At 59.2% G+C, this 109,788-nt stretch carries 122 protein-coding genes, 2 tRNA genes, 3 pseudogenes and 1 riboswitch (2 of these 128 cut by a window edge); of the genes and pseudogenes, 45 read left to right on the top strand and 82 right to left on the bottom strand.

Annotated elements, in window-relative coordinates; translation table 11 throughout:
• Both mscL and ACK83U_RS01200 read right to left on the bottom strand, forming a co-directional pair.
• On the bottom strand, positions 1–179 hold the 5' end (the start) of the coding sequence (gene mscL / locus ACK83U_RS01205) for a large conductance mechanosensitive channel protein MscL (protein WP_112608065.1). The gene continues 247 nt to the left of window position 1, outside the view; the window shows 179 of its 426 coding nt (coding positions 1–179); the start codon lies at positions 177–179; the stop codon falls past the left edge of the window.
• Positions 180–428: 249 nt separating this feature from the next.
• Complete coding sequence (locus ACK83U_RS01200) at positions 429–995, bottom strand: TetR/AcrR family transcriptional regulator (RefSeq protein ID WP_112608063.1); 567 nt, start codon at positions 993–995, stop codon at positions 429–431.
• Positions 996–1,132: 137 nt separating this feature from the next.
• On the opposite strand from ACK83U_RS01200, the gene ACK83U_RS01195 reads away from it, so the two are divergent.
• Entirely contained in the window at positions 1,133–2,344 is a 1,212-nt protein-coding gene (locus ACK83U_RS01195) for an MFS transporter (protein ID WP_112608061.1), read from the top strand.
• Positions 2,345–2,449: 105 nt separating this feature from the next.
• Here the strand turns inward: ACK83U_RS01195 and ACK83U_RS01190 are convergent, their stop codons facing one another.
• The 3 genes from ACK83U_RS01190 to ACK83U_RS01180 all read right to left on the bottom strand — a co-directional run bounded on the left by ACK83U_RS01190 (position 2,450) and on the right by ACK83U_RS01180 (position 8,000).
• Positions 2,450–4,660 (bottom strand): 3-hydroxyacyl-CoA dehydrogenase NAD-binding domain-containing protein, encoded by a 2,211-nt coding sequence (locus ACK83U_RS01190; RefSeq protein WP_112608059.1) that lies wholly within the window; start codon positions 4,658–4,660, stop codon positions 2,450–2,452.
• A gap of 13 nt (positions 4,661–4,673) precedes the next feature.
• On the bottom strand, positions 4,674–5,882 hold the full coding sequence (locus ACK83U_RS01185) for an acetyl-CoA C-acetyltransferase (RefSeq protein ID WP_112608057.1): 1,209 nt from the start codon (positions 5,880–5,882) through the stop codon (positions 4,674–4,676).
• Between the two features lie 321 nt (positions 5,883–6,203).
• On the bottom strand, positions 6,204–8,000 hold the full coding sequence (locus tag ACK83U_RS01180) for an acyl-CoA dehydrogenase C-terminal domain-containing protein (protein WP_112608053.1): 1,797 nt from the start codon (positions 7,998–8,000) through the stop codon (positions 6,204–6,206).
• A gap of 480 nt (positions 8,001–8,480) precedes the next feature.
• Here ACK83U_RS01180 and ACK83U_RS01175 point away from each other — a divergent pair, with 480 nt between their 5' ends.
• The 3 genes from ACK83U_RS01175 to ACK83U_RS01165 all read left to right on the top strand — a co-directional run bounded on the left by ACK83U_RS01175 (position 8,481) and on the right by ACK83U_RS01165 (position 14,184).
• Positions 8,481–12,167: a peptidoglycan-binding protein gene (locus ACK83U_RS01175; RefSeq protein ID WP_112608049.1), complete on the top strand. Its 3,687-nt coding sequence runs from the start codon at positions 8,481–8,483 to the stop codon at positions 12,165–12,167.
• A gap of 287 nt (positions 12,168–12,454) precedes the next feature.
• The gene (locus ACK83U_RS01170; protein WP_112336572.1) at positions 12,455–13,378 is read left to right on the top strand and encodes a sulfite exporter TauE/SafE family protein; all 924 of its coding nucleotides are present in this window, start codon (positions 12,455–12,457) and stop codon (positions 13,376–13,378) included.
• The gene (locus tag ACK83U_RS01165; protein WP_112336573.1) at positions 13,375–14,184 is read left to right on the top strand and encodes a TIGR02186 family protein; all 810 of its coding nucleotides are present in this window, start codon (positions 13,375–13,377) and stop codon (positions 14,182–14,184) included. Before ACK83U_RS01170 ends, ACK83U_RS01165 begins: the two co-directional genes overlap by 4 nt.
• On the opposite strand, the gene ACK83U_RS01160 is transcribed toward ACK83U_RS01165, so the two are convergent.
• Positions 14,185–14,688, bottom strand: coding sequence for a winged helix-turn-helix transcriptional regulator (locus ACK83U_RS01160; RefSeq protein ID WP_112608047.1), 504 nt, complete (start codon positions 14,686–14,688; stop codon positions 14,185–14,187). It lies immediately after the preceding gene.
• Between the two features lie 111 nt (positions 14,689–14,799).
• Here ACK83U_RS01160 and ACK83U_RS01155 point away from each other — a divergent pair, with 111 nt between their 5' ends.
• Positions 14,800–15,360: a dihydrofolate reductase family protein gene (locus ACK83U_RS01155; RefSeq protein ID WP_112608045.1), complete on the top strand. Its 561-nt coding sequence runs from the start codon at positions 14,800–14,802 to the stop codon at positions 15,358–15,360.
• Here ACK83U_RS01155 and pdeM read toward each other — a convergent pair.
• Complete coding sequence (pdeM, locus tag ACK83U_RS01150) at positions 15,357–16,094, bottom strand: ligase-associated DNA damage response endonuclease PdeM (protein ID WP_112608043.1); 738 nt, start codon at positions 16,092–16,094, stop codon at positions 15,357–15,359. The genes ACK83U_RS01155 and pdeM overlap by 4 nt on opposite strands.
• A 41-nt stretch (positions 16,095–16,135) precedes the next feature.
• Positions 16,136–18,646: a ligase-associated DNA damage response DEXH box helicase gene (locus ACK83U_RS01145; protein ID WP_112608127.1), complete on the bottom strand. Its 2,511-nt coding sequence runs from the start codon at positions 18,644–18,646 to the stop codon at positions 16,136–16,138.
• Positions 18,647–18,923: 277 nt separating this feature from the next.
• Between ACK83U_RS01145 and ACK83U_RS01140 the strand changes: the two genes are divergently transcribed.
• Together ACK83U_RS01140 and ACK83U_RS01135 are read left to right on the top strand one after the other, a co-directional pair.
• Positions 18,924–19,427, top strand: coding sequence for an RrF2 family transcriptional regulator (locus ACK83U_RS01140; RefSeq protein WP_112608041.1), 504 nt, complete (start codon positions 18,924–18,926; stop codon positions 19,425–19,427).
• A gap of 29 nt (positions 19,428–19,456) precedes the next feature.
• Positions 19,457–19,918 carry a carboxymuconolactone decarboxylase family protein gene (locus ACK83U_RS01135; RefSeq protein WP_015338745.1) on the top strand — a complete coding sequence of 154 codons (462 nt, stop codon included), beginning with the start codon at positions 19,457–19,459 and terminating at the stop codon, positions 19,916–19,918.
• A gap of 219 nt (positions 19,919–20,137) precedes the next feature.
• On the opposite strand, the gene ACK83U_RS01130 is transcribed toward ACK83U_RS01135, so the two are convergent.
• Entirely contained in the window at positions 20,138–21,178 is a 1,041-nt protein-coding gene (locus tag ACK83U_RS01130) for a glutamine synthetase beta-grasp domain-containing protein (RefSeq protein WP_112336578.1), read from the bottom strand.
• A gap of 443 nt (positions 21,179–21,621) precedes the next feature.
• Between ACK83U_RS01130 and ACK83U_RS01125 the strand changes: the two genes are divergently transcribed.
• Entirely contained in the window at positions 21,622–21,813 is a 192-nt protein-coding gene (locus tag ACK83U_RS01125) for a DUF2735 domain-containing protein (RefSeq protein WP_112336579.1), read from the top strand.
• A gap of 9 nt (positions 21,814–21,822) precedes the next feature.
• On the opposite strand, the gene ACK83U_RS01120 is transcribed toward ACK83U_RS01125, so the two are convergent.
• Together ACK83U_RS01120 and ACK83U_RS01115 are read right to left on the bottom strand one after the other, a co-directional pair.
• Positions 21,823–22,458 carry a YitT family protein gene (locus ACK83U_RS01120; RefSeq protein ID WP_112409874.1) on the bottom strand — a complete coding sequence of 212 codons (636 nt, stop codon included), beginning with the start codon at positions 22,456–22,458 and terminating at the stop codon, positions 21,823–21,825.
• A 107-nt stretch (positions 22,459–22,565) separates the two neighbouring features.
• Positions 22,566–23,510 carry a methyltransferase gene (locus tag ACK83U_RS01115; RefSeq protein WP_112608039.1) on the bottom strand — a complete coding sequence of 315 codons (945 nt, stop codon included), beginning with the start codon at positions 23,508–23,510 and terminating at the stop codon, positions 22,566–22,568.
• A gap of 167 nt (positions 23,511–23,677) precedes the next feature.
• On the opposite strand from ACK83U_RS01115, the gene ACK83U_RS01110 reads away from it, so the two are divergent.
• The 3 genes and pseudogenes from ACK83U_RS01110 (at position 23,678) to ACK83U_RS01100 (ending at position 25,814) form a co-directional block, all read left to right on the top strand.
• Positions 23,678–23,944 (top strand): DUF6460 domain-containing protein, encoded by a 267-nt coding sequence (locus ACK83U_RS01110; RefSeq protein ID WP_112336582.1) that lies wholly within the window; start codon positions 23,678–23,680, stop codon positions 23,942–23,944.
• Between the two features lies 1 nt (position 23,945).
• Entirely contained in the window at positions 23,946–24,449 is a 504-nt protein-coding gene (locus tag ACK83U_RS01105; RefSeq protein WP_112608037.1) for a CAP domain-containing protein, read from the top strand.
• A 16-nt stretch (positions 24,450–24,465) separates the two neighbouring features.
• Positions 24,466–25,814, top strand: a pseudogene (locus ACK83U_RS01100) (MATE family efflux transporter).
• Here ACK83U_RS01100 and ACK83U_RS01095 read toward each other — a convergent pair.
• Both ACK83U_RS01095 and ACK83U_RS01090 read right to left on the bottom strand, forming a co-directional pair.
• Positions 25,790–26,878, bottom strand: a complete 1,089-nt coding sequence (locus tag ACK83U_RS01095) for a quinone-dependent dihydroorotate dehydrogenase (protein ID WP_112608033.1) — start codon at positions 26,876–26,878, stop codon at positions 25,790–25,792. The pseudogene ACK83U_RS01100 and the gene ACK83U_RS01095 overlap by 25 nt on opposite strands.
• Positions 26,875–27,231 carry a DUF952 domain-containing protein gene (locus tag ACK83U_RS01090; RefSeq protein WP_112608031.1) on the bottom strand — a complete coding sequence of 119 codons (357 nt, stop codon included), beginning with the start codon at positions 27,229–27,231 and terminating at the stop codon, positions 26,875–26,877. The genes ACK83U_RS01095 and ACK83U_RS01090 overlap by 4 nt, the downstream gene beginning before the upstream one ends.
• 105 nt (positions 27,232–27,336) lie before the next feature.
• On the opposite strand from ACK83U_RS01090, the gene ACK83U_RS01085 reads away from it, so the two are divergent.
• The 4 genes from ACK83U_RS01085 (at position 27,337) to ACK83U_RS01070 (ending at position 30,283) form a co-directional block, all read left to right on the top strand.
• Positions 27,337–27,765 (top strand): hypothetical protein, encoded by a 429-nt coding sequence (locus ACK83U_RS01085; protein WP_112336836.1) that lies wholly within the window; start codon positions 27,337–27,339, stop codon positions 27,763–27,765.
• A gap of 139 nt (positions 27,766–27,904) precedes the next feature.
• Positions 27,905–28,570 (top strand): helix-turn-helix transcriptional regulator, encoded by a 666-nt coding sequence (locus tag ACK83U_RS01080; RefSeq protein WP_112608029.1) that lies wholly within the window; start codon positions 27,905–27,907, stop codon positions 28,568–28,570.
• Positions 28,571–28,585: 15 nt separating this feature from the next.
• Entirely contained in the window at positions 28,586–29,791 is a 1,206-nt protein-coding gene (locus ACK83U_RS01075; RefSeq protein ID WP_112608027.1) for a hypothetical protein, read from the top strand.
• A gap of 78 nt (positions 29,792–29,869) precedes the next feature.
• Positions 29,870–30,283: a tellurite resistance TerB family protein gene (locus ACK83U_RS01070; RefSeq protein ID WP_015338732.1), complete on the top strand. Its 414-nt coding sequence runs from the start codon at positions 29,870–29,872 to the stop codon at positions 30,281–30,283.
• 54 nt (positions 30,284–30,337) lie between these two features.
• Here ACK83U_RS01070 and ACK83U_RS01065 read toward each other — a convergent pair whose 3' ends face one another.
• The 3 genes from ACK83U_RS01065 to ACK83U_RS01055 form a co-directional block, all read right to left on the bottom strand.
• Positions 30,338–31,213: a transporter substrate-binding domain-containing protein gene (locus tag ACK83U_RS01065; protein WP_112608025.1), complete on the bottom strand. Its 876-nt coding sequence runs from the start codon at positions 31,211–31,213 to the stop codon at positions 30,338–30,340.
• 135 nt (positions 31,214–31,348) lie between these two features.
• Positions 31,349–31,924 (bottom strand): acyltransferase, encoded by a 576-nt coding sequence (locus ACK83U_RS01060; protein WP_112608023.1) that lies wholly within the window; start codon positions 31,922–31,924, stop codon positions 31,349–31,351.
• A gap of 118 nt (positions 31,925–32,042) precedes the next feature.
• Positions 32,043–33,269 (bottom strand): MFS transporter, encoded by a 1,227-nt coding sequence (locus ACK83U_RS01055; RefSeq protein ID WP_112608021.1) that lies wholly within the window; start codon positions 33,267–33,269, stop codon positions 32,043–32,045.
• Positions 33,270–33,370: 101 nt separating this feature from the next.
• Between ACK83U_RS01055 and ACK83U_RS01050 the strand changes: the two genes are divergently transcribed.
• Positions 33,371–34,279 (top strand): LysR family transcriptional regulator, encoded by a 909-nt coding sequence (locus ACK83U_RS01050; RefSeq protein ID WP_112608019.1) that lies wholly within the window; start codon positions 33,371–33,373, stop codon positions 34,277–34,279.
• A 75-nt stretch (positions 34,280–34,354) separates the two neighbouring features.
• On the opposite strand, the gene ACK83U_RS01045 is transcribed toward ACK83U_RS01050, so the two are convergent.
• Positions 34,355–34,693, bottom strand: coding sequence for a hypothetical protein (locus ACK83U_RS01045; RefSeq protein WP_412474763.1), 339 nt, complete (start codon positions 34,691–34,693; stop codon positions 34,355–34,357).
• A gap of 135 nt (positions 34,694–34,828) precedes the next feature.
• Here ACK83U_RS01045 and ACK83U_RS01040 point away from each other — a divergent pair, with 135 nt between their 5' ends.
• Positions 34,829–35,854 carry an IS110 family transposase gene (locus ACK83U_RS01040; RefSeq protein ID WP_412474762.1) on the top strand — a complete coding sequence of 342 codons (1,026 nt, stop codon included), beginning with the start codon at positions 34,829–34,831 and terminating at the stop codon, positions 35,852–35,854.
• Between the two features lie 418 nt (positions 35,855–36,272).
• Entirely contained in the window at positions 36,273–36,650 is a 378-nt protein-coding gene (locus tag ACK83U_RS01035) for a hypothetical protein (protein WP_412474761.1), read from the top strand.
• Positions 36,651–36,679: 29 nt separating this feature from the next.
• On the opposite strand, the gene ACK83U_RS01030 is transcribed toward ACK83U_RS01035, so the two are convergent.
• Positions 36,680–37,207 carry a phospholipase D family protein gene (locus ACK83U_RS01030; RefSeq protein WP_412474760.1) on the bottom strand — a complete coding sequence of 176 codons (528 nt, stop codon included), beginning with the start codon at positions 37,205–37,207 and terminating at the stop codon, positions 36,680–36,682.
• The gene (locus tag ACK83U_RS01025) at positions 37,204–37,728 is read right to left on the bottom strand and encodes a hypothetical protein (protein WP_412474759.1); all 525 of its coding nucleotides are present in this window, start codon (positions 37,726–37,728) and stop codon (positions 37,204–37,206) included. The genes ACK83U_RS01030 and ACK83U_RS01025 overlap by 4 nt, the downstream gene beginning before the upstream one ends.
• A 184-nt stretch (positions 37,729–37,912) precedes the next feature.
• Here ACK83U_RS01025 and ACK83U_RS01020 point away from each other — a divergent pair, with 184 nt between their 5' ends.
• From ACK83U_RS01020 to ACK83U_RS01005, 4 genes are all read left to right on the top strand, one after another.
• Positions 37,913–38,152, top strand: a complete 240-nt coding sequence (locus ACK83U_RS01020; protein WP_112409868.1) for a hypothetical protein — start codon at positions 37,913–37,915, stop codon at positions 38,150–38,152.
• Positions 38,153–38,210: 58 nt separating this feature from the next.
• On the top strand, positions 38,211–38,762 hold the full coding sequence (locus ACK83U_RS01015; RefSeq protein WP_412474758.1) for a hypothetical protein: 552 nt from the start codon (positions 38,211–38,213) through the stop codon (positions 38,760–38,762).
• A 631-nt stretch (positions 38,763–39,393) separates the two neighbouring features.
• Entirely contained in the window at positions 39,394–40,131 is a 738-nt protein-coding gene (locus ACK83U_RS01010; RefSeq protein ID WP_412474757.1) for an SOS response-associated peptidase, read from the top strand.
• A 178-nt stretch (positions 40,132–40,309) separates the two neighbouring features.
• A complete protein-coding gene (locus tag ACK83U_RS01005) occupies positions 40,310–41,389 on the top strand; it encodes an acyltransferase family protein (RefSeq protein ID WP_412474756.1) in 1,080 nt (359 codons plus the stop codon).
• Here ACK83U_RS01005 and ACK83U_RS01000 read toward each other — a convergent pair.
• The 31 genes and pseudogenes from ACK83U_RS01000 to ACK83U_RS00850 all read right to left on the bottom strand — a co-directional run bounded on the left by ACK83U_RS01000 (position 41,357) and on the right by ACK83U_RS00850 (position 66,021).
• Positions 41,357–41,773, bottom strand: coding sequence for a DUF1515 domain-containing protein (locus ACK83U_RS01000; protein ID WP_412474755.1), 417 nt, complete (start codon positions 41,771–41,773; stop codon positions 41,357–41,359). The two genes, ACK83U_RS01005 and ACK83U_RS01000, sit on opposite strands and share 33 nt — an antisense overlap.
• Positions 41,774–42,110: 337 nt before the next feature.
• Positions 42,111–42,536 (bottom strand): hypothetical protein, encoded by a 426-nt coding sequence (locus tag ACK83U_RS00995; RefSeq protein ID WP_412474754.1) that lies wholly within the window; start codon positions 42,534–42,536, stop codon positions 42,111–42,113.
• On the bottom strand, positions 42,536–42,793 hold the full coding sequence (locus ACK83U_RS00990) for a DUF6527 family protein (RefSeq protein WP_412474875.1): 258 nt from the start codon (positions 42,791–42,793) through the stop codon (positions 42,536–42,538). The genes ACK83U_RS00995 and ACK83U_RS00990 overlap by 1 nt, the downstream gene beginning before the upstream one ends.
• 80 nt (positions 42,794–42,873) lie before the next feature.
• Positions 42,874–43,365, bottom strand: coding sequence for a glycoside hydrolase family protein (locus ACK83U_RS00985; protein ID WP_412474753.1), 492 nt, complete (start codon positions 43,363–43,365; stop codon positions 42,874–42,876).
• Positions 43,355–43,591: a hypothetical protein gene (locus ACK83U_RS00980; protein WP_412474752.1), complete on the bottom strand. Its 237-nt coding sequence runs from the start codon at positions 43,589–43,591 to the stop codon at positions 43,355–43,357. The genes ACK83U_RS00985 and ACK83U_RS00980 overlap by 11 nt, the downstream gene beginning before the upstream one ends.
• A gap of 64 nt (positions 43,592–43,655) precedes the next feature.
• Entirely contained in the window at positions 43,656–45,143 is a 1,488-nt protein-coding gene (locus tag ACK83U_RS00975) for a hypothetical protein (protein ID WP_412474751.1), read from the bottom strand.
• An 11-nt stretch (positions 45,144–45,154) separates the two neighbouring features.
• A complete protein-coding gene (locus tag ACK83U_RS00970; protein ID WP_412474750.1) occupies positions 45,155–47,071 on the bottom strand; it encodes a hypothetical protein in 1,917 nt (638 codons plus the stop codon).
• 1 nt (position 47,072) lies between these two features.
• A complete protein-coding gene (locus ACK83U_RS00965; protein WP_412474749.1) occupies positions 47,073–47,345 on the bottom strand; it encodes a hypothetical protein in 273 nt (90 codons plus the stop codon).
• 98 nt (positions 47,346–47,443) lie between these two features.
• On the bottom strand, positions 47,444–47,824 hold the full coding sequence (locus ACK83U_RS00960) for a hypothetical protein (protein ID WP_412474748.1): 381 nt from the start codon (positions 47,822–47,824) through the stop codon (positions 47,444–47,446).
• Positions 47,824–48,306, bottom strand: coding sequence for a hypothetical protein (locus ACK83U_RS00955; protein WP_412474747.1), 483 nt, complete (start codon positions 48,304–48,306; stop codon positions 47,824–47,826). Before ACK83U_RS00955 ends, ACK83U_RS00960 begins: the two co-directional genes overlap by 1 nt.
• On the bottom strand, positions 48,306–48,713 hold the full coding sequence (locus tag ACK83U_RS00950) for a hypothetical protein (protein ID WP_412474746.1): 408 nt from the start codon (positions 48,711–48,713) through the stop codon (positions 48,306–48,308). The genes ACK83U_RS00955 and ACK83U_RS00950 overlap by 1 nt, the downstream gene beginning before the upstream one ends.
• Positions 48,714–48,722: 9 nt before the next feature.
• Positions 48,723–51,650, bottom strand: a complete 2,928-nt coding sequence (locus ACK83U_RS00945; RefSeq protein ID WP_412474745.1) for a phage tail protein — start codon at positions 51,648–51,650, stop codon at positions 48,723–48,725.
• A 15-nt stretch (positions 51,651–51,665) separates the two neighbouring features.
• Positions 51,666–52,055, bottom strand: coding sequence for a GNAT family N-acetyltransferase (locus ACK83U_RS00940; protein ID WP_412474744.1), 390 nt, complete (start codon positions 52,053–52,055; stop codon positions 51,666–51,668).
• A 41-nt stretch (positions 52,056–52,096) separates the two neighbouring features.
• Positions 52,097–52,774, bottom strand: a complete 678-nt coding sequence (locus ACK83U_RS00935; RefSeq protein WP_412474743.1) for a hypothetical protein — start codon at positions 52,772–52,774, stop codon at positions 52,097–52,099.
• On the bottom strand, positions 52,774–53,406 hold the full coding sequence (locus ACK83U_RS00930) for a hypothetical protein (protein ID WP_412474742.1): 633 nt from the start codon (positions 53,404–53,406) through the stop codon (positions 52,774–52,776). The genes ACK83U_RS00935 and ACK83U_RS00930 overlap by 1 nt, the downstream gene beginning before the upstream one ends.
• Positions 53,403–55,820 carry a tape measure protein gene (locus tag ACK83U_RS00925; RefSeq protein ID WP_412474741.1) on the bottom strand — a complete coding sequence of 806 codons (2,418 nt, stop codon included), beginning with the start codon at positions 55,818–55,820 and terminating at the stop codon, positions 53,403–53,405. Before ACK83U_RS00925 ends, ACK83U_RS00930 begins: the two co-directional genes overlap by 4 nt.
• A gap of 35 nt (positions 55,821–55,855) precedes the next feature.
• Positions 55,856–55,978 (bottom strand): hypothetical protein, encoded by a 123-nt coding sequence (locus tag ACK83U_RS00920; RefSeq protein WP_412474740.1) that lies wholly within the window; start codon positions 55,976–55,978, stop codon positions 55,856–55,858.
• Positions 55,979–56,016: 38 nt separating this feature from the next.
• Positions 56,017–56,421: a gene transfer agent family protein gene (locus ACK83U_RS00915; RefSeq protein ID WP_412474739.1), complete on the bottom strand. Its 405-nt coding sequence runs from the start codon at positions 56,419–56,421 to the stop codon at positions 56,017–56,019.
• Positions 56,421–56,861, bottom strand: a complete 441-nt coding sequence (locus ACK83U_RS00910; protein ID WP_412474738.1) for a phage tail tube protein — start codon at positions 56,859–56,861, stop codon at positions 56,421–56,423. The genes ACK83U_RS00915 and ACK83U_RS00910 overlap by 1 nt, the downstream gene beginning before the upstream one ends.
• Positions 56,862–56,938: 77 nt before the next feature.
• A complete protein-coding gene (locus tag ACK83U_RS00905) occupies positions 56,939–57,364 on the bottom strand; it encodes a DUF3168 domain-containing protein (protein ID WP_412474737.1) in 426 nt (141 codons plus the stop codon).
• Complete coding sequence (locus tag ACK83U_RS00900) at positions 57,361–57,801, bottom strand: HK97-gp10 family putative phage morphogenesis protein (protein WP_412474736.1); 441 nt, start codon at positions 57,799–57,801, stop codon at positions 57,361–57,363. The genes ACK83U_RS00905 and ACK83U_RS00900 overlap by 4 nt, the downstream gene beginning before the upstream one ends.
• Positions 57,798–58,148 (bottom strand): phage head closure protein, encoded by a 351-nt coding sequence (locus tag ACK83U_RS00895; RefSeq protein ID WP_412474735.1) that lies wholly within the window; start codon positions 58,146–58,148, stop codon positions 57,798–57,800. The genes ACK83U_RS00900 and ACK83U_RS00895 overlap by 4 nt, the downstream gene beginning before the upstream one ends.
• A complete protein-coding gene (locus ACK83U_RS00890) occupies positions 58,123–58,311 on the bottom strand; it encodes a hypothetical protein (protein WP_412474884.1) in 189 nt (62 codons plus the stop codon). Before ACK83U_RS00890 ends, ACK83U_RS00895 begins: the two co-directional genes overlap by 26 nt.
• A gap of 139 nt (positions 58,312–58,450) precedes the next feature.
• Positions 58,451–58,597 (bottom strand): annotated as a pseudogene (locus tag ACK83U_RS00885) (head-tail connector protein); the annotation flags it as partial.
• The gene (locus ACK83U_RS00880; RefSeq protein WP_412474734.1) at positions 58,594–59,694 is read right to left on the bottom strand and encodes a hypothetical protein; all 1,101 of its coding nucleotides are present in this window, start codon (positions 59,692–59,694) and stop codon (positions 58,594–58,596) included. The pseudogene ACK83U_RS00885 and the gene ACK83U_RS00880, both read right to left, overlap by 4 nt.
• Positions 59,691–61,028, bottom strand: coding sequence for a phage portal protein (locus tag ACK83U_RS00875; RefSeq protein WP_412474733.1), 1,338 nt, complete (start codon positions 61,026–61,028; stop codon positions 59,691–59,693). The genes ACK83U_RS00880 and ACK83U_RS00875 overlap by 4 nt, the downstream gene beginning before the upstream one ends.
• Before the next feature lie 3 nt (positions 61,029–61,031).
• Positions 61,032–61,283: a hypothetical protein gene (locus ACK83U_RS00870; protein WP_412474732.1), complete on the bottom strand. Its 252-nt coding sequence runs from the start codon at positions 61,281–61,283 to the stop codon at positions 61,032–61,034.
• A 64-nt stretch (positions 61,284–61,347) separates the two neighbouring features.
• Positions 61,348–63,318, bottom strand: a complete 1,971-nt coding sequence (locus ACK83U_RS00865) for a phage major capsid protein (protein ID WP_412474731.1) — start codon at positions 63,316–63,318, stop codon at positions 61,348–61,350.
• 10 nt (positions 63,319–63,328) lie between these two features.
• Complete coding sequence (locus ACK83U_RS00860; protein WP_412474730.1) at positions 63,329–65,032, bottom strand: terminase large subunit domain-containing protein; 1,704 nt, start codon at positions 65,030–65,032, stop codon at positions 63,329–63,331.
• The gene (locus ACK83U_RS00855; protein WP_412474729.1) at positions 65,019–65,504 is read right to left on the bottom strand and encodes a hypothetical protein; all 486 of its coding nucleotides are present in this window, start codon (positions 65,502–65,504) and stop codon (positions 65,019–65,021) included. Before ACK83U_RS00855 ends, ACK83U_RS00860 begins: the two co-directional genes overlap by 14 nt.
• 82 nt (positions 65,505–65,586) lie before the next feature.
• Complete coding sequence (locus tag ACK83U_RS00850; RefSeq protein ID WP_412474728.1) at positions 65,587–66,021, bottom strand: HNH endonuclease; 435 nt, start codon at positions 66,019–66,021, stop codon at positions 65,587–65,589.
• Between the two features lie 256 nt (positions 66,022–66,277).
• On the opposite strand from ACK83U_RS00850, the gene ACK83U_RS00845 reads away from it, so the two are divergent.
• Positions 66,278–66,550 carry an XRE family transcriptional regulator gene (locus ACK83U_RS00845; protein ID WP_412474727.1) on the top strand — a complete coding sequence of 91 codons (273 nt, stop codon included), beginning with the start codon at positions 66,278–66,280 and terminating at the stop codon, positions 66,548–66,550.
• A gap of 105 nt (positions 66,551–66,655) precedes the next feature.
• Here ACK83U_RS00845 and ACK83U_RS00840 read toward each other — a convergent pair whose 3' ends face one another.
• The 3 genes from ACK83U_RS00840 to ACK83U_RS00830 form a co-directional block, all read right to left on the bottom strand.
• Positions 66,656–67,465, bottom strand: a complete 810-nt coding sequence (locus ACK83U_RS00840; protein WP_412474726.1) for a hypothetical protein — start codon at positions 67,463–67,465, stop codon at positions 66,656–66,658.
• A gap of 309 nt (positions 67,466–67,774) precedes the next feature.
• A complete protein-coding gene (locus tag ACK83U_RS00835) occupies positions 67,775–69,580 on the bottom strand; it encodes a phage/plasmid primase, P4 family (protein ID WP_412474725.1) in 1,806 nt (601 codons plus the stop codon).
• 1 nt (position 69,581) lies between these two features.
• Positions 69,582–70,829 carry a primase-helicase zinc-binding domain-containing protein gene (locus tag ACK83U_RS00830; RefSeq protein WP_412474724.1) on the bottom strand — a complete coding sequence of 416 codons (1,248 nt, stop codon included), beginning with the start codon at positions 70,827–70,829 and terminating at the stop codon, positions 69,582–69,584.
• A gap of 342 nt (positions 70,830–71,171) precedes the next feature.
• Between ACK83U_RS00830 and ACK83U_RS00825 the strand changes: the two genes are divergently transcribed.
• Complete coding sequence (locus ACK83U_RS00825) at positions 71,172–71,747, top strand: hypothetical protein (protein ID WP_412474723.1); 576 nt, start codon at positions 71,172–71,174, stop codon at positions 71,745–71,747.
• 8 nt (positions 71,748–71,755) lie between these two features.
• Here the strand turns inward: ACK83U_RS00825 and ACK83U_RS00820 are convergent, their stop codons facing one another.
• From ACK83U_RS00820 to ACK83U_RS00785, 8 genes are all read right to left on the bottom strand, one after another.
• Positions 71,756–72,091: a hypothetical protein gene (locus ACK83U_RS00820; protein ID WP_412474722.1), complete on the bottom strand. Its 336-nt coding sequence runs from the start codon at positions 72,089–72,091 to the stop codon at positions 71,756–71,758.
• The gene (locus ACK83U_RS00815; RefSeq protein ID WP_412474721.1) at positions 72,091–72,486 is read right to left on the bottom strand and encodes a hypothetical protein; all 396 of its coding nucleotides are present in this window, start codon (positions 72,484–72,486) and stop codon (positions 72,091–72,093) included. The genes ACK83U_RS00820 and ACK83U_RS00815 overlap by 1 nt, the downstream gene beginning before the upstream one ends.
• Positions 72,479–73,498 (bottom strand): DNA-methyltransferase, encoded by a 1,020-nt coding sequence (locus tag ACK83U_RS00810; RefSeq protein ID WP_412474720.1) that lies wholly within the window; start codon positions 73,496–73,498, stop codon positions 72,479–72,481. The genes ACK83U_RS00815 and ACK83U_RS00810 overlap by 8 nt, the downstream gene beginning before the upstream one ends.
• The gene (locus tag ACK83U_RS00805) at positions 73,495–74,883 is read right to left on the bottom strand and encodes a helicase (RefSeq protein ID WP_412474719.1); all 1,389 of its coding nucleotides are present in this window, start codon (positions 74,881–74,883) and stop codon (positions 73,495–73,497) included. Before ACK83U_RS00805 ends, ACK83U_RS00810 begins: the two co-directional genes overlap by 4 nt.
• Positions 74,883–75,236, bottom strand: coding sequence for a helix-turn-helix domain-containing protein (locus ACK83U_RS00800; protein ID WP_412474718.1), 354 nt, complete (start codon positions 75,234–75,236; stop codon positions 74,883–74,885). Before ACK83U_RS00800 ends, ACK83U_RS00805 begins: the two co-directional genes overlap by 1 nt.
• The gene (locus tag ACK83U_RS00795) at positions 75,233–75,502 is read right to left on the bottom strand and encodes a hypothetical protein (RefSeq protein ID WP_412474717.1); all 270 of its coding nucleotides are present in this window, start codon (positions 75,500–75,502) and stop codon (positions 75,233–75,235) included. The genes ACK83U_RS00800 and ACK83U_RS00795 overlap by 4 nt, the downstream gene beginning before the upstream one ends.
• Positions 75,499–75,969: a phage regulatory CII family protein gene (locus ACK83U_RS00790; RefSeq protein ID WP_412474716.1), complete on the bottom strand. Its 471-nt coding sequence runs from the start codon at positions 75,967–75,969 to the stop codon at positions 75,499–75,501. Before ACK83U_RS00790 ends, ACK83U_RS00795 begins: the two co-directional genes overlap by 4 nt.
• 119 nt (positions 75,970–76,088) lie before the next feature.
• Positions 76,089–76,295, bottom strand: a complete 207-nt coding sequence (locus ACK83U_RS00785; RefSeq protein WP_112605555.1) for a transcriptional regulator — start codon at positions 76,293–76,295, stop codon at positions 76,089–76,091.
• Between the two features lie 82 nt (positions 76,296–76,377).
• Here ACK83U_RS00785 and ACK83U_RS00780 point away from each other — a divergent pair, with 82 nt between their 5' ends.
• The 8 genes from ACK83U_RS00780 to ACK83U_RS00745 all read left to right on the top strand — a co-directional run bounded on the left by ACK83U_RS00780 (position 76,378) and on the right by ACK83U_RS00745 (position 81,045).
• Positions 76,378–77,070 carry a helix-turn-helix transcriptional regulator gene (locus ACK83U_RS00780; RefSeq protein WP_112604210.1) on the top strand — a complete coding sequence of 231 codons (693 nt, stop codon included), beginning with the start codon at positions 76,378–76,380 and terminating at the stop codon, positions 77,068–77,070.
• Between the two features lie 411 nt (positions 77,071–77,481).
• Positions 77,482–77,715, top strand: coding sequence for a hypothetical protein (locus ACK83U_RS00775; protein WP_412474715.1), 234 nt, complete (start codon positions 77,482–77,484; stop codon positions 77,713–77,715).
• A gap of 9 nt (positions 77,716–77,724) precedes the next feature.
• Positions 77,725–77,901: a hypothetical protein gene (locus tag ACK83U_RS00770; protein WP_412474714.1), complete on the top strand. Its 177-nt coding sequence runs from the start codon at positions 77,725–77,727 to the stop codon at positions 77,899–77,901.
• Positions 77,898–78,569 carry a hypothetical protein gene (locus tag ACK83U_RS00765; protein WP_412474713.1) on the top strand — a complete coding sequence of 224 codons (672 nt, stop codon included), beginning with the start codon at positions 77,898–77,900 and terminating at the stop codon, positions 78,567–78,569. Before ACK83U_RS00770 ends, ACK83U_RS00765 begins: the two co-directional genes overlap by 4 nt.
• Complete coding sequence (ssb, locus tag ACK83U_RS00760; protein WP_412474712.1) at positions 78,570–79,073, top strand: single-stranded DNA-binding protein; 504 nt, start codon at positions 78,570–78,572, stop codon at positions 79,071–79,073.
• An 11-nt stretch (positions 79,074–79,084) separates the two neighbouring features.
• Complete coding sequence (locus tag ACK83U_RS00755) at positions 79,085–79,462, top strand: hypothetical protein (RefSeq protein WP_412474711.1); 378 nt, start codon at positions 79,085–79,087, stop codon at positions 79,460–79,462.
• Positions 79,453–80,592 (top strand): DNA polymerase III subunit beta, encoded by a 1,140-nt coding sequence (dnaN, locus tag ACK83U_RS00750; protein ID WP_412474710.1) that lies wholly within the window; start codon positions 79,453–79,455, stop codon positions 80,590–80,592. The genes ACK83U_RS00755 and dnaN overlap by 10 nt, the downstream gene beginning before the upstream one ends.
• 99 nt (positions 80,593–80,691) lie before the next feature.
• A complete protein-coding gene (locus ACK83U_RS00745) occupies positions 80,692–81,045 on the top strand; it encodes a dATP/dGTP pyrophosphohydrolase domain-containing protein (RefSeq protein ID WP_412474709.1) in 354 nt (117 codons plus the stop codon).
• A 5-nt stretch (positions 81,046–81,050) separates the two neighbouring features.
• Here the strand turns inward: ACK83U_RS00745 and ACK83U_RS00740 are convergent, their stop codons facing one another.
• Positions 81,051–81,377, bottom strand: a complete 327-nt coding sequence (locus ACK83U_RS00740) for a DUF982 domain-containing protein (protein WP_412474708.1) — start codon at positions 81,375–81,377, stop codon at positions 81,051–81,053.
• On the opposite strand from ACK83U_RS00740, the gene ACK83U_RS00735 reads away from it, so the two are divergent.
• Genes ACK83U_RS00735 through ACK83U_RS00725 form a run of 3 tightly spaced genes read left to right on the top strand, consistent with a single transcriptional unit; the run spans position 81,361 to position 82,964 of the window.
• Positions 81,361–81,729 (top strand): HNH endonuclease signature motif containing protein, encoded by a 369-nt coding sequence (locus ACK83U_RS00735; protein WP_412474707.1) that lies wholly within the window; start codon positions 81,361–81,363, stop codon positions 81,727–81,729. The genes ACK83U_RS00740 and ACK83U_RS00735 overlap by 17 nt on opposite strands.
• A gap of 1 nt (position 81,730) precedes the next feature.
• Positions 81,731–81,937, top strand: coding sequence for a hypothetical protein (locus ACK83U_RS00730; RefSeq protein ID WP_285203978.1), 207 nt, complete (start codon positions 81,731–81,733; stop codon positions 81,935–81,937).
• Positions 81,918–82,964 (top strand): tyrosine-type recombinase/integrase, encoded by a 1,047-nt coding sequence (locus ACK83U_RS00725; protein WP_412474706.1) that lies wholly within the window; start codon positions 81,918–81,920, stop codon positions 82,962–82,964. The genes ACK83U_RS00730 and ACK83U_RS00725 overlap by 20 nt, the downstream gene beginning before the upstream one ends.
• A gap of 29 nt (positions 82,965–82,993) precedes the next feature.
• Here ACK83U_RS00725 and ACK83U_RS00720 read toward each other — a convergent pair whose 3' ends face one another.
• The 5 genes from ACK83U_RS00720 to ACK83U_RS00700 all read right to left on the bottom strand — a co-directional run bounded on the left by ACK83U_RS00720 (position 82,994) and on the right by ACK83U_RS00700 (position 86,804).
• Complete coding sequence (locus ACK83U_RS00720) at positions 82,994–83,593, bottom strand: hypothetical protein (RefSeq protein ID WP_412474705.1); 600 nt, start codon at positions 83,591–83,593, stop codon at positions 82,994–82,996.
• The gene (locus tag ACK83U_RS00715; protein ID WP_412474704.1) at positions 83,590–83,931 is read right to left on the bottom strand and encodes a hypothetical protein; all 342 of its coding nucleotides are present in this window, start codon (positions 83,929–83,931) and stop codon (positions 83,590–83,592) included. Before ACK83U_RS00715 ends, ACK83U_RS00720 begins: the two co-directional genes overlap by 4 nt.
• Entirely contained in the window at positions 83,906–85,375 is a 1,470-nt protein-coding gene (locus ACK83U_RS00710) for a hypothetical protein (protein WP_412474703.1), read from the bottom strand. The genes ACK83U_RS00715 and ACK83U_RS00710 overlap by 26 nt, the downstream gene beginning before the upstream one ends.
• Positions 85,376–85,577: 202 nt before the next feature.
• Positions 85,578–85,651: transfer RNA gene (locus tag ACK83U_RS00705), tRNA-Gly, on the bottom strand.
• 58 nt (positions 85,652–85,709) lie between these two features.
• Positions 85,710–86,804 (bottom strand): 2'-deoxycytidine 5'-triphosphate deaminase, encoded by a 1,095-nt coding sequence (locus ACK83U_RS00700; protein WP_069611245.1) that lies wholly within the window; start codon positions 86,802–86,804, stop codon positions 85,710–85,712.
• 72 nt (positions 86,805–86,876) lie between these two features.
• A riboswitch (SAM riboswitch) is annotated at positions 86,877–86,955 on the top strand.
• Between the two features lie 43 nt (positions 86,956–86,998).
• On the opposite strand from ACK83U_RS00700, the gene ACK83U_RS00695 reads away from it, so the two are divergent.
• The gene (locus ACK83U_RS00695) at positions 86,999–88,186 is read left to right on the top strand and encodes an O-succinylhomoserine sulfhydrylase (protein WP_112608017.1); all 1,188 of its coding nucleotides are present in this window, start codon (positions 86,999–87,001) and stop codon (positions 88,184–88,186) included.
• Positions 88,187–88,250: 64 nt separating this feature from the next.
• On the opposite strand, the gene ACK83U_RS00690 is transcribed toward ACK83U_RS00695, so the two are convergent.
• Complete coding sequence (locus ACK83U_RS00690) at positions 88,251–88,964, bottom strand: DNA helicase (RefSeq protein ID WP_112608015.1); 714 nt, start codon at positions 88,962–88,964, stop codon at positions 88,251–88,253.
• 611 nt (positions 88,965–89,575) lie between these two features.
• On the opposite strand from ACK83U_RS00690, the gene apaG reads away from it, so the two are divergent.
• Entirely contained in the window at positions 89,576–89,968 is a 393-nt protein-coding gene (apaG, locus tag ACK83U_RS00685; RefSeq protein WP_015338724.1) for a Co2+/Mg2+ efflux protein ApaG, read from the top strand.
• Positions 89,969–89,974: 6 nt separating this feature from the next.
• On the opposite strand, the gene ACK83U_RS00680 is transcribed toward apaG, so the two are convergent.
• The 3 genes and pseudogenes from ACK83U_RS00680 to ACK83U_RS00670 form a co-directional block, all read right to left on the bottom strand.
• Positions 89,975–90,964 carry an Hsp33 family molecular chaperone gene (locus tag ACK83U_RS00680; RefSeq protein WP_112336595.1) on the bottom strand — a complete coding sequence of 330 codons (990 nt, stop codon included), beginning with the start codon at positions 90,962–90,964 and terminating at the stop codon, positions 89,975–89,977.
• Between the two features lie 123 nt (positions 90,965–91,087).
• Positions 91,088–91,929, bottom strand: a pseudogene (gene argF / locus ACK83U_RS00675) (ornithine carbamoyltransferase); the annotation flags it as partial.
• 73 nt (positions 91,930–92,002) lie between these two features.
• A complete protein-coding gene (locus ACK83U_RS00670) occupies positions 92,003–93,202 on the bottom strand; it encodes an aspartate aminotransferase family protein (RefSeq protein WP_112608011.1) in 1,200 nt (399 codons plus the stop codon).
• Positions 93,203–93,626: 424 nt separating this feature from the next.
• Here ACK83U_RS00670 and ACK83U_RS00665 point away from each other — a divergent pair, with 424 nt between their 5' ends.
• On the top strand, positions 93,627–94,163 hold the full coding sequence (locus tag ACK83U_RS00665) for a GcrA family cell cycle regulator (RefSeq protein ID WP_112608009.1): 537 nt from the start codon (positions 93,627–93,629) through the stop codon (positions 94,161–94,163).
• Between the two features lie 89 nt (positions 94,164–94,252).
• Here ACK83U_RS00665 and phoB read toward each other — a convergent pair whose 3' ends face one another.
• The 7 genes from phoB to phoR all read right to left on the bottom strand — a co-directional run bounded on the left by phoB (position 94,253) and on the right by phoR (position 101,884).
• Complete coding sequence (phoB, locus tag ACK83U_RS00660) at positions 94,253–94,936, bottom strand: phosphate regulon transcriptional regulator PhoB (protein ID WP_004128368.1); 684 nt, start codon at positions 94,934–94,936, stop codon at positions 94,253–94,255.
• A gap of 31 nt (positions 94,937–94,967) precedes the next feature.
• Positions 94,968–95,681, bottom strand: coding sequence for a phosphate signaling complex protein PhoU (gene phoU / locus ACK83U_RS00655; protein ID WP_015338719.1), 714 nt, complete (start codon positions 95,679–95,681; stop codon positions 94,968–94,970).
• A 51-nt stretch (positions 95,682–95,732) separates the two neighbouring features.
• Positions 95,733–96,548, bottom strand: a complete 816-nt coding sequence (pstB, locus tag ACK83U_RS00650; protein WP_112608007.1) for a phosphate ABC transporter ATP-binding protein PstB — start codon at positions 96,546–96,548, stop codon at positions 95,733–95,735.
• A gap of 15 nt (positions 96,549–96,563) precedes the next feature.
• On the bottom strand, positions 96,564–97,898 hold the full coding sequence (gene pstA / locus ACK83U_RS00645; RefSeq protein ID WP_412474702.1) for a phosphate ABC transporter permease PstA: 1,335 nt from the start codon (positions 97,896–97,898) through the stop codon (positions 96,564–96,566).
• Positions 97,895–99,376, bottom strand: coding sequence for a phosphate ABC transporter permease subunit PstC (pstC, locus tag ACK83U_RS00640; RefSeq protein ID WP_112608005.1), 1,482 nt, complete (start codon positions 99,374–99,376; stop codon positions 97,895–97,897). Before pstC ends, pstA begins: the two co-directional genes overlap by 4 nt.
• 62 nt (positions 99,377–99,438) lie before the next feature.
• Positions 99,439–100,458, bottom strand: a complete 1,020-nt coding sequence (locus ACK83U_RS00635) for a substrate-binding domain-containing protein (protein ID WP_412474701.1) — start codon at positions 100,456–100,458, stop codon at positions 99,439–99,441.
• Between the two features lie 199 nt (positions 100,459–100,657).
• Positions 100,658–101,884 (bottom strand): phosphate regulon sensor histidine kinase PhoR, encoded by a 1,227-nt coding sequence (gene phoR / locus ACK83U_RS00630; protein ID WP_112608001.1) that lies wholly within the window; start codon positions 101,882–101,884, stop codon positions 100,658–100,660.
• 272 nt (positions 101,885–102,156) lie between these two features.
• Here phoR and ppk2 point away from each other — a divergent pair, with 272 nt between their 5' ends.
• Positions 102,157–103,038, top strand: a complete 882-nt coding sequence (ppk2, locus tag ACK83U_RS00625) for a polyphosphate kinase 2 (protein ID WP_112607999.1) — start codon at positions 102,157–102,159, stop codon at positions 103,036–103,038.
• A gap of 125 nt (positions 103,039–103,163) precedes the next feature.
• Here the strand turns inward: ppk2 and ACK83U_RS00620 are convergent, their stop codons facing one another.
• Positions 103,164–104,411: a hypothetical protein gene (locus ACK83U_RS00620; RefSeq protein ID WP_112607997.1), complete on the bottom strand. Its 1,248-nt coding sequence runs from the start codon at positions 104,409–104,411 to the stop codon at positions 103,164–103,166.
• 351 nt (positions 104,412–104,762) lie between these two features.
• On the opposite strand from ACK83U_RS00620, the gene ACK83U_RS00615 reads away from it, so the two are divergent.
• The 6 genes from ACK83U_RS00615 to ACK83U_RS00590 all read left to right on the top strand — a co-directional run bounded on the left by ACK83U_RS00615 (position 104,763) and on the right by ACK83U_RS00590 (position 108,430).
• Positions 104,763–105,722, top strand: coding sequence for an NAD(P)H-dependent flavin oxidoreductase (locus tag ACK83U_RS00615; RefSeq protein WP_112608123.1), 960 nt, complete (start codon positions 104,763–104,765; stop codon positions 105,720–105,722).
• Between the two features lie 138 nt (positions 105,723–105,860).
• Positions 105,861–105,936 (top strand) — tRNA-Thr (locus ACK83U_RS00610).
• A 246-nt stretch (positions 105,937–106,182) separates the two neighbouring features.
• Positions 106,183–106,431, top strand: coding sequence for a DUF982 domain-containing protein (locus ACK83U_RS00605; protein ID WP_112607995.1), 249 nt, complete (start codon positions 106,183–106,185; stop codon positions 106,429–106,431).
• Positions 106,432–106,490: 59 nt separating this feature from the next.
• The gene (locus ACK83U_RS00600; RefSeq protein WP_112607993.1) at positions 106,491–106,742 is read left to right on the top strand and encodes a DUF982 domain-containing protein; all 252 of its coding nucleotides are present in this window, start codon (positions 106,491–106,493) and stop codon (positions 106,740–106,742) included.
• 361 nt (positions 106,743–107,103) lie between these two features.
• Entirely contained in the window at positions 107,104–107,982 is an 879-nt protein-coding gene (locus ACK83U_RS00595) for a glycosyltransferase (RefSeq protein ID WP_112607989.1), read from the top strand.
• Positions 107,983–108,130: 148 nt separating this feature from the next.
• Positions 108,131–108,430: a putative quinol monooxygenase gene (locus tag ACK83U_RS00590; protein WP_112607987.1), complete on the top strand. Its 300-nt coding sequence runs from the start codon at positions 108,131–108,133 to the stop codon at positions 108,428–108,430.
• A gap of 76 nt (positions 108,431–108,506) precedes the next feature.
• Here ACK83U_RS00590 and ACK83U_RS00585 read toward each other — a convergent pair whose 3' ends face one another.
• From ACK83U_RS00585 to ACK83U_RS00575, 3 genes are all read right to left on the bottom strand, one after another.
• Entirely contained in the window at positions 108,507–108,908 is a 402-nt protein-coding gene (locus ACK83U_RS00585; RefSeq protein ID WP_162708049.1) for a hypothetical protein, read from the bottom strand.
• Positions 108,909–109,185: 277 nt separating this feature from the next.
• Positions 109,186–109,398 (bottom strand): hypothetical protein, encoded by a 213-nt coding sequence (locus ACK83U_RS00580; RefSeq protein WP_112398438.1) that lies wholly within the window; start codon positions 109,396–109,398, stop codon positions 109,186–109,188.
• 96 nt (positions 109,399–109,494) lie between these two features.
• Positions 109,495–109,788 carry the end of a LysR family transcriptional regulator gene (locus tag ACK83U_RS00575; protein WP_112607983.1) on the bottom strand. 933 nt of this gene lie beyond the right edge of the window, so the window shows 294 of its 1,227 coding nt (coding positions 934–1,227); its start codon lies beyond the right edge, outside the window; it ends in the stop codon at positions 109,495–109,497.

The raw sequence follows: 109,788 nt of genomic DNA, 5'->3' as shown, positions 1-109,788 counted from the left end.
GCGAGGCCGATGAAGTAGTTCGAAAAATCGAAGCCGCCGAAAATCGCGCCGACGATCGGCATGATGATATCGTCAACCAGCGATTTCACGATGCCGCCGAAAGCGCCGCCGATGATCACGCCGACCGCAAGGTCCATGACGTTGCCTTTAGCGATAAAGGCCTTGAATTCATTAAGCATTGAGCAGTCCCCTTCGCGTTGCCGTTGAATTCACTGATGATAATTAGCACCATCTTTTTCCTTATTTTTCAACAGCAAATCGACAGCGAGCCTTGCTCAAGCATGCATATCCCATGATAATTCCACAACCAAAACAACCTTACCGCGCATATGTTCGACTACTTGTTCGTCAGTTGCGAGCAACCAAGCCGAAGCGACGGAATGTGCTTGGGGAGTTCGAGTGAGTCGTTCGCAATCGCCGATCGCGCATCAAGTCCTGGCTGTACTCTCCGGCATTACCTTCGTGACGAGCCCGCGAACGTAGTCGGAGTCGGGCGCCTGGTCGAAGAGGATGCGATAAATGATCGGCGAAATGACGTGATCCATCAGTTCCGTCAAGGTGGGAAAGGGCTCGCCGCACGCCTCTGCCCGTGCGATGAAGACGCTCAATTGACAGCGCATATAGGTGCCGCATTTCTCCGCGTTTGCACTGTCGGCTGCCGCAAGAACGTCGCGCAGCATTTGCCGGCCAAGCCCGGAGGCCATCTCATCGGCATATTGTTCGACCCATGCCGCCAAATCTTCACGCGCGCTACCGATCCTCGCCGGCTCGCCCTCCGGCCGCAGGTGCGACGCGGCAACGTCGGCCAAAAGCGCCTGAAGGTCGCCCCAGCGGCGGTAGATCGTCGACGGCGTGACGTTGGCACGCTGCGCGATCAGGGGGATCGTTACATCGGCGCGATCCATGGTTGCCAGCATATCGCGGACGGATTGATGCACGGCCGCCTGCACTCTGGCGCTGCGCCCGCCGGGGCGGGGATTTTCTCGATAGCCCATAAGCCCTTGCCAATTTTTCCCGTTTTGCGGATCGCGAATGACTAAGGGCATCCACTAACGCAAATTATTTGCTTTTATACGCCAGGCATCCTATATCCGCCTAACGCAATCTTTTAGCTTTAGGTAGGATATAGTCGATGACCGAACTCGATTCCACCGCCAGCGCTCCGATTTCAGCCGCCAGACGCCTAGCGCCGTTCTATTATGCCGCAACCAGCGCCTTGTTTTTGGCCGCCTCATCCGCACCGACGCCCCTCTACCGCCTTTATCAGCAGGCCTTCGCCTTCTCGCCGGTATTGCTTACGGTGATCTTTGCCGTTTATGCCTTCTCCCTTCTCGCCGCACTGCTCATCGTTGGCTCGATTTCGGACCATCTCGGGCGCCGACCGGTGATCTTCACATCGATCCTCCTCAATATGGTGGCCACAGTGCTGTTTTTAATGGCTCGAGGTCCGGATTGGTTGATTGCCGCCCGCATCGTGCAGGGCTTTGCGACGGGCACTGCCATCAGTTCGATCGGCGCCGCCCTTGTCGATCTCGATCCGATCAGGGGATCGATCACCAACAGTCTTGCCCCGCTTGCCGGCATGGCGATCGGCGCGATCGGCACGAGCCTGCTGATCCAGTTCGCGCCGGCTCCGACCGTGCTTGTCTATGTCGTGACACTTGCCCTGCTGACGCTGCAAGCCGCGCTGCTATGGATGGTGCCGGAAACAACGAGCCGACGGCCCGGCGTATTCGCATCGCTGAAGCCGGAAGTCGCCGTTCCCAAGCAGGCACGCCGGACGCTGCTGGCGCTGACGCCGATCAATATTGCCGTCTGGGCGCTTGCCGGCTTCTATCTGTCGCTGGTGCCTTCGCTGGTCAGCGCGACGACCGGCAGCACAGCGCCACTGGTCGGCGGCTCCGTGGTCGCAGCCTTGACGATCAGCGGCGCTGCCGCCGTCTTCCTGCTGCGCCGGAGATCCGCCACCATGATCATGAAGTTCGGCATACCGACCATGAGCCTCGGCATACTGACCATCATCGCCGGCATGCATGCGGCTGAGGTGTCGATCCTCGCGCTCGGAACTCTGATTGCCGGCTCGGGCTTCGGGGCAGCTTTTCTCGGCACGGTCAGAAGCATCATGCCGCTGGCCAAGCCCGACGAACGCGCCGGGCTGCTTTCGGCCTTCTACATCCAGAGCTATCTCGCCTTCAGCGTCCCCGCCATCCTGGCAGGCTTCCTGTCGAAAGCGCTTGGATTTCCCGAAGCCGCCGATATCTATGCGGCGGCGATCCTTCTGCTTATCGGCTGGGGCGTCGTTGCGTTAAGGGCGGGGCAAGAGAAGCCATTACGCCATGCGTAAGCATAATCTTACGCAATCTCTCTGATCTGACGCTGAACCAATCAGTAAAAGGGCCGCTCCCGGCAAGAGCGGCCCTTTATTTGTCGCCGGCAATGGCTTGTTGCCTCAAGCCGCCTGCTTGGCACCATAAGGATCGAAGCGCCCGTAGAAAGTCTCGCCCTTCGCGGCCATGTCCTTCAGTAGCGCCGTCGGCTGGAAATGCGGGCCGTAGGCGGTGGCCAGCTTTTCGCAGAGTTCGACGAAAGCTTTGACGCCCATGCCGTCGATGTAGGACAGCGCGCCGCCGGTATAGGGCGCAAAGCCGAAGCCGAGGATGGAGCCGACATCGGCCTCGCGCGGATCGGTGACGATGCCTTCTTCAATGGTGCGGGCAGCTTCCAGTGCGATGGTCACGAGGAAGCGCTGCTTCAACACGTTGACATCAACTTTGTCGGCCTTCTTTTGCGGATAGAGATCCTTGAGACCCGGCCATAGCGACTTCTTCGCCGGCTTCGGCGGATAGTCGTAAAACCCCTTGGAGTTCTTTCGGCCCAGACGCCCCTCGCGCTCCACCAGGCCGGCGACGAGCTGCATGTGACGCGGGTCGACCGCCTTCTCGCCGAGATCGGCGACAGTCGCCTTCAGGATCTTGTAGGAGAGATCGATGGCGACTTCATCGTTGAGCGCCAAAGGCCCGACGGGCATGCCGGCCATCTTGGCGGCATTCTCGATCATGGCAGCGGGTACGCCCTCAATCAGCATGTCATAGGCTTCATGGATGTAGCGGAAGACGCAGCGATTGACGAAGAAGCCGCGCGTGTCGTTGACGACGATCGGCGTCTTTTTTATCGCCGCGACGTAGTCGAGCGCGACGGCAATGGCACGGTCGCCCGTTTCCTTGCCGAGGATGACTTCGGTCAGCATCATCTTCTCGACAGGCGAGAAGAAGTGGACGCCGATGAAATCGGCCGGGCGCTTGGAATTCTTGGCAAGGCCCGTGATCGGCAGCGTCGAGGTGTTGGAGGCGAAGACGGCGCCGGCCGGTAGCACGGCTTCGACGGCCTCGATGACGGCCTTCTTGACTTCGCGATCCTCGAACACCGCCTCGATGACGAGATCGGCATCCTTCAGGTCGGCGTAATCGGCCGAAGGTGTGATGCGGGATAGAAGGGCCGCGCCCTCATCCTGCGTCATCCTTCCCTTACCGATCGAGTCCTTGACCAGCCCTTCGCCGACGCCCTTGCCCTTGGTTGCAGCCTCGATGTCGCGGTCGATGAGGGTGACGGGAATGCCCGCGGCGGCCGTGACATAGGCGATGGACGCACCCATGAAGCCGGCGCCGACGACACCGACCTTCTTCAGCTCTGTCTTCGGCTGGCCTGCCGGGCGGCGGGCGCCCTTGCCGAGTTCCTGCATGGAGATGAACAGCGAGCGGATCATCGAATAGGCTTCGGTGGTCCGCAGCACATGCGTAAAGTAGCGCTGCTCGATCTTCAGGCCGGTATCGAAGGGAACCTGCAAGCCTTCATAAACGCATTTGAGGATGGCGAGTGCTGCCGGATAATTGCCCGAGGTTTCGCGGCGCAGGATGGCGGGCGCTGCCGGCCAGAGCTGAGCTGCGGCAGGCGTCCAGATGCCGCCACCGGGTGCCTTGAAGCCCTTTTCATCCCAGGGTGCCACAGGCTTGAGGCCGTCCTTGATCATCTGCTTGGCAGCCGGGATCAGTTGATCCGGCTCGACCACCTGATGCACGAGGTTCATCGCCTTGGCGCGTGCTGCCGTCAGCGACTGGCCCGTCGTCATCATCTGCAGGGCGGATTGCGCATCCGTCAGGCGCGCGATGCGCTGGGTGCCGCCAGCGCCGGGGAAGATGCCGACCTTGACCTCCGGCAGTGCGATCTTGACGCTCTTGGCGCTCGACGCGACGCGGCCGTGGCAGGCGAGCGACAGCTCGAAAGCGCCGCCCATGCAGGTGCCGTTGATGGCCGAAACCCAGGGCTTGCCGCAGGTTTCGAGCTTACGGAAAAGACCCGTCATGCGGCCGACGAGATCGAAGAGCTTCTTCGCGGCTGCTGCCGGGTCCTTGGCCTTCTCCTCCTGATAGAAGGAAAACATCGACTTGATCATCGAGAGATCGGCGCCGCCGGAGAAGGAAGACTTGCCCGAGGTGAAGACCACGCCCTTGACGGCGGCATCGGCAACCGTTGCATCGATGATGGCGTTCAGCTCTTCGAGGATCTCGGCGGTGAAGACGTTCATGGACTTGCCGGGCATGTCCCAGGTGACAAGCGCGATGCCGTCTGCGTCGGTCTCAACGGTGAAATTTGTGTAAGCCATTGGTTTCCCCTCCTCAGACGCGTTCGATGATCGTGGCGGTGCCCATGCCGGCGCCAATGCAGAGCGTTACGAGCGCTGTGTTGAGATCGCGGCGGTCCAGCTCGTCGAGTACGGTGCCGAGGATCATCGCGCCGGTAGCCCCCAGCGGATGCCCCATGGCGATGGCTCCGCCATTGACGTTGATCTTGTCGTGCGGAATGTCGAAAGCCTGCATGTAGCGCAACACGACGGCGGCGAAGGCTTCGTTGAGTTCGAAGAGATCGATATCGGCAAGCGTCAGGCCGCTGCGCTTCAAAAGCTTTTCGGTGACGTCGACCGGGCCGGTCAGCATCAGCGCCGGGTCGGAGCCGATATTGGCGAAGGCCTTGATGCGGCCGCGCGGCTTCAAGCCCATGCTCTCACCGCCCGCCTTGGAGCCGAGCAGCACGGCGGCAGCACCATCGACGATGCCGGAGGAATTGCCGGCGTGATGCACGTAATTGATGCGTTCGACTTCCGGATGCGCCTGAATACCGACGGCCTCGAAGCCGCCCATTTCGCCCGGGAGCTGGAAGGACGGATTGAGCGAAGCGAGCGCCTGCATGTCGGTGCCGGGACGCATGTGCTCGTCGCGGTCGAGAATTGTCAGGCCGTTGATATCCTTCACCGGAATGACGGAATTTTTGAAATAGCCCTTCTCCCAGGCGTGGGCGGCACGCTTCTGGCTTTCCACGGCATAGGCATCGACGTCATCGCGCGAGAAGCCGTATTTGGTGGCAATGAGATCGGCCGACACACCCTGTGGCATGAAGTAGGCCGGGAAGTTGACCGAGGGGTCCATGAACCAGGCGCCGCCGGACATGCCCAAGCCGACACGCGACATGCTTTCGACACCGCCGGCAATGACGATATCATCAGCCCCTTGAGCGATCTTCGCCGCACCAAAATTTACGGCATCGAGGCCGGAGGCGCAGAAACGCGAAATCTGCATGCCGGGCGCCTTGGTTGAATAGCCGGCCTCGAAGGCGGCACCCCTCGGGATAACCGCACCGGCTTCCATGACCGGATCGACGCAGCCCATAATGATGTCGTCAACCGTTGCGGTATCGAGACCGTTGCGATCGCGGATCGCCTCCAGCGTCTTGGCGGCAAGGCGCACGGAGGGCACTTCATGCAGCGACCCATCCTTCTTGCCGCGCCCGCGCGGCGTGCGCACGTGGTCGTAAATGAAAACCTCGGTCATGTCTCATCTCCTCAATGCGACGTTAAAGTCGCCGATCCGCGCCAAGCGGGTCATTTTAGGGTCCACTTTCCGCGACGATCGTCATCTGCCGCAACTAATACACCCTTCTTTCGCAGTTCCGTGGCGGCCCAACGCATGTCGTACTGCCATGAATAAAATAGGGGACTGCCGTCCAGATCCTTCTCGTGATTCTCCCATATGTGTTGGGCAACGTAGAGAATTGATGCAGATCCTTTATTTGAACGGAGGGCGTCGACCACCCAATCCTGTAAATCACCTTTCGATGCCATCTTCCCCCCAAAGAATTATCATCTCAGTCCATTAAAAGGCTTCCGCCGCCAGTTCCATCATCGTATCGGCGCCGGTTTCGATGCGGGCCTTGCGCAGCGCCGTTTCCGGCATGATGCGCTCCATGTAGAACCGTGCCGTGACAAGCTTGTTCTTCAGATAATCCTCGCGCGCGCTGTCGCCGCCCGCAAGGCCTGCTTGAGCCGCCTTGGCCATCTTCGCCCACATGTAGCCGAGGACGACGAGGCCGAAGAGGTGCATGTAATCGGTCGAGCCGGCGCCGGCATTGTCGGGCTTTGCCATAGCGTTCTGCATGAACCACATGGTCGCGGCCTGCACGTCGTTCAAGCCCTTCTTCAGATGCTTGGTGAAGAAGGCCATCTGCTCGTCGTTGCGGTTTTCCTCGCAGAAATCGCCGATTTCCTTGAACAACGCCATGACGGCGCGGCCTCCGTTCAGCGCCAGCTTGCGGCCGACGAGATCAAGCGCCTGTATGCCGTTGGCACCCTCATAGATCATGGTGATGCGGGCATCGCGGACATACTGGCTCATGCCATGCTCTTCGATGTAGCCGTGGCCGCCGAAGACCTGCTGCGCCATCACGGCATGCTCGAAGCCCTTGTCGGTCAGGACACCCTTGAGGATCGGCGTCGCCAGACCTAGGATATCGTCGGCTGCCTGACGGTCCTTCTCATCCGGGGAGCGATGGGCGATATCGGACTTCAGCGCCGTCCAGAGCAGGAAGGCGCGGCCGGCCTCGTTGAAGGCGCGGATCGTCATCAGCGAGCGGCGGATATCCGGATGGACGATGATCGGGTCAGCCTTCTTGTCCGGCGCCTTCGGGCCGGAGAGCGAGCGGCCCTGAATGCGCTCGCGGGCGTAGTTGGCGGCATTCTGATAGGCGATCTCGGCGATGGAGAGACCCTGCAGGCCGACGCCGAGGCGCGCTTCGTTCATCATGACGAACATGGCATTGAGGCCCTTGTTCTCGGCGCCAATCAGGAAACCCGTGGCCTCGTCGTAATTCATGACGCAGGTGGCGTTGCCGTGGATGCCCATCTTGTGCTCGATCGCGCCGCAGGACACCGGGTTGCGCGCGCCAAGCAAACCGTCTTCCTTGACGAGGAATTTCGGCACGATAAAAAGCGAGATGCCCTTGGTTCCCTCAGGCGCACCTTCGATGCGAGCAAGGACGAGATGGACGATATTGTCCGTCATGTCGTGCTCGCCGGCCGAGATGAAGATCTTCTGGCCTGAGATCTTGTAGCTGCCATCAGCCTGAGGCACCGCCTTGGTGCGCAAGAGGCCGAGATCGGTGCCGCAATGCGGCTCGGTGAGGTTCATGGTGCCAGACCAGCTGCCCTCGACCAATTTCGGCAAGTAAGTCTGCTTCTGCGTATCGGTGCCATGGACGAGGATCGCTGCGATCGCGCCCTGGGTCAGGCCCGGATACATCATCAGCGACATGTTGGCGGCCGAGGTATACTCGCCGACGGCGCAGTGCAGCACGTAGGGAAGGCCCTGCCCGCCGAACTCCTCCGGCACGGCGAGACCCAGCCAGCCACCTTCGCGATAGGCACGATAGGCCTCCTTGAAACCCTTCGGAGTCGAGACCGTGCCATCGTCATGGCGCACGCAGCCTTCCTGATCGCCGGAATAGTTAAGCGGGAAAAGCACCTCTTCCGACAGCTTGGCCGCCTCGCCGACGATCGCCTCGATCATGTCGGGCGTGGCATCGGCATAACCGGGAAGATTGTTGTAGCGCTCCAGCCCGAGCACATCGTTCAGGACGAAGAGCGTATCGTTCACCGGGGCCTTGTAGACTGGCATTTCTCGAATTCCTCCAATTCGCCGCCGGACCTTTAGATTCCGGCCACTGTCATACTCTTACAAAATATTGACGTTTGCGTAAACGTCAAATTCGTGTCTCGCGGTGAAATTTTGGTGAAGCCGGTGAGGAAGAGCATTCCGCATATCGCCGATACGCCTCTCCCCCTCAGCAACCGGGCACCGCCTGCGTGCAAGAATATCAGGCCGTGGGACAGCAGAACCGAAATAAAAGGTTAAGACATCAGACAAACTTAACGAGTTGTTTACCACGTTTCGTAAATTGTACGAGTTGAGCAGCAGTGCTTCGGGTTTCTTCAACTTATGCTTGGAAATCGCGCTGTCTTTGCCGCTCTGTTTGAGGAAAGCCAATACATTTATCCCTTTCCGAACGACGGATGCAGACAGCGCGGCGATATAGCAACGTCTTCTTCCATCAGCATGACGGCCCGGGGTGGTCCATAGTTCAAGGCGAGCAAAGATATGAGCGGATCGCGATCAAATCCTACCGGTACGGGCGACTGGACGTCGCTGGATGCTTTGAGCCGCACGATCGAGGGGCTGGAAGCACGCATCGAAGGGCTGATGGGAACCGCCGCCGCGCGCGATACGCGCCAGCGCGTCGCCGCGGGCTATGCGCCGGCCCCCGAACGAGCCGCCTCGGAGCGGATACCGCCCCGCCCCGAACGCGAGCAATATGCCAGCCGCGCTTACGAGCGCCCGTTGCGCAACGAACGCCATGAGAGCGATCTCCGATCCGATCCGCTTGCCGATATCCGTCAACGCCAGCGCACGCTGGAGGCAAACCGCGAACGTCTGCAGCCACGGCGCGAGGAAATCTCGCACGCAGAACCGCAGCCGGCCCGGCGGCCGATCGACAGCCATGCGCAGCGCCAGCCGATACGGGCAGCCGCCGCCGACGCACCGGTCGATATCGCCCAGGCGCTCGTCAACCTCCGCCAGGATCTGAAGCGCGACATCGCCGACAGCGTGAGCCGCGAAGTCACCGCTCTGCGCGCCGAAATCCGCGATATCCGCGAAAACGCCGAGGACAAGCATTTTGTCGCCGATGTCCGCCAGGACATGGCCAGGCTTGCCGACAGCATCAACCAGCTCGCCGGTCAACCGGAAACAGCCGGGCTGAAAGCCGAATTCGACGAGCTGCGTTCGCTAATGGACGGCCTTGCCCGCGAGGAATCCCTGCATCACGTCGAGCGCCAGGTGAAGGCGATCGACACATCCGGCCTGCAGGACGAGCTCGTCTCCCTTGCCTACCGCCTCGATGACATCAAACAGCATCTCGGCGGCATGAACGACAGCCCGGCCGTGCATGCGCTGGAAAACAAGCTGCTGACGATCGCAACCGCGATGGAGAGCCTCGGCTCCATGATGCAGCCGCAGGACCAGGCCATGCAACGGCTGGAAGGCCGCCTCAGCGGTCTTGCCGACCAGATCGACCTGATGAGCCGCGATGCTGCCGGCCGGCGTCAGCCTGCCGACGATCTTTCCGGCCGCCTCGAAGCGCTCGCCATGCGCATCGACGAGCTCGGCAGCGCCAAGGCCGTCGCCCGCCTTGAGGAGCGGCTGGACCAGCTTTCGCACTTAATGGAACGTGCGCAGAAGGCCGCGCCGCAGCCTGAACTCGTCACCTATCTCGCCGACATCTCCCACAAGATTGATGCGCTGGAACATGGGTCCGTCGGCAACGTATTGGCCGACCGGCTGGATTATCTCGCCCGCCGCATCGACGAGATCGATTTCCATCCGCCCGCTCCGGCAGCAAGCCTCGACGACAGCATGGCGCGCCGGCTTGAGGGCCGCCTCGCCGATATTGCAGCCCGGCTGGAAGCAAGCACCGCAGCACCGCCGACGGATATGCAGGCACTGCGCAGTCTCGAAGAGCAGATCGCCCATCTCTCGACATTGCTGACTGCCGAACCACGGGCCGTTGCGGATCATCTGCCCCCGGATTTCGATCGCCGCATGAGCGCGCTCGAAGACTATATGGCGACGAATGACGAATATATCATCGAAGCGGCCCGCCATGCGGCGGAAACCGTCGTCGAGGCCTATTCCCGCGAAGGCGGAATGGTGAACGGGTCGCAAGCAGCCGACATGTCGGCTTTGGCGGCTCTTGCGGACGATCTTCGTCATCTCGAGGACCTCAGCCGCGCCACCGACGAGCGGACGCATCGCACCTTTGAGGCCCTGCATGACACGCTGCTGCAGATCGCCGACCGTCTCGATCATATGGAGCAGCGCAAGCCTGCGCCCGCCATGCCGGCCGCAACGTTCGAAAGCGACGTTTTCGCCGAAGAGGATGCTCCAGGCCTGAAGCCGCCCATGGCGGCGCAGCAGAAGGCAGGTCCGATCATCCGCACGGTTGCGCCAGCAGAATCCTTAGTCTCCGGCGAAGTCGCCGTCGCACAGGCGATCGACGCCAATACGAAGGCCGAAATCAAGGCAGCCGTGAAGAAGAGCGGCAAGTCCAGCCTATTCGCGAGCCTCGGCAAGCGTTTCTTTACACCGGAAAAGGCCGAGCCGATCTTTCCGCCGGACCGTCCGGTCATCGAACAGGCGCCATCGATTGATCCCGCCGACGTGATGCCCGGCGAAGAGGCCAACGAACTGCTGGAGCCGGGTTCCGGCGCACCCGATATCAAGAAGATCCTAGAGCGCGTGCGCGCCAGCCAGAACACATCGCGCAGCGGAAACGCGCGTCAGCCGACCGAAAACGAACGGGCCGACTATATCGCAGCCGCCCGCCGCGCCGCGCAGGCCGCTGCCATGGAAGTCGACCAGACGCAACGCTCTGCCCCTGCTTCCAGGAAAGACGCCAAGAAGGGCGGCGCGTTCTCGCGCTTCCGCCGGCCGATCCTGCTTGCATTGGGCGCCGTCATGCTTGCCATCATGGCCTATCCGCTGGCGAACACGCTGACCCGCGGCCAGAAGGCGCCGACACCAGCCCAAGTATCGACGATGGTCGCGCCTGCCGATAGCGCCGCGACCAATACCGTCGCTGCCAATACGAACCCGGTCGCCAACAATCAGCAGCCTGCCGCAAATCAGGCTGCCGCATCCTCGGTATCCACGACGCAGACGGCGGAAGTCCAGCCCGCACCCACGGCCAGCGATCCCGTCGCTGCGCCAGCAAATGATCACCTGACGGCAGCGACCCCGCTCGACGGCAACCAGACAGCAAGCGAAGAGTTGGCACCTGCCGCCAGCGCACCTGCACAGCAGGCCGCTGCCTTCGTTCAGACCGAGAATACGGCGGCCGCAACTCCCGCCGCCACGCCGGCAGCGCCTGATATCGCTGTGCCCGACGGCATCCAGCCGCCATCGCTCGTCGCTGCCGCAAAATCGGCCGATCCGGTCGCGCTCTTCGAAATCGGCGCGCGCTACACGGATGGCCGCGGCGTTGCTGCCGATATGAAGCAGGCTGCGAGCTGGTATCAGCTTTCGGCCGACAAAGGTTATGCCCCGGCACAGTACCGCCTCGCCAGCATGTATGAGAAGGGCAATGGCGTCGATCGAGATCTCGTCAAGGCCAAGCAATATTATGAGCAGGCCGCCAATCAGGGCAACGCCAGCGCCATGCACAATCTCGCGGTTCTCTATGCTTCCGGTACTGCCGGCCCGCAGGATTATAACAGCGCGGCGAACTGGTTTATCCGCGCCGCCGATCTCGGCGTCTCCGACAGCCAGTTCAACCTTGCGATCCTCTATGCACGCGGCAACGGCGTGAAACAGGACCTGCAGGAATCCTACAAGTGGTTTGCTATCGCCGCAAAGAGCGGCGACAAGGACGCCGCCCAGAAGCGCGATGAAGTCGCCAACGCCATGAAGCCTGCCGATCTGGAAAGCGCCCGCGCCAAGGTCGACCTCTGGAAAGTGCAGCCGGCCGATCCGAAGGCCAATGGCACAAATATTCCTGACGAATGGACTACCGGCAAGGGTGTGAACACGGCCTCCATCGACATGAAAAAGGCAATCCGCAACATTCAGGCCATTCTCAACAAGAATGGCTTCGATGCCGGTTCGCCCGACGGCGCCATGGGTGACAAGACGGTAGCCGCCCTGAAGAGCTTCCAGAAATCCGTCGGCCTGCCGGCGGATGGACGGGTCACCGATCAAGTGGTCAAGGAACTGCTCGCCCGCAACAAGTAGCTCCGGGATTTCGTGCGAAAGCGATCTACCGACATGCCGGCGCCAGCGCGCCGGCATTTTGTTTAGGCGCTAAACGCCGCCGCATCCTCTGCAGAGGCTGGCTATTCCGCTATACAGCGTCACAGAAAAGTGGAAAAAACCGAGTTAGGGTGAAATCCGGCCATTCGAAAACTGTGGCAGCCCGGCCTTTCCTAAGGCTCTGGCAATGATTTCAGATTAGAATCCGCCGTTTAAGGGGAAATAGGCTTCGGTCACCGCGCCGAAAAGCCTGCAAATGGGAACAAGGCGTGACGATCTATCTGCCGATCGCAGAATTGTCGGTGAATATTTTCATTATTCTCGGCATGGGAGCAGCCGTAGGGTTTCTTTCCGGCATGTTCGGTGTCGGCGGTGGTTTTCTCATCACGCCTCTTCTGATTTTCTACAATATCCCGCCTGTTGTTGCCGTCGCCACCGGTTCCAATCAGGTCGTTGCCTCCTCTGTCTCGGGCGCACTCAGCCATTTTCGCCGCGGCTCGCTCGACCTGAAACTTGGCTCGATCCTGCTTGCCGGCGGTCTGGCGGGGGCGACCTTCGGTCTCTGGCTATTCGTGCTGTTGCGTAGGCTCGGCCAGATCGACCTGATCATCTCGCTAATCTACGTGATCCTCCTCGGCACGGTGGGCTCGCTGATGCTGTGGGAAAGCGTGCGGGCCATGCGTCGCGCCGCCGGCAAGCTGCCGCCAACAACCGGCAAGCCGCGCCATCACAACTGGGTGCAGCGGCTGCCGTTGAAACTGCGATTCAAGAAATCCAAGCTCTATCTCAGCGCCATTCCGGTCATCGGCCTCGGCTTCTTCGTCGGTATGCTGACGCCGATGGGTATCGGCGGCGGCTTCATCCTCGTGCCCGCCATGATCTATCTGCTGCGCGTGCCCACAAACGTCGTCGTCGGCACCTCGCTGTTCCAGGTCATTTTCGTGACGGCCTTCACGACAATCGTCCAGGCCGCTACGAACTATTCCGTCGATATCATCCTGGCCTTCCTCTTGATGGTGGCGGGCGTCATCGGCGCGCAATACGGCGTTCGCGTCGGCCAGAAACTGCGCGGCGAGCAACTGCGCGCGCTACTTGGCCTGCTCGTCCTGGCCGTCGGCCTTCGCCTCGTCGTTACTCTCCTGGTGACGCCGGCGGACGTTTACTCCGTCGTCATGGAAGGAGTGAGCCGATGAGGGGATTCGGACTGCTTCTTGCTACCGCATTGCTGCTCGCTCCGTTCACCACGCAGGCGCAGGTGCTGCTCGATCAGCCGACGACCTCGACCACGGCGCGGGAGACGATGGAGATCGGCACGTCGACGAGCGAGATTGCCATTACCTCGGACTTCACCGGCGCCGATCTGACGATTTTCGGCGCGCTCTCCAATACCGACCAGCTGCTTTTGGCCATCGGCCAATACGACATTGTCGTCGTGCTGGAGGGGCCGCGCGAGAATGCAACGGTTCGCCGGAAAGAGCGCGTCTTCGGCATATGGGTCAATACCCGCTCGATGACGTTCGAGCATGTGCCGGAAGCCTATTCGCTCTCCAGCACGCGCGCGGTCGACAACATCACCACACCGCTCGAACTCAGCGACCGCGGTATTGGCGTCGATCATATTCCGCTGACGCCGGTCGGCTTCGTCGGCAATGTCGGCGATGTTCCGGAATTCCGTAATGCCTTCCGGCGCCTGCAAAAGACAGGTGGGCTCTATGAAAGCGATCCTGCCGGCGTGCGCTTCGTCAGCTCCTCGCTCTTCAAGGCAACGCTCAGGGTTCCCGCCGACGTGCCGAACGGTGTGCACATGGTGCGCGCCTATCTCTTCAAGAGCGGCAAGTTCCTGAGTGAGAAATCGCTGCCGTTGCGGGTCATCAAGACAGGAATAGAGCAGACGATCACGGATGCAGCGCATCAGCGGCCGATCACCTATGGCATTCTTTCCGTGCTGCTGGCCCTCGTCACCGGCTGGAGCGCAAGTTTCATCTTCCGGAAGAACTGATCAGCCGGTTTTTCGGCGATTGGCGACTTCGAGATAGGCTTCGGTCAACCGGCCGAGCACCGAGGGCGTGCCCGGAGGCAGCACCTTGCCGAGATGCTTGGCACGCAGCTCGTCCATGAAATCATCCCAGAGCTTCTGGCCACCATCCTCCAGGAGCTCCGCCCGGATCGACAGCTCTTCGGACACCGGAAGATGCTTGCGGCCCCAGGCACCCATATGGGCAAAGAGCGGCACGAGGTCTATCGCCATTTCCGTCAGGCTGTAGATAGCCTTCTGCTTATGCGTCGGATCATCCTCGCGGGTCAACAAGCCGCGCTCCACCAGCCGCTTCAGCCGGTCCGCAAGGATGTTGGAAGCAATCCCCTCCTGCGACTTCTGCAGCAGTTCACGAAAATGCCGGCGATTGCCGAACATGATGTCGCGGATGACGATCAGGCTCCAGCGGTCGCCGAGAATTTCCAGCGTCAGATTGATCGGGCAGCCAGAACGATGCAGCGCGTCCATAATGATCTCCAAAAAACCACTTGCATTTTGCCATCAGTCTAGTTAGCTTTCAACTACTTGCTTTTAACAACCAGTTTTGATTATGAGGCAGTTATCACAACGGAGGAAGTGATGAGAAAGCTCGTTATCTGGAATCTTATGACGCTCGACGGCTATTTCGAGGGAACCAAGCCCTGGGACCTCGATTTTCATATGCTCGCCTGGGGCGATGAGCTGGAACACTATGCGACCGAGCTCGGCAAGGAAGGCGATCTGCTGATCTTTGGCCGCAAGACCTATGAAGGCATGGCCGCCTATTGGCCGACCGCGACGGAAACGTCTGACATTACCGCCTATATGAACGGCATCGCCAAGATCGCCGCCTCGCGGACGCTCGACAAAGCGGACTGGAATAATACCCGCGTCGTCGGCGACATTGTCGCTGAAGTGAAGAAGCTGAAGGAAGAACCAGGCAAGACCATGTTCGTCTTCGGCAGTGCTGAAGTGGCCGATGTATTGCTCAAGGCGGGGCTGGTGGATGAGCTCAGGATCTGCCTCGTTCCCGTCGTGCTTGGCAGCGGCAATCCGCACTTCAAACCGGCGGCCGAACAACGGCCGATGAAGCTCATCGATTCACGCCCGTTGAAGACCGGCGCGGTGATCCTGCGCTATGAGCCGGCGAACGCGGCCTAGGCCGAGAGATTGCCGAACCGCACGGAATAGATGCGGTCGCGGCCGAGCAGGTGCGCAATCAGGCTTTCCCGCGCGAAGAGGCCAGCCATGGCCTTGTGGCGCAGGTCGAGACCGCCGGTCATCACGCCGAAGGCCGGCATCAGCAGGCGGCCGCCATCCGTTGCAAAGCACGGGCGGCGCACTGATTTCTCCCGACGCCGAACGGTGGCAGAGGGATGCAGGTGGCCAGCGATCTCGCCGGCCTGCAATCCGGCCTTTGGCTCATGACGGAAGGTCAAACCACCACAATGCATCTCGTCGACCGAGTGCCCCGGCAGGTCGACCGTGCCGTCCGGATCATGATTGCCATTGATCCAGATCCATTCGCGACCGCGGGCCATGTTGACGATCAGGCTGCGAAACTCGTCCGGCAAGTGCTGCGAACCGATGCGATCATGAAAATTGTCGCCCAGTGAAACGACGAGTTTCGGATCGTAGCGCGAGATGACGGCGGAAAGAACGGTCAGCGTCGCCAGCGTATCGTATGGCGGCAGCATCATGCCGCGGCGGGCGAAGGCCGCGCCCTTTTCCAAATGCAGGTCGGAGACGACGAGAATGCAGGCATCTGGCAGATAGAGCGCGCCGAGCGGATCACAGACGGCGGCGACACCATGAATGACGGCCTCCACACCCAGCCCGTTGGCTGTGCCGTTGCCTTGAGCATTCATATCTCGCGCTAGCGCCAGGCGATTCATCACTTTAACAATCTACCTTCGTCGTCTGCTTTGCAGCATCCCTATTCCATTGCCTCGCGGATCAGGTCATCGGCCGCTTCCGCGAGCAGGGAATCGTGCGCCTCGCCCGGCACCGGCACCTTGCCGATTTCCAGCATCACCGGCACGGCGAGCGGGGAAATATGGTCCAGCGCGCGATGGGTTATATGGCCCTTGATTCGCTTCAGCATATCCGCAAGTCGGCCAATATCCAAAAGTCCGGTCGCGGCGTCCTGCCTTGTGGCCTGCAGCAGGATATGATCGGGCTCATGGCTGCGAAGCACATCATAGATCAGATCCGCGGAAACCGTTACCTGCCGGCCGGTCTTTTCCTTGCCCGGATGTCGGCGCTCGATCAAGCCGGCAATCACGGCACAATTGCGGAAGGTGCGCTTTAAAAGAAAGGATTCGTCGAGCCAGGCTTCGAGATCGTCGCCGAGCATATCCTCGTCGAAGAGGTCGGAGAGGCTAAGACGCCCGGTAGCGATCATCAGCCCCATGTCCTCCAGCCCCCAGATGCCGAGGGAATAATCGGTCGCGACGAAGCCCATAGGCTTGGCGCCGGCGCGCTCCAGCCTTCGGGTAAGCAGCATGCCGAGCGTCTGGTGCGCCAGCCTTCCCTCGAAAGGATAGGCGACCATGTAGGCGCGGCTGCCGCGCGGGAAAGTCTCGATCAGAAACTCATCGCGCTTCGGTAGCAGCGACTTCTCGTTTTGAATTTCCAGCCAGTCGCGCACCTGATCCGGCAGGCGGTGCCGCCGGTCAGGATCGGCAATCATCGCCCGCACCTGATCGGCGAGATAGGTCGAGAGCGGAAACTTGCCGCCGGCATAAGAGGGGATTTTTGGGTCCAGCGAGAAAGCCTGCGAGGCTAGGCATTCGCTTTCGCGGATGCCCTCGAAGCGCAGCACCTTGCCGGAAAAGAGGAAGGTATCGCCGGGCGAGAGCTGCTCGACGAAATATTCCTCGACCTTGCCCAGCGGCGCGCCGCCTCTTCCAAGCGAGCCCAGCGCATTGCGCTTCACCAGCCGGATATTGAGCATCGCCTCTTCGACGATCGTGCCGAGATTCAAGCGATACTGCTGCGCGACCTGCGGATTGGAGACGCGCCAGCGGCCATCCGCCATCTTGCGGATGCGGGCATAGCGCTCATAGGTTCTGAGCGCATAGCCGCCAGTGGCGACGAAATCGACGATGCGCTCGAAGGTCTCCCAGGAAAGCTCAGCATAAGGTGCGGCGCTCTGCACCTCGTCGTAAAGCTCCAGCATGTCGAAGGGTTCGGCGCAGGCCATGCCGAGCACATGCTGGGCGAGAACGTCGAGCGCTCCTGCGCCGATGGGCGGCGTGTCTTGGGCGCCCATATAGTTGGCATCAAGTGCTCCCTGGCATTCCATGACCTCGAAGCGGTTGGCCGGCACCAGGATCGCCTTCGACGGCTCGTCCATGCGGTGGTTGGCGCGGCCGATGCGCTGGGCAAGGCGGCTTGCGCCTTTCGGCGCACCGACATGGATAACGAGATCGACGTCGCCCCAGTCTATGCCGAGATCGAGTGTGGAGGTGGCGACGACAGCGCGCAGCCGGTTTTCCGCCATGGCCGCTTCCACTTTCCGGCGCTGGCCGACATCGAGCGAGCCGTGATGCAGGGCGATCGGCAGATTGTCGTCATTGGCCGACCACAGCTCTTGAAACAGCATTTCGGCCTGAGAGCGCGTGTTGACGAAGAGCAGCGTCGTGCGATGCGCCTTCAGCTCGCGATAGATATCGGGGATGGCATATTTGGCGGAGTGGCCTGACCAGGGGATGCGCTCTTCCGTCGACAGGATCGAGATATCGGGCTTGGCGCCACCCTCGACGATGACGAGGCCCGCATGGCGCTCTTCTCCCGGCCGCTGCGCCACCAGCCATTTCTGCAAGTCCATGGGATCGGCGACCGTCGCCGAAAGGCCGATGGTCTGCACGCGCGGCGCCAGCTTGCGGATGCGGGCAAGGCCGAGCGACAGCATATGGCCGCGCTTGGAGGTGACGAGCGAATGCAGTTCGTCAAAGACGATATATTTCAGATCCTTGAAGAAGCGTTCGGCCTCGCGATTGGCGAGCAACAGCGCCACCTGCTCGGGCGTCGTCAGCAGAATATCGGGCGGGTTGAGCTTTTGCCGCTGGCGCTTGCCAGCAGGTGTATCCCCCGTGCGGTTCTCGACCGTGACAGGCAGGCCCATTTCCGAAACGGGCTTCATCAGGTTGCGCTCGATATCGACTGCGAGCGCCTTCAGCGGCGAGATGTAGAGCGTGTGGATGCCGGTGAAGGCCGAGCCGGGCGGAATCTTGCCGCGCCGGGTGAGGTCCGTCAGCGACGGCAGGAAGCCGGCGAGCGTCTTGCCGGCGCCTGTGGGAGCAATCAGCAGCGTGCTTTCGCCGGCCTCAGCGCGGGCCAGCAGTTCCAGCTGATGGGCGCGCGGCTGCCAGCCCTTTTCCGCAAACCAGCGGGTGAAGGGGGCGGGCAAGGTAAGGAGGCGGTCGGCGTCGATCTGGTCCACGGGCTGAATGTAGTTGAAATGTGGAGGATAGGAAGCGGGGTGGCCGGAGAAGAGCAAGATGGGCCGCGCGTTCTTTCACCAAGGCCGCTTAGGCGCATTGGCTTCCACACGCACCGTCATCCTCGGATCAAGCCCGAGGATGACGAACCCTTCTTCTAGTAGCAGCTATAACCGGGCATTTCTCGCTCATTCGCCCAACAACAATTCTCTCGCATTCCTCGCTTGACTCCCACTATAATCATAGATAAAAAATATCCATGATTAGAAAGGCACGAAAATGAAGCTCGGAGACGGCGTCGAACAATCCATTCATTGCGTCGGCATGCTGGCTGGCCTTTCCGATGGCGGCGTGCTGTCAGCAGCAGCGCTTGCCGAATTTCACGGTGTCTCTGTCAGCTATCTTCTGAAGCATCTTCAGGCGCTTTCGGGTGCCGGCATCCTCGATACCGTGCCGGGACCGAAGGGCGGATACCGGCTGGCGCGCAAGCCGGAGGAGATCACCCTGCTCGATATCGTGCTGGCCGCCGAAGGCCCCGCCCCCGCGTTTCGCTGCGCTGAAATCCGCCAGCGCGGTCCGAACCCGCTTGAAGGGCGCTACTTCGCCAAGCCCTGCGGCATCAATGCCGCCATGCTGGCGGCCGAGCGCGTCTATCGGGCCGAACTGGCAAAGACAACGATCGCCGACGTGCTGACCGACCTCAGGCAGACGGACACGGACGGTGGCATAGCCGCGAGAGGCTGCACCTTTCTCGAGCTGCATGAACGCAAGACCAGAAACTGAACCTCAATTTAAACCCAAGGAGAAGACCCATGCATCCGCGTTTCAACTTCGCTAAAGCCTCCCCGGACTCCTACAAGGCCGTCGTCGCGCTGGAAAACTTCGTCCAGAGCAGCGGCCTCGAACGGCGCTTCATCCACCTGATCAAGCTCCGCGCCTCGCAGATCAATGGTTGCGCCTATTGCGTCGACATGCATGTGAAGGAAGCCCGCCATGATGGCCTCAGCGAACAGTGGATCAACCTGATGTGCGTCTGGTGGGAATCGCCTGTCTATGACGACCGCGAGCGTGCTTTGCTCCGCTGGGTCGATTCCGTCACCAAGATCGCCCAGACCGGTATTCCAGATGCCGATTTCGAGCCGTTGAAGCAGCATTTCAGCGAAGAAGAGATTGTGAAGATCACGGTCGCGATCGGCACGATCAACATCTGGAACCGCCTTGCCGTCGGCTTCCGCTCGCAGCACCCGGTGGATGCGGCAAGCAAGGCTGCTTGAGCCTGCTTTCTCTGAGCGTGTTATGGCCGGAGCTCTCCCTTGAACGCCGTCATCCTCGGATCAAGCCCGAGGATGACGGACCGTGGGGGTTAGCAGCGAGGGCCCAAGAGGGTCTGAGCGACAGCCGCGGCCTGATAAAATTCCAAAACGAGAAACGCGGGGCGAAGGCCCCGCGTCATTTATTGGCTTCCTATGCTTGGCAGGCAAGCGTGAAAGCTATCAGGCAGCAACCGAGCCGAAACCAGCCGTCGGAACTTCCGAGATGGTCTTCAGAACCTGGGAAGCGATCTGGTAGGGGTCGCCTTGCGAGTTCGGACGACGATCTTCGAGGTAGCCCTTGTAGTCGTTCTTGATGAACGAGTGCGGAACACGGATCGAGGCGCCACGGTCGGCAACGCCGTAGCTGAACTTGTTCCACGGAGCCGTTTCATGCTTGCCGGTCAGGCGCATGTGGTTGTCCGGGCCGTAGACAGCGATATGGGCTTCGAGGTTCTTGTCGAATTGAGCCATGAGCGCTTCGAAATAGGCCTTTCCGCCGACTTCGCGCATGAACTTGGTCGAGAAGTTGCAGTGCATGCCCGAGCCGTTCCAGTCGGTATCGCCGAGCGGCTTGCAGTGGAACTCGATGTCGATGCCATACTTTTCGCAAAGACGCAGCAGCAGGTAGCGAGCCATCCAGATCTGGTCGGCGGCCTTCTTGGAGCCCTTGCCGAAAATCTGGAATTCCCACTGGCCCTTGGCCACCTCGGCGTTGATGCCTTCGTGGTTGATGCCTGCTTCGAGGCAAAGGTCGAGGTGCTCTTCAACGATTTCGCGAGCGACATCGCCGACATTCTTGTAACCGACGCCGGTGTAGTACGGACCCTGCGGAGCCGGATAGCCCGCTTCCGGGAAGCCGAGCGGACGGCCGTCCTTGTAGAAGAAGTATTCCTGCTCGAAGCCGAACCATGCGTCTTCATCGTCAAGGATGGTCGCGCGGCTGTTGGATTCGTGCGGGGTGACGCCGTCGGGCATCATGACTTCGCACATGACGAGAGCGCCGTTGGTACGGGCCGGGTCCGGATAGATGGCGACGGGCTTCAGCACGCAATCGGAGCTGCGGCCTTCGGCCTGCATCGTTGACGAACCGTCGAAGCCCCAAAGCGGAAGCTGCTCGAGCGTCGGAAATGCGTCGAATTCCTTGATCTGCGTTTTACCGCGCAGGTTCGGTACCGGGGTGTACCCGTCGAGCCAGATGTACTCGAGCTTAAACTTCGTCATTACGCACCTCATAACAGTTAATCAGGCGAAGTAGGAAAAACTTGGCCGGCGCGCCCGCCGGGAAATCCTCTCTACGATCGGCTGGCAAGAGAGATGCATGTGCCGTGCCAGATCGCATCGACATCTGACCCGTCAGGCGAGATTTTTATGATTCAGCCGCGTTCGGGCAAGATTTCCCGGTGCCAAGCATCAGATTCTTTTCAAATCGCCGCCATGGCCCCAATCGAGCTGCCAAAGTGTCGCAGGCTCCACCGGCCCTAAAATAGATTGGAAAATCGGCAGATCAAAGAAGCGGCATCCGCTGCACTATCATCAAATTGCCTATAATTTCATCATTTAGCATTTTTTTTAAGCGGAATGGTGATATTTACCTTGGGCTTTGCTATATATGAGTTGTCTCTTGAAGCGCGCCCGCTTGAACACCAAAAAGGGAGAGACAGCGAATGGCAATCGGTACTCGGTACGAAACCGCAAAGATCTATCAGTTTCCCGTCACGGCCCGCCCCACGGCGCTCAGCCAGCGTCCGAAGGTGAACCTCACCCCGGATATCGGCCCGTCTATTGCGACGGCCGCATTCGACAGCTGGTATCACGAAGCCGCGATCGTCGAATCCGACGAGACCCGCAAGCAATAGATATAAGCTTTACAGCGCTATATAGCGGTCTGAGCGATGATTGATCGCAACGAAAAGGTTGAGGACAATTGCGCCGATGACGGAGCAGATGACCACTGGCGGCGTGGTCACGGCAAAAGCGACCGCGAGCACGCATAGGTCGATTGCAAGCTGCACCAGCCCTGCCCTGATGCCGAAACGCTCCTGCAGATAAATCCCCAGAATGCCGACGCCGCCGAGGCTTGCCCGATGGCGATAGAGTGCGAGCAGCCCGAAGCCGAGAAGAATGCCGCCGAGGAGCGCCGACCAAAGTGCATTGATATGTGCGACATTGAACAGCACCGGCTGCAGATTGGTCAGCAGTGAGGTCAGCGCGATGGCGATGAAGGTCTTGATGGTGAAGGCCGCGCCGAGCTGTTTCAGCGATAGATAGAAGAACGGCAGATTGACCACAAAGAAAGCCAGGCCGAAATTCACGCCGATTGCGTAATGCAGCAGGAAAGCGATGCCGGCAGTACTGCCGGTCAAAAGGCCGGCGCTCGAAAGGCAGAACAGCCCCAGCGACGAAATCAGGCTGCCGGAGACGATACCCTGAACATCCTCAATCCACGAATGCCGGGTCGCGGACGTCTTCCAGACACCAAATGCGCTCTTTGCGTTTGCCATGTGCTTTCCCCTGGGTTTCCAGGCTTTTTGCTGGAAGCTCCGGCGACAATCAAGCAAAAATACGTAAGCAATACTGACCTATTTTAAATTCGCAAGATTCGAAATCATCAAGCCGATTTCCGGGTAATGAACAGAATGCCGTGGACCGGTTTTCCGCCATCCATGCGAATGATGCTGCGGGTGAGATCCAGTACCGTAAAGCCGTGACCGGCCAATATCTCCCGAACATAGGCTTCGGAGTGCGCAAATCGGAGGGAATCGCACAGCACATAACCATCCGGTTGCTGCGCGTCCTCGACTGAAAAGGCGAAGATCGCTCCATCGACCGAAAGCTTGCGGATGATCGCCATCACACCTTGCAGATCGCCGAGATACATCAGCACGTCGGCCGCAGTGACCAGATCCGCCCGGCTGGCGGCAGGCTCGGCATCGAAAACGCCTGACAGATCCGGCTCCAGCGAGAGGTCGGCCTGGCCGAGATGATCGTAGACGTGCTTTTCCGCCGCCTTGGCGAGCATGCCCTTTGACAGGTCGTAGCCCTCCAGCCGATCGACGCGAGCACGGATTTCCGGCCCGAGCAGGCCCGTGCCACAGCCGAGATCGACCGCGAGGCGGAAATGTTTGGTGGCACCGGCCGTTTCGGCGATCAGGGCCGCAAGCTTGCCGGGCACGCTATAGCCGAGCTTCTCGACAAGCGAGCTTTCGAAGCGGTCGGCATAGTCATCGAACAGCCGCTCGACATAGAGGCTCGGCGGCCGGTCCGGCACTTCGGCACCGCCAAGCACCGCAAGCTTCAGGCGGGCGCCGAAGACATCCCCCGCATCGAGCGTCAGCACCTCGTTCAACGCTGCGATCGCGCCTGATACATCGCCGGCCTTTTCGCGATAGGTTGCGAGCGTGAACCAGCCCGCCGCCCAGCCCGGCGCCAGCTCCAACGCCTGCTCCATCAGCTCGGCAGCACTCGCGGGTTCGCCGCTCTCGGCAAGCATCTTCGCATAGTCGGCGCGGCGGTCGGCAATGACATCGCCGGAGGAAAGCTGGCTCGGCAGCATGGGTTTCATCCTGTTTGACGCTTGCCTTTGAATGCGGCCATAAAAAAACTCAAGTCCTATTTCAGGCAGACGCTGGTTTACGGTGTAAGCTGGGGCAAAAGTGCTTGCGAGTCGCAAGTGCTGTCCCTATCTCAACACCGACCGACTGCCATTATGGAGACGTCAGCATGTCCGATCAGGTGAACAGATTCCTTGGCGACTCGCCAGGTAGAACGCTGGTGAAGCTCGTCATCGTGTCGCTCATCGTCGGCGCCGTGATGAAGTTCTTCGGCTGGCGACCTCTCGATTTCCTCTATGGCGTCCGCCGCTTCCTGCTCGATCTCTGGCACAGCGGCTTTGCCGCGCTCGGCGAGTTCGGCGATTATGTGCTGCTCGGCGCATCCATCGTCATTCCGATCTTCATCATACTTCGTTTGTTCAATTACCGCAGCTGACATGACCTCCCCGACCCTGACCTTAACGCGCCGCGATGCGTTGCGCCTCACCGCTCTTGCGCTTACCGCATCCGTTGCGAGCTGCGCCACGCCGCCCGCCCGCGTTTCCAATATCCCCGCGAGCGACCAGACCGCCTCCGCACTGCCGCTCGTCAATGCACTGCGCGCCAAGAGTGGCCTGCCACCGCTGAAGGTCGACGCGGCCGCCAGTGCCGCCGCAGTCTATCAAGCCAGGCGGATGGCGGATGCTGGCAAGATGGAGCATCTGATCGGTCTCGGCGACGATTTCGGCAAACGGGTCAAGACAAGCGGCGTCAAGCTGCCGGCGGCAGAAAACATTGCCGAGGGCCAGCGCGACGTGAGCGCGGCGGTGACGGCCTGGATCAATTCGCCGAAGCATTTGCACAACATGCTCGGCAAATATGATGGGCTTGGCGTTGCTCTGGCCTACAACCCCTCTTCCGGCGACAGGCCCTATTGGTCCATGGTGCTGTCCTCGAACTGAGGAGGCGTAACGCAGCATGGATATTCAGCAGAGGAGCGTAAGGGTCCTACCCTTCGACGTGACGCATCGGCTGGTGCTGTCGATCGCGATTCCGATGACGCTCGGCTTCATGACCACGCCACTGCTCGGCCTTGTCGATACCGCCGTCGTCGGACATATGGGCCAGCCGGACGCCCTGGCGGGGCTTGCGATCGGCGCCGTGCTCTTCGACCTTCTTTTTGCAAGCTTCAACTTCCTGCGTGCCTCGACGACCGGCCTGACAGCTCAGGCCTATGGCCGCCATGATCGACGCGAACAGCAAGCCGTGTTCTGGCGGGCACTGATATCGGCGCTCGGCTGCGGTATCCTGATCGTCATTCTTTCGCCGCTGCTGCTCTGGATCGGTATCAAGCTGATGGGGCCGGAAGGCGGCATTGCCGATGCAACGCGCACCTATTTCTCTATCCGTATGCTCTCCGGCCCGGCGGCGCTTGCCAATTACGCGCTGCTCGGCTTCGTGCTCGGCCGCGGCCAAGGCCGCATCGGGCTCTTGCTGCAGACCGTCATCAACGGCGTCAACATCGTGCTCGCCATCCTGCTCGGGCTCCATCTTGCCTGGGGTGTGGCCGGCGTTGCCTGGGGTACCCTGATCGGCGAGGCGAGCGGCATGCTGCTCGGTCTTTTCATCGTGCTGCGCAGCTTTGCCGGCGAGGAGCGGCCGGCGCGCACAGAATTGTTCTCGCGCGCCAAGCTCACACAGCTCTTCGCGCTCAATCGCGATATCCTCATCCGCACCTTCGTTCTGATCGGCGCCTTCACGCTGATGACGCGCATCGGCAACAGTTTTGGTGCGGTCATGCTCGCCGCCAATGCCGTATTGATGAACTTCTTTTTGTTATCCGGCTACTATCTCGACGGTCTCGCCAATGCCGCCGAGCAGATCACCGGCCGCTCGATCGGCGCCAATTATAGGCCGGCCTTCGAGCGCGGGTTGAAGCTGACCGCACTCTGGTCCTTCGGGCTGGCGCTTGCCGCCGCAATTTTCTTCTTCATGGTCGGGCCGGCGCTGATCCGCCTACTGACAACATCCGAAGAGGTGCGCCTCGCTGCGGAGACCTATCTGCCCTGGGCAGCGATCACGGGCCTGACCGGCGCGCTCGCCTTCCTGATGGACGGGGTCTTCATCGGCGCCCATGGTCACGCGAGATGCGCAACAAGATGCTACTCTCCTTCGGCGGCTATCTCATAGCGCTGGCCATCCTCGTGCCAACGCTCGGCAATCACGGCCTATGGATGGCCATGAATGCCTTCCTGCTGTTTCGTGGCATCTTCCTGGCCATGGGCCTGAAGAAGCGGGCGGATCAGACGTTCCGGTTCGCCCAGTAATCCAGCTTGGCGTCGCGCAGGTCGCGGATCGAGCCGGCACGCTCGCGGTCAAGCAGCTTCGACAGGCCAAGGACGATCTGTCCCGGCAAGCCGGGGCCTTCGTAAACCATGCAGGAATAGAGCTGCACCAGATCGGCTCCGGCCTTGATCTTCTCCAGCGCCGTCTCTGCCGATGATACGCCACCGACGCCGATAATCGGCAATGCGGCACCCACGCGGCGGCGCATTTTGGCGAGCACCACGGTCGATTTTTCAAAGACCGGCTTGCCGGAAAGGCCGCCTACCTCCTTGGCCTGGCGCTGATCCTTTAACCCATCGCGCGATAGCGTGGTGTTGGAGACGATCAGACCGTCAAGCACGTGAGACAAAGCTTCGGCGGCGATATCGTCCATGCCTTCCTCGGTCAGATCCGGAGCGATCTTGAGAAAGACGGGAATGCGCTTGCCGGCCTTTGCCGCTTCCTCGTCGCGGGCGGCAAGCACGGCCGACAGCAGGGCCGACAGGCTTTCGCGCGCCTGCAGATCGCGCAGGCCCGGCGTATTCGGCGAGGAGATATTAGCGGTGAAATAGCGCGCCACGGAGTAGAAGCGGCGGATGCCGGCGACATAATCGGCAATACGATCGGCACTGTCCTTGTTGGCGCCGATGTTGACACCAATGATGCCATTGCCGCGAATAGTTTTGAGGCGCTGGAAAGCCGCTTCATGGCCCTCATTGTTGAAGCCGAGGCGGTTGATGACGCCTTCGTCTTCAATCAGGCGGAAGATGCGCGGACGTGGGTTGCCCGACTGCGCCTTCGGCGTGACAGTGCCGATTTCGGTAAAGCCGAATCCGAGTTTCAGCAATGCCTCCGGCACTTCCGCATTCTTGTCGTAGCCGGCGGCCATGCCGATGGGGTTGGCAAAATCGAGCCCGGCCACGGTCTGGCGCAGGCGAGGATCGGCGTTGATACGGCAGGTCGGAACCAGCCCCGATTTCAACGCCGCTATCGACATGCCGTGAGCGGTTTCCGGATCGAACAGGAACAGGCCGCGCCGGCCGAGATCGCGAAAGGCGCCGATCATTCCGACATCTCCGGAAAGATGTGAGCGCCATCATCACCGATCGGCAGCGGCCTTTCCCAGAGCACGGCCGAAAGCGGCAAAGGCGCATAGAGATGCGGGAAGAGATCGCCGCCGCGCGAGGGTTCGAAAACCAACTTCTCGCCAAGCGCATCGCCATCGATCGCGACGAGCAGCAGCCCGGTCTGACCTGCGAAATAGAGCTCGGCGGTTTTCTTTGCCTGCTTCGCGGTGGAGAGATGAATGTAGCCGTCGGTCAGATCGATCGCCGCGCCATGAAAAACGCCGGTTTGTCTGGCTTGCTGCCAGAGCGTGTCCGGCACGACCTTGTAAACCACTGGCATGGCGATCATCATCCCTCTGTAAAGCTGTGCTGATAGGGCTTTGCACGAAAACATCAGCCGATGTCCACGGTTTCCGTGATGGATTTGGGGTTTAACGCAGAAAATCCGGAGGATGACATGACGAAGGAACTGAAAATCGGCCTTGCGGCCATGCTTCTGCCCGCTGCTTTTCTTCTCTCCACGCCGACTTTGTCGGCCGAACCGGATGCGGAACGCTTCCAGCTGGAGCGCAGCGGCGATCACTTCATCCGGCTCGACAAGCAGACCGGCGCGATGTCGATCTGCCAGGATCAGGGCGGCAATCTCGTCTGCCGCATGGCCGCCGACGAGCGCACAGCCTATGACGATGAGCTGGACCGGCTTTCCGACCGCGTAACGAAGCTGGAAAAAAACGTTGCCGCAAACAAGGGCTCAAGCCTGCCCGACGATGCCGAGATCGACCGCACGCTCGGCATCATGCAGAAATTCATGCGCGGCTTCATGGGCATGGCGAAGGAATTCCAGAACGAGCAGCCGGATGTCAAGCCGCAGCCACAGAAGACCTGACGCCGAAAAAGGCGCCGCCGCGAAAGCACGGGGATAAAGGACCCTATTCCTATGCCGGTCTTTACTCGCCAAAATGCCTCGGTTAACGTTTTCTAAAGAGCACAGCGCCGGGGAGCCGGCGCGCGGATACCGAGCGGTGATGCTGTCACACGAACAGATATGGGGTGCGATCGACCGGCTTGCGGAGCGGCATGCCTTGACCCCTTCCGGGCTTGCCCGCCGCGCCGGGCTTGACGCTACCTCCTTCAACAAATCGAAGCGGCTGAGCCAGGACGGACGTCTCCGCTGGCCATCGACGGAATCGATCGCCAAGATCCTGGATGCGACCGGAGCAAGCCTGGAACAATTCCTGAGCTTTATCCGCCCGGCCGAACCACTGACCACAGCAGTCGTGAACGGAATCCTGCCCTCCGGCACCTCCATCCCGCTGATCGGCTTCGCCCAGGCGGGGGCTGGCGGCTTCTTCGATGATGGTGGCTTTCCCGCCGGACAGGGCTGGGACATGGTGGAGTTTCCGGTTGCCGCGGCACAGAGGGCCGGCGTCTATGCACTGGAGGTGCAGGGCGAAAGCATGTTGCCGCTTTATCGCGACGGGGATATTCTGATCGTCGAGCCGGGAGCCCAGATCAGAAGGAACGACCGCGTCGTCGTGAAGACCCGAGAGGGCGAAGTCATGGCCAAGGTTCTGTTGCGGCAGAGCGCCAAGTCGATCGAGCTTTTGTCGCTCAATCCGGAACACCCCAACCGCAGCTTCGATCTTGCGGATGTGGAATGGATTGCCCGGATCATATGGGCCAGCCAATAGGAAAGTTTTCTCGTTATGCGTCGTGATATTTGGCTCGCAGGTGTGGCAGGCGCGGTCGTGGGTTCTTGGTTGACCCTGGTCGCGGTACAGTTCGCGGGACATGGCTTCGATTTGCACGGCCGTGGCAACTCGACTGCAGACAACAAGCCAGCCGCGACGACGCAGAGCGACACCGCCAAGGCCGAAACCACGCTGCCAAAGGCTGTCGAGGCACCCAAACCTGCCGAAGCCACGAAGGATAAGGCAACAGTCCTGGCGACGGCGTCCCCTTCGACAAGCAGCTCCGACAGCAGCCCCGAGCTGTCTGCGACTGTCATGGCGGCGGCTGCCGCGGCGAGTGCCGGCGACGATACGAAGGTCGAGGAAAACAACACGGCGGCGGAGCCGGTGAAGCAACAGGACACCAAGGTTCCAACTGATCCCGCGCGCTCCAACGACATGTCGACGAAGCCAGAGGAAGCACAAGCATCGCCGCCCGCAGCAGATACCGTCAACGGCAAGGGCGCTGCCGCCCCTGCATCGCAGCCAAATGAGGCCAAGCCGGACAAGACGGCTGTTACTTCATCGGACACAGCATCTTCCGGTGAAGCCAAGGCCGATCCTGCTCCGGACAACCGGATACCTGCCGATCAGATCGACAGGCAAACGGCGGCGGCCGAACATCGAACCCTATCGCCGGTATCGCCGCAGCAGCAGGCTCAGCCCATGCCTCAGTCTGAACCTCAGCCTCAATCCGAACAAGCAGCGATTGATCCTGCATCCAAGCCGCAGGAGCAGACGACGACGATCGAACTCGTCCGTCCCTTCTCTGATCAGGCTGGTATATTGACTATCGGCGGTAGAAGCGTGCAGCTCACCGGTATCATTCCGACCGATGTCGACCGGATGTGTACCGGCCCGAGCGGAAAGGACTGGCCCTGCGGCCAGGCAGCACGCACGGCATTCCGCATGTATCTGCGCGGACGCTCCATCGATTGCGACGTGCCCGATGCCAATTGGAAAGGCACGGCCAAGGGCACCTGCCGCTATGTCCGGGTCGATCTCAGCGCCTGGCTGGTCCGCTTCGGCTGGGCCGATCCGGAACCGGGTTCGCCGCTCACGGCTCTCGTCGATGAAGCCAAAGAAAAGAAGCGCGGCATCTACGGCGACGACCCACGCAAGAGCGGAAAATCGACGCTTGCACCGCCTCCGGTCAAGGAAGACCCGCTCAATCCCATCTGACGCCTTGCTTCCGCCACCAGCTTTTGCCATGAGATGCGCGACTTTTCAGTCTGCCAAATTCAAAGGACTTCGCCTGTCATGAACAAGCCGCTTTCTGCTCACGAGGCCCTGATCTACGTTATGGTACTGGCCTCGGCCGTCGACCGCACGATGAACGACCGGGAACTCAGCCGCATCGGAGAGCTCATTCACGCCCTGCCGGTTTTCAAGGGGTTCGACGACGAGAAGCTGATTTCCGTGTCCCGCGATTGCGCCAAGCTGCTTTCGAACAATGAGGGATTGGACATCGTGCTCGAAACCGTGCGCGATACGCTTCCCGCACGTCTGTACGACACGGCCTATGCGCTCGCCGTCGAAGTCGCTTCGGCCGACCTGTCGGTCAAGGCTGAGGAATTGCGCCTGCTCAGCCTGCTCCGCGACCGCCTGGGCCTCGATAAGCTGACCTGTGCGGCCATCGAGCGCAGCGCGATCGCCCGCTATCGCAAGGCCTGAGGCATTACGCATTCCGGACGGAAAACCGCTGCGCGGTTTCCTGAAACTGCTGAATCAGTAAAGCCCGTAAGGAAAATAGCGCAGATAGATTTCCTGGAGCCTGCCATCCCGCGACAGGGTGGCAAGCGCATGATTGATCGCCGCCGTCAGATCGGCATCCTGCTGGCGCAGCATGATGGTCATGCCTTCGCCGAGAAATTGCTGCGACAGGTAGGGGCCGTCAAACAGAGCGCAGCATTTTTCCGCCGCCGGCGACGATACCCAGAAGGAAAGCTGCAGGCCATCGGCAAATGCCGCATCGACCTTGCCGTCCTTGACGGCGGCCAGAAGCCCATCCTTGTCGTCGAAGGGCACCAGCTTGATCGCCGGGAAGAAGGCCGCCAGCATCGCGGCGTGCACCGTTCCCTTGACGACGCCGACCGGATGTCCCGAGAGCGAGGCGGCGGTCGTGCCGCTGATCGATGCCTTGAGATTGCGCACAAAACGGGCCGGCAACATCAGGAAAGGCCGTGAAAAGGCGAAAGTCTTGCGCAGTTCGGGCGTAACCGCCACGCCGGCGATGATGGCATCGCCTTGCGAAGCGGCAAGTGCGCCGTGCAATTCGCCGAAGGGCAAGGCCTGGATCTGGCATTTGTCCGATATTGCCAGCTCATCGCAGATCTTACGCGCCAGCTCGACATGGAAGCCGGTGAGCTTGCCGTTCTGATCGAGGAAGTTGAAGGGCGGAAAGTCGATCGATGTCAGGAAGCGCAGCCTGACCAGTGAGGACAGATCCGGCTTCGGCAGGCGCTCACGCGCATCGAACAGGATCGGCAGGCTCTGCGGCTTCGTCTCCTGAGCGGCAAGCGGCACGGTGCAGGATAGAGCGATCAAGGCCGCAAGCGCCAGATGCCGGGCGACTGACATGATCGACGAAAGGCAAACACGCATGGTCTGGATACGGCCTCCGGTCGTGGATGCACATTCTGATTCACGAATCCGATGTAGCAGAGACAGGCCGCAGGGGGAATATCGCGCTGTTAATGATGACCGAAGTGGCGCCGGTATGGGTGGCGTTGGAGCCTTTTACTTTTTCGGCAGAACGAGCCGTTCAATCTTTCCCGATTGGCTGCCTTCCGCCTCTCCGCGCCGTTTCAACAGCCTTGCAGGAGCGCCGACATAGATGCCGTAAGGCTTGGTCCGGCCCTTGACGACGGCGTTGGCGCCGATAACGCATCCCTTGGCGATATGGGAGCCACCGAGAATCTTGGCGCCCGCCCCTATCCAGACATCGTCCTCAATGACGATCGGCTTCTTCGTCACGCCCTGAAGGCGGATCGGCTGCGAGATGTCATCGAAATTGTGATCGAAGGAGACGATCATTGCATGGGCGGCGATGCGCACATCATTGCCGATTACAATCCCGCCGCGGCCGAGCAGAATGCTGTAGTCGTTGAAGGAGACATGGTCGCCGATTTCGATGCTGCCTTCCTGCGCATCGATGATGACGCCCTTGCGGAAATGCACTCTTTCCCCGATACGGACATCGCCTCGCTTCCAGATGATTTTAGCGCCGAGAGGTACTTTGGTGCTGCGGGCAATCTTCAGCGCACCGCTTCGAAAGAGCGCTCTCAACCTGTAAAACCATGCAATGCCACGCATTTCGACGCTCCTGACAAGGAGCGCCCGTTCTTACACGCTTGTCTGACGCCCGCCTGAATGCGCTACAGATGGCGATGCGGCAGTGCATTCGCAAGTGCGGTCGCGTTGCCTACGCTGTTCAGATGCGCGCGGCAAGGCCTGTGATCAACGCAATCACGCCGAAGCCCGCCGCCCCTGCACAGACGGCAACCCAGCCGCCGAAATCCCAGGCGGTTCCGGCAAGAGCCGACCCCAGCGCGCCGCCGAGAAAGAATATGCCGACAAACAGACCGTTGATGCGGCCGCGGGCTTCCGGCTTCAGGAGATTGACGGCGCGACGACCCAGGGTCTGATCGCCTGTGACGCCGACATCGAGCAAGACCGCGCTGACGCCCAGAAGGATCAATAGCGCCACAGAGTCGCCAGACCGTATTCCACCCACCCAGGCAGCCAGCGCCATGGCGGCAAGTACGATCAGATGCGACGCCAATGTCGCCGTCCGCGTCCAGCCCCTGTCGCCCATGCGGCCGAAGACGGAAGTCGCGGCAGCCCCGCCGGCGCCCACGAGGGCAAACAGTGCGATGCCGGACTGGCCGAGCGAGAATGGCGGCTGCGCGAGACACAGGGCAACGGATGTCCAGAACAGGCTGAAGCTCGCCATCATCAAGGCTGCCGTGAAGGCACGCAGCCGCAGCACGGGCTCCTCCCTCAAAAGCTCGAAAAGCGAACCGATCAAGGCCCCGTAACTCGCGTTGATCAGAGGGCGCCGCTCCGGCAGGCGTAAGGCAAGCACAGCGGCGAGCAGCGCAAGCGTTGCGGCACTCAAGGCATAGAAGCTTCTCCAGCCCCAGAAGTCGGCAATCAGACTTGCCAACGGTCGCGAGACAAGAATGCCGACCATAACGCCACTCATGACATTGCCGATAACCTGGCCACGATGTTCAGGCGGCGCCATCGCTGCCGCGATCGGCACGAGGATCTGGATGGCGGAACAAGCTGCTCCCAGCAGGAAGAGGAAGATCAGAAGGCTCCAGCCCGTCGGTGCGAAGGCGGCGGCAATAGCCATGACCAGAGCCGAGAGAAGCATGCGCAGCACCAGCTGCCGGTTTTCCATGAGATCTGCCAGCGGCACCAGAAAGAACAGGCCGGCGGCATAGCCGAGCAGCGAGGCCATGGCCACCAGGCCGGCACCGCTTTCGGAAAAGCCGAGCGACGGGCCGATGATGCCGACCAGCGTCTGAGGCGCAAAGAGATTGAGGATCATAACGCCGGTGGCGATGGCGAACAACAAGGTCGAAGGAGCAGCCGCCGTCGTGGAAACCTCTTCCTCCGGCTCGCTCGTCATGTGTTCGGGGACTTGCGACATGAGCTCTCCAATAATCTTTGATAATAATGATAGCCATGTGTATCGCTTTGTCGCATAATGCGGCAATTGAAATTAGCTAATAATGATTATGCGAGTTCGGCATGAACATTCATGATCTGGAAGCCTTCGTCGCCGTGGTGGAAACGGGTTCGATTGTTGCCGCCTCGGCGCGCATCAATCTGACCCAGCCCGGCATCACCCGACGCATACAGAACCTGGAAGACAGCCTCGGCATCGCGCTACTCGACCGGCAGTCGAAGCCCCTGCGGCCGACCGCGGCAGGCCGCGAGGCCTACGAGCATGGGCGCCGCGTGTTGCGCTCGCTCGACGATCTCAAGGCCGGCGTTTCGCCCGGCGGCGCGATCGGCGGCGAATTCCGTCTCGGGATCATGCCCTATCTTTCCGAGGCGGCTTTATCCGCTCCGCTTGATGAGTTGCGCAGTCAGTTTCCGCAATTGACGCTGCGCATCGTCACTGGCTGGTCGCCGCAACTGATCGAGCAAGTCGCTCACAGCCAGCTCGATGCGGCAACCGTCTGCCTGCCGGAGGAGTTGCAGCCGCCGGATAATGTCGTCGGCGAGATGCTCGGAGTCCATGCCGTCATTCTCGTCGCGGCGCCTTCGCTCGGCGTTCCCAAGCAACCGAGGCTTGAAGATCTTTCCCGTTTTCCCTGGATCATGAACCAGAGCGGCTGCGGCTTCCGCGCCTTCATTCAGCATCGCTTCGAAGCCGAGCGCCTGCCCTTCGACGTCGGGGTAGAGGCCATGAGCGCCGATCTGCGCATGTCGCTGGTCGCGCGCGGGCTCGGCATCGGCGTCTTGACGCCGGCGGCATTGGCGCACAGCCGCTGGCGCGATTTGGTCGAAATCGTCGAAGCACCGGATTTCAGCCCGAAAGTCGTCAACTGGCTGGTGCATCGTCCGCCAGCCGGGCGGCTGGCTCGACCGATCGCAATCTTTGGAGATGCGCTAAAGGAAACGTTGAAGTCGAAGAGACCGCTTCTGGCGTGAAGATTTTGGAGCGGGTGAAGGGAATCGAACCCTCGTATTCAGCTTGGGAAGCTCGGCTTATTGTAGATGCCGCAATTAGTTAGCTGTAAAACTCGGCCATTCACGCAAGAAAAAGCCTTTTAGTATCAATACGGGTGTAAAACGGCGCCACGGGCGTAGTTGAGCGATTGCCCTTGCTTTTAGGCCAATCAGGTTCATCCTGTACGGATGGCTTATATCCCTCCACCGACCTTGCCGCCGGGAGATCCGGACCGGCACCTGAAATGCCAAGAGGCGCTGGATGTTGCTTTGCAGGAAGTCGCTCAGGCTGCAATGAAGGCCGGATGGGATCAGCAGGAAGTTGCGGCCGCTCTCGTTGAGCTTGCTGATGCCCAGGTCCTCGCAATGATCGAGGATGGCGCCGTTGATGATCAAATAGAGTGGCTATTTGGTCGGCCCTAGTTCATCGCCCCTTCGAGAGCTCACTGCACCGCAACCGGCTCTCCTAATTCGCAATTGTTTAATCGCCCGAGATTATGTGGCCCATCTTCAAACCGATGGAGCTTACTCTTGACACACACGACCATTGTTGGACTGGACCTCGCCAAAAATGTATTCCAGGTGCATGGGATCGACGCCGAAGGCAAAAAGACATTCAACAAAAAGCTACGTCGCGAGGTGGTGAAGGAGTTCTTTGAGAACCTCCCCTCTTGTACTGTGGCGATGGAGGCTGGAAGTGCTTGTCACTTCTGGGCTCGCGAGATCGGCGCCTTGGGTCATCGAACTCTGATCATCCCAGGGCAATACGTAAAACCCTTCGTTAAACGAGAAAAAACAGATGCGCTGGACGCTCAAGCGATTGCGATCGCCGCAACGCAGCCGGATATTCAAGGTGTGCCGGCAAAGTCGGCTGAGCACCAAACGTTGACTGTATTAATCACAACACGGGCACTCTTCGTCCGACAGAGAACGAAAGCGTTTCAGGCCTTTCGCGGGCAACTTTCCGAATTCGGTATAATAGCGGGGACCGGTACCGCGAAGCTCGAGCGACTGGCGATGGATCTGCGAGCGGGTGCGTTGAAGGAAATACCGATCGCGGTGCGAGACGTCCTCCTTGCGATATATGACGAGATCGAAGCCCTGACGATGAAGATCGTTCGCTTCGAAAAGGAGCTCGCAGCGCTTTCGAAACATGAAGGCGATGCGCGCCGCCTTCAGACCATTCCCGGCGTCGGGCCTGTGACTGCCGCGACGATAAAAGCCTATGTACCGGATGCGCTCCTCTTCAAATCCAGCAGGCAGTTCGCGTCGTGGCTGGGCTTGGCTCCCAAAGCGCATAACAGCGGTGGGAAAAGTCGATCCGGCTCAATCTCAAAGCGAGGGAATCCGGTTCTAAGGGCACTCCTATTTATCTCGGGCATGACGCTCGTCAGGCAAGCGAAGGCAAAACCGCAAAGCGTCGATGCATGGCTTGTAAGGCTAGTCGAACGGCGGCCCTACAAGGTTGCTGCAATCGCAGCAGCAAACAAAATTGCCAGGGTCATATGGGCTCTACTAAGCAGAGGCGGTAGTTATCAAAGTCCGCAGCGCGCTTAAACCGCAATACGCGGTGCGCAAGTCCTAGGAGCACTCGTTCAGGCAATGCCCATCTAGACAGTACAGGCCGTTGCGCCGAATGTGCAAAAGCACGACCCATTTCAAAGGCCGTCCTGTCGGCGTGTCATAGAGCGGCAAGCACGCAAAGCTATGCCGACAATTTTCCTGCAAGCGGCGTCTGAAGAGCCCGTGGAAGTGTTGTATCGCGGGGCCGCCCATTTTTTGGGCGGCCAACCTTAGCGGAAGAAGGAAAGGCTAATTCTCTGCCTGGGTGGCACCTGATGAGCCCGGAAACCGGGATTAGATCGCTCGCGTCGGATTGAAGAAATCGATTGTAAAATTTCTAGTTGGCAAATACTGGTCTTGCTTGACTCGAATGAACCCTATCGGCATGTTCCCGCAACGTATGGGGGATTTCATGACAAAACGTTTTCTCGCACTGGTGTGCGCATCTATTGCCTTGACCGCTTGCCAGACAACAACGCCGGCCGATGACACCATCTATATGCGTACAGACGGTGTTTCGCAGGTTGGCCGCCCCGATCTTCTGCAAAAATTTGAGATCGATAAAACTGTTTGCCTGGGTGAAACGCAAAAGGCTGCCGTTGGTGCGCCGGTCGTTTATTCGAACGGAACCATTCTGAGCGAGCTGAGCGCGGCTGGTGTCAACCAGCAAAAGAGCAATGCACTTAATGACGTCATGAAAGGTTGCATGGCGCAAAAGGGCTACATTCTCGTCAAAAAGTCTGAAGCGATGGCAACCTCGCAGCGCCTTAAGGCAATGACCAAGAAATAACGAAAATTACTGCTGCGCGTAGGCGAGGATCATTGGGTGGCAGGCCCGTTAAACGGCCTGGACACCTTCAGCCGGCTATCCCAATTGGTAATGAACTGACGGGCAATCTCGGCACTGCCCGTAAAGGTCACATTCTCCGCGTTCCGCTTCTGCGCCGCAGAGGTGTAGTTATAAGACCCGCCGATCGTCAGGCGTTCGTCGATCACGATGATCTTGTTATGGGCGATCGCCGGCTCGAAATCGATCCAGACCGGAACGCCGACGGCTTCGAGCAGTGTCGCGCCCGAATATTTCCGCTCGTTCGTCTTATCGAGGATCGCGAGCACTTCAACGCCCCTGCCCGCGGCCCGTTGCAGCGCATGGATGATCGGGAGCGAGGTAAAGCCATAAGCCTGTACGCGGATCGATGATCGAGCTCGGTCGATCGCATCGATGATCTTGGCCTCGCACTGTTCGGCCGGCGTGAAACAGACGGAGACCTGTGCCGTTATCGCCTGGGACGAGAACGCCGGATTGGTCACAGAGATAATTGCAATCAGGGCTACGAGAAGTCTCATTGTCCCACTCGATGGAATGCCGTCGCATAAACGCCAAGACTTGTACCCCGGCCCTCTACTACTATCCGCGTGCCCCGTCCGAGACCTATTTTTAGATCGCTTGGGACATTGCAAAGCTTGTTAAACGCAAACGGCAACTCTTCTATTTCGATCGGCGATCGGCAGCCTTTATCTGGCGATCCGTCCGTTTTCGATACCTGATAGGTAATCTCGACATGATGTCCCGCAATCGCCGCCACTAGCATCGGGACACCAATGGTGGCTGGTGCGCTTCCAAAAAAATATCCCAGGAATGGAGATAATAGGACGGTCAGAATCTTTCTCAGCTCGCCACGCTCAATATCGATCCTCGTAATGGAAGAGAAGGTAACGAATACCGCCCCCATCAAGCCGAAAGAGATGCGCATTGAGGCTGTTTCATTCAGGAAGTTTGTTGACGGCAGGTATCCGTATCCAAAAAATCGGGAAAACATAGCTACGCCGCCGAGCCCCATCCAGATCAGTACAAAAATGGCTGCCAACCTTACGGGCCATCGAACAGCTCTCGTGTTTGTTTCTCCGTCCACTGGATTGCCCCACCGCGCAATTATCCGCTTTTCTCGCATACTCTCAGTTGCACTAGCAAGGGATCTATCTCGTCAGTTCTCTTAGGCTTGACTCTGCCTCAAAATGAGAACATTTATAGAACAGATTAAGGAAGACGTCATGAGTACCGCCGAAAAATTCATTGTCCTGCCGTTTCGAAAGAACCGTGGCAACCTGGTACCGGGTGAGATGCGCCAGGCCTCGAATGCGGTGAGCGCCGAACGAATTGCGTCGGCAATGGCATCCCGCTTCGTTGGCGTTGCGGCTTATGCCGTCATGGTCGACGAGGAGAGCGGTGATATGTCGTCACCTCGCCTTCTGGCGAAACATGGCGAAATCGCCGATCTGAACGCCGCCTGAGACAGACCGATATTTTCAATACTGAACCGCCCCTCCGGGCGGAACGGAGACATGCGCCATGCAACCGAACCATTACACAATCACGCGCCAAGACGCTGAGGTGCTCAAGCAACTTGTCGCATTCGTCAGCCAGGATGTTTTTGATGAGCGGCGGCACGACGGCGGCATTGGCAAATCCGCGGCGTTCCTCGCGATCATCAATGATGCGCGCGGCGCGCTCGAGCAAATCGGCGCTTATGACTTTGATCACGAGAATGACGACGACCTGCAGCCATATACCTTCTGGTGGGAAGGTCCCTTCGATCTTCCGAGCAACGAAATCGAACATGCGCTCGCCGGTGAGACCGAAGGTAGGCCGGGTCTCGTTTTCAAGCGGGTGCAAGTGAACACCGCGTTGCCTTCGGGATACTTCGCAGACTTGCAGTTCGCGATCGATGAAGCCCAGGGCAAGATCTGCACACTCATCAGCATCCCGATCGACCAAACCGAACTCATACTCGGGCCAAACTGGTACGATATCGGCGAAAACCTTGAGGTGACAATCGAGCTCATTGTCGACGGGATCGAAACCCATCCCACCTGGGTGCAATATTTCCAAGCACAAGCATGACCGATGCCCGAGAAGGCCGCGAGCCGAATGGACGTGCTTTCGGCGCCTACGCTATCCAGCTATGCGCAAGGGTCGCACTTTGTCAAAATCACCTGTGAGCTCTGCCGGGTGAAACGCTTTTATGAGCCGGTGGATATCATACAGCTGTGCGGAAACATTTCCGTTCGACAAATCGCAAAGCAGTTCCGCTGCGAGAAGTGCGGGCGGAAGGATTACTTGGACGTCGACTTAGTGAGCCCTTCGGCGGCTGAACGCGTCGGCATGTGCGTGCGGCGACTCACCGAGATCAGAATTATCCGCAGACCGGTGTGGAAAGATATAAAGCTTTGAGGTGGATCGATGGATCGGAGAATGAGGCTGACGAGAGCCAAACTGGACAGGGGATGGCCGCATAGGCTTATGATCCTGGTCGAGGGCATGACCTATCGCGAATCCGGACCGCTTCACGAGGCAGTCAGGCAAATCGACCCTACGTACAAGACAAAGCACGCCCAGTATTGCGGCGCCTCATATCAGGTGCTTTGTTTCAAAGAAGAGGCGACAATGCGCAATGTTCAACGGCTGATCGGCGGCCGGATCGTGCTTCCAAGTGATTTTTCCAAGTCCGGCGAATGGAACGGCAGAGGATCAAATGTGCAATCTTTACAACGTTACAACCAATCAGGAAGCGATACGGCATTTTACCCGAGCGATGATCGACAGCATCGGAAACCTGGAGCCGGAACTGGACATCTATCCTGATAAGATGGGGCCGATCGTGCGGAATACGCCGGCCGGCCGAGAGCTGGCGAAGGTCCGCTGGGGATTGCCATCCCCTCAAAATGTGCTTTTTGAAGCCGCGACCAAGCGGGCCGATAAGCTGCGCGCCAAGGGTAAGGAAGTGAACTTCGAAGAGCTTTTGAGGATGGAACCTGATGGCGGCGTGACGAATGTGCGTAACATTGAGAGCAAGCACTGGAAACGGTGGTTTGGTGTAGAAAACCGCTGCGTCGTACCGTTCACGCGGTTTGCCGAGCCAGACCCGGCAAGCAAGGTCGAGGGAGGCCGAACGCCGAACGCTTGGTTCGCCGCCAGCACTGATGAGCCTCTGATGTTTTTCGCCGGCCTGTGGGTGCCGCAATGGCGTTCCGTGCGGAAGGTGAAGGAGGGGGAGATTACGGTCGACCTTTTCGGCTTCCTGACAACAAAGCCGAATAACATAGTGATGCCCATCCATTGGAAGGCCATGCCCGCCATCCTTCGGAATCAGGATGAGGTCGAGGCCTGGCTTACTGCGCCGTGGGCTGAAGCGAAGGCGCTTCAGCGGCCGTTACCAGATGATGAGCTGGTTTTGTTGCCAGCCAAAAAGGCTATGAGAGATGCAAAATGATCGAGAGCCGCGTCAAGAGGCTGGAACAGACGATCATAGAGCTAGATGCCCGCTGCCTGGACTACCGCCAGCCTCGCTATGGGGATCGCCGTTAGGATCATCGACGGCTTGAATTTTTCCAGCTAACCCGTATGGAGTTAGGAGAGCCGCAGTGTTGCTGGCGCCAGGAGGGAGATTGATGGAGACAAAGCGGCTGGATGCCCTAACATCTCTTCGCTTCTTTGCTGCCGGCGCCGTTGTCATATTCCACGGCAAAGCCATTTTCGGAATGCCATCCTTTCTGGCTAATCTGTCCCTCACCCAAGCAGTATCATTCTTCTTCGTTCTCTCTGGCTTCATCTTGGCCTATGGGCAAAAATCGCTCGAAACGCCCGAGGAGATTTTCCGCTTCTATGTCGGTCGAGTGGCTCGCATATGGCCTGCCCATGTTGTGAGCGCTCTGGTCGCGATCATAATAATCCTGCATCAGGGTGCAGCCATTTCGCCCTTTGCCGCAGCAATGAACCTGTTGCTACTCCAGTCGTGGGTTCCCGATCCCGGTGTGTTCTTCTCTCTGAACGGTGTCTCATGGAGCCTTTCGGATGAGATATTTTTCTACATCCTATTTCCATTTATCGTTCTGGCGGCGCGGACGCAGACATTGAAATGGTTGCTTGGCTCAGCCATCGCGACGGCCCTCATGATTGGAGCGGTGTCGTTCGCGTCTGACCATATGCTCAGGTTATGGGGAGCAAGCATATCGCCCCTAACCAGGCTTTCTGAGTTCGTTTTAGGCATTGCAGCTAGCCAGGTGTTTGGCCGTGTGCGAGGCGTCGCGTTGGGGCAACTAAATGCGACCATCTTGGAGATTGCCGCGCTTATCTCCGTGATCCTGGCAATGCGGCTCGGGAACTATGACCTACTGTTGCGGGTTGGTATACCGGACGCCCAAGCCCTGTGGTTTGCCAATACAGGTGGCGGCTTCGCATTTGCATTCGCCATCACTGTACTAGCGCTGCAGCAGGGGGCCATATCGCGCTTACTCCAAGCGCGAGTTCTGGTTTATCTCGGAGAAATTAGCTTCGCGCTCTACCTCACGCACCAACTCGTATTCAGAACGGGAATTTGGAGCGGCAGCACAGCGGATCTAATCATCTATTGGGCCGCGACGATTCTTGCGGCAATGGGTCTGCATCACTTTGTCGAAAGGCCGTTCCAGCGGATCATCATGCGGCGTGCGCCATCCTCAAAGCTTCAGCCAGTGCCGAACAATCGCTGAAGCCGTATCGCTTGCCCAGACGATCAGCGACCCGACAGAAATTCCAAACAGAACAAGAAGGGCGCCAACCCCGGCGCCGAGAAGTTTGATCCGCCGCCATTCGGCAATTGCCGGCGCGACTTCCTCGTGATTGTCCGCGACGGTTTTCTGTAGTGCCTTCACCTCGTCGCGGATCTGGGCGTCAACGAATCCAGCGATAGCGATTGTTTCGTCGGTCTTCGCCATCTGTTTCGCATGCTCATCAAGACGACGGTGGATAACAGCCCGACTTTCGTGAGCGTCTTCCTTCTCTTGCTGAAAATCTTCGCGGATTCGCTCGACACTGTTTTCCAGGCGTCCAAGCGTTCGGTTGATTTCGTGCAGCAGATCGCTTTGTGTCGGCATTCAAATCGGTCTTTCACTGCAGGAGGGATATCAGGCATGGCGCGATCACACAGAAGAATGCGCCGGTCGACAGAAAGAAAAGGAAAAGGCTCACACACGCTGACATCACGGCCGCCGTTCGAAGCCGGCTTTTGTATCGTCATAGAACGACGCGCAGCGTTCCCCACGCGCGTTCGCACGATCAAGAGCCCCGCGCTCCCGAACTAGGGCGGATCGCAGCTCGTCGCCTACCCTGACGGCGGCGTGCGGCTCTTTCTTCCGGCAGTCATCCGGCAAAGGCGGCAGGTTGGTTCCTGCGGCCATGGCGCCCTTTGTCGCCGATGCCTTTTCCAGCCGATCAGTGAGACTGCAGGAACTGAACGTCAGCAGGATCGGCAAGACACTGGCGATTTGCAGCAGCGAGCTTCTTTTCATAGTCGGCGATCTCGATATCGGTTTGAGCGTCTTTAGCGCGCTGGGCGGCGTCATCGGCCGCCTGGCGCTTTCTGGCCTCTTCCAAGGCCTGTGCGGAGGCATTGCGCTGGCGTTCTAACTCGGCCGCCTTCGCCTCCGCCGTTTCCTTCTCGCTTTCGAGCACGTAGCCCCTCAGCACTTCATCCTTAATGGTCTGGACGTGGCCAACGGCTATGTCACCGAGCAGCGGAATATTCTTCAGGATCGGATAGTCGTTGAGGATGGGCACGCCAGTCCAATAGAGCGACGTGGCGAGCGCGCCGACTGCAGCGCCGGCGCCGAGCTTGATGTAATCGAGGATCCCGAACATCATGCTTCTCCGATGATCTGGTATTCAGTATCGAAATCCGGAAGTTCGACGGTCTGGCCGGCCAGACTATGGGTACAGTCCCCGAGGAACTGAATTCGTCCATCGGTCACGAACGAATGGCAGACAGCAGGAGGAGCGCCATCAACGCCTGCGTCCCTGCCATTGTATTGGACCAAAACGGACGGCGCGAACGTAGGGGCATCGGGGTTTCCGTTATAGCCCCACCGCCCCGGTCCATCTCCCTCAACACGGATCATATGAGCGCCATCGCATCCAGGGCACCAAAACATAAGGTGGCCGCCTTGAACGCTTCTTAGCTTCTTGGAAATGGCAGCCATCATGCGGCCCCCTTCAAGCAATACATCTGCTCAAGGGCGCGTCGCTTCGTCAGGCCGGGAAGCTCGACGAGCACGCCGTTCTTGCGGGCCTTATTGTAGAGCGTGATCCGGCCGCAGGCGGCGCGGACATTCCCGGCGCGGAGGTAGGCAGCCGCCGAAGATGCGCAGAAAGCGCCATTGCCCAGATTGTAGCTGAAGTCGTTGAATGCCATCTGGACATAGGGAGAAAGGTCGTCATAACTCTTAACGCAAGCGGCGTTGCCCTGCTGGTAATGGGCCATCCGCTTCTTGAGCAAATCCAAACATTCCTGCTGGCTGAAGGTTCGGCCCTTCATGTCCTTGGCGTTCTCAGTCTCGCCGTAGCAATAGGTGAGGACGCCGATCGGGTCTTTATAGACGTACCCGTAATAGCCCTCAGCCGGCGCTGCTAAGGTGGTGACGGCCATTGCAATGCCGGCGGCGACCCCAACTTTGGCGCGTTTACTCACCATCTTCATGTCCTTTCAGGTTTTCTTGAGCCACAAGGCGGGAGATCAGCGCACCGCAGGTGACGAGCCCCGTGAGAGCGGCAAAAGTGCCGCGCGGGATCGAGACGAACTGATCTATGATCGGGAGGGCGACTTCGCAGCCGGAAAGGATGCCGGCCACGATGATGAGGCGGATGCTCCACGCACGGCGAAGCACACGACCCCATTCGGGAACGAGTTTCGGTTTCACTAGATATCCTTAGGAAGCTCGACCTTGATCGGTCGTCAAAGCAGATCGATGGTGCAGCGAGCCGCTACGCCGCGGCGCCCTTTGTGAGCGTAAATCCGATAGAGATGGCTTCAGCCAGCGATCCGCCGGTCATATTTCGAACGGATATTACAGCGACACCGTTCTGCACGTCGGACACCCCGACGTGGTAAGCGCCATATGATCCGCCTCCGGTGATGTTGGGCGTTAGCGTATCGGCGGACGTTATACAGGCGTTCTTGAGGATAAAGGACACAACTGCGCCGGCCGGGATCGCGGCCGGATGCATGGTGATGACTCCTGTCGGCTTGTCTAAAGTTACGGTCGTCGATTTGCTCGTTTGCTGGGTAACAGAGCCGCCTGCTCCGAGGGCGTAACCGAAAGGGCCGAACCATAGGCCATTGTCAGTATACCCGACTAGCATAGGGTGATCGGGGAGCGCCTCTTCGTCATTCGTTCCATGATTGGCGAAGACGCACTTCCTGATCTTATGGTTGGCATCTTCATAGACCGTGACCTTGTCTATCGAACAATCATAAAACCCGATGCCCGCTGGAAATTGGTCATTGTCGAGCGCGTCGAGGACAAGGCTAAAGCTCGTCGGCTCTGCGCTGCTCTCAAAGTGGCAACGATGAAACGAGATGGAGTCAACGAATTTCAACCAGGCGCAAACGGCTTTCGTCGCGCCGGCGACAGTCTCGATGCGCACCAACTCGAACATGCTGAGCCAAGTATCATTGCTGGCGGCGATAACGCCATCCATCCGCAGGCCGATACTCTCCGGGTTCTTGAGATTGATGCTTATTCTTCCGAAGAAGTTATAGATATTATAGTTTCCAGTCGGGGCGTTACCGCCCTGGATTTTCAAAGCAATGGTCTTCGATGCCGGATTAATGATTTTAATCCCGTCAACCCTGCATCCGGATATCGATGTGAACCGGAGACCGCCACAGAGCGAGTTGCAGTCGATCAGTATTCCATGAAGCTCGCAATTGCAGATCCGCCCCAGATAATCGAGGATATATGCGGTAGTCGCCGTACCGACATACTTTATGATGGATGGGACGGCCGAACTGTAAGAAGCGAAGCCCGCGCCTTCGCCAACGATTTTCACCGCATTCCTCGTGGATTGGGCTGCGCCGGCGTCGCCATTGCCAATCGAGAGCAGACTTGCAACCCACCACTCTCCACCAGGGACGTAAATCTCGCCGCCCTTTTCTGACAGAAGAGCGATAGAGATGGAGAACGCTGACGCGCAATCGGGACCATTCGGCACGGCGCCGAACCAGCGAATGTTGTATCGATTCTCGATCGCAAATCGGACATAGGCCCCTTGCGTGGCGGCGATAATCGAGCTGGGGATAATCATGCCACGTTGCCAATCGATGAGCGCCTTGGCTGAAAAGTCGCCCGCCGTCCATATGAAGATTCCCTCGCGTCCTGGCTCAGTTAGATAGACCATTGGCGCGAGAGATGGATCAATAGCGGCGACATCATCACGGCTATTGACGTAACCAAGATTTACAAGGGTCAAATCGTGTTTCCTTATCTAACGCGGCGGGCATAGATGCCGCCGTAGGCGGTTTGGGCGCCGCCACTGAAATTCGAAAAGCCAATCAGGTAGATGGTCGTCGTTGCGGACAGCGAGAACCTGCGCCGGAGACCGGCGACCGTTTGCGTGCCGCCTCCGGGCGTGCTCATTGACATTTGGCCGTAGCCGCCGCCATTGGGGGCGCTAGGAAGCGTAGCGGACGTCGACGACAATGCGCCGATCGTGTAAATCGAAGTTGCGCCTGAGCCGTTAACCAGCGTGACGTTCCCCCACACATCCCAATCGCCAGCGGTTAGGCTGATAGCCGTGACATTGACGGCCGTCGCCGAGGTCATAGAAACGGCGGAGCCGGATGAAACTTCAGATTGGACAAACTCCCCAACGCTGCCGGCATTCGCATTGTTGTTGGTGGTGGTGCCGACGATCCCGGCGGTCTGCGACGGTGTGATAGCGCCGGCAACCGATAGGGCGCCGCTGACGGATAGGGCGCCGCTGACGGATGCCGCTCCTATACTGACCAATCCCGTAGCGCGATTGATGCCGAGCGGCTGATCTATAAAGGTTCCGGCATCATCGTATCGATAAATGCTAAAATGCGAACCAGAATTACCACCAGATTCCGCGTTAGAGTCTCCAGGAACAATTGCCCATCGAGACTTTCCGTTTGTAAACGCAAGAATGTTGCGCGACTGCCCGGCGCCGGTAGAATTGAACAGAAGAGACGGGTTAATTGCCTCGATTGTCATGTTGGAGTAAAATTTTGACTTACCATCAGCCCTGCTGATCGTCAGAACATCACCAAGATAATTGCCCGCATCATTGAAGTGCGACAGCTTGAAGTCAGACCCGGCATTAGAACCAGATTCAGGGGTGCTATCGCCAACCCACATTTGCCAGCGAAGAGTATTAGCCTTCGTGCTTTGAATAAGTGAGCCGTAATTTCCTGCTGCCGAGTTCAAGCCAAGAATGCTGTGCCACGGCCCATTGATAGCGCCATCAATAGTCTGCGTGTTGCCGAAATAGTTCTGCTGGTTGAGCAGCGGAACAACGGCTCCGGATGCGCCAGTAGAGCCCACGTTGTAAGTTGCGGCCGTTCCAAGCCCCATATTCGTGCGCGACGTAGCGGCAGCCGTACCAGTAAACGCAAGACCCTGCGCAAGCGAGACAAGACCGGTGGAGCGAGTTATAGACAACGGCGCATCAATCAAAGCGCCGGCGTCTGTAAAGCGGGTTATCTGCAGGTTTGAGCCGGCATTGCTACCAGACTCGCCGGCGCTGTCGGCGTAAAAACCCCACCGAGTGCTTCCCGCTGTTTGGAAGCGAATAGTCCTATTAACGCCAGCCGCATTGTCGAGCTGTAGGCTCGGCATGGTCTGAGTAGCGCCCCAGGTATTAGCCGCATCAAGCCGTCCAATGGTCGCGCCGCTCGTACCAGTGTTCATAACGGCAGCTGTTCCAAGCCCAAGCGCCGTTCGCTGGGCCGCAGCATTCGCGGCCCCCAACAGAGCCTGGCCTGCCGTCGTGACATCCATCAACGCCAATGCACCCGGACCCGTAAAGTACGGGATCTTATTCGCCGCGCCCGTGAGGCCCGAAAATGACGCAAGATTGCCATTGCTCAACTGCTGGAGCAGCTGACGCGAGGTTTCCTGCATACGAGCATTGTCGCTCTGCAGCATGATCTCGTAGGCCGCTGCGGTCTGTGCTCCGCCCGGCCAAGGATTGGCGAGCGTCAGCTGCGTGTCGCTGTCAACCGACAGGATGCGGATCGCGTAGCCCTTGTGCACGCCGAAGAAATCGCCGGGCAGGATGGCCTTGGTCCACAGCGTGCTTATGCCGGTGACGACCGCGCCGTCGGCGTCGATCGTCGCGGTGCCATCCTTATAGACCGAAGGGAGGGTAACGGCCATGTTAGGCGTCCTTTTCCTCGACCTTTTTGGCACGCGGCGGCTTTACATCGCCACCGACTGCCTCCGCTTTCTCCGCCGCCTCGCGCAGGGCGGCGATTTCCTCCGAACGTTCGGCAAGTGCCTGCGTCAGCTGTCCGCACTTCAGCTCAAGGTTATAGGCGATCGTGTGCATGGCGAGCAGCCGGTTTTCCGTGAACTCTAGCCGGGCGTTGAGCTCGGCATTGATCACTTCAGCCGGGATCGCCGGCTGCTCTGGGCGCTGTTCGTTCGACATGTTTTTTCCTTTTGATGGGTATGACGATGACAAAGTGCTTCGGCCGGCTGATCGTCATTCCAGCCGGTCACGATTAAGAGCTGTGCTCGATGAAATGCTTAGAGTTCTGCGAAGGCCCACCAGCGAAGGCGCCGGGTGACGGCAGGTTTCGCGCGGTTGTAGAGCTGCAATCTCGGCGTTGTGCCTGCAACGAACCAGCCGCCGACTGTATCAGTGCCGGGCAAGATGCCGTCCGTCGATTTGATGAGAATGAATGGCGGATAGGTGAAAACCTGTGAGGGAATATTCACCGTTACGGTTGCGCTCAACGAGATATTGTAGGGCACATCAACCTCACCGAACGCCTTCGGCACCATTGGAACCTGGCCTTCGTAGATCGACATGCGAGAGATGTCGCCGCCCAGGACATCGACGCCGGGCTGGCTTGCGCGGAATAGAAAGCTGCCACCGCTGTTTCCAATGTAAACGCGACGGGTCATTACTCACCAAACCTGTTCTTGAAGACCATCCACGTCAACGTCATGCTGCCGCCCGAACCGCCGACATTCATCACTGCACGCGCTCTGAGGGTCGTGTTATTGACGAGCCAGACCCCGCTCTCGGTGAAAATCTGACCGCCGGAGCCGACCTGCCCATAGGTTCCGCAGAGAGAAATCGGCACACCAGAGCTGTTGACCGGGATGTTTGCCGAATTGGCGCTGTCGTACTTGATGTTGCCGAAAAAGACCGGGCGATATCCGAGATCGGGGAAGTTGACTTCGGCGTACCAGATCGTTTTCCCGGTTATGGCCCCGGTGCTGGTCATGCTGACCTGGCCGTTGGCGTGCAGCATTAGGGTTCGAAATCGACTATCGAGCAAATAATTCGTGCTCGTGTCGTCAATGTCTCTTCCCGGCTTGCTTATGAATATGCCGCTATCGCCAACGGCCGGATTATTACCGATCCTGATCCGCTTCACCATCAATCAACACCATAGACTTCATATTCGATCGTTCCGTAGTTCATGGTGCCACCGGTCGAGAGATTGCGAGGAAACCAGATCCGGTTGCTATAAATGATCGGGCAGACCTGCCCATTGCCGACCTGCTGCATTGGAGATTGAACGCTCGGGCCACTCCACGGCGTCGCGACACTACTTGCCGCCAGCATGCGAGCGACGACGCATGGCGCGTAGCCATAGTCGCGGTTGAACATCACGTTCCAATCTCCGCCGCCCGGATCGGTGGCGGATTTGGCTTCAAGCAAGATGCCAGACCAATTCCAGTCAGAATCAAAGATCTTGTCTTTGTCAGCCATTGAGGTTGATGCCGCGATGCCCGGTCTCGAAATGATAATCCTGGCCGCCTGTATGATGGCGCGAAGAACCATAATCTCCCCTCAATCTGAAACCGTGATCGAACCATTGGTGATGTCGATCACCATCTTGCCGCTCGGGCCGCCGTTAATAAGCCCGGCCGTCACCGTGCCGATGTTGGCCGCGTTCAATGTCAAGACGCCGCTTTGGAAGATGAACGGCTGCCCGACGTTCGATCCGTTAGTAATCGAGAACTGATCAGCCACGATGGCGACGCGCGTTGGCTGCGAGACGCTCGACGGCACGTCGATAAAGAGGCTTGCCGAGCGGTACGACCCTGACGAGCCCGCGCGGGCCTCCATGCCGATCCGGGACGAATAGCCGGACGGCGCGGCGTAGACCGACATGCGAAAGTTTGCGCTCGCCGAAACATCACCGACCTGGGCACTCAAGGAGGTGATCGCATTTGCCTGCGACGATAATTGACCATTGACGCTATCTACTTCAGTGGAGAGCAGTGTCGTTGCATTGGCATTGGCCTGCAGCCCTGTCGTCGGGTCATTGACCTGGGCGGTTACCGTCGATAGCTGCTGGCTGATCGAGGTAATGTTGCCTTCGGCTTGCGTCACCCTGGTCGTCAGGGAACTTGTGGCATTAGCATTTGCAATCAGGCCCGTCGTCGGGTCATCGATCCGCGACGTAATGGTGGTGATCTGCTGCGATGCCGTCGCGAGATTATTGCCGATCTGCGTGACCGTCGTCGTCAGATTGGTAATGGCGAGCGCGTTCGCCGACACGTTCGTTTGCGTGTCAGTCAGAGAGCTCGTCAACTGCGTGATCTGCTGCGCCAGCGCCGACCCCGGTCCCGTCGCGAGCAGGATATCGGACTGATAGCTTGCCGTCAGTTTGGCGACTTCGGTGTTGAGGCTGGACGCGTATTGCGTCCGCATCAGCTGTCGGTCGGTGAAGGTTCCAAGATCTTGATCGATGGTCAGGCGAGCAATGCGCTGGGCGTCCAGAAGAGCTTGCCGGGTTCCGTCGCGAATCCACTCCGTCGCATCGCCAACGAACTCCTGCAGATCTTCGACGACGCCGGGAAGATAGACATCATCATCCCCGAGCAGGACGTTGGGTGTTCTGACGGGAAGCCAGGCACTCCATTCGGTCGCCCGACCGGAGAACGGAACAAATTCTCCTCGCACAAGATAATCTTCGTTCGGCAGGAACGTGCCGTTGAGGATCACCGCAGACGGGTTTTGATTTGTCGCCGGGTTGCCATATGGCATCTCGCCGTCAAACACGATGACACCGCTTTCGGCGAGTTGAACCTGAACGCGCACGGCGCGAACGTCGATCTCGTCGCCATCGTAAAGCACTTCGATCGAAGGCCGGCGCGGCCTTCCGGCCGAATCGTAAAGGACCGCAGGCTGCACCTGCCAACCGGTCATCAGCTGCGGAGGCGGAATAACCGGGCCAAGGGGGGCAAACACCGGTGGCTTGTAGTCGTGATCCTGATCCCAATCGTAATCGCTGGGATCGACCTCCGTCAGATCGAGCGTAATGTCGAGATTGGCATGGTCGGCGATGCCGTCGATGCGAAACAGCTTCGCGTCATAGCCGTTGCGGTTCGACGTGAAGCTGACGATATCGCCCGGCTCCAAAACCCACGCCTGCGGCGGAAGAACGAAAGTATGCCGCCGAGCGCGTCTGGCTTCGTTGAGCGCCGACAGCATGATCCGCTGCACCTGCGATGAGCGATAGACCATATTGAGGTCGACACTGGTCATCAGGCGGCGATTGCCATCCTGCGCTTCGAACGTGGCATTGTAGAGCGGGGGCGCCGTCTTCGTGTTCCACGCCTCGTTCGGCTCCGGATACGTCGCGGAAACGCCGTTGACCGTGTCCGCCAGTCCGAAGAACGGCGTGAACGACTGCTCCTCCGTCGATAGAATATCGCCATCGGAGAAGGAATAGACCGCAGCACCAGGCTCACCGACGCGGGTCTTATAGAAGCCGCCCGACTCGATAAGCTTGCCCTGACATCCGGTCAGAAGGCTCTCGACCGTCGAACTGATTTCCGTATCCACGGAAACCTCTATGCCGGTCAGATAGGTCGGTTCCGGGCCGCTTGGACCATCGATCGCAGCGCGACACTTGTTGACCTGCGCAATCCAGTCGCCGGACGGAAGGCGCGGCGCCGTCAGGCTCTGCAGCCCATACAGCCAAGCGCCGCCATAGGTGATGCCGCGCAGGATATTGTAGATCTGCACGACTGGCAGGTCGTCACCGTCACCGCCCCAAGTGGACCGATCGGCCCAACGCTGCGGACCAACGCCGCCCGCTGAGCTGTCTTTCGTAACGTCATAGAGTGGCGCACCCTGAACCTCGAAGCGGAAGGTCGGGAAGCCGGAAAACAGCTCATCATTCGCCTGCGACGTAACGATTGCGTAAGCAACGCCGACGCCGACGCGCGTATTTTCGTAAGGTCTATCCGCGCTCGAAACTGTGTTGACCAGGAATGGATCGGCGACGGTCTGGGTGCCATCGTAGAACTTGATCCACATATGGTTGTTGTTGCCGGTGTTATACTCGACAACCGGATAGCCCCAATCGCCATAGCTCGTATCGCTCGTGTCGACAGTGACAGGATCTCCATTGACCCAGAATGCCGAGATCGTCTTGATCGGCAGATCCGAGAGCGCGATGACCTGCGTGAAATAGGCGTTCGGGGTCTTGCCGGCCTTCCCCCATGTATTGGCATAGACCAGAGAGCCGGCCGTCGTGCGGCGCCCCATGACGAAGGATCGCGCGACATCGCCGCCGGCCTGAAGCGTGCCGTTGACGCCATTGGTCTGCTGCCCCGCCGAATGCGGCTTCTGCAACTGCTTCGCCAGCATACTGACGCCGATGCCAACCGCAGCATTGAGCGCGAAGGCCGATACAGTCGCGGCAAGTGACGTCTCAGCAACGCCGAGCGCGCCCGCAACGAAGGCGGTTGTAAATACAGCCATGAAAGGGAAGTCTCTTTAAAGAGGCATCATGAAATGACGCTCGACGGCCCGATAGCCGCGGCGCGCATAAAGCTTCGAAACGGCAGGGTCCGGACCCAAGCCAACTATGCTGATGTACTGACAATTGCGCTCGCTGGCCCACGTTTCATAGGCGGCAAGCATCTTCATCGCCCCATGGCCGCGCCATGCCGGATCGATCCACCAGAGAATTTCCGATGCTACCTTGACCGGCGCGAGATGATGAGGCGCCGCGATCGCGGCGAGAACCCCGCGTGCTGCGGCGTCCTGTTCATAAATGAGGCATAGGCGATCAGCATCGGCAAGAGCTGCATCGAAGAGCACGGAAGCAGCAGGAGCCGAAAACGGAATGGGCATGCCAGAGGCTTCATGAAAGGCCTTCGCCATGCACAATACCCGCGCCTTGTCGGTAGCAATTGCTTTCCTGATCATCGATTGGCGGCCTTGATGTTGGAGGATATACGCTGCGCCGGCGATGTTTCAATCTTCCCGGCTTTGCGGCCCCAGAAGAACTGCCAGTCACCGACTGTGGTCGTATCCTTGTAGAAATTATCGGTCGCAGATCTCAGCACCTGGCTATCGTGCGAACGCGTGTCCGGATTGCTGCGGCCAAGCTCCTGCGAGTGTGAAGCGCAGGTAAGCTCGATGCTTCCGACCTCCCCTTCCTTGGGCGCAGCGATGTTGGCGACATCGACGAACCCCAAGAAGCGACAAAATGCCGGCGCCACCATCTGGCGGGTATCCGGGTTGAACATGCCGCGATAGATCTCGACGCCGGCCTGCTTCAGCTCATAACCACGAACGATATTGGCAACGCCTTCGTCGATCTGCGACATGACGATGCTGACGCTTTGCGCCGCAAGATCAGCGGTCAGCGGAATATCGGCAACCGAAATCAGCGTGCCGCTGCCCTCGAAGTTTCGGGAGACGGCAACCCCGGTGTTAGGGTCGAGCACCTGCGCCGAGACATTGCCGACATCATTCCAGAACCCATATTCGAATGGCAATCCGTTATCGAGTGTCCTGACCTTGAGCCAAAGGAAGTCACGCGCCACCAGGCGCCGTGCTTGCAGCGCCGCATTGTTTTCCGCCGATATCGATCGCATTAACGTGCCTCGATCGCTTGGAATGTGATGGTGCCGCGGCCATCGGAAAGCGTCGCGGTGCTGGATAGACTATCCGGAACCAGCGTCATGATGCAGGACGGCTTCACGAGCCTTGCAACCGCACCCGCCAAAGATGTCGGCCAGATATAGGTACGAACTTCGAACTCGCCGGTGACACCGGAGGCATTCGCCGCCGCAGTCTCCAAGGCCTGATAAAGATCGCTTGCACCGACCTGTACGAAATCACCAATGCTGACGACGTAGCCAGCCGGAAGGTTCTTTAAGCTGAGAGCATTTCCCGTGATGGAATTCACCAATCCAGAGCCGGAGAAGGCGGCGCCAGTCGGCCATGATCCTCTTGGATAGGCTATCGGATAGGTGCGACTGATCGACCACGCCTTGAAGGTTTGCAGCCCGTTTTCCAATGCCTTCAAGCGCGCGCGCCAGTGGTCAAGCTCATTCGGCCAAAGGCTGCGCGACTGATACGTTGCCTTCCAGAGCGGCGAGCCGAGATCCTTGGCATAGGTCTTGCCATTGGCGCTTCGGCTCTGCTCCTGGCGGTAAAGCGGATCGAATTCTGTCGACCAGCCCGGAAAGTCGGACAGGAAATCGACGGGAAACGTGATCGTCACGAGTGAAACTTCCCCATTTTCACGCCGGCCTTATTAGCCTTGCGGATTGCCGAGATCGTCTTGGCCTCAAAATCCTGATTGGCGCGGATCTGCGCCTGCTCGAGTCGCGCGACGGCGGCAGCATCCGCACCACGCGCATCAATGACCGGCGCATAGGTGAAGGACGGCCCCGCCTGAGATGAGGCGGCGGCCGCAATGCGGGCTGGGCTTGGAAGGCTCGGCGCCGATACGATGCCACCATCGGCACGACGCAGGACGCGACCGCTGTTGATGGCGTCGAGAAGCGCCCGGTTCTTTTTCGTGGCGGCTGCATTGACGACATATTCGCCATCCGAAAGCATGGCCGGGATTTTGTCATCGCGCGGGCCGCCGGGACCGCGAACGGAACCGCCGCCCGCCAGCTTGACGGGACCGCCATCCTTCAGGCCGATCGACGACCATAGCTTTGAGAACCAGTTATTGGTGCCGGAGGTGCCAAACAGGCTATCGAAAGCGCTGTCGAGCAGCTTGTCGCCGATCTTTTCGAGCGCGCCGCCCAACGCCTCGACGGCCGACTTGCCGTTGATCAGATCCTTGATGAAACCTTCCGATGCATCCTTGCTGGTGGCGCGCCAGTCCTCCATCTTCTGCCGGAGCTTATCCTGCGAGTCATTGAGCTGGTTGCTCTTCTGCGTCGCGTATCCGTTGGCTTCCGCCAGAGCCAGCATGGCTTCTGCCTGCGCGCGCGCGGCTGGCGTCAGCTTCGAGAAGTCTCCGCTCAGGAGCTGGTTGACATCGGTCAGCTCCTTGCCGGCCGCGTTGCCGGTGCGCTGAGCAGCCGACAGCAGCTCTTGCGCCGTCGCCGCCTTCTCGGCGGCATAGCCATAGTCGTTGATGTACGGATTGAGCTTTGACTGAGCTTCCGTCTGGGCATTGAGGACAGCCGTGCGCTCCCGTACCTGGCGAACTTCACGATCATAGGCCGTGGCATCAGCGCCGCCAGATTTCGCTTTCGGCGTCTTGGTGGGCGTGGTCGCATACTTCTTGTCGGTGATATCGATCGGCTGGCTTGCCGGCAGCTCGTCCTTGAAACCTTCCGACTTCTGGAACTTGCGAAGATCCGGCGGACCTTGCGGTCCGGATGTCGCTTTGGCCGCCTCCTGCAGCGAAACAACTTCATCCTTGGCAGCGCTCGTCCTATCGCGAATGGCATCCATCTGCCTGACGATTTCGAGATTTGCGTCATTATTGACCGGCAGGCCCATCGCCTTCTGCAAGTCATTCGCGGCGTCGAGCTGGTCCTGCAGCGCCTTCAGGCGTTCGCCGTCGGCATGCTTCTGGCGCTCGTCGTACTCCCTGCCCAACTTTTCAACGTCGATTGGCTGGTTTGAAAAGGCCGGCCCCAGATCGATGAGCGGCTTCCCACCATTGATCGATTTAGAAAGGTTCTGCAGCTGCTGATTTAGGGAGTCGCCGGACGCTGATACCCCGGAGAGGAGATTATCATAGGCCTTACCGAGATTGTTCAGCCACGCGATCACCGCCTGTATGTTCGCGACGAGCTGATTGAAGTTTAGCTCATTAATCCGGGTTACGGCACCCTCAATGACGCTGATCGCCGCATTGCCTGCACCCGAAGCTTCGTTGAACTTGCCGACAGCTTTGGTCAGGCTGGTCTGCAAATCTGTGAAGGCCTGGCCGATCGTCGTCTGCGTGCCAGCGAGTTTTGTGTCGAGATCCGAGGCGCCGGCTATGATACCGTCAAACAGGGCTCGGCTGGAAATCTGTCCGTTGTTGACGAGGTTCTTCAGCTCAGCGACAGAGCCGTTCGCCTGCTTGATCCCTTTCGCGGCTGCCTGCGCAAGCGCGGGCATGCCTTCGATGATGGAATTGAACTCTTCGGCATGGACTGTACCGCTACCAAGCGCCTGCGCCAATTGCAGCATTGGGCCGGCCGCCTCTGTCGCACTGGTCCCCGATACGCGGAGAGCCTTGCCGACGAGATCGGTGAAGCCGACAAGCTGCTGACTTGAGGCGCCAAGCTCCTTCTGCTGCAGCGAGACGCGGCTATAGAGCTGCGCCAAGGCCTCGATGGGAATATGGTTTTTCAGCGCGACGCCATAGAGCTGATCAAGGGTCTTCGTCAGGCCGTCGCCGGATAGTCCGGCAACCTTCATGGCGTTCTCGATTTTTATCGCGGAGTCCGCCAGCTCCTGTAAGCCTTTCGCTCCACCGATCAACGCGAAGGCCTTGGCAACGTTCGCGCCCAGGGAAGAGAACGAATTCTCAAGGTTCTTGTTCATGTCGACGGCGCGCTTCTCAATCGCCCGAAACTGCTTGTTGGCCTGGTTTGTCTGGCGGTTCAGCGCGTTTTCGAACTTCTTGAAGTCAGCGGAAAGCTGCACAACGAGGCGCTCTATGTCGGTTGTGGCCATCTAAATTCAGTCCCGAGATAAAGAGATTAAGAGATTCAATTCTTCGACTTCAGCCACTCGAAAAGCTCATCCGCTTCCCTGTCGCTCATCTTGCCGTCGTCTGGGCAATGCGCCGCGACATAACCCTCAACGGCCGCATAGAACTGCCACATGGACATGGCGTTGACCTGCTGCGGAGAGAAGCCGATCGCAGCACCTAGTCCGTAGATTGCGCCAAATCTGAACTTTCCATTGGGAAGGTCGTCGAGCTTGTCTCGATCTGATTTGGCGCTTTTGGCTCCCCCGGAGGTTCATCCGGAGCACCCATAAGGCCGGCACTCAATATACCGACCGCATAGATGAGGTTCTCGACAGGAGGTCTGGCCTCAACATACTTGCGGACCAGCTTGAGAGCCTTGACCGGCTCGACGCCGCCGCCGATGAGGCCGAGACGGATGGTGTTGGAGATATCCTCTATGCGCCATTGCCGCGTCTGCAGGCGATCTAGGATGACATATGGGCCAGCGTCGCATTTCTCCTGCAATTCCGCCAGCTCGCCCCAGCCCAGACGGAACGCATACGTTCCGTCTGCCCAGTCCAAGGGGATGAGAGCATCACGCATCAGGGCGTCGAGACGCGCGTCAGGGCGCCATCGCTCTGCATTTCAACGCTCATCGTCACGCGCCCACCCTGTTCTGCGGAGGGATTGAGCGTGTTGACATGCATGAGGCCAGTCCATGTGATCGTCTTGGCTGGAAATTCCAGCTCGATCTTCACGGGGACGGATTCGACGCTTTCCCACGCCTCAAGCCAGGTCTCTGCCGATTCGGCGGCACAAACACCATCGCCAGACACTGATGCCGATAGAGTATTCGCGTCGCGGCCGACCCAGGCAACCGCATCGGGATCATCGCAATCCGGAAGCGTGACTTCCGTCAAATCCTTGGTGAGGGTGAGGCTCTTCGACGTGAAGCCGCAGGGAGCGGAATAAACGATCGGCGTCGCGCTGTTGCCGAGCAGAACGCGAAATTTGCCGAAACGGGCAGTTGTCGGTTGCGCCATGGTGATGTCTCCTATGATGGCAGCAGTGAAGGCCGCCCGGTGCGGGCGCTATCGGCATTGGCCGATATTTCGGGATTTCAGGGCTTCTCGATGCCGGCGCGGAATGTCAGTGCCGCATGAGAGGTGAGGCCGTCAGGATCGCGGAAGACGCGGCGGCCGTCATATTCGAAATAGACCTGTGCATTATCGACGAGAGGCAACTCAGCCTGGTCAAGGGCGTCCTCGATCGCGCGGGCAATGCGCTTGACCTCCGGAAAACCCACTGCGCGAGACCATGCATCGATCTGCAAGACGAATTCGGATGCCCGTATGCATTCGGCCGGGTCCGGTATCTCCTGATCAGGCCCGAGCGAGATATAAGGAAACGTCGTCGTCGTATTGCCTGCATCATCTTGCGGAACGCGGTCGTAGACGCGATTGCCGACAAGCGAGATGATGCCGGCGTTGTTCTTCAGTAGAGTGACGATGGCCTTCTGCAGCTCGAAAGATGCATCTTCGCTCATGACGCGGCTACCTTCTTCGCGGCATCGCGCACGGCCTTGCCGAGACGGCGCACCGTGCGGCGCTTGTTCGCGCGCCAGCTCACATAGAAATACGGATGCGCACGCATCTTCTGCGTTCCAAACTCGACCCAGCGAGCATAAAAGGCTTCGGCATTGCCGGCATAGATGGTGATCCTCATGTCGTCGGACTTGCTGGCGACTGAAGCAACAACAACCGAGCCCTTCGGCGCCGCTCCCCATGTCCACCCAATGCTGTCCCGCAATGCACCCGAGCGCCGATCTTTGACCGGAACTGCCAGAACGGTGGCGAGGCGCTTCATCATGCCGACAATCTCGTCGGCCGCCTTTGCCATCTCAGCGCGGATCAATTCGCGAGCGACCGCAGGAAGCTGTTTGAGTTTTCGGTTCAGGCGATCGAGGTTGGTAATCTTGGTCATCCGGCCGCAACCCCGCTCTGGCATAGAAAATCCAGCCAGAGCCTGTCGTCGCTCGGCGTGATATCGCGAATGTTGAACGACTTTCCATCCCTCACATCGCGCACGCGCCAATCCGTCGAGACCTGCCGCGACGCCGACGAGCGGCGGATAAAGATGACCTGTGTATGCTGGCCCTGAAGGCGATCAGCCATGACGCTTTCGCCGCCGCGCAGATGCGTAAATCCGGCGCGGCACTGAAACTGCTCCCGCCATTCGCCGACCGTATTGCCCGCGCCGTCGTCGATTTCGACGCGCTTGTCGAAGGCAACCCGAAAGAACAGATCACCTGCGGATCTCGTCTGCGCCATTGCCGGCTTCCTTGTCCCTGAAAAAATCGACCGCCTTGCCGGCGGCAATTGCCTGGTCGTAGCACTCACGCTTGACGACGCAGGCCATGCCGGCTCGATAGGCAATCGTCACAGTAGGGAGCGGCTTGTAGTCGAAATCGGCGGTGAAACGGAGCTTGGCCATGGCTAAGCCATCGTTGGTTTGCGCGACAGCAATGCTCGAACCGGTCCTGGCAATGAACCGCCATCGAAAGACCGTCCGCGTCGCGATCGGGACTTTTGAAGAGTATGCCAACCAGCATGATCGTTGCCGCTCTCACGCGGGGCGATACGTCGCCGTCGACATATTTCATATAGTCGGCTACTGCGCTCGATGCCTCATCAATGAGCGAAGTTAAGGTTGCATCGTCATCTGAGGCATCAATGTGAAGGCGCGCCTTCACCTCTTCAAGGGTTACAAACGCGATCATTTTGCCTCCGATGGAACGCCGACGCGGATCGGACCAGTGGCCTTCGCGGGCAGCATGGCGCCATCCTTGCCGTCTCTTCCGCGCTTGGCTGCAAGCGTCCAACTACGCGATCCGTCGCCTGGCTTCTCTTTCGTTCCGTCAGCATCGCAATGCCAAAGCGAACCGCCCCATGTGACGGTATCGCCGCGCTGATATTCGGCCTCGCGGTACACGCCGCGATAGATCATCGCGGGAACGGCAAGTTCGACCTTGAAGGACAGGTCGCCACGATCAAAGCTCAACAAGATCGTACGGCCGTCTTCCATGAGGGTTGCGTCAAAATCCTCAAGGTTAAAGCCGTCTCGGCCGTCCCGCCCATCCTTACCGTCCTTCGGAGCTGGTATGGCGGCAACTTTTTCCTCGATGAAGCTGAAAATAGCAGTCTGATCAACATCCTTACCCACGACCGATCCGAGTGTCTTCATGTCACCGTTTGTCATCGTGAGAACGAGATTGCCGTCTCGATCGATAGAGGCATTCGAAAGACCGACACCATCCCGCCCATCCTTGGGTACCGGTATGGCAGCAACCTTTTCCTCAATGAAACTGAAAATGGCAGCTTGATCGGCATCCTTGCCCACGACCGGTCCGAGTGTCTTCAAGTCGCCATTGGTCATCGTGACGACGAGATTTCCATCTCGATCAATCATCGCACCTGCAAGACCGACACCATCGCGACCAGGCCGGCCATCTTTTGGCACGGGGATAGCATCGACAGCTTTCGCCACGGCCTCGTCGATCAGTGGTCGCACATCGTCAACGGTGACACTAGCGCCATCTTTCGGCAAGGGAATGGCTCGTAGAAGCTCGTCTGCCGCCGAACCGGCGATCGTTCGTGCTTCTGCCACGATATCTCCCGCAATAGCACGCGCTTCTTTAGCAATATCGGCGCGGACAGCGCTCATTTCGATGTCACTCTGGTCGCGCTGTCGAGACATATCATCGAGGCGACGCTCTATTTCCGCCAGTCGTTCAACAAGCGGATCTGTTACCTTCGCGACATAGAGCCTCACAGCGCCGACAATTTCTTCGCCGAACACCTTGCCGTCGAATGTCATTCGCTCAGTCCCTTATAGATGGCGAGCAAAGCCGCTTTGGCCTCAGTTGTGTCGACGTTAGCCGGCGGCGGCTCTGTTCTTGTCGAAGATTTATCCGAGGAGAACGGATCCTCCTGGGCGTCGCGCTTCGCCAACGCCTCAAGGCTGAAATCCTGCTGCTGCCGATAAACGCTATTGCCGCCCAAAACCGGCGGCAGATTCACACGGCGGCGCGCCTCGTTCGGCGTGAAGACGTTCTTTCCCTTGTCGAGGACTTCCATCTGTGTTGCGCTATCCATGCGCAACAGGTTGTCTACATCGATTTCGGTCCCGATGTCGTCGCCCATACCCAAACCCTCATCAAGACACAGCTCGATGGATTCGATGTGGATCTGCAGGCACTGCGAATAATATTCAGTGTTTAGAGCCTGAATGTTCGCGTTGGCAGGAAGCTGACCAAGCCCGACCTTGTATGGCGGGACGTGATAGGTGCTGCAGACCACTTCGCCGGACCATTTCAATTGCTCGATGAGCTGCGCATCGACGGCATCCGTCGACATTGGTTCATACTTCAGGCCGTCACCGAGAACCGCGACCTTGCCAGCATTTTTGCCTGTATAGTTCTGCGTCCACCGTTCCTTCAGCTCCGTCGCCGTCTCTTCGCTGATCGTGCCAGGAGCTGACAGGATGCCACTCGGTCGCGACCCGTTTTGGAAGAACAGCGTCGAGTTGTTCTGAATTGCCAAGGCCTGCGTGGAAGCAAGGCCGCTTGCGAAGATTGGCGATAAGCCGATCAGTGGATGAAAGAAGCAATTAAACCGGTCGTGGATGATCTCCCGAGCCGGAACTATGATGCTTTCCTCAACACCGGAAAGATTGTCGGTATTAAGCTGATAGAAGACACTTCCGTCATCCGCGACTAAGGGCGTTACCAATCGCCAATCCAGAACATACATCTTGACGACGACGCCACGGCTGTCGCGTTGCTTCAGGATGACGGTATTGCCGGTCTGCAGCTTCGACAAAAGCCAATATTCCAGAAACTGGATTATGTTCTGAAAATCGTTTGGCTTGCGCAGCACCGGAGAATAGGCAGGATTTTTAGCCTCAACCCAAGTTCCGTCGCCGGCGCGCCTCACCAGTTTTATACGAAGCTTGGCGATGTCAGATGCGATCAGCGTGCGGCACGCAAAATCGACTGGGCTCGACAGCACGTCATCGCGATTGATCTCCACGTTTCGCTGCCACGCCCCAGGAAAGCTTTCGAGGATGCGGTACCATCCACGGCCTTGTGCCACCGGTGCGAGCGCCTTCTCGCGGCGTGACCGCGTGATATCAAGACCAAAGATGCGCATGAATCAATCCGCTGTTGCTTCGGCGATCTTCGACGCCAACGTCTCAACATCCCAGGTTTTGGAGGGGCGCCGACCGAACTTTTCCTGATATTGTGTCCGCAGCGCCGTCAATTCAGCCTCGCCATTTGCGTCTGAGGGAACGTCGAGGGCCTCTGCGTTCACGGGAGCGGTATAGCCAAGCTTGCCAAGAATAATCGCAAAACGTCTATCGCTCGATGCGAGTGCGCGTGTCATGTAAGTGCTATTTGCTTTCACCGCTGAAGCTCCTGTTATCGGAAGGCCGGCCGCGCAAGTTTGCGGCCGGCAGTCTTGCTGATAATTAGCCGCCGGCGCCGGCGGCCGGATCACCCCAGGTAATGTTGTCCATCCATGCGGCCGCGCTCGCGCGCCGGCGTGCCCAGTTCACCGTGCGCTCGGCACGGAACGCCACGCCGTTGGTCTGGAACATGGATACGACGGATGTTTCTACTGGGTCTGCCGCCCCCGCATCCTGCGTCGGAGCATCGACCATTTCGAGCGATGCTTCGGTCGACATATCGATTTCGACGCCGCCTTCATCAGCCAGATAGATGTCCTCGGCATTGACCAAGGCTACGTAGTCACCAAGGTAATTCGACACAATCACGGGCAGCTCAAAGAACGTGCCGCCAGTGATGGTGATGCCAGGGAACTCGCGTTGACCGAGCGGGTTCAGCATCATCATCAGGCGAAGCGCATACGTTGCCGACATGATCCAGACGCCCGTCTGCAGGGCGTTGTTGGCGGCCACGAAAGCACCGATAAGCGCCTGCGCGTCCTGTCGAACTCCATCGGCACCGGTCGCGGTGCTGTTCGCAATCGCCGCGATACCGTTCAGGATCGATGCAGGGCGGACACCAGCGATACCTGCCGAAGTCGGGTCAATGAAGGAAATGTCGCTGCGCTTTGCAACGGCCTTTGCTAGAGAGTTGCGCAGCAGGACGTCGGACGACGGCGAGCTGTCGCGGATCAGTTCCATGGTCTGTACTGCAATGGTCGCGATCTTGAAGGGGTTAAGTTCGCTGCGGTCGAGGGTGAAGCGAGTAACAGGTTTGCCCTTACCCTCGCCAACCCATTGCGCATCCGTTTCCGAAACTTCCATGATCACAGGAACGCGGAACGGGATTTGTGTGAGTGCCGGGATGCCACCTGTGCCGAAGCGCCCAAGAATAGTCATCGGACGCAAGAATTCGACGAAGTCGGCGAAACCGCCTTCATTGCCAATCAGGGCCGATGTGTTCGCGGACGTCATGGCGGAAACTGCCGCCTTGACGACATCCACCAGTTCCGGGTCGACCTTGCCGTAAATGCCTTCGGCAACACGATCGATGGGCTGATGCGTCTTCGTCGAGATCGCCAGGCACTTTGCGTAACGGGCGAAGCGAATACCCTTTTCCAGTTTCGGCTGCGAAACGGAAATTCCAGTACGGGCTGCGGCGCCATCGGCACCAGACTTGATCTGGTTGGCGATCACTGGCTTTGCCGAGGTGGCCTGCGCCTTTTCAAGGGCGCGGAAACGCTTCAAGTCGCCGTCGATCGCGGAAACCTCCTGTTCCAGCGCGTCAAACTCCTCCTGCTCTGCGTCATCGGTTGAGCGACCGTCATCGATAGACTTCTGCATAATGTCGGCCATGCGCGCAGCCTTGGCCTGACGCGACGCTTCGAGCGCCGCGATCTGATCAGCAATGGTTTTCATGGTTTTCCCTTTCGAGGATTTGATACTGACGGATGCGGTTGATTTCCCCGAGGCGCCGGGTCTTGCTGGTCGGTCATCCGCACTTGGCTCTTTGCCTGTCGCGGCAAGCCATTGGGCGTCGATCGACTTGATTGTGTTAATCACGGCATCCGCGTTGGCAGGGACCGTGACCAAGGAGAGTTCGAGAACTTCGCTGGCGAGGAAGCGGATACCGCCCTCGTCCATCCATGCATATTCGAGCGGCCGGAAGCCGATAGAAACGCCGCGTACAAGACCGGCCTTCACTTCGCCCCAGGCGGTATCGATCCGTTCTTTCAGTTCCTGCGGTTCATCGATCTTAGGAAGCCGCGCTTCGAATGTAATGCCGGACTTCGTAGGCTTATCGAATGTGACGGTTCCAACCGGACGCGTATGGTCATGTTGATGCAAGAGAGGCATCGGGTTATTGAACTGGACGCCGAGGGGTTCGACCACATCGCCGACGCGGTCAGGAGACGGTGTCGTGGCGATCCCGCGGATAATACGTTCGTCTTCCTCGACCGCCTTGATGGTGAGGATTGAGTAGGCGCGGTTCATGGGCGGCCTCCTAGCCGGCAAAGAACATTTGATAAGAGGGTTTTGGCTTGGCGACAGGGTTCTGAAACATCAGCATCGCTGCGTTGAACAACGCCATCAGCATGTCGATCTTGGCCGCGCCGGAGACTTCCTTGGTCACGACATAATTACTGCCCCGGAGGGTTTGCTTGGCATTGCCCACTGACCAGGACATGATCGGCTGATCGCCGTGTACGAAGCGCCGGTCTTCAAGTTTCAATGGCACGGAGGATATCGCAGTCTGCAATTTCCATCCTTGCATGACGGCCGTTACCAATGGCTGTTCAAGCTTCTCCGCCTCCAGCGCGTCGATAAGAAGCGCTACCGCTGCAGAATCGAGACCAATTCCGGCCTGTTCGGGAAGAAGTCCCGAATTGTAAACCTTGCGGCAGATGGTTGCGGCAGATGCCGCCTGCTCTTCGCCAGATGTTGAGATTTCCAGATCACCATCTTCCTCGAATTGCCGCAGGCGGGGCGCGATGCTTTTGCGCTGCTCGAATACTGTAGGGCGGGCCCAAGCCCTTCCCCAACCAAGCCACCGCTTCGATCCGATTTCCCGGCCCAAGACATACAAGGCAGCCAGGTCATCTGCACCGCCCCAATCGACACCGATCGTGCAAACTTCGGATCTCCGGAGCAACGCATCGAGGCCGGTTAGCTTTTCGTCGATACAGTCTGCCCAATGGAGCGCACCGGACCAGCCATCACCGCCAAGTCCTATACCGATCTCGATGTTCAGGTGCTGGCTCGTCCAAACCTGCTCGGTCTCCTTGCTGACCTTGCCGTTGTTCTCGTAGTCGTCGACAAGCGCCTGCGGATCGATGGACAGATTGAGGTTTGGCAATACACAATGCCAATTGCGCTTGTCGCTCCAATAATCCTTGTTGCGCTGCAACTCGACGGGGAACTCATAGAGTACCGGCAGCATGATCGGCGAGGAACCACCCTTTCCGTCCCTGATGGCGCGCGCTTTGTCGAGTTCCGTTCTCCATATCCCGGCCGGCGGCTCATCCGACTGCGTTGTGATCATCAGGACCTGGCCGCGCTGCTTGGTAATGCCACCGCCACGGATCTGCTGCATAACCCGAACCGCCTTGGAAACCTTACCCAGCTCGTGCAGCTCGTCGATGATGGTCAGAACCGGAATTTCCCCGGTGACGATCGATGTATCGAAGGTCTTTACGTCAAGCTGCGTGCCGGTCTTGTGGCGAGTAATCGACTTCAGATGCTCCTGCACCTTGAAGATTTCGGCCAACTTCGGATCGTTCTCGATCATCAGCTGCGCCTGGCTGAAGCATCGCTCCGAGATGTTCTGGCTCGGCGCGACGATCAGCATCTGGCGGTTCGGCGCCTCTTCCATGTAAAGCGCGGTCAATCCGAGAGCGGCGACGTAGGTGGTCTTAGAGTTCTTCTTCGGGACCATGCACAGCAGTTCCCAAACAAGCCGCTGTCTGGTCTCCGGATCTTCGCTGGCGAGGAACGCGCAGAGGATTTCCTTGAACCACTCCCCGCACGCGTCCGCCAGTGCTGGCTTTCCCGGCACATCCGGAAGCCTCAGACGGTTGAAGAACGCCAGCGCCTTAGCAGCCTTCGTCTTGTTTAGGGGAACGTCAGCGATCGGCGCTTGGCCGGCCTGCAGCTTGCTCCACCAGTCGGGACAGGCAAAGCGAGGCTGATCACCATCAGTGGCGAGCATGCTGTAATGCTTCTCGCTCAAGTTCAGCCGTCAGCTCGGCGTCAGCATCGAGTGCACGGCGTTCGTTCATCAGCTTCTTCCCGAGACGTTCGGCTACAGGCTGCTTTTCTGGCGGCGGCGATGAAGCCAATTCCCGTTCGATCTCCATGCGGTCGTTGCGCTCTAACAAGCGACCGAACTCCTTGAAGGCGCCGACATTGCCCTTCTCGGCAAGTTCCCAAGCCAACTCCAACCGGCGCGCTTCGAGCTGATCGCGCGAGGCGTCGCGCCCTTTAAGCTCGTGAAAATAATTCTTCCGCAAAGTCGGCAAAGAGACAGCCAGCGCGTTGGCAATTCTAGGGTTTGCCCAACCAAGAGCCACTAACATCTTGACTCTATTGCGGTTTTTCTCAGTCACCTCATGAGCAGGCCGACCGCGCTTGCGATCAAGCGGCTCGAAAGGGTTGCCAAAGAGGTCGAAATTTTGCGTCACAAGAAAAAAATCTCCGAATGAGAGGGGCGCGGGTGCGGGGGGCGAAGGGGTCTCTGACTTTTGACCGCCCCCCCCCTGATGGTCAGCGCGGTCGATAGGTCCACCCCTGTTCGGACATGACCTTGGCAATCAGCGCTTCGACGTCGCCACTCCATCCATTCTCAATGGCCTGCTTAACGCGATCATGGATGACCTTCGCGAGCGTCTGGACATTGTCGATGTCCCAGAACAATGCCTCATCACCATTGTGCTTGATGATATGATCGGCGACAGGGCTGTTTGCCGCAGGGTACGCTCCACAACAGATGATACCAGACATTCGACAAGTGAAGTTGTCACGCACCCAGACATCCTTGCGCAGCTGCCGCCAACGCTCCGTATAGTACCATCGGCGCCACGGCTGCGTGCGGTCACGCTGGCGGTGACGCTCGGCTTCGGCTTCCTGCCTGTCCGATGGCGCAGCGATGCGTGAGCCGAGCGCCTGAAGACGCGGCTTGATTGAAGACAGTCTTGCCAATTGTTGAGCTCACCATAAAAGCACGAAAACCGTGCTTTCCCTCTTGCGGAAAGCACGGTTTTCGTGCATAACAAGTTTACCGAAGCAATCCCGCTTCGGCAGGACATGGAGGTCCAAATGGGCGTTAAGCTCACACTCCAAGTCCGGATCGGTAGATGGAGACTGACAATCTCCATTGCCCGGTAACCGGGGGCCGGAGGGGTCTAGCCACCCTTCCGGTTCCCGGCAATTGTAACAAAGCACAGGAGCCGTTTCAATGGTCGAGATGACCTTAGCTCAATACCGTCACATGGCGGGTGCGACGCAGGCGGAAATGGCAGCAGCGATGCAAATACCGTTCCGCACCTACCAGGACATTGAGGCGGGAAAGGTCGAATACAGACCGATCCATGTGAGCGCCGCTGTCTTCGCCATGATTAAACTCGCCATTGCCAAGCAGGACGGCAGCATCCTGCCAAAAGGTATCGCTGACTTGGTGGTATCTGCCGCATCACTTGTCAAACACTCTGCCGAACAGGCAGGCGCCTGAAACGCGAAACCCGCCGGGCTTTCGCCTAGCGGGTTTCATCTAACCTTTTACAGTGTGCTTAATGTGCACCAAACATCAGTCGCATGTCAATCAGGCTTCCAAGATTTATTCTGCCGCAATTTCAATGCCTTGATTGTCAACCGGACGTTTGCGTGATGGTGCCCACGGATGACGGTTGGGGGTGAATGGCAGCAAATCATGAGCGGAAAGCGTGCCAGAAAGCGAGTCGTGCAATGCCTCAAGAGCTGATTGCCATAGCTGCCATTCAAGCCGACTGATGACTGCGGCTCGGATCGGCTGTGCAAGTCTGTACTTACGATACGCGCCTTTCTTCGGCCTGCGCTTGCGGTAATCGAAACCGCTATCCTCGTATTCAATCGGCCTGCCGAATGCATCCTTAGCGGTCCGCTTCACGAACCAAGCATCATCCTTGCCATTGAGCTTCACTGTCACAACCTTCGGCGCTTCTGCCGTCCAGTCCGGGCCGCGCTTCAGGATAGCGGCGCTGGTGACGAGCGTGACGATGTGCCGGCCGTTGAGCCGGCCGCCGCGCTCATAGACCTGCTCGGCGGCGATGCGGTCGACTTCGGCGCGGATCACGCCGTGCGGATCATCCCACTCCGGAAACGGCCACCAGCCGCTCATGACCTCGTAGCCATTGCGGTCAGCCAGAGCGCGCACAGCGTTGCCGACGATCAGCGCGTCAGGGTGAGGATCTCCGATGTTCACGAAGTTGCCAACGACGCCATAGCCATTCGGGCTCTTGTCGATATTGGTGCCGAGCGTGATCACGTCGAACATCATCTGCCAGACCGAAGGCGCGACACTCGGCCCAACTGAGCCGCTTTCCACCTTCGGCAACTCCTCGACAAAGGCCCAGGTCAAAAGGGCTTCGATACCAATCATCTTCTTCATTTGCACCCTTTCAGACAGTTCTGACAGTTTACTGACAGTTCAACAGATAGTTTTATTATTATATTTCATATACTTAGACAGTTTCTGATAGTTTTGGTCGCGCTTAGAGGATTTACATCCTCCTCACCTCCTCACCACCATTATGCGTATAGGCGTAGAAAACTGTCAGAACGGTCAGGAGACCATTGATTTTGCTGCGTTTTCTTCAATGAACTGTCAACCAAACTGCCCGGTAAACTGTCAGTAGCATCAGCATCTCGGGCAGTTCTTGCGGATATTCGACCCCGTAAAGAGGGGTTGCGGGGAGTGTTATGGCAGGTCATCGGGCCAGGGCTCCTGTGAATCAAAGCGGCCTTCTGGCGGCTCTGGCTCGCGTGGTTTCGGCTGTGATCGCAGGCGGATGCCCTTGTACTGCACCGTGCCGCTCGATCGGTCCTTGTTGAACTTCTTAGCCATCGCGCGACCGAATGCCGTCACGTTCATCGGCCTGCCGCCCTGGTCGACGGTATCGTCGCAATAGGCCGCGTACAGATCCTTGCCGGGCAGCGGCGGCGCCTTGTCATCCTTGATGATACATCGCGCCACGAAGCCCGCCGTGCGGTCCATATCGTCGCGATATTCCTGCGTCGCCCGCTCGACGGCCTCGGGGATCACAAGCCCCTCTCTGAGGAACATGTGCACTCCGTCGATCAGCCAGTTCAGGATGCCGGGATATTCGATCTCGAATGACGAGACGATCTCCTCGAATTCGCGCCTGTCTTCCTTGGCGATCTTGATCGGCCAATGCACCACGGCCATCCGCCGCCATATGCCGTCGTCCGTGCCTGAGATGCGGGGATATCCGTTACCGCTCATCATGGCGATGAACAGCGGCTGGAAATCCATGTATCCGGCAAAGAGGTCGCGCGCGGTGACCGTCTCGCCGCCCGTCAGCTCCTTCACGAGATTTTCGCGGAGATTCTCGCCTTCTGGCAGTTCCTTGACGCGCAAGAGCCGTCGACCGTAGAGCCGCGCCATATCCGGGCTCGCGCTTCCGGATGATCCTCCCTCGCCGATCAGGCTCGTCGATGGCAGCGTCACGGACACGTCGCCAAGGATCCGGCAGAGCGTTTCCATATAGACGGATTTGCCGTTGGCGCCGTCGCCGTAATGGAAGAACAGGTATTGCACGGTGATCCCGAGCAGGCCGAGGCCGGAGCTGATCTGCACCAGCTTGCGCACGTCGGGATCGGGAAGCTTGCCATTGAGGAAGGTCGTCCATTTAGGGCATGTCGCCTTCGGATCATATTTGACCGGGACGATATGGGTGATGAAGTCCTGCCGCCGATGACCCTCGATCACTTCAAGCGACGAGTCGGTGCAGACATCGATATATTCCGGTGCATCCGGCGTCTCCGCAAGGCTGCGATAACGCGGATTGCGCCGGCGCTCCATCTTCCTGTGGAATTTCAGGGTGACATTGCGCAGCGCCACCATCATCTTGTCGGCGTTGAATTCATCCGCCGATTTCATGATGTGTGGCGCCAGGCAGGCCAGAGCCGCGTTCATCTTGGCTGCGTTCTTCGATGTGACGGCGTGATCGAGCCGCCGCTTCACGCGCTTGCCATGCGCCTCCTTGGCCTTGTCCGCCGCCATGATGAGGTTGCGCTCTCCGGCGCTGCGCTCATCCTCCTTCTTCTGGTAGGCCTCCGCCGCACGGTCGATCATGTACTGCTCAAACTCGGTCGGCCTGATATACTCCGTCTCCTGGGCGATCCGGCCGCCAAGCCGCTGCGCGATGGCTGATGCCTTCTGGCCGCCGTTGGCCGCATCCCAATGCGATCCGGTCCAGACGGCGAAAAGCGGCTGCTTCGCCTTCTCCTGGGCAATAACCACGAGATCGTCGCCGAAGTGCAGCTTCATACGAATGCCATTATCGGTATCGGAATGATCAAGCCCGGCGCAATATTCGATGACAGCCTCATCCGCATCATGGTCGGCGGCGATCGCAGCTGGCGGTTCAGCCTCGATCTGAGAGGGGGTTTCGGGGATTTCCAGTGCGCGCTGGCCGGCCGCAAGCTCCATCATGCGAATGACGGCTTCCGGCCGGCTGTCCTGTTTGTTCGTTTTTGTCACGCTATGCCCCGATCAAATGCGATGTCATGAGTTTGGAAAAGTCGGCGCCCTCAGGCGGCCACCACGTCTCAGTGGTGCGCCCTGGTCGCGAGAAGCGTTCTTCGGCGCGCGCCATGGCGGAGGCGGTGAAAACCGGCTCGCTGTCGCCATCGGCGAGCAGCACGAGCTGCGTCACATGGTCCGGGATCTGCATCGCCTCGTCCGGCGCCATATCCGGTTTAGGGACTGGCCCCGGCACGCGTTGGCGAATGGTCCTGCCATTCGCGCTCTGCTTGATGATGGTCGGATGCGCGAAGGATGATTTCGGGTCGGCCGGCCCCGCAAGATTGCCGAGATCGCCTGCCGCGAAATAGAAGGTGTCATCGCGAAAGCCTTCGGCGCCGCCAATCGCAAGTCCGTTCTCGATCCCCTCGCCGCCAACCCATCGCGTCGAAGCCATCAGGCCGAAGAGCGGGATCAACGAGCCCTTTTTCGTGCCGCGCATCTTCTTCGCCGGCAATAAGTTGCCGTCTTCATCATGCCCGAGATCCGCGCGAAACTTCGGCGGCCGGCGAACATCGATCCACGTCTGATGGCAACCCGTAATCCGCATGTCGAGATTGACGAATGGCGCGACCATGGCCGGGCCAGTAAAGTGCGCGATCTCGAAGCCGCGGGCATCCTTGCCATGCCAATAGGTGCTGTCGGGCAAGAGCCTGAGATTGGCGAACACGCCACCATGCATCTGAAAGCCGGTGCGACGGTAGAGATATTGCCGCAGCAGATCCGATGTCATGACCTCCGGCGCCTTGAGATAGATGCCGCGCGCCCGCTCGACCTCGCGCTGGCGAAACCAGTCCTGATCCTTGTTCGCTTTGGCGGCATGCTCGGCATTGAGGCGCTTACGCTCGGCGATCCGCTCGAGTCGCGCCTGCCGATCGGCCTCGCTTTCGCGCTCTGCCTCATCTGGAACCGGTTGCCCAAGCGCATCGGCGCAGGCGGCGAGAAAGCCCTCGCGCGTCGATGTATCGTGATAGTTGGCAAGCGCCATCAGGCTGATGCCGTCGCGCCCCTTGCCGCCGCACTGGCGGCAGTTGAAGGCGCCGGCCGTGGGGCTGATCGAGAACCGGTCCTTGCCGCCGCAATACGGGCATGGGCCGGCGTGGTTTCGCGTCACCTTGTCGGCGGCAATGATGCCGAGCGATAGCGCGGCCTCGATGACGGTGATGATGCGTGCTTCTTCGATGAAACGGGTGATGGCGTCGCTCATGGGCGAACCCCATTCTTCACCACGCGTCGCAGGTGCTCAGCATATGCACCGACAGCCTTCCAATATGCCGCCATCGGTCCTTTATTCTTAATCCAGCTTGACTGCGCTCTATTGCGGGCGTCGCACGACAGTTCTCGCAAAATGTCGTGCAAAAGCTGACGAGTATCTTCAGGAAGATCGTCAATGCGCTTGATAGATGGCAAAGAAAGAAGTGGATTTCTAACTTCTCGGCGAGCGCTTCTATGCATACTCGCGCTCCGATTTTGTCACGACGTGAGGGCGTTCGATATGCGAGAGGCTTGGAATCGATGGGGATGGGCGGTTGCCCTGATAGCATGTGCATTGTTCACGCTGCGGATGCTCTGGGGCCGTCAGGCGTTTTGTGGCCCGGAAAGCGAACAATGCCTTCGCGAATGGGCTAGTGCGCTGAGCGGATGGGTTGGTGGCGCGGCGGCAATCGCGACAATCCTTGTCATCAGCAACCATCACCGTGAGAATGTAAAACTTCAAAACTTTCCGGTATTCCGAACGGCGCGGTTGGCGAAACAGTCGGCCACTCAGCTCAAAATGCTGTGCGGGACGTTGCGCGGTAGCGCAAACCGGGATGCGATCACAGCAATTCAGATAAGCGTGAAGGAAATCGCCGAAATACTTTCCGGCAATATCATAACGGACTTTGAATTGAGAATTGGCGTCGATGATGCTTCTGGTCTGATAGAAGCAAAATCTCTTATCGGCGCCATTCTTCAAACGCTCACTGATAGGCCGAAGCCAGATCCGTTCACTCACATTGCGATTTGGACTGATAACGGCCCGGTCAAAGAAGGCGCTAGAAGAGTTGCCCACCTCGTCTTGGAGTATGCCGAGTCGCTCGACACGTCCGCCTCGGCATATATTGCGCAATACTCCAACGCGTAGCCCTTCCCTCATGCCCGCGCCTCCCGCATGGGCACGTCATCAAACGCGGAATAGTTCGGCAGATCGTCCTCGCCCATCGGCCGTACGCGTCCAAGCCGCTGCAGAACCGTCAGCGCCTGGTCGAGCGCGAAGCCTTCCGGCGTGGCCGGCCAGTTCTGGCGGTTGATGCAGATGAAGGGCGTTCCGGGCACGACGCCGCGCAGCTCGATCGCCTTCGTCACGTTGCGAAAGTTCTCGATCTGCCCCGGCGTCAGACCCCATTGCTTGGCGGCGTGGTAGCACTCGAAGAGTGAGGGCGCGATGATCAGCAGCACGCGCGGGCTGCGCTTCGGAGCAGTCAGCATCAGGTCCACCTCTGCGATTGGACAAGGTTGCGGATTTCCGGTTTCGGGGTGATCGTCTGCGGGATATCCTCGATTTTTTCTGGAATATCCTTGGCGGCAGAAATCCGCCTGCGGGCGATCCACGTTTCCAGCTTCTGCCAGTCATCGTCGGCAAGCCCTGCAATGCCGTCCATCAGCCGGCGCTCGCGCCATGCCAGCTCCGCCTGCGACATGCGCTTGCGGCTGGAAAACCAGACGGCGATGCATTTCGCACCGTTCGGGATTTTCAGTATATCCTCGGGATCGCTGACGACGCGCACCCATGATGGCGCATTGGTCGTCGCGCACTGCAGCGTGCGCGCCAGCGCCTCTTCCGGGCATTCGGTGACGATAGTGAGGCGGATCACGTCAGGCATCTTCCGCCTCCATCGTCTCCGCATCGTCCTCGAACATGCGGTTTTCCGGCGGCTTGTCGAGCTCGGTGAGATTGCGAATAGCCTGGCGGAAATAGGATGGTTTCAGTTCGAAGCCGATGCCCTTCCGGCCCATGTCGACTGCGCTATAAACCTCCGAGCCGATACCAAGGAACGGCGTCAGCACCGTCTCTCCTGGTGCCGACCAAAGCTCAACGCAGCGCTCGATTACGTCGAGCTGCAGAGGCGAGATATGCTGCTCGTCCTGATGGTCGCGTGCGCCGCGATATTGCAGCGTGCGGGTCTGGCGGATATCCGTCCAGACCGGCGAGGCATAGCGCTGCCAGACGAGAACGGAGCGCCACATGTCCATCGGCCAAGGCTTGAATTCCGGATCGTCGAGCCGGCCGGCGCGGCAATATTCCGCATAGCCGTCCTGGCTGATATCCAGCCCCTCACCGATGAAGCGGTCAAACATGCCCTCGATCGGCACGAGGTTCGCGCCCGGCTTTCGGAAGGTGACGATGTAGTCGGCAAGCCCCATGCCGGAAAGACTGCTGTCCTTGACAATCTGCTTGTGCAGCAACCGCAGGCTCTTTGTGCGCTGCTGCGCGACGACGGGATCTTTCCAGATGCAGACTTCGGAATGGAAGATCCATCCCGCCGCCTGATAGGCTCGCACGATCTCGCCGCGGAAATCGCGCATGCCGATAAAGCCGTCGCGGTTCTTGCTGGTCGGAAGCTGCATGCAGTGAACCGAGTGCAACCTGCCCGCCTTGGTCACGCGCAGCAGCTCTGAAATCAGGAAGCCGTAATGCTCCCAAAATTCCGCGCCCTCGTTGTTCGAGATGTCGCGGTCATAGTTGGAAAACTTGTAGAGCCCCTCGAAGGGCGGCGAGTGAATGCCAAAATCGACACTCGCCTCCGGCAGGCCCTTGATGAGATCGCAGCAATCGCCCTGATAGATGGCGTAGCGATCATTGACGATCTGGTCGACGGTCTTTGCCTTCTTCACGCGGCCATCTCCTTGAGCCATGTCGGAATTGTCATGCGCTGCGTCGGCGCGTAGGTCGGCTTGTCGCGAACCATGCCGCGAACCTGTGTGCTCGAAAGATCGGCCATATGCCGGACCATCGCCGCCGCCATGCGATCGGCATCCGCTTCCTTGCGCCGGAAGTTAGCGACCACGGCGCCCTCGCGCTCGTCGGCCACGAAATGTGCGTTGACCGGCAGCAGCTGGCCGAACCGCCAGAAGCGGCGTATGGCCTGGTAAATCTGCTCGAAGCTATCCGTCAGCCCGACAAAGCCGGTATCGGCGCAATGTTGCCAGTTCATGCCGAAGCCGGCGATCGACGGCTTGGTGATCAGCACGCGGATACGGCCAAGCGAGAAATCACGAAGCTTGCGCTCCTTGACCGTATCGCTATCAGAGCCGGCGAGATTGACCGCGCCCGGAATGAAGCGCATCAGCTGCTCTGCTTCTGAATTGAGATTGCACCACCAGACAAACGGCTTGTCGGTCGGCGTCAACGCTGCAGCCTTGGCGACGCGCCCGCCGACGCTATCGCGTCGCGCTGCCAGCCGTTCGGAAAGCGTGCGCGCCTCCATCGGAAACAGCGTGCCGGTCTCGAAGCTCGGCTTGAATTCAGCGGCGACGGTATGGTGATGATAGCGCAGCTCCGGAAGATCGTAGCCCTCGTCTGAATAGCCGAGATCCGAAGGCTTGCGCAGCATGACGGCCCAGGAAGCCATCCATTTCCAGAAGTCTTCTTCGGCATGACCCTTGAGGCGCCACGCCTTGGTATCGCCGCCGTCGTGCGCGAAGAAGGTCGCGAGCATGTCTGTATAGGACATCACCCCCAGGAACTCGGCGTGGTTGCCAAGCTCCATGAAATCGTTCGGCGCCGGCGTCGCGGTTGCGGCCAGGCGGAATGGCAGCTTGGCACATTCCTGAATGAGCCTGGTGCGATAGTGGCCGTCGACATTCTTGAGGATCGAGCTTTCGTCGAGCGCCACGCCTCCGAAAGCGGAGAGATCGAAGCGATAGAGCTTCTGATAGTTGCTGATGTCGATCGATCCGCTCGATCTGGCGTCGACGACCTGCGCACCGATGCCCCACTTTTCCGCTTCTCTTCCATGCTGGTGCGAGACGGCAAGCGGCGCGAGCAACAGCACCGGCTTTCCGGTGTATTCAGACACGCGATGCGACCAGACGAGCTCCATCAGCGTCTTGCCGAGACCGGTCCCGGCGAAGATCGCCGCCCGGCCGCGTCGCAGTGCCCAGCCCGTAATATCGCGCTGGTGCGGCATCATGAAATCGGGGAGATCGAATGTGCCTTCGATCCCGGTCGAGGGGTCGAGGATCCTCTTGCGCTCAAGAAAACGTTCGTAAGCGCCCATCAGCCCACCGCCGCCGTGATAAGGTTACGGTTTTCCAGGCGATAGCCCTGCCCCCAAATGTTTTGAATGTTGATGCCGTGAGGCTTCAGCTTTTTGCGGATCTTGCAGATCCAGACGTTGACGATGCCCGGCTCCGGATAATCGGCACGATTGCCGTACAGTGCCAGGATGATCGACTGCGGCGAGGCGATCTCCGTCGCCATCAGTCGTCGCACTACAACCATCTCGGAGCCCGTCAGCCGATACTTGACCGGAAAGACGAATACATCTGGCGCCAGCGCCGACTCGAGTTGCTTCACGCGCTCGCGTAGCAGGTCATTTTCGTCCCGAAGGTTGCGTTCAATGATGTTCATTGGCGCGCCCTCGCGACATTCCGCTCGGCAATGGCGCGGCGTCGTTGCTCGCGCTCGAAGCGGCCGGTTCCCATCGGATCGCGCCAGCAGATTGGACCCTCGATATCGAAACGCGCCTCGATGTCGTCGATGTCCTGCGAGATCGTCGAGGCGACGGCATTCGGATGAACGGCGGGCTCGATAGCAGCCGCGTGCGCCACAATGACCTCAGAGCGCGGGTAATTCGGATCGCTGACGGCACGGAAGCGGGACTTGGTGGCCGTCATGCGCGCACCCTCAGTCTTCCAAGCACGTTCTGAAATGCGGAAATGGCTTCGTCGATTTCGCGCGTGATGACCCGTTCCTCGGCGCCGTCGATCTGGTCGTCATTCGAGAGCGCGTCAGTGATCGCCTTGACGACATCAGCGGCCTCGTTGGCGATCCTGAGCGCATCCTTGACACTGACCGGCTTGAGGGCGGTCGCCGTGACGGCGCCGCCATTCGGCACGAGCTTGTAGCCCAGCATCTCGGCCATGGCGCTGACGATGATCGGCGAGTTGGCTTCGAGATCTGCCTCGACGGCGACATCGATCGGCATGAAGCTCTTCTCTTCGGCCTGACTGCCGTATTTCGAGAGCTGACCGCCATTGACGCGCGTCATATGCTGAAAGCTCTCGCCGCCACCCGCCATGTCGATTGCGCGGCGGGTCGAAGCCTTGAGCGTCAGCGCCTGTCTGTCTGAAATTGAACGCAAGTCATCCTCCCTGAGAGTCAAGGAAATATTTTCTGGAAATCTTTCGGTGCGGCGCGCCGAGCGCGCGGGTACGGTCAGCCCATCAGATCAAGGGGGACCGCATGACGAAGCCGAACAATTCATTCCGCCGCCTCCATCGTTCCGTAGATATCTGGACGAAGGACATGCCTGGAAATACCGGTCTCTCGTTCAACAGCAATCACGCGATTGACGGGCACACGATCCCACTGAAGGACGGCGGCCGGAGTGATACCTAGCCGCCGAGCCAACTCGCTCGCGCTGATGCGCTCAAAGACCAGCTTTAAAACAGGAGTAATCGTTCGCATGCTCGGATATAAGCATAACTTAGAAATCGATACAAGCGAGAATTTGATAGACGCCAAAGCGGCGCATAGGCCAATTATAAGCATGGCTAAGAGAGAACTGCCACTTAAAGTCGGCGCCGCTATCCGCACCGCTCGAAAGCGTCGCGGCCTGGTGCAGCGAAATATTGCCGAGTTCCTTGGCATCGAAGTCGCGGCAGTCGGAATGTGGGAGAGCGGCAAGAATATGCCGTCCGCCGAAAACTCTTTTCGAGTCGCCGCGTTCTTGAACATCGATCCCGTCGCACTTTCGCGAGGCGAAGTCGCGTATCTCAAGGATGACGGTCTGGCGGATGCCGAGATTATCTCAGATCCAGCGCCACTCGATGCAGGCCCGAAGGATGTCGAGATGCTCGGCGTAACCTATGGCGGCGACGACGGTGACTTCCAATTCAATGGCGAAGTGACGGAGTATGTGAGACGGCCGCCGGGCATTGCGAACGTCAAAAACGTGTTCGCTCTCTATGTTCTCAGCGACAGCATGGCGCCGCGCTACGAGCCTGGCGAAGTCATATATTGCGGTACAAGAGAGCCGATTCCAGGCGATTACGTGGTGATCGAAATGCACCCCGAAATCGAAGGTCAGCCTGGGAAAGCGTTCATCAAAAGGCTGAAACAGCGCACTGGCAAAGAGATTATTGTCGAGCAGTTCAACCCGCCGAAACTGATCCCATTCGATCGATACACGGTCAAAAATATCTGGCGCGTCATCCCGAACAAAGAACTGTTTGGCTTCTGAGAACTTCGCACTCCGCCCGAATTCTGTCAGCATCGCGGTCGAAGAACGCCTGAACGGTGACGTTCTTCCCCGGCAGCCCATCTGCCGCGCATGCGGAGCAAGTCAGCTTTTTTGCAACCGCCGAAAGCGGCATTTGACTTGAGATCCCGCGCCTCACGATCTGGTGGCGCGCCAACCAGCGTGTACGTCCGCAGTCCGCGCACTCAACTCCCAGACGGCTTGCCTGCCCTACAGTTATCTCCTGCTGCATCTTTCTCAACCTGTCATTGTTCTCTCTATGTTCACATAATTGATTCTTTCCCGACGTGAGTCGAGTCAAAATTCATCTAAGCGATACTTATAATTTTCACTTGCGCAGAATTGTAATTATCGCTTATGTTCGCTGGCATCGTTCTAATCGAGGATGCAGCGATGATCCGTTTCCAGACAATCGAACATAAAGTCGCGCCGAAAATCGCGCCGCAGCCGCGCCCCACGCGGACGATCATTGATCGCCTCGCCGATGCAATCTGCGAGATCGCCGGCGAGCAGCGCCCGATCACCAATCAGGCGCTGCTTGATCGCGGCTTTCGTGAGCCGGTCATCAAGCGCTATGCCGATCAGGCTCGTGCGGTCGCCCGCCGTCGCTTCAACAAGCACATTTGAGGGCGAGCCATGCAACGCAACGCCTTCACCCCTTGTATCGATCAGCCTCCGCGCCGTTCCGGCGTCGAGGAATTGGCCTCTCTTCTTTGCGAGGCTCACGTCTGGCGCATGCGGCTCATGGAATTGACGATCGCAAGCTTCATCTTCTTTGCCCTTGGCTTCGCCATCGCCGTGAGGTGCCTATGACGGCGGCCGCGCGCATCTCCCTCCCCCGTCTGGCCGACAAGCAGGTCTGGTCATTCAACAATGACGGGACGGTCATGGACTTGGCCGCGCCCGATCAGGCCAGTGTCTGCTTTATCGAAATGGGAAACACGCTCTCCGGCGTCCGCCGCTTCAACGGGCGCGGCATTTCTGATGCACAGCATCTGGTCATGGGCGCGCAGGCGATCATCAACGAAGGCGGTTCGTCGCTACTTGCGGCGCTCTACATCCTGCACGACGGCCACGAATGGGCGCTTGGCGATATCACCCGCCCCATGGAGCAGCTTCTCTCGCTGACGCTGCCATCGCTTGCCGTTCGCGAGGCGATCCGGCGCGCAAAGGAAGGCTGGGATGACGCCATCTACGGCGCCGCCGGCCTTCCTCTTCCGGCCGCATGGACTGCGGCACAGAAGAAGCTGGTGAAAGCGATGGACGATCGCATGTGCGCAGCAGAGGCCGTCGCCATCTTCGGCCCGCGCGCCGCCAAACAGTTTCCAAAATTCATCGTTCCGAAAACGACCGGTGCCATTCGCCCCTGGGGCGCGGCCAAGGCCGAGGAGGAATTTCGCAAGATGCTCACGCGCCTGATCGGCGAGGAGCGGATCGTCAGCCAGGCGGCCCTTGCGGCTGCAGCAAGGGAGCTTCGATAAGTGGCTGGATATCTCAACAAGGTAACTCTCATCGGCAATTTAGGCGCCGATCCGGAAATCCGCCGCACGCAGGATGGCCGCGCCATCGCCAACATCCGCCTCGCCACGGCCGAACAGTGGCGCGACAAGAATACCGGCGAGCGCAAAGAGCGCACGGAATGGCATAGCGTCGTCATCTTCAACGAACAGCTCGCCAAGATCGCCGAGCAGTTCCTTGAGAAGGGTTCCAAGATCTACATCGAGGGCCAGCTCGCCACGCGCAAATGGCAGGACAGCAACGGGCAGGACCGGTGGAGCACGGAAGTCGTGCTGCAGGGCTTCGATGCCAAGCTGATCATGCTGAACAAGAAGGACGGCTCCGGCTATCGCCAGGGCGGCAATGGCGCCGGAGACTATGGCTATGACGGCGATCGCGCCGCCGGCTCATCCTCCTCTTCCACCAGATCATCGCAGACGAGCGGCGGCAATTTCAGCCGCGACCTCGACGATGACATTCCGTTCTGAGGGCTACAACGATGACATTCGTCAAGATGACCTGCGAGGTCAACGTCGACCTATCCGACATTCCAAGCGACGCCATCGCAAAGGAAGTTCACCTTCGCGATGAAGTTATGAGCGATCTCAAAGAGCACTTTCGCGAGGAGATCGAAGAAGAGGTTACGCTCGAGAAGTTCACCGACGAGGATATTGCCGTTGAATTGAAGCGACGCAAAGTCGAAGGCGTCGGCCATTCGATCCGTCGCATCTATGAAGCGATCGCCGATGGCCGCACACGCGATGCATTGGATGAAATGCATGCCGCCTTCGACGAAGAGGGGCTTGCCCCCCCCGTCGACGCAACTTGCGCTCGCCGAGCTGCTCTCGGGGCGGAAAGGGTCTTCCAATGTTCGTAACTGAAAAACCGGCGCTCGCCGAAGCGCTCGCCGTCGTGCGCGATGTCGTCAAGTCCAAGAACAAGTTCCCGATCCTCGACAACGTGCTGATCGAGCGCGACGGCGAGCAGCTGACGGCGCTTTCCAGCAACCTGACACTGGAGATCCGCACGCGCTTCGCCGCCACCATCGGCGAGGAGTTCATTCCTTTCACCTGCCCTGCCCATATCTTCGCGGATATCGTCCGCAACGCGCCGGAGGATCGCATCGCGGTCAACGCGATCGAGCAGGCCGGTGTCATGGCGCAGATCCAGATAAAGTCCGGCCGCTCCCGCCTCAAGCTGCCGGTCCTGCCCGCGTCTGATTTTCCCAAGCTCGACGCGGGCAACCTTTCGCATGAGCTTAGCCTTAACGCCTCGACGCTTCAGAAGGCGCTGCGCGCTGTGGAATATGCCGCCGAGACCAATCAAGCCAAGTTCTATCTCTGCGGCGTCCGGTTCGAGCCGGGCGAGGATGGCGTTTCGCTCGTCACCACCAACGGCGTTCGCCTGGAAAAGCGGCTGATCCCTGCCACGATGTTCGATCAAGACGATTTTGCCAACATGCAGGCCGTCACCATTCCGAGCGAATCCGTCGACAAGATCATCAAGCTTCTAGAGGGAGCCGACGAGGCGATCGTTCAATGGTCGCGTGATCGCATGCGCGTGACGGCCGGCGAGACGACGCTGACTACGAAGCTGATCGACGGCGAATATCCGGCCTGGCGCCGCATTGAGCCGGCTCCTGATAGCCTGATCTCCCGATTCAGCGGCAAGGCCCTCAGCGACGCCATCCAGCGGCTGCTGACCGTCACGCCAGACGCCGGCAATGGCGTCGCCTTCAGCTTCAAGGAAGACATCCTGGCGCTCCGCTCGCGCGACATCAACGTTGGCGAAGGCGAGGATGAGATCCCCGTCGAGACCAACGGCGAGATCCAGACCGGATTCCACGGCCGCCACCTGCGCGAAGCCATCGCCCATTACGACGGCGACAACTTCGAAATGCTGATCGGCGTCGGCGCCGCGCCGACCCTGCTCCGCATCTCAGGGAAGGAAAGCGGCTACACGATTCTGATGCCGATGCAGGTCAAAGGTGCATTCAGCCATGGATGATCCTTGGACCGCCGTTCAGCTCAGCGCTTTCGCCTTCGCAGCCCTCGCGATCCTCTATGTTCTCATGCCCGCTGTCGTTCGCCAATGGAGAAGACGCAGATGACCTCTTCGCAAGATGAAAACCTTCTGGAGTATTTCAAACGACAGATCGCATGGTCACGCGAGACGTTCGGGCCGGCGCTTCGAACCAAGGGTGTGCTTGACCATATCCGCAAAGAGCTGACGGAAATCGAATGCGATCCTCGCGACCTTTCGGAATGGGTCGACGTGATCATTCTCGCGATGGATGGCTTTTGGCGACACGGCGGCAAAGCCTCCGATCTGTTGCCGGCGCTGCTTGAGAAACAGCGCAAGAACATGGCGCGCTCTTGGCCAGACTGGCGCACCATGAGCGAAGACCAGGCGATCGAGCATGATCGTTCGATGGACGGCCGCCCCGACGAGGATCATTGATGATCTTATTCGGGGAAAATATGGATCCCGCTATCGTTCAAGGCCTCGATAAACGCCTTTCGCGCCGCAAGAGGCTTTGCCTTTCCTTCAAGCGCGCCGAGGAGCGCCGCCTGCGCGCGGCCAAAGGCCTTCCCTCGAATGCTGGACGGCCATTCCTGCAGCATGAACTCGGCCGCTCGCTCTGGGTTCATGATCACGAGTCGCTGACCGATCTTGCTCGTTTCCACGATCACCGGTTTTCCCCAACCAGACATGTCGAAATCCTCCCGCTCATCAACGTTGCTGATCGGCGGATGTTCCTCACAGGGAGAAGCCATGAGCAGGCGTGACAAGATCCGCGCCCGTATCATGGAGCGCGTCTATATCGATCCGGTCACTGGCTGCTGGATCTGGACCGGCCCAACCTCCGGATCGAACGGTCGCGGCAAGGATTATCCACGCATGTCGCTGAACGGCCGCACTGTCGCCGTCCACATCGTTATGTGGACGAACGAGCACGGCTACATCCCCGGCAACAAGGAGCTGGATCACCAGTGCCGCAATCGCCTCTGCGTGCGGCCCGACGACGGCCACCTTGAGCTGGTGAGCCATAGCCTCAACATCAAGCGCCAATGGAAGGCGCGCAAGGAAGCGACGATGCTCGGCCACAATGGCGGCCCGCCGCTCGTCTGTGAGGAGATCTGAGATGGCACGGCGCGCCGCAATCCGATCGAGCGATATCAAGACGACGGTTTCCGCACTGAAGGAAGCCGGTCTCACCCCTCTCGCACTCGACACCTTGCCGAATGGTGGTATGCGGTGGCATTTTACAGCTCCACAGGGAACCGGCGAGGATGACCTCGATCGGGAATTGAGAGAGTTCGAAGAACGACATGGTGCAGGTCGAGCTTAAAGGCATCCACACGGTCAAGGTTAAGGGCCGCGTCTACTATTACGCCTGGCGCGGCGGCCCGGCCCTCCGTGGCGAGCCGGGAACACATGAATTCATGGCCTCCTACAACGAGGCCATCGCGGATCGGCAGGCGCCGGATGAAGGCAAGTTCCGCTCAATCATCACCCACTACAAGACACATGAGTTTCCCAAGTTGGCCACGTCGACCAGGCGCGTGTGGACGCCATGGCTCGACAAGATCAGCAAGTATTTCGGCGATCTCCGGATCGCGCAGTTCGACAGGCCAGAGAAGATCCGCCCCGTCATTCGCCGCTGGCGCAGCCAATATGCTGAGACGCCGCGCACTGCGGATCTCGGTCTGCAGGTGCTTTCGCGCATCCTCTCGCATGCCGTCGACCCGATGGGAAAGATCGCAACCAACCCATGCGACGGCATCAAGCATCTGTATTCGAGCACGCGCGCCGAAATCATCTGGACGGATGGCGACATCAAGCAGCTGAAGGCCGAAGCGTCGGCAGAAGTCGGCTTCGCCGTTGACCTGGCGGCGCATACAGGCCTGCGTGTCGGGGATCTCGTGCGCCTTTCATGGTCGCATATCGGGCCCGATGCGATCGTCATTTCGACCGGCAAGAGCAAGCATCGCAAGGAAGCGGTCATTCCTCGCTACGATGCGCTGAACGAGCTGCTGGCCCGCATCCCGAAGCGCTCACCCGTCATCCTCACCAACAGCCGCAAGAAGCCCTGGACGCAAGATGGCCTTGCCAGTTCCTTCTGGACGGCAAAGGTCGAAGCCAAGATGCAGGAGCGCGATCTCCATTTCCACGACCTGCGCGGCACTGCCGCCACGAAGTTCTATATCGCCGGCCTCTCGATCCGCGTTATCGCCGAGATTATGGGATGGGAAGAAGATCAGGTGGAGAAGATTATCAAGCGGTACGTCAGCCGTGGCGCCGCCACGCGCGAGGCCATCCGGCAGCTCAATGAGGCGCGCGAACGCAAGCAAAGCACATCAAAAAACAGCGAATGACGAATAGGTATTGGAAGGCCATCGGGGGCTCAGATGTTGTTTTCGGCGGAGCGAACTTTTTCGATTGCTGTGGTGATCTCACCGAGGCTCTTTTTTAGCAGCTCGAACTGCGCGATCGTGACGTCGAGTTGGGTAGCCGCGAGAAACGTACTAGCGTTGGCGTTAACTTCGTCCCATCTCTCGCTTTTGGATACTTGTTTCCAAGCCTGCTGGTCTTTTGCTAGGTCACTGATCGCTATCCGCTCGATCTCATTGACCACAATGTGCTCGGCCTTTCTAAGCCTTGGCCGAATCTTCTCGCGAAAAAACGTCTGTGCTGAGGCAAGGTCAGTGAATCCGATAACTCCGATCGAAATTTCCCGACATGTCTCATTAATCTCTTTGACTGCCTCGTTGAGAGTCGGGCCATGCACAACCTCAAACCTGCTGGCTCTGTTATTCGCCTTCGTTCCCCTCAAAGCTTGGCTGGTTCGCATAAAATTTAGGCAACTGAAAAGGAACGTCACGACAATACCGGCGATCGTCAGCTTATCCTTTAGCTCAAACTGCCAATAAACGTCCAATCCCGATACGACGTTGCTCCAGATCCAGCCGCCCCAATCTAGCAGGAAATCCTTGATATCTTTCAATGGGATACAGCCGACGTCCGATCCATCAACGCTCTCGATAGGCCGGTGTCAATCTGAAGTAGCATATCTTCCGGCCATCCGCGAAAAAGATAGTGCTTATAAAATCGCTCTTTATTGCCGAACTTTAAGGCGCTTTCACCAAAAAAGCCCTGCACGAAAGACGGCGCGATGGTATCAAGATCCGGCGGAAGAACCAGCTCTACAGGTTCGTTATCGTTATCGAGAACGTCAAGCTTAAAGTACCCACGGGCGCGCTGCCCATACTCATAGCCCAAAAGCACAGCAACCTCGCCGCGCGTGAGATTTTCAAGATCAACCCTTGTCATCGTTTGATCCATTCTTCGCATCTTTTAACTTCTCAACCAAGTGGGGGTCCAGATTGAACCCGAGCGTTACCAGCGTACCCTGCAACCGGCCTGGTAAAGAGTAAACGTGTCCAACATCGGGCGGTTGCGACTTTGCATTCGCTTGGTTAAACCATAGTTCACGAGGCACCACGGCACTTACCTCCGTCATGCCCGGCGGAGTGAACCGTATTGCTCTCGAATACGTACCAGAAGCTTGTAAATAGGTATTACCACTTACAATAGCCAGCCTCGGTGTGTCCTTAGGATCAGCAAATAGCGCCAGTCCTGCAAAAAAATCAAGTATGTCGGCCAAGCCTGTGCCGCCCAACGATCGATTTCCGACCACGTTGAGCTTTTCTGATAGACGCGTGACGCCATCTCTTAAGGCGTAGACCGTCCGAAGGTTTTCTTCAGTTAATCCCGAAACACCTTTATGTGCTGTCACATATTCATTCATACCTTTCGCTATGACGGCAGGTGCATTTGCCAAGCCGTCAGCAATAGTTTGACCCATGCTAAGGAAACTAAGGTTAAATCGAAAAATATCACCGTTGCTGGTCTCTCGTCTTTCGAGAAAGCCACAAATACTATAGCCGCCCTTTTGATCGGGGGAGGAATGGGCACCGGCATTGTCCAGTATCTCCCCAATTAGCCCATGAAAGTTTTGCCTGGCCTTTCTTGTGAGCCTGACACGGGACGTCTGAAGCAACGATTGATCGATAAATTTGACGACTTGCGTAGCGACTATTGAAGATAGCTGCGGTTCGACACCCTGCGACGTTTTGCCGCCTGACCTGCTTTGCCGACGAAAAGGAAAGGGGAAGATATCGGCATTTCTCTCTGAAGCTGGAATGGGTTTCCATCCCATGACGCGTCGAAGTCCAACCGCTTCCAACATCTGCGCGACCATAGGTTCGATATCACCACCAGTGAATACTGGACACAGATGTGGCCAAATCTCCTGAAGTAACAACATAGCGCCAACATCCAGGCAATTCGGATCTTTGAAATTGACGCGAACGTTTAGCCCCTCCATCTCGGCGTTTGAAATCGCGCAGAATGCCTCCATCGTACCGATCGGATTTTCCAGAAACGAGAAGCCAGACAGGTCGATATTGATAAACCTTGTTCGGGAAAGAACCGGCAGCCACCGGGTGAGACGACGTGGATTGAGTGCATCCAGTGCGTCATTCCTCTTAAACTTGGCTATAAGCAATTCTTTAGGGAGGTTACGGGGTAAAGGACGCTGGAGGGACTTCAGGAGTTGCCTTCGCTTCCGGGCAGCAAAGCGAACCCGGTTTAGCCTGTCAGACGTTGGGCTTTTCTTTCGGATGCGATGAGGGGCTCGATAGCCTTGCTCCAGATCCAGGAGCCATTTCTGTAGTAGAGTCGCCTCCTGTTCTGTGTACCCAGCACGCTCCCACCAGTCTGTCACGCAAGCTCTCTCTGAACTACAATGTCACGCGCTCAAACAAGCGCAGATTCCGCCAATACATCTGTATAGTGTATCTTCGCGGTAAAATTCAACCGACCCATTCTCGCCCCAGACAAACAGCGAACACAAGCTGTAAAACCGCCTGTAAAACAGCCCAAGTTTGGCGACCTATAAAGTGCGCTAAAACCGTTGTGGAGCAGGGTGGAGCGGGTGAAGGGAATCGAACCCTCGTATTCAGCTTGGGAAGCTGCTGCTCTACCATTGAGCTACACCCGCCTGACACCCTGAGATGTCCAACAGTTGGCGGCCTCTGTCAAGGCCGGTCAGCGACGGATCACAGCCGGAAATGCTTCGAAAGCTTCAGGCCCTGTGCCTGATAGTTCGAGCCGAGGCCGGAGCCGTAGAGGCTGCTCGGCTGTTCCAGCATGTGTTCGTAGATCAGGCGGCCAACGATCTGGCCGTCCTCGAGGATGAAGGGCACTTCGTGGCTGCGCACTTCCAGCACGGCACGGCTGCCGCGGCCCCCGGCCGGTGCATGGCCGAAGCCCGGATCGAAGAAGCCGGCATAGTGGACGCGGAATTCGCCGACCAGCGGATCGAACGGCGTCATTTCGGCGGCGAAATGCGGGGGAACATGCACCGCCTCGCGCGAAACGAGGATATAGAACTCATCGGGATCGAGGATCAGCTCGGTGCGCCCCCGGCTGTAGAGCGGCTCCCAAAAATCGAAAATATCGTGCTGGGCCTTCTTGTCGACGTCGACGACGGCCGTGTGGTGCTTGCCGCGATAGCCGATCAGCCCTTCCTTGTCGCCGGCAAGATCGATCGACAGCGCAATGCCGCCGCCGGTGATATTCGGCTTCTTGCTGGCAACCAGCGTCTCGCTCTCGTGCAGCGCCAGTAGCTCCGGCTCGGTGAGCAGGGCCTGGCCGACGCGGAAGCGGATCTGCGACAGGCGCGAGCCGCGACGTACGACGATCGGGAAGGTACGTGGGCTGATTTCGAGATAGAGCGGGCCGGAATAGCCTGCCGGGATCTTATCGAACTCCTGCGCACGATCGGTGATGACGCGGGTGAAGATGTCGAGACGGCCGGTCGAGCTCTTCGGATTGGCCGATGCCGACATATCTTCGGGCAGGTCGAGGCGCTCCATCAGCGGCACGATATAGACGCAGCCGGTTTCCAGCACCGCGCCTTCCGAGAGATCGACTACATGCAGCTTCAGCCGGTCAAGCTTGTCGGCGACCAGATGCGAGGGGCCGGGCATGAAGCTGGCACGGACGCGGAAAGCATGCGAGCCGAGCCTGAGGTCAAGGCTTGCCGGCTGGATCTGATCGACGTCCAGTTCTCTCTCGCTCGTCAGCCGCCCTGTTTCAAATAGCGCTGCAATGGCCCGGTCGGCCAGAATTCCAGTATTGCGAGCCATCATGCTTCTCTCATAATTTGTCGCAGACAAAACCAAACTCAGGGAATTGACGCAAGCCGTCAACGGCAGTATTGCAACTTATCCCGTGGTGATTTGGCCGGTCGGCTTGCAGCCACGTTAAACAAATGGCTAAAAAGACCGGGGTTGAACCGGTCTGCTTTTGCGACCGGTTTTTTTGTTTTGAAAGTGGTGATGGCATGAGCAAGACTTGGCGCCCCGCAACCCAGCTCGTTCACGGCGGAACACTCCGTTCGCAATTCGGCGAGACCTCCGAAGCAATCTATCTGACCCAGGGCTTCGTCTATGACACCTCGGAAGCGGCGGAAGCCCGCTTCAAGGGCGAAACGGATGGGTTCATCTACGCCCGCTACGGCAGCCCGACCAACGACATGTTCGAAAAGCGCATGTGCGCTCTCGAAGGCGCTGAAGACGCCCGCGCCACCGCGTCCGGCATGGCCGCCGTTTCTGCCGCCATCCTCTGCCAGCTGAAGGCCGGCGATCATATCGTTGCCGCCCGTGCGCTCTTCGGCTCCTGCCGCTGGGTGGTCGAGACGCTAGCGCCGAAATACGGCATCGAATGCACGCTGGTCGATGGCCGTTTCACCGAGAACTGGGAAAAGGCCATCCGGCCGAACACCAAGGTCTTCTTCCTCGAAAGCCCGACCAATCCGACGCTGGAAGTGGTCGATATCGCCGCTGTCGCCAAGCTCGCCAACCAGATCGGCGCCAAGGTCGTGGTCGACAACGTCTTTGCAACGCCGCTCTTCCAGAAGCCGCTGGAACTCGGCGCTCATATCGTCGTCTATTCCGCCACCAAGCATATCGACGGCCAGGGCCGTTCGCTCGGCGGCGTCATCCTCTCCGACAAGCAATGGATCGACGAGAACCTGCAGGACTATTTCCGCCATACCGGCCCGGCCATGTCGCCCTTTACCGCCTGGACGCTGCTGAAGGGCATCGAGACGCTGCCGCTGCGCGTTGCGCAGCAGACGGCGAACGCCTCCAAGGTTGCCGATTTCCTCGCCGAGCAGACGAACAAGGTCGCCCGCGTTATCTATCCCGGCCGAAAGGATCACCCGCAGGCCGATATCATCGCCAAGCAAATGAGCGGCGGCTCGACCCTCGTCGCCTTCGAATTGAAGGGCGGCAAGGAAGCGGCCTTCAAGCTGCAGAACGCGCTGGAGATCGTGAAGATCTCCAACAATCTCGGCGACTCGAAGAGCCTGATCACGCATCCTGCCACGACGACGCACAAGAACCTCACCGACGAGGCCCGCGCCGAGCTCGGCATTTCGCCGGGCACCGTGCGCTTCTCCGCCGGCATCGAGGACAGCGCCGATCTGGTCGATGATTTCGCCCGCGCTCTCGAGCAGGTTTCCGCCTGATATTCGTCGAGCCGCCTGGATTTTCTCCGGGCGGCTCGATTGCCTTTAAACAATTGGCAGCTCGTCAGCTGGCGACCTTGAATTCGACCAGGCCGTTGTTCAGGAAGACCATCTTGTCGAACAGCTTGAGATCCAGCGGATTCGGCAGGCGAACATCCGCAAGATCGGGCACGGGCTTCAACGCCGGATCGTAGGAGCGGTCGACCTGCGAGATGAAGACGACGATAACGCCTCTGGCGCGTGCAAACGTCTTCAATATCTGAACCTGGATCATTAATTCCGGATTCTCCCGCTTCTGATCCAGTAGTTGCAGAAAATCGACCACGGCCAGCGTGCCAGGCGATGCCTGAGCCAGCCTCTCCACGATATAATCGGCGCTGATGGCATCCGAATTATCGAACTCGAATAGATCAGCAAATTCCGCATGATCGGCACCGATGACCGGAAAACGGTCCAGAACGACCTTTTCGGTGTCTTCCAACGTGAAGAAGATGCCACGGTTGCCAGCCTTCATGGCGTCGACGGCGAGCCTCAGGCTCATCAGGGTCTTGCCGTGACCGCGCCGTGCGCCGATCAGCACCAGATCGCCCGGGCTTAAACGCGAATACAGCTCGCCGACGGGCACGGCTGAGTTCGTTTTGCTCGCAAGCAAACTCCAGCCTCCGAAACCCTCGACGGCCGCGACGCGATCCAGCGCGGTGTGCAAAGGGATATTCTGCTGGCGGGACAGGAGCCTCGCCTTACGTTTCAAATGATAAACAGGGGCAGAAAGCCTCATATAAACCTCCTATTGCGAGCAATGACCGCAACCCCTCCTTATGCCAAGCGCTCAAACAGTCGGTTTGGATATCGACGGCCCTGCATGAAATATACTTTCCCGAATGGAGGGGGGAGGCATGGGCGATGCCAGAATCAGATGATAGCCGAAATCCTCCTGCATGGGAATCTCATGCAAGTCCTGCAAGAGGAACATATAAAAGGAATGAGGGTTATATGGCCCGGAGGTTTTGATGCCGGGCGATCAGGTTGACTACCAATCACAGAAGTCCACGGACAATCGTGGCAAGCGTTTCCTGAGTACGGAGGATGCGCCTACCTCTACTCCGGCAGATAAGATCAAATCACGGCGACCTAGGATACTTGGAGACGACTTCGTTAACCTTCAATATGAACCGTAATAGCTGAAATCGAAACCGTCCCAACCGTTCACGCAAGATTTCATTACGTCGTTCCTTGACGGAAAGCATCGGCTATAGGATACCGCTAAATATCCTGCACTTTGCGGGAATGGTGGAAAGCGGATAATATGCCGCAAACTTGAAAATGCTGAAACGGCGATGCGGCTTCAAGGAGCGCTCGACGTTTCAGGGCAGTGGCAAGGTGTCAGGCATGTATCGCGCCCTAACACGCGACATCGAGGTGGTTGTAGAGCCGTTTTATCTGGAGGAGCAATCCGATCCGGATGATGACCGTTATGTCTGGGGATACCGCATCGTCATTTCCAACCACTCGAAGGAAGCCGTGAAGCTGGTAACGCGCTATTGGCACATCACCGACATGAACGGCATCGTGGATGAAGTGACAGGCCCCGGCGTGGTCGGCGAGCAGCCGCACCTAAAGCCCGGCGATACCTATGAATATTCCTCGGGCTGTCCACTTGATACACCGTCAGGCATGATGTTCGGTCATTACCAGATGGAAACGGACGGCGGGGAGCAATTCCATGTCAAGATCCCCGCCTTTTCACTGGATACGCCTAACCTGCTGCGCACGCTGAACTGAGCGACCTCAGGCCACCTCTATTTCCGACACTTCGAAGCGATAGGTCGTCGAGCAGAACTCGCAGGTGACGGCGATCTCGCCATTCTCCTGGCTGGCCTCGATCTCCTCGGCTGAGAAACCTTTCAAGACGCCCTTCAGCTTGTCGCGCGAGCACGAACAGCGGTCATAGACGGCCTTCGGTTCATAGACACGGACGCCGCGCTCGTGGAAGAGGCGATAGAGAAGCCGCTCGGTGCCGACCTGCGGATCCGTCAGCTCATCTGCATCGATGGTTTCCACCAGGCTGCGCGCTTCCGCCCAGGCATCATCCTCGGCATGATCGCGCCCACCGGTATCGCCATCGCCGCCATGCAGGTCCGGCTGGCGCATGCGCTCGGGCGCTTCCGGCAAGAACTGCGCGATCAGGCCGCCGGCACGCCAGCGGTGACGCGGCTTGCCGTTCTCATCGCGATCGAATAGCTCTGCAGCGCCCAGACGCACGCGCGTCGGGATCTGTTCCGACTGGCGGAAATACGTGCCGGCAATCTCCTCCAGCGAAGCGCCATCAAGCGCGACGATACCCTGATAAGGCTGACTGAAGCGGCCCTGATCGATGGTAAAAGCGAGCACGCCCTTGCCGAGCAGCTGCTCCGGCTCGGTTCTGCCTTCCGCAACTGCCTTTGCCAGCGCTTCTTCATTGAAACGCGCATAGGCCCGAACGTTTTCCGGCGTCGAGAAATCGGCGACCAGAAGGTCGACGGGACCGTCGCCCTTGGTCTGCACGGTGAACTTGCCTTCGAATTTCAGCGACGTACCGAGCAGGACGGTCAGGACGATGGCTTCGGCGAGCAGCCGCGCGACCGGCGTCGGATAATCGTGCCGGGCAAGGATCGCGTCCAGCAGCGGACCGAGCTGCACGGCACGGCCGCGCACGTCCAGACCTTCCACCTGGAAGGGAACGACGTGATCGTCACCGGCGAAATCAAACTGACCCAGCGAGGCTGCATTTTCGGCCATTGCTTTACTCCTACTGCGCCCGCGCCCTTAAAACGCGGCTTCATATCCTCAGATCGCGCCCAGGCACCAAGCAAGAATCGACTTTTGCGCATGAAGGCGGTTTTCCGCCTCATCGAAGACAACGGATTGCGGACCGTCGATCACCTCGTCCGTCACCTCTTCGCCGCGATGGGCGGAAGGCAATGCATGAACAACGCGTCTTTGCCGGCCTGTGCCATCAAAGCCTTGTTGACCTGATAGGGCTGGAAGACGTTGTGACCGCGTGCCCGGTGCTCCTGATTCATGGAAACCCAGGTATCGGTTACCACACAATCGGCGCCGGCGACCGCACGGTCTGCATCATGCGAGAGCATGATTTCGGCGCCCTCGTTGCGGGCCCAGTTCAGATAGTGATCCTTCGGCTCGGAACCAAGGGGTACCGCCATATTCATGCGATAGCCGAAACGGGCGGCCCCTTCGATCAGCGAATGCAGCACGTTATTGCCGTCGCCCGTCCAGGCAAGCGTCTTGCCCTTGATCGGGCCGCGATGCTCTTCGAAGGTCATGATATCGGCCATGATCTGGCAGGGGTGCGTATCGTCGGTCAGCGCATTGATGACCGGAACGGTCGCATGTTCCGCCAGCTCCAACAGGCGGGAATGATCGGTGGTGCGGATCATGATCGCATCGACATAGCGCGACAGCACTTTCGCCGTATCGCCGATCGTCTCGGCGCGGCCAAGCTGCATTTCGGTGCCGGAGAGGAACAGCGTCTCGCCGCCCAGCTGCCGCATGCCGACATCGAAGGAGACACGGGTTCGGGTGGACGGCTTCTCGAAGATCATCGCCAGCATCTTGCCGGCAAGCGGCCTGTCGGCCGTGCCGGCCTTCTGCGCGCTCTTTCGGACGATCGCGTCATCGATGATGTTACGCAGATCGGCAGCCGGAACGGCAGAGAGATCGAGAAAGTGTTTCGGAGAAGCCATGTCCTTACCTGTGCTCCAGAAAAAACAATAACGCCCGCGTGGGGCAGGAACGCCCCGACAGCGGGCGTTGAATTCAAGCCGATTTCTTGGTGCGGGCAGCGCGCGCGCGCTCGGCGGCGCGCTCCAGGCGGGCGAGACCTTCGCGTGCTTCCTCGGCAGTGACGACCAGCGGCGGCAGCAGGCGGATGACGTTGTCGCCGGCCGGAACGCCGAGCAGATGCTCGGCACGGATCGCCTGCAGCAATTCCGCCTGCGGAATGGCCGCTTTGATGCCGAGCATCAGGCCTTCACCGCGAACGTCCTCGATGATGTCAGGAAAACGATCCTTGAGCGAGGCGAGCCCCTGGCGGAAGACCAGCGAGACATCGCGCACATGCTGCAGGAAGCCTTCGGCAAGCACGATATCGAGAACCGCATTGCCGACTGCCATGGCAAGCGGATTGCCGCCATAGGTCGAGCCATGCGTGCCGGCCTTCATGCCGGAAGCGGCTTCCGCCGTCGCAAGGCACGCACCGAGCGGGAAACCGCCGCCGATACCCTTGGCGACCGCCATGATGTCAGGCTTGATACCGGACCATTCATGGGCAAAGAGCTTGCCGGTACGGCCGACACCACACTGTACTTCGTCGAGGATCAAAAGCAGGCCGTGCTCATCGCAGATCTCCCGCAGCCCGCGCAGGAATTCGTTTGTCGCCGGGCGGATACCGCCCTCGCCCTGCACCGGCTCTATCAGGATAGCGCCCGTCGCATCGGTAATGGCGGCGCGGACGGCGTCGAGATCACCGAAGGGCACCTGGTCGAAGCCCGGTGCCTTCGGGCCGAAACCTTCGATATATTTTTCCTGGCCACCGGCGGCGATCGTTGCGATGGTGCGGCCGTGGAAGGCGCCTTCGAAGGTGATGATATGGAACTTCTCGGGATGCCCCTTGGCGAATTGATAGCGCCGCGCAGTCTTGATGGCGCACTCCAGCGCCTCCGCGCCCGAATTGGTGAAGAACACCTTGTCGGCGAAGGTCACTTCCGTCAGCCGCTTCGACAGCTTCTCCTGGCCGGGCACCTCATAGAGGTTGGACAGGTGCCAGACCTTGTCGGCCTGCGCCTTCAGCTCGGCGACAAGATGGGGATGAGCATGACCGAGCGAATTGACCGCGACGCCGGCTGCGAAATCGAGGTAGCGTTCGCCATTCTCAGTGACCAGCCAGACGCCCTCACCTCGCTCGAACCGCAGCGGAGCGCGCAAGTAGGTGTCGTAAAGCGGCGTGGTCTCGGCCATGGCCATATCTCCTGATCACAACTTTAAGGACCGATCGCTTCCATTTGATGAAACGGGTCCGAAAAAATCAAAAATGCCGCCTTGCGGCGGCTTGGGCACTATTGATGTTTTGCACCGCGATGTCAACAAAACTGCCGTTTTAGCAGGTGCGAGAAAACGCTTGCCGGCAAAAGAGATGCGTCGGGCGGCGCCTATGGCAGAAATGCCACGCCCGGACAGCAAGTTGGGGAAAACCTCGAAATCGATTCCTCAAGATTCCCGCGACTCTTGTCACGGAGTCAGCCTCACACTAGGTTAAAAACCAATTGCTAGACTGCATGCGGCGGAACTAGTCACCACAATTTTAGAGCGTTTCGCGCCTCGATACCATGCGAGGCAATGGTGAGGGATTCTGCCATCGGAAACGCGACAGCGGAGACAGGGCATGAATTGGACAGACGAACGCGTCGAGAAGCTGAAAAAGCTATGGTCCGAAGGATTGAGCGCCAGCCAGATCGCTGCGCAGCTCGGTGGCGTGAGCCGTAATGCCGTCATCGGCAAGGTGCATCGCCTGAACCTCCCCGGCCGAGCGAAGGCGGGCGGCGCGACAACCGCAGCGCGCACGCCGAAGCGCAGCGCAGCGGCACCTCGCGCTGCGACCTACGGATCGCGCGTTGCTACCCGCACGGTGGTTGCCCGCCAGCAGGGCGCAACCATGCTGAAGGAAGAGATCGAGATCGATTCCGTCAACGAAATCCAGTATCGCCCGGCATCGAACGTCGTCGTTCCGATTTCCCGCCGCCTCGGCCTGACGGAACTGACGGAGCGCACCTGCAAGTGGCCGGTCGGCGATCCGCTGAAGGACGATTTCCATTTCTGCGGCAATGAGAGCCCAGATTCATCGCCTTACTGCACCTACCATCAGCGCCTGGCCTACCAGCCGGTGCATGAACGGCGTAGGCCGGCCCAGCCGCGTGGCTGAGAAGCTTGATGACTGAGATAAAGAAACGGGCCCTTGAGGCCCGTTTTCTGTTTCCGCCGCTATGTTGATGCCTGATCGGGTATCCCCGCTCAGGCCTCCATGGAGTAGCCCGCGCCGCGAACGGTGCGAATGACATCCTGCATATTGGAGAAGTTGAGCGCCTTGCGCAGGCGGCCGACATGGACGTCGACCGTGCGTTCGTCGACGTAGATATCGTGACCCCATACGCCGTCGAGCAGCTGCGAACGCGAGAAGACGCGGCCCGGCGAGGACATCAGGAACTCCAGCAGGCGGAATTCCGTCGGCCCCAGCCGCACTTCGCGGCTCTTGCGGTGAACGCGATGGGTTTCGCGGTCCAGCTCGATATCGCCGCAACGCAGCACCGTGGAGAGAACCTCCGGGCGGGCACGCCGCAGCATCGCCTTGACGCGAGCCATCAGCTCCGGCGTCGAGAACGGCTTGACGACATAATCGTCCGCGCCGGTCGAAAGCCCGCGCACGCGCTCGCTTTCCTCGCCGCGGGCCGTCAGCATGATGATCGGCAGGCGCTCAGTCTCCGGCCGCATACGCAGCCGGCGGCAGAGCTCGATGCCCGATACGCCGGGCAGCATCCAGTCGAGGATCAGGAGATCGGGGATGCGCTCCTGGAGACGCAGCTCGGCCTCATCGCCTCTGAGGATCGTGTCGACCTCGAAGCCTTCGGCCTCAAGATTGTAGCGCAGCAGAACGCTGAGCGCTTCCTCGTCTTCTACAACAGCAACTCTCGGAACCATGCGCCTATGGTCTCCTTTCTTCGCTTTCGGATTATTCGGTCACTGCGCCGACGGTATTGGCGGTATCGTCCTTCGGGCGCTCGCCTTCCGGCTGCGCGCCCGTCGCCATGTAATAGATCGTCTCGGCGATGTTGGTGGCATGGTCGCCGATGCGCTCGATGTTCTTGGCGCAGAAGAGAAGATGCGTGCAGGTGGTGATGTTGCGCGGATCTTCCATCATGTAGGTCAGCATCTCGCGAAAGAGCGAGGTGTACATGGCGTCGATTTCCTCGTCGCGTTCGCGGATCGATACGGCCTTGTCCGGCGAGCGGGTCGCGTAGACATCCAGAACTTCCTTGAGCTGGCTCAGCGCCAGTTCGGAGAGATGCTCGATGCCGCGGGCGAGACGGCGCGGGACACCGGTGCCCTGGACGGCGATGACGCGCTTTGCGGTGTTCTTGCCGAGATCGCCGACGCGCTCCAGATCGGATGCAATGCGGATCGAGCCCATGATTTCACGCAGGTCCGCCGCCATCGGCTGACGGCGGGCGATGGTAACGATCGCCTTGTCGCCGACTTCGCGCTCGGCATGGTCGAGAACGACGTCGTCGGAGATGACCTTCTGGGCCAGGGCAGCGTCGCTATTGACCAGCGCGCGTACGCTGTCGCTAACCATCTGCTCTGCCAGGCCGCCCATTTCAGCAATGCGGCGCGTCAGGAACTTCAGGTCTTCGTCATAGGCAGAGAGAATGTGAGTGGAGACCATTTTTCTATCCTCAAGGTGAACTGTGTGAAATGAGCCGCGCGCCTGACATCATCAACCAAAACGGCCCATGATGTAATCCTGCGTGCGGAAATCGTCGGGATTGGTGAACATCTTATCGGTGTCGTTCTCCTCGACCAGGTGGCCGAGATGGAACATTGCGGTACGCTGCGAGACGCGGGCTGCCTGCTGCATGGAATGCGTCACGATGACGATGGTGAAATTCTCCCGCAGCTCGTGGATGAGATCCTCGACCTTGGCGGTCGCGATCGGATCGAGCGCCGAGCACGGCTCGTCCATCAGGATGACCTCCGGACTGACCGCGACGGCGCGGGCGATGCACAGACGCTGCTGCTGACCGCCCGATAGACTCGTGCCGGCATCATGGAGCCGATCCTTGACCTCGCCCCAGAGACCGGCCTTCTGCAGGCTGGTCTCGACGATATGCTCGAGATCGGCCTTTGAGCGATGCAGGCCATGGATGCGCGGGCCGTAGGCGACGTTCTCAAAGATGGACTTTGGGAACGGGTTGGGCTTCTGGAAGACCATGCCGACGCGGGCGCGCAACTCTACCACGTCGATGCTGTCGTCGTAGACATCCTGATCGTCGAGCGTGATCTTGCCGGTGACCCGGCAGGTCTCGATCGTATCGTTCATGCGGTTGAGGCAGCGCAGGAAGGTGGACTTGCCGCAACCGGAAGGGCCGATCAAAGCCGTGACGGTATTGGCGCGGATCTTCAGATTGACGTCGAAGAGCGCCCGCTTGTCGCCGTAGAACACAGAAACGTCCTGGCCGATCATCTTGTAAGGGATCGTGGTCATCTTCTTGGCCAAGGCTCTTTCGCTTGCGGCTTCCGTCATCATGTTCATTTCGTGCGCCCTCCCTTACCAGCGCCGCTCAAAGCGGCGCCGCAGCAGGATGGCGCCGATGTTCATCGCGACGAGGAAGAAGAGAAGCACGATGATGGCGCCGGACGTCCTTTCGACGAAGGCCCGCTCGGCTTCGCTCGCCCACATGTAGATCTGCACCGGCAGCGCCGTCGAAGGATCGAGCGGCGATGCCGGATAGTTGGCGACGAAGGCGACCATGCCGATCAGAAGCAGCGGCGCAGTCTCGCCAAGCGCGTGCGCAAGCCCGAGGATCGTGCCCGTCAGAATGCCGGGCATCGCAAGCGGCAACACGTGATGGAAGACCATCTGCATGCGCGATGCACCAAGACCGAGCGCTGCGCTGCGGATCGACGGCGGCACGGCCCGCAACGCCGAGCGTGTGGCGATAATGATCATCGGCAGCGTCATCAGGCTCAACACGAGACCGCCGACCAGCGAGGCCGAACGCGGCAGACCCATCATGTTGATGAAGACCGAGAGACCCAGCAAGCCATAGACGATCGATGGGACGGCCGCGAGATTGTTGATGTTGACCTCGATCAGGTCCGTCAGCCGGTTCTTCGGCGCGAACTCCTCCAGATAGATCGAGGCGGCGACGCCGACCGGCAAGGCAAGCACGAGAACGGTCAGCATCAGGTAGAACGAGCCGATCAGAGCGACGCCGAGCCCGGCGGCTTCGGGCCGGCTCGAGTTGCCCGACAGGAAGAGACCGCTGTTGAAGGCCTTGTAAAGCGCGCCGCTTTCGCTGAGTTGCTTCATCCAGGCGACCTGGCGGTCGGATATCTTGCGATCCTTCTCATCGACTGTCAGATCGATCTGGCCCTTGTTGGCTGAATCGATATTGGAGCTGGCAAGGAAGGTGACGCTCTCAGTCGTCCCTATGATCGAGGGATTGGCAACGACCTTGTCGCGCAGCGCGATCCTGGCACTGTCCGACACCATCGCCGTTGCCTCGCGAACGAGCGCGCGATTGGCGGGATCGATGCTCAAGGCTTTCACCAGCGCGTCGCGCACCAATACCGGGTAGTTGGCTGATACCAGCACCTTCGGATCGCTGGCGCGCTTGGCTGCGGGGTCGATCACCTTCTCGGTGAATTCGATCGGCAGGGTGATCGAGGTCTGAACGAAGGCGGTATAACCCGTGCGGACCACGGTGGAGATCAGGATGATGAGGAAGATAAGGCCGAAAATGACGGCAGTGAGCCCATAGGCGCGGAAGCGGCGTTCGGCGGCATAGCGCCGTCTGATGCCGATATCGCGACGCACCGACGCACCCGGCGTCAGGCCGCGCGGCATGTTGAGCTGAGAGGAGGATACGACGTCGCTCATTCGTATTGCTCCCTATATCGACGGACGATGTAGAGCGCATAGACGTTGAGGCACAGCGTCAGGAAGAACAGCGTGATCCCGAGTGCAAAGGCGACGAGCGTCTGCGGCGAGGTGAATTCCAGATCGCCGGTCAGCTGGTTGACGATCTTCACGGTGACAGTCGTCATCGGTTCGAAGGGATCGAGCTGCATGCGCGCGGCAACGCCGGCTGCCAGCACCACGATCATGGTTTCACCGATCGCCCGCGACGCGGTCATCAGCAGTGCGCCGACGATGCCCGGAAGGGCGGCGGGCAGCAGAACACGCTTGACCGTTTCCGACCGCGTGGCGCCGAGGCCAAGCGAGCCGTCGCGCAGCGAGCGCGGCACGGCCATGATGATATCGTCCGACAGCGAGGAAACATACGGGATGAGCATGATGCCCATGACGAAGCCGGCCGTCAAAACGCTCTGTGCCTCGATAAAGCCTTTATAGTCGCCCGTCATCAAGCCATCGATCTCGACTGAGATATCGCGCAGGAAGGGGCCGACGGTGACAAGGGCGAAGAAGCCGTAGACGATCGTCGGGATGCCGGCCAGGACCTCCAGCATCGGCTTGGCGATGGAGCGGACGCGAGCCGAGGCATATTCGGCCATGTAGATCGCGGCAAACAGGCCGATGGGCACGGCAAACAGCATGGCGACGAAGCCGATATAGACCGTGCCCGCCAGCAGCGGGATCAGGCCGAAGGTGCCCGAAGTCTGCGCGCCGGCGCCAGCGAAGCGCGGGTCCCAGACGGTACCGAAGAAGAATTCGCTGGCCGGCACCATGCTGAAGAAACGCGCCGCTTCCGAAAGCATTGAAACGACGATGCCAACCGTCGTCAGCACCGCGATGGAGGAAGCGACGATCAGGGCTCCGAGAATGACCTGTTCCACACGATTGCGGGCGCGAAAACGTGGGGCGATGGCACGAAGGCCGTGGGCTGCGCAAAGCAGCGATAGGGCGATTGCCGCTGCCGACATGACCATGCGGCTCGCTTCGCGCATGCCATTATATTTGTTGGCAGCGTCGATCATGTAGCCCGTGGGGCGAACTGCGAGCGGAACGCCCTTCTGCGCCAGCAGCAACTGAAGATCAGCCTTGCCGCCATCGACATCGGCGAGCTCCTGGCTCTCGAGCATGCGCATCCCGCGGGCGATGCTGCGCACCATGCCGTAGCTGAGATTGAGCTCCGCCTGCGGCAAAGACCTTACTTCCTCGGGAAAGGATTTCGTCACTACGCGATCGATCATAATGGGGCTGACGATCAGCCAGACGCAGACGAGCGCGAGAGCGGGAAGCACAGCCCATATAGCGGCATAGGCGCCGTGATAGCCGAGCCGGGAATGCATCGACGAGGACCTGCCGCCCGATAACGCAGCCGCCCTCACCCGCCCCAGCACGAAAGCGGAGGCGCCGAAGACCGACAAGCAGAGCAGCAGCAGCGATACACTCATTCCCATTCCCCGGCGAACCCCGGCACAGCGGAAAGCCGCACCGGCGCTCGACCCTTCAGCATTCACATAATCTTCCCGACCGCGACATCCTTACGGATCTGGTCGCGCTCAGCATCCGGTGCCGGCACGAGGCCATATTCCGCCAGCGGGCCGTCCGGTCCGATCATCTGATCGCTCGTGAAGAAATCGACATATTCCTTGAGCCCCGGGATGACACCCAGATGGGCCTTCTTGACGTAGAAAAACAGCGGCCGCGATACCGGATAGGTGCCATCGGCAATCGTCTGACCCGAGGGCACGATGCCGCTGACGGTGGCAACCTTCAGCTTGTCGGCGTTGTTCTGGAAGAAATACAAGCCGAACACACCGATGCCGTGCTCGTTGGCATTGATGCGGGCCAGCGTCTCGGGATAGTCGCCGTCGATATCGACGGCGGCGCCATCCTTGCGCACGGCAACACATTTTTTCGCCTGCTGAGCCGCATCGGAGACTGCGGCCTTGATGACATCGGCTGCGCCAGAAGCCTTGCAGCCGGCGGCAAGCACCTTCTCTTCGAAGACTTCGCGCGTGCCGTGCTTCTCACCCGGAATATAGGTAGCGATTTCAAAATCCGGCAGCGATGGATTGATCTCAGACCACTTCTTGTAGGGGTTGGCGACGAGCTTGCCATCGACGACCACCTCGGCGGCAATCGCCTTATAGAGATCGACGGGTTCGAATCTGATGTCCGGATTGCTCTTGTCGAAGGCAAAGACGATGCCGTCATAGCCGATCTTGATCTGCTGGATATCGGTGACGCCGGCGGCCTTGCAGGCTTGGACTTCGCTGTCCTTGATCGGGCGCGACGAATTGGCGATGTCGATGGAATCCGTTCCGACACCCTTGCAGAATTCCTTCAGGCCGGCTCCGGAGCCTCCGGACTCGACCACAGGAGTCTTGAAATCGGTAAAGGTCTCGCCGAAGGTTTCGGCAACGATCTTGGCATATGGGAATACGGTCGATGAGCCGGCGATCTGAATTTGATCGCGGGCGGTTGCAGTGCCGCCCAGGGCAACCGATGCAACCAGCGCAAGAACGGACATTTTCAAAGCATTCACAACGAATCCCCCTGATGAGCTTTGAAGAGCGCCGAGGTGGAGGCCACATCCACTTTTTCAGCAGTCCATTCTTACTGGCGAAAACACCGCCCTTTTATGTCAGGCGAGTGAAACAATTATGACAGGCTATATGCCTGATATAATTTGGATAAATCGCCGCCCATACTGGGATAGGTGGAGGTTGTCAGAAGCGGACTGTGAAGTCGGTACCTTTTCCGACTTCCGACTTGACGATCAGTCTGGCGCGATGGCGGGTCAGAATGTGCTTGACGATGGCAAGCCCGAGACCGGTCCCCTTCTTGGACCGGCTGTCCTCAACGTTAACGCGATAGAACCGCTCGGTCAGGCGCGGCACATGTTCTGCGGGTATGCCCGGCCCCCTGTCCGAGACGACCACTTCGACGGCCTGGCCGGCACCGCTGAGTAGCGAAACTTCCACCGACTTGCCTTCCTGGCCGTATTTGCAGGCGTTCTCGATCAGGTTCTCGAAGACCTGCACCAGCTCGTCTCGATCCCCCAATACCTCCACCTTACCCAGCGGCAAATGCAGATTGATGGTCACGTCGAGATCCCCAGCAAGCGGCAGCAGGGAGTCACGCACATGACCGAGCAAGGGGACGAGATCCACCTTCTGATCCGGCGCGATATGCGACTTCAACTCCAGACGCGACAGCGACAGAAGATCATCCACCAGCCTGCTCATGCGGGTGGTTTGATCGAACATGATGCCGAGGAAACGCTGCTGCGCCTTCGGATCGGCTTTGGCAGGCCCCTGGATCGTCTCGATGAAGCCGCGCAGCGATGCCAAAGGCGTGCGCAATTCATGGCTGGCATTGGCGACGAAGTCTGAACGCATGCGATCGATGTGGCGCAACTCCGATATGTCGCGGAACGAGAGCAGAAAGAGCGCATCTTCCTGCCTGTCGATCTCAGGCAGATCGATCGGCGCGATACGCACGACATAGACCCGCTCCGAAGGCAGGCGCTCGGAATGCTCGATCTGGTTCGGCGCATTGGTGGCGATGGTCTCGCGTACCATATCGAGCAGACCCGGCGAGCGCAGCTTGGAGGAAATATGCGCGCCGATCGGAAAGGCACCGAAGGCTTTTTCGACGGCCATGTTCTGCACCAGCACCGACGCCTCGCGATCGATGATCAGCACCGGCATATCGAGCGCCGCAAGTCCCGCAAAAGCGGTGCGCCACAGGGTTTGCGCATCGGCAGGCGCAGGCTCGGCTTGCGACGGCACCTCCACCCGCTCGACCAGCGGCGGACGAATGAGCGTGACGATCATGACGATCACCCAGATCCAGAATACGGCGCCTGTGCTGATGCCTTCGACGAGGGCGAGCACGGCAATCAGCGTCGCCAGAACCAGGATGGCACTCTCCTGCCGCAGCCGCACCGCCAACTTCCTGACAAATGACCATTCGTCTTCCAACTGCGCCGTCCTTCGCCTGCCATCATGGAACGCTGGATTCCGCGTCTTATCTGCGATTCATGACAGAAGTATTCGGCTCTATCCACAGAAGCCAGTAACTGGCAAAAATAAATGTAGCCGGCAAAAGAGGGCGGCGGCAAAAGGCTTGAAACTATTGAATAAATGCCCCAGTTTTCTGGCCAAGCTTTTTGCCGCCGCCGGCGGCAGGGTTAACGCCATGTAAACAGCCGAGGAGCCGAGATATGGGGGAGAAGACAGAGAGCCGGGCGGTGGAGCTGGATATCCACGGCATCAAGCGCATCTTCGATGTCGATGACCCCGTGCTGCCGAGCTGGATCGATGACGAGGCGCTGACCTCGGGCGGTTATCCCTACAAGAAGAAGCTGAAGGAAGAAGAATATCTCGATGAGCTGAAAACGCTGCAGATCGAACTCATCAAGGTGCAGTTCTGGCTGCAGGCGACCGGCAAGCGGGTGATGGCGCTCTTTGAGGGACGCGATGCCGCGGGCAAGGGAGGCTCGATCGCTGCGACCTCAGCCCATATGAACCCTCGTCTGGCGCGCGTGGTGGCGTTGACGAAGCCGACCGACCGCGAAAGCGGCCAATGGTATTTCCAGCGCTATGTCGCCCAGTTTCCGACGGCGGGCGAATTCGTGCTCTTCGACCGCTCCTGGTATAACCGCGCCGGGGTGGAGCCAGTCATGGGCTTCTGCACGCCGAAGCAATACGAGCAGTTCCTGAAGCAGGCGCCGCAGATGGAGAAACTCATCGTTCAGGACGGCATCCATTTCTTTAAATTCTATCTCGATATCGGCCGGGAGATGCAGCTGAAGCGTTTTCACGACCGGCGCCACGATCCACGCGCAGTCTGGAAGCTCTCCTCGATGGATATCGCCGCCCTACCGAAATGGAAGGACTACAGCGAGAAGCGCGACCGCATGCTGAAGGACACGCATACGGACCACGCACCCTGGACCGTCCTGCGCGCCAACGACAAGCGGCGCGCGCGCCTGAACCTTATCCGTCACATTCTGCTGACGCTCGATTATGACGGCAAGGACAAGAAGGCCATCGGCGAAATCGACCAGAAAATCCTCGGCATGGGATCGGATATCCTCGCCTGACGAGTTCGACGCGTGGCCCGGCCTCAAGCACTTCCAGGAAAAATGCGCAGCGGTTTTCCGTCAGGAATGCGTTGGGAAATAAGAGCATAGAGCGTTTTCGCGATTCAAAGAAAAGTGGAAACGCTCTATTGCCCGGGCAGGACGCGAATGGCGTAGATATTGACACCGCGGGCCTTGCCATCGACATCGCTATTGATGATCAGGCGCCCTGAACTGGTCGGCGCCATGGCACGATCGAACTTGACCTGGAACAGCGAATCCGTCTTTTGCCGGCTGACGGTGAAACGATGCCGGCCGCAACGGCCGAGAGAACCGAAATCGCACTCCACCGTGATCTGCGTCGGTGCATCCGAGGTGGACTGCAATGTCAGAGCGATCGTCGAGGCCTTGCCGGCCATCTGCTGCAGTACATTGACGGGCACCTCGATCGAGCCGCTGCCGTCCGGGCCGCTGCTGAGCGAGGTCAGCCTCACGGCCGGCCCTTCATTCTCCGATACGTTTTCGGCCTTCGATTGCGGGCTGGTGGCAACCTTCGGGGCGTCCGTGGGCTTCAATACCTCCAGCCATTCCGCGGAAAAGCTGTTCTGCGGATCGATGGTGGCAAGGCCCGGATTGACAGGGCCGCTATTGTCATCCTGATCAGACGTGTCGTCATCATTGCTGTTGCCGCTGAAATCCTGCGAATCGACATGCGCCGGCGGATTGGGCACGCTCGTGTCCCGCTGGGCGGCGGACATGAGCACGCCCGAGGTCTTGATCCACCAGGCACCGACGCCGAGGAAGGCAAGCAGAATGCAGAAGACGAGCAGGCGCGAGAAGAACTTGCGCGGCTTACGGCGCACGGCCGCGCGCTCCGGCTTGAAGTTCATCGACCGCGCCGACCGCGCATCGGCCGTCGGACGCACATCGCTGTCCGCACCGAGATGATCGGCGGGTCCGGCGCGCATATCGCCGAAATCACCTTCGCGTCCCGCCCGCTCGGCCGACATCGGCTCTACCGGAACGGCAGGGCCAGCCGACATCGGCGGATCGCGTGTCTCTCCCCGCACGCTCATGACGGGCTCATGCGGCCGTGCGGCAGCTTGGCTTGCTTCAGGCCTGGGTGCGGATGGAGAAACATGCGGAGCGTCCAGCTCCGGTGAAACCGGTATCGCCTGCGCGCGGCGGGCGCGCTCCTCGGCCTCGATCTCGCGGATCGTCGCCTCCAGACGCTGGCGCTGGGCGGCTACGACATTGACATCGGTAATGTCCTGCTTGCGAAGACCGGCTTCCAGAGCCTGCCGTGCCGACTGATAGATGCGAGCCCGGATTTCCGGATTGGCGCGATCAGACCGATCCAACGCGCTTCTGATGGCCGTTTCTAATCCGCTCACATCCGATCCTTTACGCTCACTCGCACCATACTTAGAAAGCCCGCTGGCAAGGCAGCCATATTTTCATCAATCGTTAACCGGATTCGGTAACGCCCCGTTCTGCAATACGCAAGCCTCTGCCTTGGGTTAAGGGCACCCGGGCGGGGATAAATGGCAAAGACGACACAAATGGGGTGCCGGTAGGCAGCAGCAGTAGGCGAAGGTATCGGACCGGGACGGTCAGGCACTATTGCCTATTGCCTATTGCCCATTGCCTGCTGCTCTTGCCTGCCTCCTCCACCATCTTCCCCTCTCGGCAGACATCTGCTATCCCTTTTGACGTTTTCGTAAACGTCAAAAGGGATGATGTTCATGACCCTCCCCTCGATCCTGACCGAGCACCTGCGCCTGCCGGTGGTGGCTTCGCCTCTCTTCATCATCTCTCATCCCGCCTTGACGCTGGCGCAATGCAAGGCCGGTGTCGTCGGCTCGTTTCCGGCGCTGAACGCGCGCCCGGAAAGCCAGCTCGACGAATGGCTTGCTATGATCACCGAGGATCTTGCCGCTTATAATGCCGCAAATCCGGATCGTCCGGCAGCTCCATTTGCAGTCAATCAGATCGTCCATACGTCAAACAAGCGCCTGGAACACGATCTGATGCTCTGTGTGAAATACAAGGTGCCGATCGTCATTTCCTCGCTGGGCGCCGTGCCCGAGGTGAATGCGGCTGTGCATTCCTATGGCGGCATCGTGCTGCACGACATCATCAACAACCGGCATGCCAATTCGGCGATCCGCAAAGGGGCCGACGGGCTGATTGCCGTCGCTGCCGGGGCCGGCGGCCATGCCGGCCAGCTTTCGCCCTTTGCGCTCGTGCAGGAAATCCGCGAATGGTTCGATGGGCCGTTGCTGCTGGCCGGCGCCATCGCCACCGGCGGCGCGATCCTCGCGGCGCAAGCTGCCGGCGCTGATCTTGCTTATATCGGCTCGCCCTTCATCGCTACGGAGGAGGCCCGCGCGGCCGACACCTACAAACAGGCGATCGTCGAGGGCACCGCTGCCGATATCGTCTATTCCAATTATTTCACCGGTGTGCACGGCAACTATCTGAAACCCTCCATCCGCGCCGCGGGCCTCGATCCGGACAAGCTGCCCGAGGCCGATCCTTCCAAAATGGATTTCGAGGCCGCCACGACAGGCGTGAAGGCTTGGAAGGATATCTGGGGTTCCGGCCAGGGCATCGGCGCGGTCAAGTCCATCCAGCCCGTATCCGCTCTCATCGATCGGCTGGAGAGAGAATACCGACAGGCACGCGCCCGGCTGGCGCTTTGACCGGCACTGAAAAGCGGGGCTATTTTCACAAGCATCCCGCTTTTTTGCCAAATGGCAATTTGAGCGCTTGAAATCTGACCGCATAGACTGTATCAGCGCCATGCAAATCACGGGGCCGAACCGAATGCTCCGCAGAATGCCGCTTTAGCTCAGTCGGTAGAGCACATCATTCGTAATGATGGGGTCACGTGTTCGAGTCACGTAAGCGGCACCATCCATTTTTCCTGTTTGCCAGTGATATTGAACCGCGTGTTCGAACGCGGATCGAGATCGTTCGCGGCACGAGGTTGCCGCTTGCTTGGAATGAGCACGGAATTTTGTGTCCAAGCCCGATTTTTCCCGCCTAGGGCCAGAGATTGATTGCGGAACGCCTAAAAGGGCGCCGGCGGATTAACAAAGTTAAATGCATCCCTAATGGCAGAAGGTCCAAAACGGCTGCGCCAAGGCGGAGTCTTCGACCATGAACATCGTGCCACACTTTCCTCCGATCCGCATCTTTCGCTGCGGATCTGGTGAAACGAAATCCGTCGGTACGGTCGAGGAAGTATGGAAGACGCTTCTCGATGACTGGCCGTCGGAGGAAGGTGACTGCTTTCTGTCGGCATTGCTCATCTGCATCGACGTCCAACGCGGCAGGCGAGCGCCCGAAGAAGCGCGCGTTGCCTTTATTGCCGCCGCGGCCGAAGCAGGAATTCCCTTATTGTCGTGACGGCGCGCCTCCGGGAACATTCCAGCCAACGATACGTTGACCGTGGAAGGAGAAATCTCATGGCCCAATGGTGGAGCAAGCCCGCAATCGTCGAGACCCGCAAGACAGGCGACCGGCTGGTGATATCGAATGCGGAACGCGCCATGGAATACATGGCAAAGGAGTGGCCGACGCTTGAGGACGGACAAGCCTACAGGGCAGCCAGAAAAGCGCTGTTGGACGCACATGAGGGCAAGCTTGACGCCGAGAAAGCCAGAGAGGCTTTCATCGCGGCTTTGCAGGAAGGCGACATATTCATTTTCGACAATTGAGCTTATCGATTCCATGATTCGCGGCCTTTAAAACCCACGTGAGCAACTGCTAAGCCGACGATGTCGGCCAATGCGGTCATTTCTCATCCGGCAACGAACGGCGCGGTGACCTGTTTCAGAACCGTAGATGCTGCAAGTCTCGGCATTCATGGCTTGCGTTACGCATTCGAGCCGATCACGAATGCCGACCTCCGAGACGGATGCGCTCGTTCGAAACGCTCCGTCGACAGATGTAACGAACCGGCCGCTGACAACGAAACGCCTTTCGCGCGTGATCCGTTGAATGCACGCGATTAGCACAACCAAACATTCAGCTTTTGGTGGTTCCGTGCGCCTTGGGATCATATTCTGGGGGTGCATCATGAAAATTGCCGTTGGCGTGGCGACATGCGGTCGCAAGGCGGTCCTCGCCTCAATGATCGACAGGCTCGCGACACAGGCGCGCAAGCCGGATCACCTCTTCCTGTGTCCGACCAAGGATGACGATATCGACATGGCGCGCTTGAGCTCAGCGCCGTTTCCGGTGACGATCCTCTCCTCGCCGCAGGGAAGCTGCCCGCAGCGCAATGCCATCATCGATGCGGCTGTCGGCATAGATGTCGTCGTCGTCTTCGATGACGATTTCTTCCCGGCAACGAACTATCTTGCTGAGACGGAAGCCCTATTCGAGGCGGATGAAGATATTGTCGTGGCGACAGGCGAAGTCGTTCGTGACGGTATCCTTGGGCCAGGCCTGACGGCGGACGAAGCGGATGCCGCACTCGCAGCCGATGCCACTCCCTTTCCGGCACCGACGATCGAGGCCACGCATAATGCTTACGGCTGCAACATGATCTTCCGACGAAAAGCGATGCTGGCAAATGGTATCTATTTCGACGAGGATCTGCCGCTCTACGCCTGGCAGGAAGATGTCGATCTGTGCCGGCGGCTGCGTCCTTTCGGCAAGATCGTCAAGTTCAATCGCCTGCGTGGCGTCCATCTCGGCGTCAAGACGGGCCGCACATCGGGCCTGCGCCTTGGGTACTCCCAGGTCGCCAATCCGCTCTATCTCGTCAAGAAGCGCTCGGTATCGCTGAAATGGGCGCTGAAGCTGATGGGCGGCAATATCGCCTCGAATGTCGTCGGCTCGGTCAGTCCACCGCCCTATATCGACCGGCGCGGTCGCCTGCAGGGCAATCTCCTTGCAGTCAGCCATCTGCTGAGCGGATCGCTCGATCCAAAATACATCAATCGGATGTAAAACCGCCGGAAGCGGCGGGATTCGAAGCGCGATTAAAATGGACGTTCGGCGTTCGGCTCGCGTCTTTCCGTGATAATGGTGAACCGGCCGCGCATTCGGCAGCGTCCGCTCGTTTCATCCGTATAGCTATCTTGCCAAGGACATCTCCATGATTCACGTACTCGCCATCCTCACCGCCCATCCCGGCAAGCGCGCCGAAGTGCTTAAAGCATTCCAGGCGAATGTTCCGGCCGTTCACGCCGAAGACGGCTGCATCGAATATACCGCCGTTGTGGATGTCGAAGGGGCCGATCCAGCTTTTGGGCCTGACACCTTCGTCGTGGTCGAGAAGTGGGAGAGCCTGGCGGCGCTGAAGGCGCATGCCGCCTCCGCGCATATGGCCGCCTACGGCGAGAAGGTGAAGCATCTGATGGCCGATCGCGCCGTTCACGTCCTGAATCCGGTGTGAACCTGCAGTGCCGGACAGCTTATAAACTCATCCTGACACGGCGCCAAAGGGCGCCGTTCTGCCATCGGACAGGCCCTCAGTTGTGCGAGAAATGCGGCTCGCTGTAATAGCGCCAATGGCCGCCGCCGCCATGCCATCCGTGATGACCGCCGGCATACCAGCCATGATGGTATCCGCGCCCGCCATACCAACCGTGGTGATGGTGATAGCCGCCATAGCCCCCGAAAACGCCGAATACCCCCAAGGGATAATAGGGCTGCTGGTAATAGCCGTAATAGGGTCGGTCATAGCCATAATACGGTGCGTAATAGCCGTAATATGGGCGATAGTAGTGATGGCGGTAATAGTAGTGGTGATGATAATACCGATGGACGATCATCCGATGGTAGTGTCCATGATGATGATGACGCGCCTCGGCATAGGTTGCCGGCAACGCGACCATACCTAGCGCAACCAGCGCTGTTGCCAGAATTTTCATTTCCAGCCTCCTTGAATGCCGGACGTAAACGCTACTCGGATTACTTGCGTCCTCCGGACGATATAGTAAACGCAACAGCGCCTTCGAAAGTTCCGCTATCCCTTGAGGAGCAGGCGTTTTCGCGACATCGCCATCGGACCCGCCTGAATACGATCGCAGGCTCATCGGCGGGTGCGCTTCAACCGATATTAGCAGGACGGAAGAATAAGGACGCAATTGGCCAGTGGCCAAAAAAAACGGCGCCCGAAGACGCCGTTTTGATGCCTGTCCGCAGCCGTCAGGCATGCGAGAAATGCGGCTTGCTGTGCCAGCGATGATGGCCATGGCCATGCCGCCAGCCTTCATGGCGATGCCAGCCATGATGATGAGGGCGATAGTCGCGATGATGGTGCTGATGCCAGCGGTGATGGTGATGATCACGCGCCTCGGCATAGGTAGCGGGCAGAACAATAATGCCTAGTGCGACGAGCGCCATTGCAAGAATTTTCATGTATGGTCTCTCATTGGGTGCCGAACCGCGCCCCCCGGCTGCGTACGCCCGGACTAACCTAACCGACCTAAACGCGAAGATGCCGCATTTGTTCCGCTACCCGCGGGACGACAGGCGCCTTCGTGTCGTCCCCACCTCTCCAACCAGTTCGCGAACCGCCTGCTGGATCAGCCGGCACGCTTCAACCGAGGCTTTACGGCCATTATGGGCGAGGTGATAGGACAGCGGCAAAATCTCATCGGGATCGACGATGCGGACCTTGTCGGCGATCGGAAGCGCGCTGACGCGGCCGAGGAACGACACATAGCCGTGATTGGCGACGAGATCGACGATGACGGGCAGGGAATCGGCCGAGGTGATGTCGCGGCCGCGAAACCGGCGGCGGTCGCG

This window comes from Rhizobium sp. WW22 (genome assembly GCF_047041135.1).
Lineage (GTDB): Bacteria > Pseudomonadota > Alphaproteobacteria > Rhizobiales > Rhizobiaceae > Rhizobium.
This window is presented reverse-complemented; position numbering and strand designations above follow the sequence as displayed.

Excerpts from the sequence above, each read along its gene's own strand:
- ACK83U_RS01200 (WP_112608063.1), bottom strand. The coding sequence starts at position 995 with ATGGGCTATCGAGAAAATCCCCGCCCCGGCGGGCGCAGCGCCAGAGTG.
- ACK83U_RS01195 (WP_112608061.1), top strand. The coding sequence starts at position 1,133 with ATGACCGAACTCGATTCCACCGCCAGCGCTCCGATTTCAGCCGCCAGA.
- ACK83U_RS01190 (WP_112608059.1), bottom strand. The coding sequence starts at position 4,660 with ATGGCTTACACAAATTTCACCGTTGAGACCGACGCAGACGGCATCGCG.
- ACK83U_RS01185 (WP_112608057.1), bottom strand. The coding sequence starts at position 5,882 with ATGACCGAGGTTTTCATTTACGACCACGTGCGCACGCCGCGCGGGCGC.
- ACK83U_RS01180 (WP_112608053.1), bottom strand. The coding sequence starts at position 8,000 with ATGCCAGTCTACAAGGCCCCGGTGAACGATACGCTCTTCGTCCTGAAC.
- ACK83U_RS01175 (WP_112608049.1), top strand. The coding sequence starts at position 8,481 with ATGAGCGGATCGCGATCAAATCCTACCGGTACGGGCGACTGGACGTCG.
- ACK83U_RS01165 (WP_112336573.1), top strand. The coding sequence starts at position 13,375 with ATGAGGGGATTCGGACTGCTTCTTGCTACCGCATTGCTGCTCGCTCCG.
- ACK83U_RS01160 (WP_112608047.1), bottom strand. The coding sequence starts at position 14,688 with ATGGACGCGCTGCATCGTTCTGGCTGCCCGATCAATCTGACGCTGGAA.
- ACK83U_RS01155 (WP_112608045.1), top strand. The coding sequence starts at position 14,800 with ATGAGAAAGCTCGTTATCTGGAATCTTATGACGCTCGACGGCTATTTC.
- pdeM (WP_112608043.1), bottom strand. The coding sequence starts at position 16,094 with ATGAATCGCCTGGCGCTAGCGCGAGATATGAATGCTCAAGGCAACGGC.
- ACK83U_RS01140 (WP_112608041.1), top strand. The coding sequence starts at position 18,924 with ATGAAGCTCGGAGACGGCGTCGAACAATCCATTCATTGCGTCGGCATG.
- ACK83U_RS01135 (WP_015338745.1), top strand. The coding sequence starts at position 19,457 with ATGCATCCGCGTTTCAACTTCGCTAAAGCCTCCCCGGACTCCTACAAG.
- ACK83U_RS01130 (WP_112336578.1), bottom strand. The coding sequence starts at position 21,178 with ATGACGAAGTTTAAGCTCGAGTACATCTGGCTCGACGGGTACACCCCG.
- ACK83U_RS01125 (WP_112336579.1), top strand. The coding sequence starts at position 21,622 with ATGGCAATCGGTACTCGGTACGAAACCGCAAAGATCTATCAGTTTCCC.
- ACK83U_RS01120 (WP_112409874.1), bottom strand. The coding sequence starts at position 22,458 with ATGGCAAACGCAAAGAGCGCATTTGGTGTCTGGAAGACGTCCGCGACC.
- ACK83U_RS01115 (WP_112608039.1), bottom strand. The coding sequence starts at position 23,510 with ATGCTGCCGAGCCAGCTTTCCTCCGGCGATGTCATTGCCGACCGCCGC.
- ACK83U_RS01110 (WP_112336582.1), top strand. The coding sequence starts at position 23,678 with ATGTCCGATCAGGTGAACAGATTCCTTGGCGACTCGCCAGGTAGAACG.
- ACK83U_RS01105 (WP_112608037.1), top strand. The coding sequence starts at position 23,946 with ATGACCTCCCCGACCCTGACCTTAACGCGCCGCGATGCGTTGCGCCTC.
- ACK83U_RS01095 (WP_112608033.1), bottom strand. The coding sequence starts at position 26,878 with ATGATCGGCGCCTTTCGCGATCTCGGCCGGCGCGGCCTGTTCCTGTTC.
- ACK83U_RS01090 (WP_112608031.1), bottom strand. The coding sequence starts at position 27,231 with ATGATGATCGCCATGCCAGTGGTTTACAAGGTCGTGCCGGACACGCTC.
- ACK83U_RS01085 (WP_112336836.1), top strand. The coding sequence starts at position 27,337 with ATGACGAAGGAACTGAAAATCGGCCTTGCGGCCATGCTTCTGCCCGCT.
- ACK83U_RS01080 (WP_112608029.1), top strand. The coding sequence starts at position 27,905 with ATGCTGTCACACGAACAGATATGGGGTGCGATCGACCGGCTTGCGGAG.
- ACK83U_RS01075 (WP_112608027.1), top strand. The coding sequence starts at position 28,586 with ATGCGTCGTGATATTTGGCTCGCAGGTGTGGCAGGCGCGGTCGTGGGT.
- ACK83U_RS01070 (WP_015338732.1), top strand. The coding sequence starts at position 29,870 with ATGAACAAGCCGCTTTCTGCTCACGAGGCCCTGATCTACGTTATGGTA.
- ACK83U_RS01065 (WP_112608025.1), bottom strand. The coding sequence starts at position 31,213 with ATGCGTGTTTGCCTTTCGTCGATCATGTCAGTCGCCCGGCATCTGGCG.
- ACK83U_RS01060 (WP_112608023.1), bottom strand. The coding sequence starts at position 31,924 with ATGCGTGGCATTGCATGGTTTTACAGGTTGAGAGCGCTCTTTCGAAGC.
- ACK83U_RS01055 (WP_112608021.1), bottom strand. The coding sequence starts at position 33,269 with ATGTCGCAAGTCCCCGAACACATGACGAGCGAGCCGGAGGAAGAGGTT.
- ACK83U_RS01050 (WP_112608019.1), top strand. The coding sequence starts at position 33,371 with ATGAACATTCATGATCTGGAAGCCTTCGTCGCCGTGGTGGAAACGGGT.
- ACK83U_RS01035 (WP_412474761.1), top strand. The coding sequence starts at position 36,273 with ATGACAAAACGTTTTCTCGCACTGGTGTGCGCATCTATTGCCTTGACC.
- ACK83U_RS01030 (WP_412474760.1), bottom strand. The coding sequence starts at position 37,207 with ATGAGACTTCTCGTAGCCCTGATTGCAATTATCTCTGTGACCAATCCG.
- ACK83U_RS01020 (WP_112409868.1), top strand. The coding sequence starts at position 37,913 with ATGAGTACCGCCGAAAAATTCATTGTCCTGCCGTTTCGAAAGAACCGT.
- ACK83U_RS01015 (WP_412474758.1), top strand. The coding sequence starts at position 38,211 with ATGCAACCGAACCATTACACAATCACGCGCCAAGACGCTGAGGTGCTC.
- ACK83U_RS01010 (WP_412474757.1), top strand. The coding sequence starts at position 39,394 with ATGTGCAATCTTTACAACGTTACAACCAATCAGGAAGCGATACGGCAT.
- ACK83U_RS01005 (WP_412474756.1), top strand. The coding sequence starts at position 40,310 with ATGGAGACAAAGCGGCTGGATGCCCTAACATCTCTTCGCTTCTTTGCT.
- ACK83U_RS01000 (WP_412474755.1), bottom strand. The coding sequence starts at position 41,773 with ATGCCGACACAAAGCGATCTGCTGCACGAAATCAACCGAACGCTTGGA.
- ACK83U_RS00995 (WP_412474754.1), bottom strand. The coding sequence starts at position 42,536 with ATGTTCGGGATCCTCGATTACATCAAGCTCGGCGCCGGCGCTGCAGTC.
- ACK83U_RS00990 (WP_412474875.1), bottom strand. The coding sequence starts at position 42,793 with ATGATCCGTGTTGAGGGAGATGGACCGGGGCGGTGGGGCTATAACGGA.
- ACK83U_RS00985 (WP_412474753.1), bottom strand. The coding sequence starts at position 43,365 with ATGGTGAGTAAACGCGCCAAAGTTGGGGTCGCCGCCGGCATTGCAATG.
- ACK83U_RS00970 (WP_412474750.1), bottom strand. The coding sequence starts at position 47,071 with ATGGCCGTTACCCTCCCTTCGGTCTATAAGGATGGCACCGCGACGATC.
- ACK83U_RS00965 (WP_412474749.1), bottom strand. The coding sequence starts at position 47,345 with ATGTCGAACGAACAGCGCCCAGAGCAGCCGGCGATCCCGGCTGAAGTG.
- ACK83U_RS00960 (WP_412474748.1), bottom strand. The coding sequence starts at position 47,824 with ATGACCCGTCGCGTTTACATTGGAAACAGCGGTGGCAGCTTTCTATTC.
- ACK83U_RS00955 (WP_412474747.1), bottom strand. The coding sequence starts at position 48,306 with ATGGTGAAGCGGATCAGGATCGGTAATAATCCGGCCGTTGGCGATAGC.
- ACK83U_RS00950 (WP_412474746.1), bottom strand. The coding sequence starts at position 48,713 with ATGGTTCTTCGCGCCATCATACAGGCGGCCAGGATTATCATTTCGAGA.
- ACK83U_RS00945 (WP_412474745.1), bottom strand. The coding sequence starts at position 51,650 with ATGGCTGTATTTACAACCGCCTTCGTTGCGGGCGCGCTCGGCGTTGCT.
- ACK83U_RS00940 (WP_412474744.1), bottom strand. The coding sequence starts at position 52,055 with ATGGCGAAGGCCTTTCATGAAGCCTCTGGCATGCCCATTCCGTTTTCG.
- ACK83U_RS00935 (WP_412474743.1), bottom strand. The coding sequence starts at position 52,774 with ATGCGATCGATATCGGCGGAAAACAATGCGGCGCTGCAAGCACGGCGC.
- ACK83U_RS00925 (WP_412474741.1), bottom strand. The coding sequence starts at position 55,820 with ATGGCCACAACCGACATAGAGCGCCTCGTTGTGCAGCTTTCCGCTGAC.
- ACK83U_RS00920 (WP_412474740.1), bottom strand. The coding sequence starts at position 55,978 with ATGTCCATGTGGCAGTTCTATGCGGCCGTTGAGGGTTATGTCGCGGCG.
- ACK83U_RS00915 (WP_412474739.1), bottom strand. The coding sequence starts at position 56,421 with ATGCGTGATGCTCTCATCCCCTTGGACTGGGCAGACGGAACGTATGCG.
- ACK83U_RS00910 (WP_412474738.1), bottom strand. The coding sequence starts at position 56,861 with ATGGCGCAACCGACAACTGCCCGTTTCGGCAAATTTCGCGTTCTGCTC.
- ACK83U_RS00905 (WP_412474737.1), bottom strand. The coding sequence starts at position 57,364 with ATGAGCGAAGATGCATCTTTCGAGCTGCAGAAGGCCATCGTCACTCTA.
- ACK83U_RS00900 (WP_412474736.1), bottom strand. The coding sequence starts at position 57,801 with ATGACCAAGATTACCAACCTCGATCGCCTGAACCGAAAACTCAAACAG.
- ACK83U_RS00895 (WP_412474735.1), bottom strand. The coding sequence starts at position 58,148 with ATGGCGCAGACGAGATCCGCAGGTGATCTGTTCTTTCGGGTTGCCTTC.
- ACK83U_RS00890 (WP_412474884.1), bottom strand. The coding sequence starts at position 58,311 with ATGGCCAAGCTCCGTTTCACCGCCGATTTCGACTACAAGCCGCTCCCT.
- ACK83U_RS00880 (WP_412474734.1), bottom strand. The coding sequence starts at position 59,694 with ATGACATTCGACGGCAAGGTGTTCGGCGAAGAAATTGTCGGCGCTGTG.
- ACK83U_RS00875 (WP_412474733.1), bottom strand. The coding sequence starts at position 61,028 with ATGCGCATCTTTGGTCTTGATATCACGCGGTCACGCCGCGAGAAGGCG.
- ACK83U_RS00865 (WP_412474731.1), bottom strand. The coding sequence starts at position 63,318 with ATGAACCGCGCCTACTCAATCCTCACCATCAAGGCGGTCGAGGAAGAC.
- ACK83U_RS00860 (WP_412474730.1), bottom strand. The coding sequence starts at position 65,032 with ATGCTCGCCACTGATGGTGATCAGCCTCGCTTTGCCTGTCCCGACTGG.
- ACK83U_RS00845 (WP_412474727.1), top strand. The coding sequence starts at position 66,278 with ATGGTCGAGATGACCTTAGCTCAATACCGTCACATGGCGGGTGCGACG.
- ACK83U_RS00840 (WP_412474726.1), bottom strand. The coding sequence starts at position 67,465 with ATGAAGAAGATGATTGGTATCGAAGCCCTTTTGACCTGGGCCTTTGTC.
- ACK83U_RS00830 (WP_412474724.1), bottom strand. The coding sequence starts at position 70,829 with ATGAGCGACGCCATCACCCGTTTCATCGAAGAAGCACGCATCATCACC.
- ACK83U_RS00820 (WP_412474722.1), bottom strand. The coding sequence starts at position 72,091 with ATGCTGACTGCTCCGAAGCGCAGCCCGCGCGTGCTGCTGATCATCGCG.
- ACK83U_RS00815 (WP_412474721.1), bottom strand. The coding sequence starts at position 72,486 with ATGCCTGACGTGATCCGCCTCACTATCGTCACCGAATGCCCGGAAGAG.
- ACK83U_RS00805 (WP_412474719.1), bottom strand. The coding sequence starts at position 74,883 with ATGGGCGCTTACGAACGTTTTCTTGAGCGCAAGAGGATCCTCGACCCC.
- ACK83U_RS00800 (WP_412474718.1), bottom strand. The coding sequence starts at position 75,236 with ATGAACATCATTGAACGCAACCTTCGGGACGAAAATGACCTGCTACGC.
- ACK83U_RS00795 (WP_412474717.1), bottom strand. The coding sequence starts at position 75,502 with ATGACGGCCACCAAGTCCCGCTTCCGTGCCGTCAGCGATCCGAATTAC.
- ACK83U_RS00785 (WP_112605555.1), bottom strand. The coding sequence starts at position 76,295 with ATGCGAACGATTACTCCTGTTTTAAAGCTGGTCTTTGAGCGCATCAGC.
- ACK83U_RS00780 (WP_112604210.1), top strand. The coding sequence starts at position 76,378 with ATGGCTAAGAGAGAACTGCCACTTAAAGTCGGCGCCGCTATCCGCACC.
- ACK83U_RS00775 (WP_412474715.1), top strand. The coding sequence starts at position 77,482 with ATGATCCGTTTCCAGACAATCGAACATAAAGTCGCGCCGAAAATCGCG.
- ACK83U_RS00770 (WP_412474714.1), top strand. The coding sequence starts at position 77,725 with ATGCAACGCAACGCCTTCACCCCTTGTATCGATCAGCCTCCGCGCCGT.
- ACK83U_RS00765 (WP_412474713.1), top strand. The coding sequence starts at position 77,898 with ATGACGGCGGCCGCGCGCATCTCCCTCCCCCGTCTGGCCGACAAGCAG.
- ACK83U_RS00755 (WP_412474711.1), top strand. The coding sequence starts at position 79,085 with ATGACATTCGTCAAGATGACCTGCGAGGTCAACGTCGACCTATCCGAC.
- dnaN (WP_412474710.1), top strand. The coding sequence starts at position 79,453 with ATGTTCGTAACTGAAAAACCGGCGCTCGCCGAAGCGCTCGCCGTCGTG.
- ACK83U_RS00745 (WP_412474709.1), top strand. The coding sequence starts at position 80,692 with ATGACCTCTTCGCAAGATGAAAACCTTCTGGAGTATTTCAAACGACAG.
- ACK83U_RS00735 (WP_412474707.1), top strand. The coding sequence starts at position 81,361 with ATGAGCAGGCGTGACAAGATCCGCGCCCGTATCATGGAGCGCGTCTAT.
- ACK83U_RS00730 (WP_285203978.1), top strand. The coding sequence starts at position 81,731 with ATGGCACGGCGCGCCGCAATCCGATCGAGCGATATCAAGACGACGGTT.
- ACK83U_RS00725 (WP_412474706.1), top strand. The coding sequence starts at position 81,918 with ATGGTGCAGGTCGAGCTTAAAGGCATCCACACGGTCAAGGTTAAGGGC.
- ACK83U_RS00715 (WP_412474704.1), bottom strand. The coding sequence starts at position 83,931 with ATGGATCAAACGATGACAAGGGTTGATCTTGAAAATCTCACGCGCGGC.
- ACK83U_RS00700 (WP_069611245.1), bottom strand. The coding sequence starts at position 86,804 with ATGATGGCTCGCAATACTGGAATTCTGGCCGACCGGGCCATTGCAGCG.
- ACK83U_RS00695 (WP_112608017.1), top strand. The coding sequence starts at position 86,999 with ATGAGCAAGACTTGGCGCCCCGCAACCCAGCTCGTTCACGGCGGAACA.
- ACK83U_RS00690 (WP_112608015.1), bottom strand. The coding sequence starts at position 88,964 with ATGAGGCTTTCTGCCCCTGTTTATCATTTGAAACGTAAGGCGAGGCTC.
- apaG (WP_015338724.1), top strand. The coding sequence starts at position 89,576 with ATGTATCGCGCCCTAACACGCGACATCGAGGTGGTTGTAGAGCCGTTT.
- ACK83U_RS00680 (WP_112336595.1), bottom strand. The coding sequence starts at position 90,964 with ATGGCCGAAAATGCAGCCTCGCTGGGTCAGTTTGATTTCGCCGGTGAC.
- ACK83U_RS00670 (WP_112608011.1), bottom strand. The coding sequence starts at position 93,202 with ATGGCCGAGACCACGCCGCTTTACGACACCTACTTGCGCGCTCCGCTG.
- ACK83U_RS00665 (WP_112608009.1), top strand. The coding sequence starts at position 93,627 with ATGAATTGGACAGACGAACGCGTCGAGAAGCTGAAAAAGCTATGGTCC.
- phoB (WP_004128368.1), bottom strand. The coding sequence starts at position 94,936 with ATGGTTCCGAGAGTTGCTGTTGTAGAAGACGAGGAAGCGCTCAGCGTT.
- phoU (WP_015338719.1), bottom strand. The coding sequence starts at position 95,681 with ATGGTCTCCACTCACATTCTCTCTGCCTATGACGAAGACCTGAAGTTC.
- pstB (WP_112608007.1), bottom strand. The coding sequence starts at position 96,548 with ATGAACATGATGACGGAAGCCGCAAGCGAAAGAGCCTTGGCCAAGAAG.
- pstA (WP_412474702.1), bottom strand. The coding sequence starts at position 97,898 with ATGAGCGACGTCGTATCCTCCTCTCAGCTCAACATGCCGCGCGGCCTG.
- pstC (WP_112608005.1), bottom strand. The coding sequence starts at position 99,376 with ATGAGTGTATCGCTGCTGCTGCTCTGCTTGTCGGTCTTCGGCGCCTCC.
- ACK83U_RS00635 (WP_412474701.1), bottom strand. The coding sequence starts at position 100,458 with ATGTCCGTTCTTGCGCTGGTTGCATCGGTTGCCCTGGGCGGCACTGCA.
- ppk2 (WP_112607999.1), top strand. The coding sequence starts at position 102,157 with ATGGGGGAGAAGACAGAGAGCCGGGCGGTGGAGCTGGATATCCACGGC.
- ACK83U_RS00615 (WP_112608123.1), top strand. The coding sequence starts at position 104,763 with ATGACCCTCCCCTCGATCCTGACCGAGCACCTGCGCCTGCCGGTGGTG.
- ACK83U_RS00605 (WP_112607995.1), top strand. The coding sequence starts at position 106,183 with ATGAACATCGTGCCACACTTTCCTCCGATCCGCATCTTTCGCTGCGGA.
- ACK83U_RS00600 (WP_112607993.1), top strand. The coding sequence starts at position 106,491 with ATGGCCCAATGGTGGAGCAAGCCCGCAATCGTCGAGACCCGCAAGACA.
- ACK83U_RS00595 (WP_112607989.1), top strand. The coding sequence starts at position 107,104 with ATGAAAATTGCCGTTGGCGTGGCGACATGCGGTCGCAAGGCGGTCCTC.
- ACK83U_RS00590 (WP_112607987.1), top strand. The coding sequence starts at position 108,131 with ATGATTCACGTACTCGCCATCCTCACCGCCCATCCCGGCAAGCGCGCC.
- ACK83U_RS00585 (WP_162708049.1), bottom strand. The coding sequence starts at position 108,908 with ATGAAAATTCTGGCAACAGCGCTGGTTGCGCTAGGTATGGTCGCGTTG.
- ACK83U_RS00580 (WP_112398438.1), bottom strand. The coding sequence starts at position 109,398 with ATGAAAATTCTTGCAATGGCGCTCGTCGCACTAGGCATTATTGTTCTG.